The organism is Sphingomonas nostoxanthinifaciens (assembly GCF_019930585.1).
GTDB classification, from domain to species: Bacteria; Pseudomonadota; Alphaproteobacteria; order Sphingomonadales; family Sphingomonadaceae; genus Sphingomonas_I; species Sphingomonas_I nostoxanthinifaciens.
This window is the reverse complement of record NZ_CP082839.1, coordinates 1,692,892-1,808,234: the sequence shown is the minus strand read 5'-3', so window position 1 is coordinate 1,808,234 and position 115,343 is coordinate 1,692,892. Positions and strand designations below refer to the sequence as shown.

Annotated in this window: 100 protein-coding genes, 2 tRNA genes and 1 pseudogene (2 of these 103 only partly in view); 47 read left to right on the top strand and 56 right to left on the bottom strand. The window is 67.5% G+C overall.

What is annotated here, in order from left to right; all coding sequences use genetic code 11:
• Positions 1-66, top strand: the final stretch of a protein-coding gene (locus K8P63_RS08665) for a hypothetical protein (protein ID WP_223799937.1). It extends 117 nt beyond the left edge of the window; 66 of the gene's 183 nt are visible here — the last part of the coding sequence; its start codon lies off the left edge, out of view; its stop codon occupies positions 64-66.
• A gap of 297 nt (positions 67-363) precedes the next feature.
• Here K8P63_RS08665 and K8P63_RS08660 read toward each other — a convergent pair whose 3' ends face one another.
• Positions 364-2,526, bottom strand: a complete 2,163-nt coding sequence (locus tag K8P63_RS08660; protein WP_223799400.1) for an alpha-glucuronidase family glycosyl hydrolase — start codon at positions 2,524-2,526, stop codon at positions 364-366.
• Positions 2,527-2,767: 241 nt separating this feature from the next.
• On the opposite strand from K8P63_RS08660, the gene K8P63_RS08655 reads away from it, so the two are divergent.
• The 11 genes from K8P63_RS08655 (at position 2,768) to K8P63_RS08605 (ending at position 19,540) form a co-directional block, all read left to right on the top strand.
• On the top strand, positions 2,768-5,131 hold the full coding sequence (locus tag K8P63_RS08655; protein WP_223799399.1) for a glycoside hydrolase family 3 N-terminal domain-containing protein: 2,364 nt from the start codon (positions 2,768-2,770) through the stop codon (positions 5,129-5,131).
• Between the two features lie 11 nt (positions 5,132-5,142).
• Positions 5,143-6,354, top strand: a complete 1,212-nt coding sequence (manD, locus tag K8P63_RS08650) for a D-mannonate dehydratase ManD (protein WP_223799398.1) — start codon at positions 5,143-5,145, stop codon at positions 6,352-6,354.
• A 2-nt stretch (positions 6,355-6,356) separates the two neighbouring features.
• Entirely contained in the window at positions 6,357-7,634 is a 1,278-nt protein-coding gene (locus tag K8P63_RS08645; protein ID WP_223799788.1) for an MFS transporter, read from the top strand.
• 16 nt (positions 7,635-7,650) lie between these two features.
• The gene (locus tag K8P63_RS08640) at positions 7,651-9,129 is read left to right on the top strand and encodes a mannitol dehydrogenase family protein (protein WP_223799397.1); all 1,479 of its coding nucleotides are present in this window, start codon (positions 7,651-7,653) and stop codon (positions 9,127-9,129) included.
• Positions 9,126-10,760 carry a GH35 family beta-galactosidase gene (locus K8P63_RS08635; protein WP_223799396.1) on the top strand — a complete coding sequence of 545 codons (1,635 nt, stop codon included), beginning with the start codon at positions 9,126-9,128 and terminating at the stop codon, positions 10,758-10,760. The genes K8P63_RS08640 and K8P63_RS08635 overlap by 4 nt, the downstream gene beginning before the upstream one ends.
• A gap of 144 nt (positions 10,761-10,904) precedes the next feature.
• Positions 10,905-13,907 carry a TonB-dependent receptor gene (locus tag K8P63_RS08630; protein WP_223799395.1) on the top strand — a complete coding sequence of 1,001 codons (3,003 nt, stop codon included), beginning with the start codon at positions 10,905-10,907 and terminating at the stop codon, positions 13,905-13,907.
• Between the two features lie 80 nt (positions 13,908-13,987).
• Positions 13,988-15,217 (top strand): SGNH/GDSL hydrolase family protein, encoded by a 1,230-nt coding sequence (locus K8P63_RS08625; protein ID WP_223799394.1) that lies wholly within the window; start codon positions 13,988-13,990, stop codon positions 15,215-15,217.
• A gap of 62 nt (positions 15,218-15,279) precedes the next feature.
• Complete coding sequence (locus K8P63_RS08620; protein ID WP_223799393.1) at positions 15,280-16,857, top strand: aldehyde dehydrogenase (NADP(+)); 1,578 nt, start codon at positions 15,280-15,282, stop codon at positions 16,855-16,857.
• A gap of 30 nt (positions 16,858-16,887) precedes the next feature.
• Positions 16,888-17,868 (top strand): AraD1 family protein, encoded by a 981-nt coding sequence (gene araD1 / locus K8P63_RS08615; RefSeq protein ID WP_317629365.1) that lies wholly within the window; start codon positions 16,888-16,890, stop codon positions 17,866-17,868.
• Positions 17,868-18,779, top strand: a complete 912-nt coding sequence (locus tag K8P63_RS08610; RefSeq protein ID WP_223799392.1) for a Gfo/Idh/MocA family protein — start codon at positions 17,868-17,870, stop codon at positions 18,777-18,779. Before araD1 ends, K8P63_RS08610 begins: the two co-directional genes overlap by 1 nt.
• 23 nt (positions 18,780-18,802) lie before the next feature.
• Positions 18,803-19,540 carry a FadR/GntR family transcriptional regulator gene (locus K8P63_RS08605; RefSeq protein ID WP_223799391.1) on the top strand — a complete coding sequence of 246 codons (738 nt, stop codon included), beginning with the start codon at positions 18,803-18,805 and terminating at the stop codon, positions 19,538-19,540.
• Between the two features lie 106 nt (positions 19,541-19,646).
• Here the strand turns inward: K8P63_RS08605 and K8P63_RS08600 are convergent, their stop codons facing one another.
• Positions 19,647-21,446, bottom strand: coding sequence for an IlvD/Edd family dehydratase (locus tag K8P63_RS08600; protein ID WP_398288719.1), 1,800 nt, complete (start codon positions 21,444-21,446; stop codon positions 19,647-19,649).
• 238 nt (positions 21,447-21,684) lie between these two features.
• Between K8P63_RS08600 and K8P63_RS08595 the strand changes: the two genes are divergently transcribed.
• A complete protein-coding gene (locus tag K8P63_RS08595) occupies positions 21,685-22,977 on the top strand; it encodes a sugar MFS transporter (protein WP_398288717.1) in 1,293 nt (430 codons plus the stop codon).
• Between the two features lie 129 nt (positions 22,978-23,106).
• Here the strand turns inward: K8P63_RS08595 and K8P63_RS08590 are convergent, their stop codons facing one another.
• A complete protein-coding gene (locus K8P63_RS08590; protein WP_223799390.1) occupies positions 23,107-23,868 on the bottom strand; it encodes an SPFH domain-containing protein in 762 nt (253 codons plus the stop codon).
• A 54-nt stretch (positions 23,869-23,922) separates the two neighbouring features.
• On the opposite strand from K8P63_RS08590, the gene trmFO reads away from it, so the two are divergent.
• Positions 23,923-25,284: a methylenetetrahydrofolate--tRNA-(uracil(54)-C(5))-methyltransferase (FADH(2)-oxidizing) TrmFO gene (gene trmFO, locus K8P63_RS08585; protein WP_223799389.1), complete on the top strand. Its 1,362-nt coding sequence runs from the start codon at positions 23,923-23,925 to the stop codon at positions 25,282-25,284.
• A 10-nt stretch (positions 25,285-25,294) separates the two neighbouring features.
• Positions 25,295-26,071 carry a hypothetical protein gene (locus tag K8P63_RS08580; RefSeq protein WP_223799388.1) on the top strand — a complete coding sequence of 259 codons (777 nt, stop codon included), beginning with the start codon at positions 25,295-25,297 and terminating at the stop codon, positions 26,069-26,071.
• Positions 26,072-26,199: 128 nt separating this feature from the next.
• Here K8P63_RS08580 and K8P63_RS08575 read toward each other — a convergent pair whose 3' ends face one another.
• From K8P63_RS08575 to pnuC, 21 genes are all read right to left on the bottom strand, one after another.
• Entirely contained in the window at positions 26,200-26,904 is a 705-nt protein-coding gene (locus K8P63_RS08575; protein WP_398288714.1) for a biotin--[acetyl-CoA-carboxylase] ligase, read from the bottom strand.
• Between the two features lie 25 nt (positions 26,905-26,929).
• Positions 26,930-28,366 carry an NADH-quinone oxidoreductase subunit NuoN gene (gene nuoN / locus K8P63_RS08570; RefSeq protein WP_223799387.1) on the bottom strand — a complete coding sequence of 479 codons (1,437 nt, stop codon included), beginning with the start codon at positions 28,364-28,366 and terminating at the stop codon, positions 26,930-26,932.
• On the bottom strand, positions 28,363-29,898 hold the full coding sequence (locus tag K8P63_RS08565; RefSeq protein ID WP_223799386.1) for an NADH-quinone oxidoreductase subunit M: 1,536 nt from the start codon (positions 29,896-29,898) through the stop codon (positions 28,363-28,365). The genes nuoN and K8P63_RS08565 overlap by 4 nt, the downstream gene beginning before the upstream one ends.
• Before the next feature lie 129 nt (positions 29,899-30,027).
• Positions 30,028-32,169 (bottom strand): NADH-quinone oxidoreductase subunit L, encoded by a 2,142-nt coding sequence (gene nuoL / locus K8P63_RS08560; protein ID WP_223799385.1) that lies wholly within the window; start codon positions 32,167-32,169, stop codon positions 30,028-30,030.
• A gap of 10 nt (positions 32,170-32,179) precedes the next feature.
• Entirely contained in the window at positions 32,180-32,485 is a 306-nt protein-coding gene (gene nuoK, locus K8P63_RS08555) for an NADH-quinone oxidoreductase subunit NuoK (protein WP_223799384.1), read from the bottom strand.
• The gene (locus tag K8P63_RS08550; RefSeq protein ID WP_223799383.1) at positions 32,482-33,096 is read right to left on the bottom strand and encodes an NADH-quinone oxidoreductase subunit J; all 615 of its coding nucleotides are present in this window, start codon (positions 33,094-33,096) and stop codon (positions 32,482-32,484) included. Before K8P63_RS08550 ends, nuoK begins: the two co-directional genes overlap by 4 nt.
• A 36-nt stretch (positions 33,097-33,132) precedes the next feature.
• Positions 33,133-33,618, bottom strand: coding sequence for an NADH-quinone oxidoreductase subunit NuoI (nuoI, locus tag K8P63_RS08545; RefSeq protein WP_223799382.1), 486 nt, complete (start codon positions 33,616-33,618; stop codon positions 33,133-33,135).
• 5 nt (positions 33,619-33,623) lie between these two features.
• The gene (gene nuoH / locus K8P63_RS08540) at positions 33,624-34,667 is read right to left on the bottom strand and encodes an NADH-quinone oxidoreductase subunit NuoH (protein ID WP_223799381.1); all 1,044 of its coding nucleotides are present in this window, start codon (positions 34,665-34,667) and stop codon (positions 33,624-33,626) included.
• A 148-nt stretch (positions 34,668-34,815) separates the two neighbouring features.
• Complete coding sequence (gene nuoG, locus K8P63_RS08535) at positions 34,816-36,819, bottom strand: NADH-quinone oxidoreductase subunit NuoG (protein ID WP_223799380.1); 2,004 nt, start codon at positions 36,817-36,819, stop codon at positions 34,816-34,818.
• A 6-nt stretch (positions 36,820-36,825) separates the two neighbouring features.
• On the bottom strand, positions 36,826-38,139 hold the full coding sequence (gene nuoF / locus K8P63_RS08530; RefSeq protein WP_223799379.1) for an NADH-quinone oxidoreductase subunit NuoF: 1,314 nt from the start codon (positions 38,137-38,139) through the stop codon (positions 36,826-36,828).
• Positions 38,139-38,372, bottom strand: coding sequence for a hypothetical protein (locus K8P63_RS08525; RefSeq protein ID WP_223799378.1), 234 nt, complete (start codon positions 38,370-38,372; stop codon positions 38,139-38,141). Before K8P63_RS08525 ends, nuoF begins: the two co-directional genes overlap by 1 nt.
• On the bottom strand, positions 38,369-38,518 hold the full coding sequence (locus K8P63_RS08520; protein ID WP_223799377.1) for a hypothetical protein: 150 nt from the start codon (positions 38,516-38,518) through the stop codon (positions 38,369-38,371). The genes K8P63_RS08525 and K8P63_RS08520 overlap by 4 nt, the downstream gene beginning before the upstream one ends.
• Positions 38,518-39,156, bottom strand: a complete 639-nt coding sequence (locus K8P63_RS08515; RefSeq protein ID WP_223799376.1) for a complex I 24 kDa subunit family protein — start codon at positions 39,154-39,156, stop codon at positions 38,518-38,520. The genes K8P63_RS08520 and K8P63_RS08515 overlap by 1 nt, the downstream gene beginning before the upstream one ends.
• On the bottom strand, positions 39,156-40,370 hold the full coding sequence (locus K8P63_RS08510) for an NADH-quinone oxidoreductase subunit D (protein ID WP_223799783.1): 1,215 nt from the start codon (positions 40,368-40,370) through the stop codon (positions 39,156-39,158). Before K8P63_RS08510 ends, K8P63_RS08515 begins: the two co-directional genes overlap by 1 nt.
• Before the next feature lie 47 nt (positions 40,371-40,417).
• Positions 40,418-41,083: an NADH-quinone oxidoreductase subunit C gene (locus K8P63_RS08505; protein ID WP_223799375.1), complete on the bottom strand. Its 666-nt coding sequence runs from the start codon at positions 41,081-41,083 to the stop codon at positions 40,418-40,420.
• A gap of 1 nt (position 41,084) precedes the next feature.
• Positions 41,085-41,636: a NuoB/complex I 20 kDa subunit family protein gene (locus K8P63_RS08500; protein ID WP_223799374.1), complete on the bottom strand. Its 552-nt coding sequence runs from the start codon at positions 41,634-41,636 to the stop codon at positions 41,085-41,087.
• Complete coding sequence (gene ndhC / locus K8P63_RS08495) at positions 41,627-42,004, bottom strand: NADH-quinone oxidoreductase subunit A (protein WP_223799373.1); 378 nt, start codon at positions 42,002-42,004, stop codon at positions 41,627-41,629. The genes K8P63_RS08500 and ndhC overlap by 10 nt, the downstream gene beginning before the upstream one ends.
• Positions 42,005-42,167: 163 nt before the next feature.
• Entirely contained in the window at positions 42,168-42,983 is an 816-nt protein-coding gene (proC, locus tag K8P63_RS08490; RefSeq protein WP_223799372.1) for a pyrroline-5-carboxylate reductase, read from the bottom strand.
• Positions 42,980-43,489, bottom strand: a complete 510-nt coding sequence (locus K8P63_RS08485; RefSeq protein ID WP_223799371.1) for a type III secretion system chaperone family protein — start codon at positions 43,487-43,489, stop codon at positions 42,980-42,982. Before K8P63_RS08485 ends, proC begins: the two co-directional genes overlap by 4 nt.
• A gap of 112 nt (positions 43,490-43,601) precedes the next feature.
• Positions 43,602-44,558 carry an AAA family ATPase gene (locus tag K8P63_RS08480; protein ID WP_223799370.1) on the bottom strand — a complete coding sequence of 319 codons (957 nt, stop codon included), beginning with the start codon at positions 44,556-44,558 and terminating at the stop codon, positions 43,602-43,604.
• Positions 44,555-45,112, bottom strand: coding sequence for a nicotinamide riboside transporter PnuC (gene pnuC / locus K8P63_RS08475; protein WP_223799369.1), 558 nt, complete (start codon positions 45,110-45,112; stop codon positions 44,555-44,557). Before pnuC ends, K8P63_RS08480 begins: the two co-directional genes overlap by 4 nt.
• Positions 45,113-45,267: 155 nt before the next feature.
• Here pnuC and K8P63_RS08470 point away from each other — a divergent pair.
• Both K8P63_RS08470 and K8P63_RS08465 read left to right on the top strand, forming a co-directional pair.
• A tRNA-Pro gene (locus K8P63_RS08470) sits at positions 45,268-45,344 on the top strand.
• Between the two features lie 260 nt (positions 45,345-45,604).
• A complete protein-coding gene (locus K8P63_RS08465; protein WP_223799368.1) occupies positions 45,605-46,807 on the top strand; it encodes an acyltransferase family protein in 1,203 nt (400 codons plus the stop codon).
• A gap of 37 nt (positions 46,808-46,844) precedes the next feature.
• On the opposite strand, the gene K8P63_RS08460 is transcribed toward K8P63_RS08465, so the two are convergent.
• Entirely contained in the window at positions 46,845-49,013 is a 2,169-nt protein-coding gene (locus K8P63_RS08460) for a hypothetical protein (protein ID WP_223799367.1), read from the bottom strand.
• Positions 49,014-49,156: 143 nt separating this feature from the next.
• On the opposite strand from K8P63_RS08460, the gene uxaC reads away from it, so the two are divergent.
• Positions 49,157-50,620, top strand: a complete 1,464-nt coding sequence (gene uxaC / locus K8P63_RS08455; protein ID WP_223799366.1) for a glucuronate isomerase — start codon at positions 49,157-49,159, stop codon at positions 50,618-50,620.
• On the top strand, positions 50,617-51,825 hold the full coding sequence (locus K8P63_RS08450; RefSeq protein ID WP_223799365.1) for an endo-1,4-beta-xylanase: 1,209 nt from the start codon (positions 50,617-50,619) through the stop codon (positions 51,823-51,825). Before uxaC ends, K8P63_RS08450 begins: the two co-directional genes overlap by 4 nt.
• Here the strand turns inward: K8P63_RS08450 and K8P63_RS08445 are convergent.
• The gene (locus tag K8P63_RS08445) at positions 51,753-53,342 is read right to left on the bottom strand and encodes a glycoside hydrolase family 43 protein (protein ID WP_223799364.1); all 1,590 of its coding nucleotides are present in this window, start codon (positions 53,340-53,342) and stop codon (positions 51,753-51,755) included. The two genes, K8P63_RS08450 and K8P63_RS08445, sit on opposite strands and share 73 nt — an antisense overlap.
• A gap of 146 nt (positions 53,343-53,488) precedes the next feature.
• Between K8P63_RS08445 and K8P63_RS08440 the strand changes: the two genes are divergently transcribed.
• The gene (locus K8P63_RS08440; protein ID WP_223799363.1) at positions 53,489-56,590 is read left to right on the top strand and encodes a TonB-dependent receptor domain-containing protein; all 3,102 of its coding nucleotides are present in this window, start codon (positions 53,489-53,491) and stop codon (positions 56,588-56,590) included.
• 46 nt (positions 56,591-56,636) lie between these two features.
• Here the strand turns inward: K8P63_RS08440 and K8P63_RS08435 are convergent, their stop codons facing one another.
• Positions 56,637-58,205: a rhamnogalacturonidase gene (locus K8P63_RS08435; RefSeq protein ID WP_223799362.1), complete on the bottom strand. Its 1,569-nt coding sequence runs from the start codon at positions 58,203-58,205 to the stop codon at positions 56,637-56,639.
• Positions 58,206-58,330: 125 nt separating this feature from the next.
• On the opposite strand from K8P63_RS08435, the gene K8P63_RS08430 reads away from it, so the two are divergent.
• The 5 genes from K8P63_RS08430 to K8P63_RS08410 all read left to right on the top strand — a co-directional run bounded on the left by K8P63_RS08430 (position 58,331) and on the right by K8P63_RS08410 (position 62,895).
• Entirely contained in the window at positions 58,331-59,371 is a 1,041-nt protein-coding gene (locus tag K8P63_RS08430) for a LacI family DNA-binding transcriptional regulator (RefSeq protein WP_223799361.1), read from the top strand.
• A gap of 53 nt (positions 59,372-59,424) precedes the next feature.
• Positions 59,425-60,936 carry a UxaA family hydrolase gene (locus K8P63_RS08425; RefSeq protein ID WP_223799360.1) on the top strand — a complete coding sequence of 504 codons (1,512 nt, stop codon included), beginning with the start codon at positions 59,425-59,427 and terminating at the stop codon, positions 60,934-60,936.
• Positions 60,937-60,980: 44 nt separating this feature from the next.
• A complete protein-coding gene (locus tag K8P63_RS08420) occupies positions 60,981-62,240 on the top strand; it encodes a S1 family peptidase (RefSeq protein WP_223799359.1) in 1,260 nt (419 codons plus the stop codon).
• Between the two features lie 127 nt (positions 62,241-62,367).
• Complete coding sequence (locus K8P63_RS08415; protein WP_223799358.1) at positions 62,368-62,640, top strand: hypothetical protein; 273 nt, start codon at positions 62,368-62,370, stop codon at positions 62,638-62,640.
• A gap of 45 nt (positions 62,641-62,685) precedes the next feature.
• Positions 62,686-62,895: a hypothetical protein gene (locus K8P63_RS08410; RefSeq protein ID WP_223799357.1), complete on the top strand. Its 210-nt coding sequence runs from the start codon at positions 62,686-62,688 to the stop codon at positions 62,893-62,895.
• An 83-nt stretch (positions 62,896-62,978) separates the two neighbouring features.
• On the opposite strand, the gene K8P63_RS08405 is transcribed toward K8P63_RS08410, so the two are convergent.
• From K8P63_RS08405 to K8P63_RS08395, 3 genes are all read right to left on the bottom strand, one after another.
• Positions 62,979-63,620: a histidine phosphotransferase family protein gene (locus tag K8P63_RS08405; RefSeq protein ID WP_223799356.1), complete on the bottom strand. Its 642-nt coding sequence runs from the start codon at positions 63,618-63,620 to the stop codon at positions 62,979-62,981.
• A gap of 70 nt (positions 63,621-63,690) precedes the next feature.
• Positions 63,691-64,068, bottom strand: a complete 378-nt coding sequence (locus K8P63_RS08400) for a M67 family metallopeptidase (protein WP_398288699.1) — start codon at positions 64,066-64,068, stop codon at positions 63,691-63,693.
• A gap of 5 nt (positions 64,069-64,073) precedes the next feature.
• Complete coding sequence (locus K8P63_RS08395; RefSeq protein WP_223799354.1) at positions 64,074-64,541, bottom strand: hypothetical protein; 468 nt, start codon at positions 64,539-64,541, stop codon at positions 64,074-64,076.
• Between the two features lie 48 nt (positions 64,542-64,589).
• Here K8P63_RS08395 and K8P63_RS08390 point away from each other — a divergent pair, with 48 nt between their 5' ends.
• The gene (locus tag K8P63_RS08390) at positions 64,590-65,543 is read left to right on the top strand and encodes an RluA family pseudouridine synthase (protein WP_398288696.1); all 954 of its coding nucleotides are present in this window, start codon (positions 64,590-64,592) and stop codon (positions 65,541-65,543) included.
• A gap of 73 nt (positions 65,544-65,616) precedes the next feature.
• A complete protein-coding gene (rpoH, locus tag K8P63_RS08385; RefSeq protein WP_223799353.1) occupies positions 65,617-66,528 on the top strand; it encodes an RNA polymerase sigma factor RpoH in 912 nt (303 codons plus the stop codon).
• Positions 66,529-66,663: 135 nt separating this feature from the next.
• Here the strand turns inward: rpoH and K8P63_RS08380 are convergent, their stop codons facing one another.
• Complete coding sequence (locus K8P63_RS08380; protein ID WP_223799352.1) at positions 66,664-67,482, bottom strand: transporter; 819 nt, start codon at positions 67,480-67,482, stop codon at positions 66,664-66,666.
• Positions 67,483-67,567: 85 nt separating this feature from the next.
• Here K8P63_RS08380 and mtgA point away from each other — a divergent pair, with 85 nt between their 5' ends.
• The 3 genes from mtgA to K8P63_RS08365 all read left to right on the top strand — a co-directional run bounded on the left by mtgA (position 67,568) and on the right by K8P63_RS08365 (position 71,049).
• On the top strand, positions 67,568-68,287 hold the full coding sequence (gene mtgA, locus K8P63_RS08375; RefSeq protein WP_223799351.1) for a monofunctional biosynthetic peptidoglycan transglycosylase: 720 nt from the start codon (positions 67,568-67,570) through the stop codon (positions 68,285-68,287).
• 4 nt (positions 68,288-68,291) lie between these two features.
• Positions 68,292-69,119, top strand: a complete 828-nt coding sequence (locus K8P63_RS08370) for an arylamine N-acetyltransferase family protein (protein ID WP_223799350.1) — start codon at positions 68,292-68,294, stop codon at positions 69,117-69,119.
• Between the two features lie 142 nt (positions 69,120-69,261).
• On the top strand, positions 69,262-71,049 hold the full coding sequence (locus tag K8P63_RS08365; RefSeq protein ID WP_223799349.1) for an EAL domain-containing protein: 1,788 nt from the start codon (positions 69,262-69,264) through the stop codon (positions 71,047-71,049).
• Between the two features lie 7 nt (positions 71,050-71,056).
• On the opposite strand, the gene K8P63_RS08360 is transcribed toward K8P63_RS08365, so the two are convergent.
• Both K8P63_RS08360 and K8P63_RS08355 read right to left on the bottom strand, forming a co-directional pair.
• A complete protein-coding gene (locus K8P63_RS08360) occupies positions 71,057-72,109 on the bottom strand; it encodes a glycosyltransferase family 4 protein (RefSeq protein WP_223799348.1) in 1,053 nt (350 codons plus the stop codon).
• The gene (locus K8P63_RS08355; RefSeq protein ID WP_223799347.1) at positions 72,106-73,179 is read right to left on the bottom strand and encodes a glycosyltransferase; all 1,074 of its coding nucleotides are present in this window, start codon (positions 73,177-73,179) and stop codon (positions 72,106-72,108) included. The genes K8P63_RS08360 and K8P63_RS08355 overlap by 4 nt, the downstream gene beginning before the upstream one ends.
• 132 nt (positions 73,180-73,311) lie before the next feature.
• Here K8P63_RS08355 and K8P63_RS08350 point away from each other — a divergent pair, with 132 nt between their 5' ends.
• From K8P63_RS08350 to K8P63_RS08325, 6 genes are all read left to right on the top strand, one after another.
• A complete protein-coding gene (locus K8P63_RS08350; protein ID WP_223799346.1) occupies positions 73,312-74,061 on the top strand; it encodes an ImuA family protein in 750 nt (249 codons plus the stop codon).
• Positions 73,988-75,514, top strand: a complete 1,527-nt coding sequence (locus K8P63_RS08345; protein WP_223799781.1) for a Y-family DNA polymerase — start codon at positions 73,988-73,990, stop codon at positions 75,512-75,514. The genes K8P63_RS08350 and K8P63_RS08345 overlap by 74 nt, the downstream gene beginning before the upstream one ends.
• Positions 75,511-79,113 carry an error-prone DNA polymerase gene (locus tag K8P63_RS08340; protein WP_223799345.1) on the top strand — a complete coding sequence of 1,201 codons (3,603 nt, stop codon included), beginning with the start codon at positions 75,511-75,513 and terminating at the stop codon, positions 79,111-79,113. Before K8P63_RS08345 ends, K8P63_RS08340 begins: the two co-directional genes overlap by 4 nt.
• Before the next feature lie 36 nt (positions 79,114-79,149).
• Positions 79,150-79,226: transfer RNA gene (locus tag K8P63_RS08335), tRNA-Pro, on the top strand.
• Positions 79,227-79,540: 314 nt separating this feature from the next.
• Entirely contained in the window at positions 79,541-79,852 is a 312-nt protein-coding gene (locus K8P63_RS08330) for a hypothetical protein (RefSeq protein ID WP_223799344.1), read from the top strand.
• Between the two features lie 161 nt (positions 79,853-80,013).
• A complete protein-coding gene (locus tag K8P63_RS08325; protein WP_223799343.1) occupies positions 80,014-80,217 on the top strand; it encodes a hypothetical protein in 204 nt (67 codons plus the stop codon).
• Positions 80,218-80,267: 50 nt separating this feature from the next.
• Here the strand turns inward: K8P63_RS08325 and K8P63_RS08320 are convergent, their stop codons facing one another.
• The 4 genes from K8P63_RS08320 to K8P63_RS08305 form a co-directional block, all read right to left on the bottom strand.
• A complete protein-coding gene (locus K8P63_RS08320) occupies positions 80,268-80,711 on the bottom strand; it encodes a DMT family transporter (RefSeq protein WP_223799342.1) in 444 nt (147 codons plus the stop codon).
• A gap of 1 nt (position 80,712) precedes the next feature.
• Positions 80,713-82,014, bottom strand: a complete 1,302-nt coding sequence (locus K8P63_RS08315; protein WP_223799341.1) for a Gfo/Idh/MocA family protein — start codon at positions 82,012-82,014, stop codon at positions 80,713-80,715.
• A 110-nt stretch (positions 82,015-82,124) separates the two neighbouring features.
• Positions 82,125-83,501, bottom strand: coding sequence for a sugar porter family MFS transporter (locus tag K8P63_RS08310; RefSeq protein ID WP_223799340.1), 1,377 nt, complete (start codon positions 83,499-83,501; stop codon positions 82,125-82,127).
• A gap of 31 nt (positions 83,502-83,532) precedes the next feature.
• The gene (locus K8P63_RS08305; RefSeq protein ID WP_223799339.1) at positions 83,533-84,468 is read right to left on the bottom strand and encodes an ROK family protein; all 936 of its coding nucleotides are present in this window, start codon (positions 84,466-84,468) and stop codon (positions 83,533-83,535) included.
• A 135-nt stretch (positions 84,469-84,603) separates the two neighbouring features.
• On the opposite strand from K8P63_RS08305, the gene K8P63_RS08300 reads away from it, so the two are divergent.
• Positions 84,604-85,044: a hypothetical protein gene (locus K8P63_RS08300; protein WP_223799338.1), complete on the top strand. Its 441-nt coding sequence runs from the start codon at positions 84,604-84,606 to the stop codon at positions 85,042-85,044.
• A gap of 25 nt (positions 85,045-85,069) precedes the next feature.
• On the opposite strand, the gene K8P63_RS08295 is transcribed toward K8P63_RS08300, so the two are convergent.
• The 4 genes and pseudogenes from K8P63_RS08295 to K8P63_RS08280 form a co-directional block, all read right to left on the bottom strand.
• Positions 85,070-85,381, bottom strand: coding sequence for a hypothetical protein (locus K8P63_RS08295; protein ID WP_223799337.1), 312 nt, complete (start codon positions 85,379-85,381; stop codon positions 85,070-85,072).
• 60 nt (positions 85,382-85,441) lie between these two features.
• On the bottom strand, positions 85,442-86,785 hold the full coding sequence (locus K8P63_RS08290; RefSeq protein ID WP_223799336.1) for a glycoside hydrolase family 27 protein: 1,344 nt from the start codon (positions 86,783-86,785) through the stop codon (positions 85,442-85,444).
• A 2-nt stretch (positions 86,786-86,787) separates the two neighbouring features.
• A pseudogene (locus K8P63_RS08285) lies at positions 86,788-87,810 on the bottom strand (glycoside hydrolase family 43 protein); the annotation flags it as partial.
• 5 nt (positions 87,811-87,815) lie between these two features.
• The gene (locus tag K8P63_RS08280) at positions 87,816-89,375 is read right to left on the bottom strand and encodes an alpha-N-arabinofuranosidase (protein WP_223799334.1); all 1,560 of its coding nucleotides are present in this window, start codon (positions 89,373-89,375) and stop codon (positions 87,816-87,818) included.
• 139 nt (positions 89,376-89,514) lie between these two features.
• Here K8P63_RS08280 and K8P63_RS08275 point away from each other — a divergent pair, with 139 nt between their 5' ends.
• From K8P63_RS08275 to K8P63_RS08265, 3 genes are all read left to right on the top strand, one after another.
• A complete protein-coding gene (locus K8P63_RS08275) occupies positions 89,515-90,261 on the top strand; it encodes a FadR/GntR family transcriptional regulator (RefSeq protein WP_223799333.1) in 747 nt (248 codons plus the stop codon).
• 127 nt (positions 90,262-90,388) lie between these two features.
• Positions 90,389-93,046, top strand: a complete 2,658-nt coding sequence (locus K8P63_RS08270; protein WP_223799332.1) for a TonB-dependent receptor — start codon at positions 90,389-90,391, stop codon at positions 93,044-93,046.
• Between the two features lie 48 nt (positions 93,047-93,094).
• Positions 93,095-94,108, top strand: a complete 1,014-nt coding sequence (locus K8P63_RS08265; RefSeq protein WP_223799331.1) for an arabinan endo-1,5-alpha-L-arabinosidase — start codon at positions 93,095-93,097, stop codon at positions 94,106-94,108.
• A gap of 8 nt (positions 94,109-94,116) precedes the next feature.
• On the opposite strand, the gene K8P63_RS08260 is transcribed toward K8P63_RS08265, so the two are convergent.
• Complete coding sequence (locus tag K8P63_RS08260) at positions 94,117-94,818, bottom strand: GDSL-type esterase/lipase family protein (RefSeq protein WP_223799330.1); 702 nt, start codon at positions 94,816-94,818, stop codon at positions 94,117-94,119.
• Between the two features lie 143 nt (positions 94,819-94,961).
• Between K8P63_RS08260 and K8P63_RS08255 the strand changes: the two genes are divergently transcribed.
• The 6 genes from K8P63_RS08255 to K8P63_RS08230 all read left to right on the top strand — a co-directional run bounded on the left by K8P63_RS08255 (position 94,962) and on the right by K8P63_RS08230 (position 102,483).
• On the top strand, positions 94,962-95,654 hold the full coding sequence (locus tag K8P63_RS08255) for an alpha/beta fold hydrolase (protein ID WP_223799329.1): 693 nt from the start codon (positions 94,962-94,964) through the stop codon (positions 95,652-95,654).
• Between the two features lie 249 nt (positions 95,655-95,903).
• Entirely contained in the window at positions 95,904-99,254 is a 3,351-nt protein-coding gene (locus tag K8P63_RS08250) for a glycosyltransferase (protein ID WP_223799328.1), read from the top strand.
• A gap of 233 nt (positions 99,255-99,487) precedes the next feature.
• The gene (locus K8P63_RS08245) at positions 99,488-100,123 is read left to right on the top strand and encodes a PepSY-associated TM helix domain-containing protein (RefSeq protein WP_223799780.1); all 636 of its coding nucleotides are present in this window, start codon (positions 99,488-99,490) and stop codon (positions 100,121-100,123) included.
• 10 nt (positions 100,124-100,133) lie between these two features.
• On the top strand, positions 100,134-100,610 hold the full coding sequence (locus K8P63_RS08240; RefSeq protein WP_223799327.1) for a DUF2271 domain-containing protein: 477 nt from the start codon (positions 100,134-100,136) through the stop codon (positions 100,608-100,610).
• Between the two features lie 14 nt (positions 100,611-100,624).
• Positions 100,625-101,500, top strand: coding sequence for a DUF4198 domain-containing protein (locus K8P63_RS08235; protein WP_223799326.1), 876 nt, complete (start codon positions 100,625-100,627; stop codon positions 101,498-101,500).
• Between the two features lie 98 nt (positions 101,501-101,598).
• Entirely contained in the window at positions 101,599-102,483 is an 885-nt protein-coding gene (locus K8P63_RS08230) for an FAD:protein FMN transferase (RefSeq protein WP_223799779.1), read from the top strand.
• 7 nt (positions 102,484-102,490) lie between these two features.
• Here the strand turns inward: K8P63_RS08230 and K8P63_RS08225 are convergent, their stop codons facing one another.
• A complete protein-coding gene (locus K8P63_RS08225; RefSeq protein ID WP_223799325.1) occupies positions 102,491-103,603 on the bottom strand; it encodes an acyltransferase family protein in 1,113 nt (370 codons plus the stop codon).
• Between the two features lie 315 nt (positions 103,604-103,918).
• Here K8P63_RS08225 and K8P63_RS08220 point away from each other — a divergent pair, with 315 nt between their 5' ends.
• On the top strand, positions 103,919-104,818 hold the full coding sequence (locus K8P63_RS08220; protein ID WP_223799324.1) for a transglycosylase SLT domain-containing protein: 900 nt from the start codon (positions 103,919-103,921) through the stop codon (positions 104,816-104,818).
• Here the strand turns inward: K8P63_RS08220 and K8P63_RS08215 are convergent.
• The 13 genes from K8P63_RS08215 to flgB all read right to left on the bottom strand — a co-directional run.
• Entirely contained in the window at positions 104,785-105,714 is a 930-nt protein-coding gene (locus tag K8P63_RS08215) for a flagellar motor protein MotB (RefSeq protein WP_223799323.1), read from the bottom strand. The genes K8P63_RS08220 and K8P63_RS08215 overlap by 34 nt on opposite strands.
• 3 nt (positions 105,715-105,717) lie before the next feature.
• Positions 105,718-106,581 (bottom strand): flagellar motor stator protein MotA, encoded by an 864-nt coding sequence (motA, locus tag K8P63_RS08210; RefSeq protein ID WP_223799322.1) that lies wholly within the window; start codon positions 106,579-106,581, stop codon positions 105,718-105,720.
• A 103-nt stretch (positions 106,582-106,684) separates the two neighbouring features.
• Complete coding sequence (locus tag K8P63_RS08205; RefSeq protein WP_223799321.1) at positions 106,685-107,542, bottom strand: flagellin N-terminal helical domain-containing protein; 858 nt, start codon at positions 107,540-107,542, stop codon at positions 106,685-106,687.
• A 12-nt stretch (positions 107,543-107,554) separates the two neighbouring features.
• Positions 107,555-108,904, bottom strand: a complete 1,350-nt coding sequence (flgK, locus tag K8P63_RS08200) for a flagellar hook-associated protein FlgK (protein WP_223799320.1) — start codon at positions 108,902-108,904, stop codon at positions 107,555-107,557.
• Entirely contained in the window at positions 108,901-109,176 is a 276-nt protein-coding gene (locus K8P63_RS08195) for a rod-binding protein (RefSeq protein ID WP_223799778.1), read from the bottom strand. The genes flgK and K8P63_RS08195 overlap by 4 nt, the downstream gene beginning before the upstream one ends.
• A gap of 77 nt (positions 109,177-109,253) precedes the next feature.
• Positions 109,254-110,354, bottom strand: coding sequence for a flagellar basal body P-ring protein FlgI (locus K8P63_RS08190; RefSeq protein WP_223799319.1), 1,101 nt, complete (start codon positions 110,352-110,354; stop codon positions 109,254-109,256).
• Positions 110,355-110,365: 11 nt separating this feature from the next.
• The gene (locus K8P63_RS08185) at positions 110,366-111,064 is read right to left on the bottom strand and encodes a flagellar basal body L-ring protein FlgH (protein WP_223799318.1); all 699 of its coding nucleotides are present in this window, start codon (positions 111,062-111,064) and stop codon (positions 110,366-110,368) included.
• Positions 111,065-111,075: 11 nt separating this feature from the next.
• On the bottom strand, positions 111,076-111,864 hold the full coding sequence (flgG, locus tag K8P63_RS08180; RefSeq protein ID WP_223799317.1) for a flagellar basal-body rod protein FlgG: 789 nt from the start codon (positions 111,862-111,864) through the stop codon (positions 111,076-111,078).
• Between the two features lie 11 nt (positions 111,865-111,875).
• Complete coding sequence (locus K8P63_RS08175) at positions 111,876-112,619, bottom strand: flagellar basal body rod protein FlgF (protein ID WP_223799316.1); 744 nt, start codon at positions 112,617-112,619, stop codon at positions 111,876-111,878.
• A gap of 23 nt (positions 112,620-112,642) precedes the next feature.
• Entirely contained in the window at positions 112,643-113,956 is a 1,314-nt protein-coding gene (locus K8P63_RS08170) for a flagellar hook protein FlgE (RefSeq protein WP_223799315.1), read from the bottom strand.
• Between the two features lie 27 nt (positions 113,957-113,983).
• A complete protein-coding gene (locus K8P63_RS08165; protein ID WP_223799314.1) occupies positions 113,984-114,682 on the bottom strand; it encodes a flagellar hook assembly protein FlgD in 699 nt (232 codons plus the stop codon).
• Positions 114,679-115,083, bottom strand: a complete 405-nt coding sequence (flgC, locus tag K8P63_RS08160; RefSeq protein WP_223799313.1) for a flagellar basal body rod protein FlgC — start codon at positions 115,081-115,083, stop codon at positions 114,679-114,681. Before flgC ends, K8P63_RS08165 begins: the two co-directional genes overlap by 4 nt.
• A 5-nt stretch (positions 115,084-115,088) precedes the next feature.
• Positions 115,089-115,343, bottom strand: the 3' portion of a protein-coding gene (flgB, locus tag K8P63_RS08155) for a flagellar basal body rod protein FlgB (RefSeq protein WP_223799312.1). 99 nt of this gene lie beyond the right edge of the window; the window shows 255 of its 354 coding nt (coding positions 100-354); the start codon falls outside the window, past its right edge; the stop codon is at positions 115,089-115,091.

The window sequence follows — 115,343 nt, the reverse complement described above, 5'->3', positions numbered from 1 at the left end:
ATCGCAGCGAGCATCATGGGCGTGCGCTGGAACAGCGATTCCAAGGCCCAACGCCAGGACCACTGATCGCGGGTAACGCATGCATCCTCCGTCCGCTTTCGGGGATGCTGCACGGTCATGCTGACGTTAGCAACTGAGGCGAAAGCGGTCGTGCCGATCTCTCTCGCGAATCGGCTGGCGCGGCCCGGAAGGTGACAAAGGTGGCACCACGTCGGGGGTCGACACCCCTTCCCCCGAAGCGGCCGGCGGCGATTCGGGGTGGGATCGACGATATCAAAGAGCGGACTTACGCCTACGCCAGTATTTGTACTGTTTTTGTTCCAGCTTGTCAAGAGCGGGCGACTGCCGACACTTGCTCCCCCCTCACCCGCCCGGATGGCCTGGCGCGAAGGGGAATTGCAGCGCCTCGTAATAATCGAGGCTGTGCGCGGGCGGCGCCGCACCGGCCGGCAGCGGGCGTTGCGACTTGGTGCTGAACCACGCGATGCTGGCGTCGCGCCACCACACGGCCTCGTCATGTTGGGCGATGAGGAAGGCTTCCGCCTGGGCGTAGCGCTCCGGGTCGACATAGGGGCGCAGGGTCGCCCACGTGCGCTGCATCGCCGCCACGTCCGCGACGCCGCGATCATAATGCGTCACCATCTCGTCCCACAAGGTGCGGCCGGACTGCATCCGGTAATCCCAGCCGACATGGTGGAACCACAACAGGTCGCGTTCGGGCGTGGTCTTCGGATCGGCCAGCAGCCGGGCGAGCGCGGGGGCATATTGGTCCACCGCGTCGCTGCCGCTCTTCGTCCGGTCGAAGCCGATGCCGCTCGCATCGGCGTGCGCATAATAAGTCGGGTTCCAGTCGGGCCGGGCGAGATTGCCGACCCACGGCCCCGGCCCATAATGGTGCCCGGTCGCCATCTGGTGGGCAAGGCCGAGCGGGGTCATGTAGTCGACCGCCGCCTCGCGCGAGCCCATCATCATCGCCACCACCGGGCCGACGAAACGCGGATCGGGAGTGAAGGTCATCGCGGTCCATTCGCGCGCGACCGCCTCGGCCGAGACCTCGGGATCCCACGCGAAGCGGCCATAGGCGTACCAATTGGCCTGGTTGAAGGTCGATCCGCTCCAGTCGCGATCGTCGCCGATATTGGCGACGCCGGCCATGCCGGTCAGCCGCTCGGGCGCGACCTTGCCCTCCAGCACGCGCGCGACGGTGCTGCCGCGGCCGTTCGCCAGCGTGTCGCTGCGCAACACCTCTTCGAACAATGGCCCGAGATAGACGAGGTGGGTGGCGAAGCCGAGATACTCCTTAGTGATCTGGAACTCGGCCATCAGCGGCGTCTTGGGCATGCCGCCGAACAAGGGATGGAACGGCTCGCGCGGCTGGAAGTCGATTGCGCCATTCTTCACCTGCACGATCACATTCGGATCGAACTGCCCGTCAAGCGGCTTGAAATCGTCATAGGCCTGGCGGGCGCGATCCTTGGGATTATCCTGCGAGTAGACGAAGGCCCGATAGATCACGATGCCGCCGTGCGGCGCGACCGCGCGGGCGAGCAGGTTGGCGCCCTCGGCGTGGGTGCGGTGATAATCCTGCGGGCCGGGCTGCCCCTCCGAATTGGCCTTGACGAGGAAGCCGCCGAAATCGGGGATGGCGCGATAGAGTTCGTCGGCCTTGTCCTTCCACCATGCCTGCACCGCCGGATCGAGCGGATCGGCGGTCTTGAGATGGCCGAGCTCGATCGGCGCGGAGAAGCGCGCCGAGAGGTAGACGCGGATATGATAGGGGCGGAAGATGTCGGCCAGCTTCGCCGCCTTGGCGATGTAGCGCGGCGTCAGGCTTTCCTTCACCGCATTGACGTTGTTGAGCACCGTGCCGTTGATGCCGATCGAGGCGTTGGCACGCGCATAATCGGTGTAGCGCGGATCGGCATAGCCCGGCAGCTTCCACCAGTCCCAGATCGATTGGCCGGCATAGCCGCGCTCGACCGAGCGATCGAGATTGTCCCAGTGGTTGAGCATGCGCAGCTGCAGCTTGGGCGCGCTCGTCACGTCGATCGTGTCGAGCGGCGTGCCCATCTCGGCCAGTTCGAGCAGGCGGAAGGCGCCGTAGAGCAGCCCGGCATCTTTATTGGCGACGATCACCAGCGCCGGCTTGCCCGCGACGCTGCGGCTGACGATGCGGAAGCCCTCTTCGCCCAGCGGCGCCGCGTCGAGCCCGCCAATGCCCAGCCGTGCCGCCTCGGGCACCGTCGCGAGGACGATGGCATTGCCCTGCGGCTGGCTGAGCACGGCGGGTGCGGAACCGGTGAGGCCGGCCAGTCCGCGCTGCACTTCCGCGACGGCAACGTCGATCGTCGGCGAGCGATGCAGTGCGACGATCGCACCCGCGCGCGCGGCAAGCGCGGCGCGCGGCGCCTCCGCCAGACGGGGATAGCGCAGCCACAATTGATAGCCATCCTCGGCGCGCGCGGCGCCCAGCGGCGCAAGCAAGGCGGCCGATGCCAGCATCGCGGCCATCGCCCGACGGAACATGCCCTTCATCCTCTCTTCCCTTCGATGCCGGTGGCATTCGCGTCGCGGAGGAGGCATTGACAAAGCCGCCGACGCGCGTGAGATGGTAGCGCTATCACAATAAAGACGCCAGTCAACGGCGCGACATGCACCGAGAGGACAGGATGAAAGCCAATCGCGGAAAAGCAAGCGTGACGCCCACCGGACGGGCCGCGCGCGCTTGATTCCCCCGATCGATAATGCCGGCCTCAGCCGTCGTGGCATGATCGCGGCGCTCGCCGGCACGTCGCTGCTCGCCTTCGGCGGCCGGCCGTTGCTCGCCGCGCCCAAGGGCGCCGTGCCGCTCTACAAGCAACCAACCGCGCCGATCGACCTGCGCGTCGCCGACCTGATGGATCGCATGACGCTGGCCGAAAAGGTCGCGCAGATCACGACCATCTCGACGCGGAAGCGGCTGGTGATGGGTGCGGACCTGCGCTTCGATCCCGCCATGGCCGACACGGCCTTCCCCGACGGCATCGGGCAGGTCGCGCGCCCGTCCGACCGCGCTGGGGCGGCGACCGCCGCCAACACCGGCACCGACGTCAGCGGCCATTATCGCACGCCCGCCGAGACGATCGCGTGGGTCAATGCCGCGCAGCACTGGGCGATGTCGCGCACCCGCCTCGGCATCCCGATCCTGTTTCACGAGGAAGCGCTGCACGGCTATATGGCGCCCGACGCGACCAGCTTCCCCCAGGCGATCGCGCTGGCGGGCACGTTCGATCGCGATCTGGTCGAGCGCGTCAATGCGGTGATCGCCAGCGAGGTGCGCGCGCACGGCACCGTGCTGGCGCTCTCCCCCGTCGTCGACATTGCGCGCGATCCGCGCTGGGGGCGGATCGAGGAGACGTTCGGCGAGGATCCCTATCTGTGCGGCGAGATGGGCGTCGCCGCGGTCACCGGCCTGCAGGGCAAAGCCAAGGAACTGGCGCCGGGCAAGGTGTTCGCGACGCTGAAGCACATGACCGGCCACGGCCAGCCCGAGAGCGGCGAGAATACCGCGCCCGCGCCGGTGGCCGAGCGCGAGCTGCGCGACTTCTTCTTCCCGCCGTTCCGCGCGGTGGTGACGCGCACCGGGATCGGCGCGGTCATGCCCTCCTATAACGAGATCGATGGCGTGCCGAGCCACGCGAACCGCTGGCTGCTGACGAAGGTGCTGCGCGGCGAGTGGGGCTTCGACGGCGCGATCGTGAGCGACTATGCCGCGATTCCCGAGCTTGCCACCAACCACCATGTCGCGGCCGATATTCCGGGCGCGGCGGCGCTGGCGCTGGCGGCGGGCGTCGATTGCGACCTGCCCGATGGCGAGGCGTATCGCACGCTGGGCGCATCGGCCGCGGCCGGCCGCGTGCCGATGGCGGCGATCGACACCGCCTGCCGCCGCATGCTGACGATGAAGTTCCGCGCCGGCCTGTTCGAGCAGCCGTTCGCCGATGCCGCTGCCGCCGCGAAGCTGACCGGCAACGCCGCCGCGCGCGCGCTGGCGCTGGAGGCGGCGCGCAAGTCGATCGCCTTGCTGGTCAACGATGGCACGCTGCCGCTCGCCGCCGGCGCGCACAAGCGCGTCGCGGTGATCGGGCCCAACGCGGCGATCGCCCGGCTCGGCGGCTATTCGTCCGAGCCGAAGCAGGCGGTGTCGCTGCTCGACGGCGTTCGCGCGCGGCTGAAGGGCAAGGCGGAAATCGTCCACGCGCAGGGCGTGTTCATCACCCGCAGCGAGGATCGCGGCGCCAATCTTGTCGAGCTGGCCGACCCGGCGCGCAACCATCAACTGATCGCCGAGGCGGTGGAGGCGGCGCGCGGCTGCGACCTGATTCTGCTCGCCATCGGCGACACCGAGCAGACCAGCCGCGAGGGCTATGCCAAGAGCCATCTGGGCGACCGCACCGGGCTCGACCTGATCGGCGAGCAGAATGATCTGTTCGATGCGCTACACGCGCTCGGCAAGCCGATCGTGGTGGTCGCGATCAACGGCCGGCCACCGTCGTGGCCGACCGTCGTCGGCCGCGCCAACGCGCTGATCGAATGCTGGTATGCCGGGCAGGAAGGCGGCACCGCGATCGCGGAGATCCTGTTCGGGGATGCCGATCCGGGCGCGCGCCTGCCGGTCACCGTGGCACGCCATGTCGGCCAGCTGCCGGTCTTCTACGATGCCAAGCCATCGGCCCGGCGCGGCTATCTGTTCGACACGACCGAGCCGCTCTTTCCGTTCGGCTTCGGCCTGTCCTACACCCGCTTCACCCAGTCCGCGCCGCGCCTGTCCGCCGCCACGATCGGCCCGGCCGGCACGGTGACGGTCGAGGTCGACATCGCTAATGTCGGCGCGCGTTCGGGCGACGAGGTGGTGCAATTGTACGTGCATGACGAGGTCGCCAGCGTCACCCGGCCGATCAAGGCGCTCAAGGGGTTCGAGCGCGTCACGCTTGCGCCCGGCGCGCGCCGCACGGTGCGCTTCACGCTCGGCCCCGACGCCTTCGCCTTGTGGAATCTCGACATGCGCGAGGTGGTCGAGCCCGGCACCTTCGCGATCATGACCGGCCCCAATAGCCGCGACCTCCAGTCCGTATCCCTCACCATCGCCTGAAGAGAGATTCAATGCCGCGCATCACCAATGCCAAGGTCATCGTCACCAGCCCCGGCCGCAACTTCGTCACGCTGAAGATCGAGACGGACGAAGGGGTCTACGGTCTCGGCGACGCGACGCTGAACGGCCGCGAGCTTTCGGTGGCGAGCTACCTCACCGATCACGTCATCCCGTGCCTGATCGGCCGCGACGCGCACCGCATCGAGGATGTGTGGCAATATCTGTACAAGGGCGCCTATTGGCGGCGCGGCCCGGTGACGATGAGCGCGATCGCCGCGGTCGACACCGCCTTGTGGGATATCAAGGGCAAGATCGCCGGCCTGCCGGTCTACCAATTGCTCGGCGGCGCCAGCCGCGAGGGCGTGATGGTCTATGGCCACGCCAACGGCACCTCGATCGACGACACGATCGCGGCCGCGCTCGAATATCAGGCGCAGGGCTACAAGGCGATCCGCATCCAGTGCGGCGTGCCGGGCATGGCCTCCACCTACGGCGTGTCGAAGGACAAATATTTCTACGAGCCGGCCGACGCCGACCTGCCGACCGAGAATGTCTGGAACACCAGCAAATATCTCCGCATCGTGCCCGAATTGTTCAAGGCGGCGCGCGAGGCGCTCGGCTGGGACGTGCACCTGCTGCACGACATCCACCACCGCCTGACACCGATCGAGGCGGGCCGGCTCGGCAAGGATCTGGAACAATATCGCCCCTTCTGGCTGGAGGATGCGACCCCGGCCGAGAATCAGGAGGCGTTCCGCCTGATCCGCCAGCACACCACCAGCCCGCTGGCGGTCGGCGAGATCTTCAACACGATCTGGGACTGCAAGGATCTGATCCAGAACCAGCTGATCGACTATATCCGTGCGACCGTGGTGCATGCCGGCGGCATCACCCACCTGCGCCGCATCGCCGCGCTCGCCGACCTCTATCAGGTGAAGACCGGCTGCCACGGCGCGACCGATCTGTCGCCGGTGTGCATGGCGGCGGCGCTGCACTTCGACCTGTCGGTGCCCAATTTCGGCGTGCAGGAATATATGCGCCATACGCCCGAGACCGACGCGGTCTTCCCGCATGCCTACACCTTCGAGGACGGCATGATGCATCCGGGCGACAAGCCAGGCCTCGGCGTTGGCATCGACGAGGTGCTGGCGGCGCAGCATGACTATAAGCGCGCCTTCCTGCCGGTGAACCGGCTGGAAGACGGCACGATGACCAATTGGTGAGCATGGCCGACGACCCGTTCGTCAAGCCGCGCGGCCGCGTGCGGTGGATCGTGTGCGGGCTGCTCTTCGCGGCGGTCGTGTTGAGCTATGTCGACCGGCTGGTCCTGCCGACGCTGAAGCCGTTCCTGCAGGAGCGATATGGCTGGAGCGAGACCGGCTATGCCGATCTCGCCATCTGGTTTTCGGGCGCCTACGGCATCGCCTACGTCCTGTTCGGGCGGCTGGTCGACCGCTTCGGCGCGCGCATCGGCTATACGCTGGCGGTGAGCCTGTGGACCGTCGGCCATATGGCGCATGCCCTCTTCACCACCACCGCCGGCATGGCGCTCGCGCGCGTGCCGCTGGCGATCGGTGAGGCGGGCGCCTTTCCCGCGGCGCTCGCCGCCACCAACGAATGGTTTCCGCGCCGCGAGCGCGCGCTGGCGATCGGCATCTTCAATGCGGGCTCCAATGTCGGCGCGATCGCGACGCCGCTGATCGTGCCGATCATCGCGGTTACCTGGGGCTGGCGGATGGCGTTCATCCTCACCGGCCTGCTGACCGTGATCTGGCTGGCGGCGTGGCTGGGCTTCTACCGCCCTGCCGCGCACCATCCGCGCCTGACGGACGAGGAGCGCGCGTGGATCGAGAGCGAACCGGCCGAGCTGCTGCGCCCCGCCCCGTTCCGCAAGGTGCTGAGGCTGCGCCAGACCTGGGCCTATATCACCGGCCGCTTCCTGATCGATCCGGTGTGGTGGACCTTCCTGTTCTGGCTGCCCGATTTCTTCAACCGGCAGTTCCACATGAAGATGCTGGAGTTCGGGCCGCCGCTCGTCGCGGTCTATCTGATGGCGGACGTCGGCTCGATCGGCGGCGGCTGGCTGTCGTCGCGCCTGCTGGCGCGCGGACGCACCGCCAATCGCGCGCGCAAGACCGCGATGTTCGCCTGCGCGCTATTCGCGCTGCCGATCGCCTTCGCCACCCACGCGCCGGGCCTGTGGTCGGCGGTGCTGCTGATCGGGCTCGCCTGCGCCTGCCACCAGGGCTTCTCGGCCAATGTCTATGCGCTACCGGGCGACCTGTTCCCGCGCGGCCAGGCGGGATCGGTGATCGGCCTCGGCGGGCTGGCCGGGGCGATCGGCGGGATGCTGATGGCGAAGTTCGCCGGCGCGATCCTGCAAGGTGTCGGCAGCTACCAGCCGATCTTCATCGTCGCCGCCTGCGCCTACTTGTTAGCGCTGTTGGCGATCCACCTGCTCGTGCCACGCTACGATCCGGTCCGCCCGGATGATCTCGCTTGAGGAAGGCCCGCTTATCATGACCCGCTTGTCGCGCGCCGCGCTGGCGGCGCTGCCGTCCGACGTGACGACGCCGCGCTATGATCTCGATGCGGTGCGCATCGGCGTCGTCCATCTCGGCATCGGTGCGTTCCACCGCGCGCATCAGGCGGCGATCTTCGACCGCATGCTGGCCGACGGTGACCTGCGCTGGGGCGTATCCGGGGTGTCGCTACGCTCGCCGGCGGTGCGCGAACAGCTCGCGCCGCAGGACGGGCTCTACACATTGGTCGTGCGCGATGGCGAGGATGAGCGGCTGCGCGTCATCGGCGCGGTGCGCGAGGTCTTGGTCGCGCCCGAAGATCCCGAGGCGGTGATCGCGCGGCTGGCGTCGCCCGACCTCCACCTCGTCACGCTGACGATCACCGAGAAGGGCTACAAGCTCGTCGGCGGGCAATTGAACCGCGACGATCCGGACGTGGCGCACGATCTTGCCGATCCCGCGCATCCGACGACCGCGGTCGGCTTTCTCGTCGCGGGCCTCGCGCGCCGCCGCGCCGCCGGGCTCGGTCCGGTCACGATCCTGTCGTGCGACAATCTGCCGCATAACGGCGTGCTGCTGGGCCGGGCGGCGATCGACTTCGCCGCCGCGACCGACCCCGCGCTGGCCCGGTGGATCGAAGGCGAAGTGCGCTTCCCCCAGTCGATGGTCGACCGGATCGTGCCCGCTACCACCGATGCCGACATTGCCGCGCTCGCGCAGCGGCTCGGCGTCGAGGATCGCGCGATGGTGAAGGCCGAACCCTTCCTGCAATGGGTGATCGAGGATCGGTTCAGCGGCGAGGCGCCACCGTTCGCACGTCACGGCGTGCAGCTCACCGACGCGATCGCGCCGTGGGAGGAGGCGAAGTTGCGCCTGCTCAACGGCGCGCATTCGGCGATCGCCTATCTCGGCGGCCTTGCGGGCATCGAGTTCGTTCATCAGGTCGTCGCGCGCGTCGAGGGGCGGCTGCTGGTCGAGGCGATCTGGGACGAGAGCGCCGCGACCCTGTCGCCGCCGCCCGAACTCGACGTGGAGAATTACCGCACCGCGCTGATGGCGCGCTTCGCCAACGGCGCGCTGGAGCATCGCACGCACCAGATCGCGATGGACGGATCGCAGAAGCTGCCGCAGCGGCTGCTCGCGCCGATCGCGGTGCGGCTGGAGCGCGCGCTGCCGATCCCGATGCTGGCGCTCGCGGTGGCGGCGTGGATGCGCTGGCAATCGGGCGTCGATGATGCCGGTCACCCCTTCACCGTGGATGATCCGCTGGCAGCCCAGCTTGCCGCCGCAAGCGCGGGTGCCGAGAGCACGGCGGCGCGGGTCGCCGCGCTATCCGCGGTCGAGGGTGTCGTCCCGCTCGCGCTGGCCGCCGACCCCCGCTTCCGCGACGCCGTCACGCACGCGCTCGCCTCGATCGAGGCGAGCGGCGCATGGGCGACGCTTGCCCACATGCTGCCCGGGAAGGCCCACTTATGATCGCTCGTCCCCTCGCCGCGCTGATGCTGGCAGCCCTCGCTGCGAATGCCGACGCCGCGCCGCCGCGCATCGAAGCGCAGGGCGACGCCTATCGCCTGATCGTGCAGGGCAAGCCGATGCTGATGCTGGGCGGCGAGCTCGGCAATTCGAGCGCGTCGAGCGAGGCCTATATGGCGCCGCATTGGGCGCGATTGCGCGCCATGCACCTCAACACCGTGCTCTCGCCGGTCTCGTGGGAATTGATCGAGCCGAGCGAGGGCAAGTTCGACTTTGCCTCGGTCGACATGCTGATCCGCAATGCGCGCGCGCACGATCTGCACCTCGTCTTCCTGTGGTTCGGCGCGTGGAAGAACAGCATGTCGAGCTATGTGCCGGCGTGGGTGAAGCGCGATCAGGCCCGCTTCCCGCGCGCCGAACTGCCCGACGGATCGGGCGTCGAGATTCTCTCGCCGCTCGCTACCGCCAGCCGCGACGCCGACGCCAAGGCGTTTGCCGCGCTCATGGCGCACATCAAGGCGGTCGATGGCGATCGCAACACCGTGCTGATGGTGCAGGTCGAGAATGAAATCGCGATGCTGCCGGTCGCGCGCGATTATTCGGCCGCCGCCACCGCTGCCTTCCATGCGCCCGTCCCGCAGGCATTGACCGACTATCTCGTCGCGCACCGCGCCACGTTGGTGCCGTGGCTCAAGGCGACGTGGGAGGCGAACGGCGCGCGCACGCAGGGCGACTGGACCGCTTTGTTCGGCCGGGGCGACACCAGCGCCGAGATCTTCACTGCCTGGAATTTCGCGCGCTACACCGACGCGATCACGCGTGCGGGCAAGCAGCACTATGCGCTGCCGATGTACGTCAACGTCGCGCTCAACCGCCCCGGCAAGCTGCCCGGCGAGTATCCGAGCGGCGGCCCGCTGCCGCATCTGATCGACGTGTGGAAGGCCGGCGCACCCGCGCTCGATATGCTGTCGCCCGACGTCTATTTCCCGAACTTCGTCGATCTCGCCGCCAATTATCGACGCCCGGACAATCCGATGTTCATCCCGGAAGCGAACAACGCCGAGATTCCGGAGGCCGGCGCCAACGGCTTCTATGCGGTCGGCGCGCTGCAGACGATGGGCTACAGCCCGTTTCAGATCGAGACGATCGATGACAAGCCGGACAATAGCCTTGCGCAGGCCTATTCCGTGCTCGAACAACTGAGCCCGGCGATCCTGTCGGCGACCGGCACGGGCAAGCTCGCCGGGTTCAAGCCGCGCGTGCTGTTCGATGGCACCGTGCTCGACGCGCCGGTGACGCAGACGATGGGCGATTACGCCCTGACGGCGACCTTCGTCGTGCCGTTCATGGGGGATGCCAAGCAGCAGACCTCCGCCCATGGCGCGATCGCGATCCAGACCGGGCCGGAGGAGTATCTGCTCGCCGGCAGCGGCGTGGTGTTCACCTTCAAACCGGTCGGCCCCGGCGCGCCCATCGCGGGCATCGACAGCGCGTGGGAAGGCACGTTCGACGCCAGCGGCACATGGGTCGACGGCCGCCGCCTGAATGGTGACCAGATCCATCAGGGCCGCCACATTCGGCTCGAGCCGGGGCGGTGGCAGATCCAGAAGGTGCGGCTCTACCGCTACCGCTGAAGCACGCGTTTTTCGTCGCACCTACGGAAAAGCCGATTGACAATCGGACACGTTTTGTCGGAGTAGCGCTGGTAACGGTAACATGCCGTAGCAAACTGAAATGAGAGCCCGCAGCAAGCGTGGCCCATAGGGAGGGGAACTGAAATGAACGTCCGTACTTCGTCGATCCGCGTCACCTTGCTGAGCGCCGCTGCGCTCGGCAGCATCGTCACCGCCTCGGCGGCGATGGCACAGGCCGGCCCGCCGGCTCCTGCGCAGGCCGCCAAGCCGTCCGACCAATCCAATCCCGTCGCGAGCGGCGTGTCGTCGAACGATCCCGCTGCATCGCCCGCCGGTGCTCCGGTGGCCGCGCCGATCGATGCCCGCGCGGTGCAGGACATCGTCGTCACCGGCATCCGCCGCAGCCTCGCCAGCGCCACCAACGCCAAGAAGGCGTCGGTCTCGTTCGGCGACTCGATCTTCGCCGAGGATATCGGCAAGCTGCCGGCGACCAACCTCGCCGAGACGCTGAACCGCATCCCCGGCGTCAACATCAACCGCGACATCGACGGCGAAGGCCTGCAGGTCTCGATCCGCGGCCTCGGCCCGAGCTTCACCAAGGTGCTGCTCAACGGTACGAACATCGCGGTCGCCTCCGATGGCGGTACGAACGGCGGCAGCGCCAATCGCGAGGTCGATCTCGACCTGTTCCCGTCGGAGCTGTTCACGCGGCTCGACGTGTCGAAGACCCCGGTCGCCTCGACGCTGGAAGGCGGCATCGCCGGCGTGGTCAACCTGCGCAATGCGCGGCCGTTCGATCGCCCCGGCACGCACGTCAACGTCATCGCGCAGGCCGATGGCCACGACAGCAACAGCAAGTGGGGGCCGCGCGGCGCGGTGATCGCCAGCACGACCTTCGGCGACACGTTCGGCATCCTCGCAGGCTTTTCGGGCTATAAGCAGAAAGAGCGGATCGACGGGTTCGAAACGGTCGGCTGGACCGACGGCAACCTCGCCTGCGGCACCGGCTGCAACAACACCGCGTTCGACGGCAACGGTTTCAGCTACGCCTCGACCGTGCCGAACAATACCGGCCACGGCCTGACGCCGGGCACCCCGCTGAACCTCGCCGCGACGTCGGGCCTGTCGCTGCAGCAGCTCTCGCTTGCCAAGATCCCCCGCCTCGGCCGGGACAGCATCACGATCGGCGACCGGTCGCGCATCTCGGCATTGCTGTCGGTCGAGTGGCGGCCCAGCGACACGCTGCACTTCGCGGTCGATGGCCTCTACGACGTCTCGAAGCGCGACTATAACCGCTTCAACATGAACTGGCAGGTCCGCAACTCCGGCCCGGGCACCGGGCCGACCGCGACCGGCGGCATGGTGCCGTTCAACATCGTCACCGACGCCAACAACATCGTCACTTCGGGCACCTTCGCCAATTCGAGCTTCTTCCTCGAGAACGACATCTTCAATCAGAAGACCAAGTTCTGGAACATCAACCCGAATGCCGAGTGGACGCCGACCAGCAAGATCAAGGTCCAGGCGCAGCTCAACTACGGCCACTCGACTTTCTTCCGCGAGCAGCCGCAGTTCGATTTCCAGACGACGCCGCAATCGGGCGTCGAGGTCGCCTACACCAACAATGGCGGCGACGTGCCGACGATCACGCCGAACGTGAACCTGAACGACCCGAACCTCGGGTGGAAATGGTATCGCGTCAACGTCCAGAACATCTCTCGCGAGACGACCACCAAGGGTGCGCATCTCGACACGACGTTCGGCGACGACCACGCCAACATCAAGGCGGGCTTCGCCTATGACGACGCCAAGCGCATCATCAAGGCGTATGACAATTCGACCGCGTTCCAGACCGCGGTGTGCGGCGCGACCTGCGACGGCACCACCGGATCGGTGCCGAACTCCCAGCTCGCGCAATATCTGATGCCGACGACCGTCAGCGACTTCGGCCACCTGTCCGGCAGCAACTTCGGTTATTCGAAGTATATCATGGACAATATCGCCGCCCTGGAGAAGGCGACGAACTACGCTTATTATTCGGCCAACGCGCCGGAGACCAAGGGTGCCGTCACCGGCGGATCGGTCGGCAACATTCGCGAGAAGACGTGGGCGGCCTATGTCGAGGCGAACGCGGTCGCCAAGATCCTCGATCGCGACATGCACTTCAACTTCGGCGTGCGCTATTTCCACACCGATCAGACCGTGGCGAGCCCGGTGCAGGTCGCCAGCGGCTTCATCCAGACCACGATCAACGCCAGCTATGACGACTGGCTGCCGACGGTGAACGTCAGCTACGACGTCAGCAGCAAGCTGAAGCTGCGCGCCGCCGCATCGAAGACGATGACGCGTGCGGATGCCGGCCTGCTGCTGCCGGGCACGACCTTCTCCGATCCGTCGGCGCAGGTCGCGAGCGCGGGCAACCCGAATCTGAAGCCTTATACGTCCAACAATATCGACGTCGGCGGCGAATATTATACTGGCGGCATCGGCTATATCGGCCTCGATCTGTTCCGGAAGGATATTGACGGCTATACCGTCAACACGACCCAGAACGTCACGTTCGGCTCGCTCGGTATCCCTTATTCGGCGCTGGTGACGACCCAGCAGGCAGCGCTCACCAATCGCGCCGCCAATACGGGCGTCAGCATCGACAATCTGCCCGTCCAGCTCACCTTGCCGATCAACAACGGCAAATTGCTGATCAAGGGCATCGAGGCGACGTGGGTGCAGCCGCTCGACTTCCTCATCAAGGGGATCGGCCTGCGCACCAACGCGACCTATCTGCACCAGAGCTCGTCGACCGGGCTGATCGCGCCGGGCGTGTCTCCGTGGAGCTACAACCTCCAGGGCTTCTACGAAGCGCACGGCATCTCGCTGAGCGTGAACTATGTCTGGACCGACAAGTCGATCGCGATCAACGGCCCGCAGAACGGCATCAACGTGCCGTTGCGCAACGATGCACGCGGCCAGCTCGATCTGTCGGCCGGCTACCAGCTGCCCTTCATGAACAAGGCGTTCCGCCTGACGTTCGACATGCTGAACATCACCAATTCGCCGATCCGCACGACGTTCGGCTACGACAATGCGCCCTACAGCGTCTATTATCCGGGTCGCGAATATCTGTTCGGCATCCGCGCCTCGTTCTGAGCGCGGCCTCAACGCCAACCCCTGCTGGGCCGGTCTTCGCGAGAAGGCCGGCCTTTTTGTTATGCAGCAAAGGATCGCTTATGCATCGTTCGATGGGCCGCATGACGCTGACGCTCGGGGCGGCGCTCATCGCATCCGGGGCGATGGGAGCGCCGTGCGCCGGCACGTGGCACGGCGTGTGGAGCGCCGCACCGATGGCAGTCGCCGGGGATGATCCGCTCAAGCCCGCCGACCTTGCCGACGCTACATTGCGCCAGACGGTGAAGCTCACCGGCGGCGCTACCCGCATGCGCATCCGCCTGTCGAACCTGATGGGCACCGCCCCGCTTCGCCTGGACCATATTCGGCTGAGCGTCGCCCCGGCCAGCGGTGCGGCAGCGGTCGACCCCGCGCGGATGCGGGCCGTATCGTTCGGCGGCGGCGACGCGGTCGTGATTCCCGCCGGCGCGGATTATCTGTCCGATCCGATCGCGCTGGACGCACCGGCGGGCACGGTGCTGTCGATCAGCCTGCACAGCCCGGAGGCGCCCGCGGGCATCACCAGCCACCCCGGCGCGCGTACCACCACCCGACTGGTACCGGGCAACGAGGCCGACCGGCCGGCGCTCACCGGTGGACGCACGATGGAACATTGGTATTTCGTCGCAGGGGTCGAGGGCGAAGGCTGCGGCGGCGCGATCGTCGCGCTGGGCGACTCGATCACCGACGGCCACGGCGCGACCACCGACGGCGACGACCGCTGGACCGACCGGCTTGCCGCGCGCCTGCAGGCAACGGGTGGCGATGCCCCGGCGATCCTCAACCTCGGCATCGGCGGCAATCGCGTGCTGCTCGACGGGCTCGGCCCGAACGCGCTCGCGCGGTTCGATCGCGACGTGGTGGCGCAGCCGGGCGCGCGCGCCGTGATCGTGCTGGAGGGCATCAACGATCTCGGCACCCTCACCCGCGATCATCCCGTGTCGCCGGCCGAGCATGCCGCCCTGGTTCGCCGGCTGACCGAAGCCTATGCGCAGATCGTCGCCCGCGCGCACGCCCATGGCATCAAGGCAATCGGCGCGACGATCACGCCCGATGGCGGCTCGACCTATTATCATCCCGACGCCGCCAACGAGGCCGACCGCCAGGCGGTGAATGCGTGGATCCGCGCGCCCGGTCATTTCGACAGCGTGGTGGATTTCGACGCTGCGCTGCGCGACCCGGCCGATGCCTCCCGGTTGCGGTCGGACTATGACAGCGGCGACCATCTCCATCCCAATCCCCAAGGCTATCGCCGCATGGGGGAGGTCGTCCCGCTCGCGCTTTTGCGCTAGCGGCGCTTGTCCTCGCGGCAGCCCGCCGCTATTTATTGTCTGAGTATTCGAGAGGAACGACCATGATCACCGGATCCATCCTGATCGGCGCGGCCGAGCAGCAGTCGGCCGAACTCTTCTCGGCGGTCGATCCCGCCACCGGCGCGCAGATCGAGCCCGAATTCGCCTCGGCCGGCCCGGCCGAAGTCGACGCCGCCTGCGCGCTGGCCGCCGCGGCGTTCCCGTCCTTCTCCACGACGGCTCCCGAGGAGCGCGCGCGTTTCCTCGAAGCGATCGCGGACAAGATCGTCGCGATCGGCGACGCGCTGATCGAGCGCGCGATGAAGGAAACCGGCCTGCCGCGTCCGCGGCTCGAGGGCGAGCGCGGCCGCACCACCGGCCAGCTGCGCCTGTTCGCCACATTGCTGCGCGAGGGCAGCTGGCTCGACGCGACGATCGATCCGGCGATGCCCGATCGTGCGCCGCTGCCGCGCGCCGACCTGCGCCGCGCCAATGTCGGCCTCGGCCCGGTGGCGGTGTTCGGCGCGTCCAACTTCCCGCTCGCTTTCTCGGTCGCCGGCGGCGACACCTGCTCGGCGCTCGCCGCCGGCTGCCCGGTGGTGGTGAAGGGCCATCCCGCGCACCCCGGAACCGGTGAGCTCGTCGCGCGCGCGATCCGCGAGGCGGTCGCCGAGAGCGGCCTGCACGAGGGCGTCTTCTCCTATTTGCCCGGCCCGACGATCGCGCTCGGCCAGGCGCTGGTCGCCGATCCGCGCATCAAGGCGGTCGGCTTCACCGGCTCGCGCGGCGGCGGCCTCGCTCTGCTGGCGACTGCTTCGAGCCGCGCCGAGCCGATCCCGGTCTATGCCGAGATGTCGAGCATCAATCCGGTCGTGCTGATGCCTGCCGCGCTCGAGGCGCGCGGCGCGGCGCTCGCGCCCGCCTTCGTCGGTTCGCTGACGATGGGCGCGGGTCAGTTCTGCACCAATCCGGGCCTGCTGATCGGCATCGAGAGCGAGGCACTCGACACCTTCGCCAAGGCGGCCGGCGAGGCGCTGACGGCGAGCAAGCCGATCACGATGCTGAGCCCCGGCATCCACGCCAGCTTCGAGAAGGGCGTCGAGGCGCTGGAGGCCAATGATGCGGTCGACACGCTCGCGCGCGGCTGCGTCGGCGAAGGCGTCAACCAGGCACGCGGCGCTCTGTTCTCGACCGACGCCGCCAGCTTCCTCGCCGATCAGGCGCTGGGGCATGAGGTGTTCGGCTCGTCCTCGCTGCTGATCCGCTGCCAGGACATGGACGAGCTGAAGCGCGTGATCGTGTCGCTGGAAGGCCAGCTGACCGCGACGCTGATGATGGACGAGGCCGATCATGCCGCCGCCGCCGAGCTGGTGCCGTTGCTCGCCGCCAAGGCCGGCCGCGTGCTCGCCAATGGCTGGCCGACCGGCGTCGATGTCGGCTATGCGATGGTGCATGGCGGCCCCTTCCCCGCCACCTCCGACGTGCGCACTACCTCGGTCGGCACGCTGGCGATCGCGCGCTACCTGCGCCCGGTCTGCTATCAGGACATCCCCGATGCGCTTCTGCCCGCGGCGCTGCGCCAGGACAATCCGTGGTCGCTGCCGCGTCGCATCGACGGAACGCTGAAGCTGGCCGACTAAGTCGCCCAAAACCATAATCAGGATGCGCCGATGACCCTGTCTCTCGTCCAGTTTCGTGATCCGTCGGGCACCCGTGGGGTGGCGCTGCTGGACGAGGGAGGGCAGGCGCATCGCCTCTCAGGCGTGTGGACCACGCTGGAGTTGGCGCAGGGTGCGCTCGTCGGCGGACGCACGCTGGCCGAGGCCGCGCAGGCGGCGGCAGGCGAGCCGGTCGACCTGACCGCGGTCGAGTTGCTCGCGCCGATCGATCATCCCGATGCGGCGCATCTTTATCTGACCGGCACCGGCCTGACCCATCTCGGCTCGGCCGAGGGGCGCGACAAGATGCATCGTGCGGCGAAGGAAAATCCCGAGCCGACCGATTCGATGAAGATGTTCCTGATGGGCGTCGAGGGCGGCAAGCCCGCCGACGGCGCGCTCGGGGCGCAGCCCGAATGGTTCTACAAGGGCGACGGATCGTCGCTGGTCGCGCCCGACCAGCCGATCCCCTCCCCCTCTTTCGCGCTCGACGCTGGCGAGGAGCCGGAGATTGCCGGCGTCTATCTGATCGACGCGAAGGGCCAGCCGGTGCGGCTGGGCTATGCGCTGGCCAACGAATTTTCGGACCATGTGACCGAGCGCGGCAATTATTTGTGGCTCGCCCACTCCAAGCTGCGCCACGCGGCGCTGGGGCCCGAGCTGCTGCTGGGCGAACTGCCGCAGGACGTGCGCGGCACCAGCCGCATCCTGCGCGACGGCGCGGTGCTGTGGGAGAAGCCGTTCCTGTCGGGCGAGGCGAACATGTCGCACAGCCTCGACAATCTGGAGCATCACCATTTCAAATACGGCCTGTTTCGCCGGCCGGGCGACCTCCACGTCCACTTCTTCGGCACCGCCACGCTGTCGTTCAGCGAGGGCGTGAAGACCCAGCCGGGCGACGTGTTCGAGATCGAGGCGGCGCCCTTCCGTCTGCCGGTACGCAACCCCATCGCGATCGCGCCCGAGGCGCCCGTCAGCGTGCGCGCACTGTGATGCCGCTGCGCGTCGGCATCGTCGGCCTCGGCAAGATCGCGCGCGACCAGCATCTGCCCGCCATCGCCGCCTCGCCCGATCTCGAGCTGGCCGCGATCGCCACCCGCGCCGCCGATCCCGCCGCGAAATATTCCTCGATCGCGGAATTGCTGGCGGGCGAGCCCGATCTCGACGCGGTCGCGCTCTGCCAGCCGCCGCAGGCGCGCTTCGACGCGGCACGCACCGCCATCGCCGCGGGCAAGCACGTCTTCCTCGAAAAGCCGCCGGGCACCACGCTGGGCGAGGTCGCGGCGCTGGCCGCGCTCGCCGACGCGCAGGGCGTCACGCTCTTCGCCAGCTGGCATAGCCGCTACGCCTCGGGCGTCGAAGCGGCACGCAGCTGGCTCGCCGGCAAGACGATCAGCGCGGTCTCGATCGAGTGGAAGGAGGATGTCCGCCACTGGCATCCCGGGCAGGACTGGATCTGGCAGCCGGGCGGCTTCGGCGTGTTCGATCCCGGCATCAACGCATTGTCGATCGCGACCGCGATCCTGCCCGATTTCTTCCTGCTCGACGGCACGATGCTGTTCCCCGCCAACCGCGCCGCGCCGATCGCCGCCGACCTGCGCTTTCGCCTGGTCGAGGGCGCGCCCGTGCGCGCCGTGTTCGACTGGCGCCAGACCGGCCCGCAAACGTGGGACATCACGGTCGAGACCGGCGACGGCACGCTGACGCTCGGCCATGGCGGCAACACGCTGGCGATCGACGGCGCGGCGGTGACGCTGCCGGCCGAGGCCGAATATCCGAACCTCTATCGCCGCTTCGTCGAATTGGTCCGGGCAGGCGAAAGCGACGTCGACGTGCGTCCGCTGCGCCATGTGGCGGACGCGTTCCTCGCCTGCACGCACGAACGTGGCGAGGCGTTCGACTGATCGACAAGGGGGCACAGGCAGCGGTGGAGGATGGATCAGCGATCGACCGACGCCCGCGCCCCCCGCTTGGTGGCCCGCGCTTCCACGGCTCGATCGCGCGCGAATTGGGGACGGCGATCCTCTCCGGCCGCTATCCGCCCGGCACCGTCTTCTCAGGCGAGATCGCATTCGCCGAGCGGCTGAACGTCTCGCGCAGCGTCTATCGCGAGGCGGTGCGGATGCTCGTCGCCAAGGGACTGGTCGAGAGCCGGCCGAAGGCGGGGACGATGGTCACCGATCGCGGCCGCTGGAACCTGCTCGACCCCGAAGTGCTCGCGTGGAGCTTCGAGCAGGAGCCGAGCCCGGAGTTCGTGCGCGACCTGTTCGAGCTGCGCTTCATCATCGAGCCCGCCGCGGCCGCGCTGGCGGCACGGCGGCGGACCGAGCCGCAACTGGCCGAGATGACCGAGGCGCTCGAGACAATGGCGCGGCACAGCCTGAAGCATCCCGAGGGGCAGCAGGCCGACCAGCGCTTCCACCGCGCGGTGCTGCGCGCCACCGGCAACGCGCCGCTGGCCTCGCTGTCGAGCGGGATCGAGGCGGCGGTGAGCTGGACCACGATCTACAAGCAGCGCAAGCACGCGCTCCCGCGCGACGCGGTGCCCGACCATCGCCGCCTGCTCGCCGCGATCGGCGACGCCGATCCCGAGGCGGCGCGTGCCGCGATGACGGCACTGATCGCGCTGGCGCTGGAGGATACCGAGGTCGCGCTGGGCGACTGAGGGCGAAACCACTGTCGTGCTCCTGCGCAGGCAGGAGCCCAGGGCTGCAAGCGATGATGCTCGACGCACCGTGCTCCTGCTTTCGCAGGAGCACGGTGGTTTCGTCCTAGTGGTTGTCGCGCGGCAGACCCATCGTCTGGGCGATGCGTTGATACTTCTCCGCACCCTCCAGGATCGCGCCGGTCGACATCTGGCCGACCACCGAACGCTGGATCTCCTGCCACGGCGTCTGCGACGGCGGATAGGGATAGCCGCCGGCCTCGACCAGCGCCTGGCGGCGCGCGTCGAGTTCCTCGTCCGAGATCAGGATGTTGGCGGTGCCCTTGCCGAGATCGATGCGGACGCGATCACCCGTCTTGATCAGCGCGAGGCCGCCCATCGCCGCCGCTTCGGGCGAGGCGTTGAGGATCGAGGGACTGCCGCTGGTGCCCGACTGACGGCCATCGCCGATGCACGGCAGAGCGTGGACGCCTTCGGTGATGAGATAAGCGGGCGGGCGCATGTTCACCACTTCCGCCGCACCCGGATAGCCGATCGGGCCGGCGCCGCGCATGAACAGCAAAGTTTCGGTGGTGATGCCGACCGAGGGATCGTCGATGCGATGATGATAATCCTCGGGACCATCGAACACGACGGCCGGCCCCTCGAACGCGTCGGGATCCTCGGGGTTTGAGAGATAGCGATCGCGGAATTCGGGGCTGATGACGCTGGTCTTCATGATCGCCGCGTCGAACAGATTGCCCTTCAGGACGATGAAGCCCGCATCCTCGACCAGCGGCGCGGCGAAGGGACGGATCACCTTCTCGTCCTCGATCTGAGTGCCGCGATAATTCTCGCCGATCGTCTTGCCGTTGGCGGTGATCGCGCTCTCGTCGATCAGCCCCTGCTCGATCAGCTGGCCGTACACCGCCGGTACGCCGCCGGCGCGATAATAATCCTCGCCGAGATATTCGCCGGCGGGCTGCAGGTTCACCAGCAGCGGGATATTGTGGCCATGCTCCTGCCAATCCTCGATCTTGAGATCGACGCCGAGATGGCGCGCGATCGCGTTGAGGTGGATCGGTGCGTTGGTCGATCCGCCGATCGCCGAATTGACCTTGATCGCGTTGAGGAACGACGCGCGCGTCATGATGTCGGAGGGCTTGAGATCCTCGTGCACCATCTCGACGATGCGCTTGCCGGTGCGGTACGACACTTCCTGCCGGTCGCGATACGGCGCCGGGATCGCGGCCGAACCGGGCAACTGCATGCCGAGCGCCTCGGCGAGGCTGTTCATCGTCGATGCCGTGCCCATCGTGTTGCAATAGCCGGTCGACGGCGCCGACGAGGCGACCAGCTCGATGAACTTGTTGTCGTCGATCTCGCCGGCGGCGAGCATCTGGCGCGCCTTCCACACGATCGTGCCCGATCCGGTGCGCTCGCCCTTGTGCCAGCCGTTGAGCATCGGGCCGACCGACAATGCGATCGCCGGAATGTTGACCGTTGCCGCCGCCATCAGGCAGGCCGGCGTCGTCTTGTCGCAGCCGATCGTCAGGACCACGCCGTCGAGCGGGTAGCCGTACAGCAGCTCCACCAGGGCCATATAGGACAGGTTGCGGTCGAGGCCGGCGGTAGGCCGCTTGCCGGTCTCCTGGATCGGATGGACCGGGAATTCGATGGCGATGCCGCCGGCCTCGCGGATGCCCTCGCGCACCCGCTCGGCCAGCACGATGTGATGGCGGTTGCAGGGGCTCAGGTCGGAGCCGGTCTGGGCGATGCCGATGATCGGCCTGCCCGATCGCAACTCCTCCAGCGACAGACCGAAATTGAGATAGCGCTCCAGATAGAGCGCGGTCATGTCGATATTGTCGGGGTTGTCGAACCAGGCACGCGACCGGAGCTTGCGCTCCGAACTGGGATTGATCATGCGATCGTCTTTCGGTGAGGCAGCGGCGGAGAACAGGACGAAGCCGCCATTCGGACAGGGCTCGCCACGGCAAAGCCCGGATGACCGGGGCCAGCTGCCCATGACGAACCTACATCCACCCGCACTTCCTCCCCGGCCCTATCGGCAGCGGCGTTGACGGCGACAAGGCGGCTATATACTCAGACAACTCGCGAGAGGGCAAGCATTTGCGCTCCCCGCCGGCAGGAGAGATTGCTCGATGGCACTACCGACCACCCCCGCCAGCGGCATGGCCGCGACCGGGCAGAGCGCCTCCTATCGGCCGGCGCTCACCCTGCTCGCCAGCCTGTTCTTCATGTGGGGCTTCATCACGGTCATCAACGGGACGCTGCTGCCCCACCTGCGCAGCGTGTTCGATCTCTCCTATTTCCAGGCCGCGCTGATCGAGAGCGTGTTCTTCATCGCCTATTTCTTCGCCTCGATCCCGTCCGCCAAGATCATCGAGCGGATCGGCTATCAGAAGGCACTGGTGACCGGCCTGCTTATCATGGCGGCGGGCGCGCTGGGGATGATGCTGGCCGCGAGCATTCCGTCCTATGGCGTGACGCTTTTGATGCTGTTCGTGATCGCGAGCGGCATCACCCTGCTGCAGGTCGCGGCCAACCCCTATGTCGCGGTGATCGGCCCGGCGGAGACGGCCTCGTCGCGCCTCAACCTCGTCCAGGCGATGAACTCGGCGGGCACGATGCTGGCGCCTCTGTTCGGCGCCTATCTGATCCTCGGCCGCTCGAAGGGCGGCACGGCCAAGGCCGGCACGGTGCTGACCTCGGCCGAGCGCCTCGCCGACGCGCATTCGGTGGTCCTGCCCTACGCGCTGGTCGCGGTAGTGCTGGTGGTGCTGGCGATCATCATCGCCCGCTTCCCGCTGCCGGCGATGGGATCCGCCACCAAGCGGCTCGCCAAGGAAGAGCGGCAGCATCATTCGCTGTGGCGCCACCCGAACCTGATCTTCGGCATGGGCGCGATCTTCATCTACCTGATCGCCGAGATCGGCGTCGGCAACCTGTTCGTGAACTTCATCAGCCGCCCCGAGATCGGCAACATGACGACCGAGCAGGGCGGCCGCTACCTCACTTTGCTGTGGGGCGGCATGATGGTCGGGCGGTTCATCGGCTCGGCGTTGATGCAGAAGATCCCGGCGCAGCACGTGCTGGCCGGCTTCGCGATCGGCGCGTGCGCGACGATGCTGGTGACGGTGTTCACCAGCGGCCCGGTCGCGATGTGGTCGCTGATCCTGGTGGGCCTGTTCCACTCGATCATGTTCCCGACGATCTTCACGCTCGGCATCCGTGGCCTCGGCCCACTGACCGAGGAGGGCTCGGGCCTGCTCATCATGTCGATCGCCGGCGGCGCGCTGGTGGCAGTGCAGGGCTGGCTGGCGGATACGGTCGGCCTGCAGAACAGCTTCCTGCTGACCGCGGCGTGCGAACTCTACGTGCTGTTCTACGCGGTTTGGGGCTCGAGAGTGCGCGAATCCGCCGATACGGTCTGAGGCGCGCCTAACTCAAACGTCATGCCAGCGAAGGCTGGCATCTCCCGCGGCAGGCCGCGCGCTTGCCGCACGAGACCCCAGCGTTTGCTTGGGTGACGGGACTTGGGGAGAAGGCCTGGCCGGCGAGACCTACCCCCCCGCCAGCTTCTTCGCTGCCTCGATCAGCTCGACCGGCATCATCGCGATGATGGTGGAGTTATGCTCCACCCCGATCTCGGTCAGCGTCTGCAGGCGGCGCAGTTCCAGCGCACCGGGCGTGCCGCCGATCATCGCGGCGGCGGCGGCGAGCGTCTCGGCCGCCTCCTTCTCGCCCTCGGCCTTGATGATGCGCGCACGCTTTTCGCGGATCGCCTCGGCCTCGCGGCCGATCGCTCGCTGCATGTTCTCGGGAATGTCGAGATCTTTCATCTCGATCGAGTCGACCACGATGCCCCAATGCTCGCACGCGCGCGCCAGCATCTCCTGCAGGCGCTGGTTGATGAGCACGCGATCCTTGAGCATCCCGTCGAGGTCGCTCTGGCCGATCACGTCGCGCATCGCCGTCTCGGCCGCCTGGATCACCGCGCTCTGCCAGTTCTGGACGGTGGTGACGACGCGCACCGCCTCCTTGGCGCGAAACCACAGGACGGCATTGACCTTCACCGGCACGCCGTCGCGGGTGACGGTTTCCTGCGTCTCCAGCACGCTGGTGACGGTGCGCAGGTCGACCTTCACGACGCGGTCGACCCACGGCAGCAGCCAGTACCAGCCCGGCCCCTTGCTTTCGCCCAGCCGGCCGAGGCGGAACAGCACCGCGCGTTCATATTCCTGGTTGATGCCGAACGCCTTCAGCAGCGTCGGCAACAAAATCACCAGCAGGATCACAAGGACGATCAGGCCACCCGACAGCATCGCGCGTCTCCCGCCGGTTTGCATTGCCGGCGGATCATCCTAGGCGCTTGGCGGATGACCTACCAGATTCACATTATCGGCGGCGGCCTCGCCGGATCGGAAGCGGCATGGCAGTTGGCCGAGGCGGGAATCGCCGTACGCCTGTCGGAGATGCGCGGGATCGAGGCCACGGCCGCCCACCACACCGATGCGCTGGCCGAACTCGTCTGCTCGAACAGCTTCCGCTCGGATGACGAGCATAATGCGGTCGGGCTGCTCCACGCCGAGATGCGCGCGCTGGGCTCGCTGATCCTGATGCAGGCCGACGCGCACCGCGTGCCGGCGGGATCGGCGCTGGCGGTCGACCGCGACGGCTTCGCCGAGGGCGTGACGCAGGCGATCGCGAACCATCCCAGGATCGAGCTGGTGCGCGAGCGGGTCGACCACCTGCCCGACGGCCCGACGATCATCGCGACCGGCCCGCTGACGGCAGCCCCCTTGGCCGAGGCGATCCGCGCCGAGACGGGCGAGGATGCGCTCGCTTTCTTCGATGCGATCGCACCGATCGTCCATCGCGACAGCATCGACATGGAGACCGCATGGTTCCAGTCGCGCTGGAACAAGGGCGACGGCCACGATTACATCAACTGCGCGATGAACAAGGACGAATATCTCGCCTTCCACGCCGCTTTGCTCGCAGGCGAGAAAGGCGAATTCCGCGAATGGGAGAAGGATACGCCCTATTTCGAGGGCTGCATGCCGATCGAGGTGATGGCCGAGCGCGGGGTCGATACCTTGCGCTACGGCCCGATGAAGCCAGTCGGCCTTGATGATCCGCGCACTGGGCGCTGGCCCTATGCGGTGGTGCAGCTGCGCCAGGACAATGCGCTGGGCACGTTGTGGAACATCGTCGGCTTCCAGACCAAGCTGAAGCATGCCGAGCAGGTACGCGTGTTCCGCACGATTCCCGGCCTGCAGAATGCCGAGTTTGCGCGGCTGGGCGGGCTGCACCGCAACACCTTCATCCAGAGCCCCAAGCTGCTCGACGGCGAATTGCGGCTGCGCGCGCGCTCGCACGTGCGCTTCGCCGGGCAGATCACCGGCTGCGAAGGCTATGTCGAGAGCGCCGCGATCGGCCTGCTCGCCGGGCGCTTCGCCGCGGCCGAGCTGCTGGGCGGCACGCTCGCGCCGCCGCCGGCCGAGACAGCGCTCGGCGCGCTGCTGGGTCACATCACCGGTGGCGCCACGGCCGAGACCTACCAGCCGATGAACGTCAATTTCGGCCTGTTCCCGCCGCTCGCTGAGCGCTCGAAGAAGGCTGATCGCAAGGGCTTGATGGCGGCGCGGGCGCGAACCGCGCTGACGGCGTGGACCGAGGGCGATCGGTCTGTCGCAAGTGCGAACGGCTCCATTGCCGAGGCCGCGACGCCCCGCTAGGCGACGGCTGATGCGCCCGGCGGCCGACCAGCAATCGTCCTACCTGACCGAGGCGTCGCCGCGACGCCGCGCGATCGGGCTTATCTTCGCGGTGATCGCCAATCTGGCGTTGCTGCTGTTGCTGCTGACGCTGTCGCCCTCGCAGATCTTCCGCCGGCCGCCCGGCGGGGTGCGCACGATCACCTACGCGCTGCCCAACGCCAAGCAGCAGAGCTCCGCCGCGCGTTCGGCGTCGGTGTCGAAGCCGCACGTCGTCCACGAGAGCCGGCCGCCCGTGACGCCGCCGCCGATCAAGCCGCCCGTCATCCCCCTGCCCCAGCAGCCGGCGCAGCTGACCGGCTTGCTGCCGATGACCAAGGAAGAGATCGCACAGGCCGACATCTCCAAGCTGCCCAACCATTCCGACGAGCGCGCCGGCGGCAGCAACGGCGCCGCCACCGGCGCGACCGGCGAATCCGACACGAGCTATACGACCGGCCCCGGCGGCGAGAAGCTGTACGCGGTGGAATGGTATCGTGAGCCGACCGACGCCGAACTGCACACCTACATGCCGCGCGCCTCACCCGGATCGTGGGGCGAGATCATGTGCCAGACGATCGAGCGCTTCCACGTCGACAATTGTCGCGAGCTGGCGGATTCGCCCCCCGGATCGGGGCTCGCCCGCGGCATGCGCGAGGCGGCGTTCCAGTTCCTGGTGCGCCCGCCGCGCATCGGCGGCCACATCCTGCTCGGCACCTGGGTGCGGATCCGCATCACCTTCGCCGATCACCCGCGCGAACAGAACTGAGGGCGTTCCTAGCGAGTTCGTCACGCCCGCTTTCGCCACCCTTGGCTCCTGCGCAAGCGGGAGCCTCGGCGCGGCGAGCATTGCGTTCCAGAGCCTTAGGCTCCTGCCTGCGCAGGAGCACGGCGTGGCTAGACGAGGAAGACGTCGCCCGCCCGCACCTCTTCTAGACTACCATCCGCGAGAACCAGACGCAGGGCGCCATCCGCGGAAAGCCCACCAAACGCGCCCTCTACCGTCCCCGCCGCGGTCGCAGCGCGGAGTGGCGTGCCCAGCGGATGCGCGCGCTCCAACCACGCCGCACGTACCGACGCGAACCCCTCCCCACGCCAGCGCGCCACCCAGCGCGCGAGCGCGTCACGCAGCCTCGTGGCGAAGTCGTCGGGCGGCGGCGCTGTCCCCGACAGCGCAAGCAGGCTGGTCACCGGTCGGTCGAGCCCCTCGGGATGGTGGGCGAGGTTGACCCCAAAACCGATCACCAGCGCATCGCCGGTCCGCTCGACGAGAATACCGGCCAGCTTCGCGCCATCCGCGGTCAGGTCGTTGGGCCATTTGAGCCTGATCGCCCCACCATCGGCAAAGGTGCTCGCAGCGTCGTGCAGCGCCACGCCCGCAACCAGCGCCAGCTCCGGCGCCGGCGGATCGGCCATGCCCAGCCGGACGATCGTGCTGGCGTAGAGATTGCCCGGCGGCGACTGCCACACCCGCCCGAGCCGACCGCGCCCGCCGCTCTGCCGCTCGGCCCGAAGCCACGTGCCCTCGAGCGCACCCGCCGCCGCTGCCTCCAGCAGGTCGGCATTGGTCGAGCCGGTCTCGGCGACGACCGCGATCGTCACACGGGCCTCCGGCCCGGCGTCATCGTCAGAACAGCGCGCTCGCCGCCGCCAGGGACGCCGCACCCAAGAACGGGATGGCGAGGTAGCCGAGCGGCGAGATCGCCGCCACCGCCAGCACGATCAGCCCGCTCTCGACCTTGCCCTCGGCCGGCGCGAACGCCGGGGCGGGATCGTCGAAATACATCCGCTTGACGATGCTGAGATAGTAGAAGGCGCCGATCACCGAGGTGGTGATGCCGATCGCCGCCAGCGGCCACATGCCGAACCGGACCAAAGCATCGAACACCACGAACTTGGGCCAGAAGCCGAAGAGCGGCGGGATGCCGGCGAGGCTGAACATGAACATCGCCAGCGCCGCCGCCAGCGCCGGGCGCGTGCGCGACAGGCCGGAGAGCGCGGCGATATCCTCGACCGGGTGGCCGTCGGCATTGCGCATCCGCATCACGCACAGGAACGAGCCCAAGGTCATGATGACGTAGACCGTCATGTAGGTCAGCACCGAGGCGACGCCCTCGCGCGTCCCCGGGATCAAGCCCATCAGCGCGAAGCCGACATTGTTGATCGAGGAGTAAGCCAGCAGCCGCTTCATATTCTTCTGGCCGATCGCCGCGACGCCGCCGAGGATGGTCGAGGCGAGCGCGCAGAACACCATCACCTGACGCCACGCGTCGCTCGCCGGCCCAAGCGCCTCGACACCGACGCGCACCAGCAAGGCCATCGCCGCCACCTTGGGTGCCGACGCGAAGAAGGCGGTGACCGGGGTCGGCGCGCCTTCGTACACGTCGGGCGTCCACATGTGGAACGGCACCGCCGCGATCTTGAAGATGAGCCCGGCCAGCGTGAAGACGAGGCCGAACAGCAGGCCCATGCCGAGCCCGTTGGCGGCGATACCCGCGCTGATGCCGTCGAACTGGGTCGTACCCGAAAAGCCGTAGAGCAAGGCGATGCCGTAGAGCAGGATACCGCTCGCGAGCGCGCCGAGGATGAAATATTTCAGCCCCGCCTCGGCCGAGCGCAGATCGCGCCGCATGAAGCTCGCCAGCACATAGGCCGCGAGGCTCTGCAGCTCGAGCCCAACATAGAGGGTGAGCAGGTCGGCCGCCGACACCATCATGCCCATGCCGACCGAGGACAGCAGGATCAGAATGGGATATTCGGCACGCAACACGCCGCCGCGCTCGAACCAGCGCGGCGCGGCGATGATCGAGACCGCCGCGGCCGCATCGATCAACACCTTGGCGAATGCGGCGAAGCTATCGGCGCGATAGAGGCCGTCGAACGCCACGCCGGCATGGCCCGCGGGGCCCAACAGCGAGAATGCCGACAGCGCCAGCAACGCGACCGACGCCCAGCTGATCGCCTTGGTCGCGCCGTCACCGGCCCAAGCGGCGACCAGCAGCAGCAGCAGCGCGCCGACCGAGAGGATCAGTTCGGGCATCGTCGCCCAGAGCGAGCCGCTCATCGGCCGGCCTCCGTCGAAGCGGCAAACGTCACCGGCTTGCCATTCTTCGCCAGTCGGCTGTCGCCGCCCGGCCATGCACGATCGACCCGCGCCAGCACGACGCCTACATCCTTGCGCATCGGCGCCATGAAGCTCTCCGGATAGACGCCCATCCACAATACTGCGAGCGCGACCGGGATCAGAATCACCAGCTCGCGCGCCGACAGGTCGGTCATCGCCGCCACGTCGGGCTTGTCGAGCGGACCCTGCACCACGCGACGGTAGAGATAGAGCATGTAGGCCGCGCCGAGGATGATGCCGGTCGTCGCGACGAACGCCGCCCAAGTCGATGCGCCGTAAATGCCCATCATGCTCAGGAACTCGCCGACGAAGTTCGACGTGCCGGGCAGGCCGACCGACGCCATCGTGAACAGCATGAAGAACAGAGCGTAGCGCGGCATGTTGTTGGCGAGCCCGCCGTAGCGCGCAATCTCGCGGGTGTGCAGGCGATCATAGACCACGCCGACGCACAGGAAGAGCGCGCCCGAGACGAGGCCGTGGCCGAGCATCACCATCAGGCCGCCCTCGATCCCCTGCCGGTTGAAGGCGAACAGGCCGAACGTGACGAACGCCATGTGCGCGACCGACGAATAAGCGATCAGCTTCTTCATGTCGTGCTGCACCAGCGCGACGAGGCTGGTGTAGACGATCGCGATGCCCGACAGCATGGCGACCAGCCAGAACAGCTGCGCCGACGCCTCGGGGAACATCGGCAGCGAGAAACGGATGAAGCCGTAGCCGCCCATCTTCAGCAGCACGCCCGCCAGGATCACCGATCCCGCCGTCGGCGCCTGCACGTGCGCATCGGGCAGCCAGGTGTGGACCGGCCACATCGGCATCTTCACCGCGAAGCTGGCGAAGAAAGCGAGGAACAGCCACGTCTGCGCACGCACCGGGAAATCGGTCAGCATCAGCACGGGGATGCTGGTCGAATTGGCAAAGTTCGCCATCCACAGCATCGCGATCAGCATCAGCAGCGAGCCGAGCAATGTGTAGAGGAAGAATTTGTAGCTCGCGTAGATGCGGTCCTGCCCACCCCAGATGCCGATCAGCAGATACATCGGGATCAGGCCGGCTTCGAAGAAGATGTAAAACAGGAACAGATCCTGCGCCATGAACACGCCGAGCATCAGCGTCTCGATCAGCAGCAGCGCCGCCATATATTCGGGAACGCGCTTCTCGATCGATTTCCAGCTCGCCAGGATGCAGAGCGGCATCAGGAACACCGACAGCTCGATCAGCATCAGCGCGATGCCGTCGATGCCCAGCGCCCAGGCAAAGCGCCCGAACAGCGGCACATTCTCGACGAACTGCCACTGGTCGCCGCCGACCTGGTAACCGAGCCACAGCACGATCCCCAGCGCGAAATCGAGCAGGGTCGCGGCGAGCGCGATCCAGCGCGCCGCCTTGGCGTCGGCGAACAGGCAGGCGATCGCCGCAAAGGTCGGGATCGCGATGAGCAAAGTGAGGATGGGGAAGCCGAGCTGGTTCATATCTTCAATTCTTCGTCATCCCGGCGCAGGCCGGGATCAAGGTTGCGATGAACCCTCGGATCGAGAGCGAGTCTCCGTCTTGGATCTCGACCTTCGCCGGGATGACGGCAGAGTAAAGCGCGCGTCCGATCATACCGCCATGGCCCAGGTGGCGGCGGCAGCCAGGCCGAGCAGCATCACCAACGCATAGGTGTAGACATAACCCGACTGGAGCCGGTGGCTGATGCGGCTGCCGAACTCGACCACCGCCGCGGCACCGTTCGGCCCGAAGCGGTCGATCGTCCCCTGATCGCCCTTGGTCCACAGGAAGCGGCCAAGCGCAAAGGCCGGGCGGACGAACAGGATGTCGTAGAGCTCGTCGAAATACCACTTGTTCAACAGGAACTTGTACAGTCCGTTGAAGGTCGCGGCGAAACGCGCCGGGACGGTGCGATCCAGCATGTAAGCCCACAAGGCGATCACGAAGCCCGCCAGCATCACGAACGTCGCCGCCATCTTGGCGAGGAACGGCACATGCTCGACCGCCTCCATGAACTCGGCGTTGAAGACGAGGCTGCCGCGCCAGAAGGCCGAGCCGCCCGCGCCGATGAACGGGGTCGCGAAGACGAAGCCGGCGAACACCGCGCCGATGCTGAGCACGATCAGCGGGATCAGCATGACCAGCGGGCTTTCGTGCGGGTGATAGCCCGCAGTGCCCTTCGGCATGTCCTCGGCACCGCGCGTATCGACGGCAGGCTCCGATCCGGCGCCCTCGTCCGGCGCGTCGTGCGCGTGAGCGACGGCGTGCGTGTCCGCGTGATCGTGCGCGGCATGATCGTGATCATGTGCGTGGCCGTGATCGTGCGCGTGGTCATGGTCGTGACCATGCGCGTCGTGCACCGCATGCTGGATATGCTCCGAACCCGCCCAGCGCGGCTGGCCAAAGAAGGTCAGGAACACCAGGCGCCACGAATAGAAGCTGGTCAGCAATGCCGCCGTCACGCCGACGATGAAGGCGATGCCGCCGGCAGTGGTGCCGCGCGCGTAAGCCGCCTCGATGATCGCGTCCTTCGAATAGAAGCCCGCAAAGCCGAACAGATCCTCGATGCCGACGCCGGTGATCGCGAGCGTGCCCGCCATCATCGCGAAGAAGGTGATCGGGATCGATTTCCGCAGGCCGCCATAGAAGCGCATGTCCTGCTCGTGGTGCATCGCGTGGATCACCGAGCCCGCACCGAGGAACAGCAGCGCCTTGAAGAAAGCGTGCGTGAACAGGTGGAACATCGCCGCGCCATAGGCGCCGACGCCGGCGGCGAAGAACATGTAGCCGAGCTGCGAACAGGTCGAATAGGCGATCACGCGCTTGATGTCGGTCTGCACCGTGCCGACCGTCGCCGCGAACAGGCAGGTCGCGGCGCCGACATAGGTGACCACGGTCAGCGCGGTCGGGCTCATCTCGAACATCGGCGACAGGCGGCACACCATGAACACGCCCGCCGTGACCATCGTCGCGGCGTGGATCAGCGCGGAGACCGGGGTCGGGCCTTCCATCGCGTCCGGCAGCCAGACGTGCAGACCGAGCTGCGCCGACTTGCCCATCGCACCGATGAACAGCAGCAGGCAGAGCAGGGTCATCGTGTCGACGCGGCAGCCGAGGAAGCCGATCGTCGTCCCCGCCATCTGCGGCGCCATGCCGAGGATGGTCGGGATCGAGACGGTGCCGAACACGAGGAAGGTGCCGAAGATGCCGAGCGAGAAGCCGAAATCGCCGACGCGATTGACCACGAACGCCTTGATCGCCGCCTTCTGCGCCGACGGCTTCTCATACCAGAAGCCGATCAGCAGGTAGGAGGCGAGGCCGACGCCTTCCCAGCCGAAGAACATCTGGATCAGGCTGTCGCTGGTCACCAGCATCAGCATCGCGAAGGTGAACAGCGAAAGGTAAGCGAAGAAGCGCGGCTGCGACGGATCCTCCGCCATATAGCCCCAGCTGTAGAGGTGGACGAGCGCCGAGACGCTCGTCACCACCACCAGCATCACCGCGGTGAGCGTGTCGACGCGCAGCGCCCAGTCGACCTGCAAATTGCCCGAGGCGATGAACTTCAGAACGTGCGCGACATAAGGCTGCGACGTGCCCGCGAGATAGCCGGGGAAGATCGTCCAGGCGATGCCGCACGATACGAACAGCGCGCCGGTGGTGACGATCTTGGCCGGCACGTTGCCGATCGCGCGATTGCCCAGGCCGGCGATGATCGCGGCGAGCAGCGGCAGGAAGACGAGGAGCGTGATCATTGGAGGCGGATCACCCCTTCATCCGGTTGACGTCGTCGACCGCGATGGTGCCGCGGCCACGGAAATAGATGACGAGGATGGCAAGGCCGATCGCGGCCTCGCCCGCCGCGACGGTCAGCACGAACATCGCGAACACCTGTCCGACCAGATCGTGCAGATAGGCCGAGAAGGCGACGAGGTTGATGTTCACGCTCAACAGGATGAGCTCGATCGCCATCAGGATGATGATCAGGTTCTTCCGGTTGATGAAGATGCCGAACACGCCCGTCACAAACAGGATCGCGGAAACGGCGAGGAAATGGTTCAGACCGATCACAGCTCGACCCCCTGGCCGATCGTCGGCCGCACGTTGCGGGTGGCATCCTGCGGGCGCCGGCGATTCTGGTCGGAGATGCGCTGGTGGCGGACGTCGCCGCGCTTGCGGTGCGTCAGCACGATCGCGCCGATCAGCGCGACCAGCAGCACCAGGCCCGCGCCCTCGAAGATGTAGAGGTAGCGCGTGTAGATGAGGATGCCGAGCGCCTGGATGTTGGGGACGCTCGCCGCGTCGGGCGTCGGCGCGATACGCGCCAGCTCGATCCCGCCGGCATTCCATGCACTCGTCGCGAAGATGATCTCGCCCGCCAGCAGCGCGACCAGCGCCAGGCCGAGCGGCAGGTAGCGCGCGAAGCCCGAGCGTAGTTCGGCGAAGTCGATGTCGAGCATCATCACAACGAACAGGAACAGCACCGCGACCGCACCGACATAGACGATGACGAGCAGCATCGCGATGAACTCGGCGCCGACCAAGACCATCAGCCCCGCCGCGTTGAAGAAGGCGAGGATCAGCCACATGACCGAATGAACGGGATTGCGCCCTGTCACGCACAATATGCCCGACAGTACGGTCACCGCCGCGAACAGGTAGAAGGCTAGGATCTGGATCACGGCTGGATTGGTGCCCCCAGGGATTCGGTGCGCGGCTTAACGGTAGGGTGCATCGGCGGCAAGGTTCTGGGCGATCGCCCGTTCCCACCGGTCGCCGTTGGCGATGAGCTTGGCCTTGTCGTAGATCAGCTCCTCGCGCGTCTCGGTCGAATATTCGAAGTTCGGGCCTTCGACGATCGCGTCGACCGGGCACGCTTCCTGGCAGAAGCCGCAGAAGATGCACTTGGTCATGTCGATGTCGTAGCGCGTCGTGCGGCGGCTGCCGTCGTCGCGCGGCTCGGCTTCGATCGTGATCGCCTGCGCGGGGCACACGGCCTCGCACAATTTGCACGCGATGCAGCGTTCCTCGCCGTTCGGATAGCGACGCAGCGCATGCTCGCCGCGGAAGCGGGGCGAGAGCGGGTTCTTCTCGAACGGATAGTTGATCGTCGCCTTCTTCTTGAAGAAGTAGCGCAGCGTCTTGGCGTGCGCCTTCACGAACTCCCAGAGGGTGAACGACTTGACGTAATATGCGAGGCTCATCGTCCTCAGACTCCGTAACGGGTCAGCATGAGATAGCCCGACACCAGGAACACCCAGAATAGCGACATCGGCAGGAAGATCTTCCAGCCCAGCCGCATCAGCTGGTCGTAACGGTAGCGCGGCACCGTCGCCTTCACCCACGAGAAGACGAAGAAGCCGAACAGGATCTTGGCGAACAGCCAGATGATCCCCGGCACATGGTAGAGGAACGGGATGTCGAGCGGCGGCAGCCACCCGCCCCAGAAGAGCGTGGCGTTGAGCGCGCACATCAGCAGTACGTTGCCATATTCGCCGAGCCAGAAGAGCGCGAAGCTCATCGACGAATATTCGGTCTGGTAACCGGCGACGATCTCGCTCTCCGCCTCGGTCAGGTCGAACGGGGCGCGCTGCGTCTCCGCCATCGACGAGATCAGGAACACCACCGCCATCGGAAACAGCAGCGGGTTGAACGCGTAGAAGTTGATGAAGTGGAAGATGTGCCCGCGCTGCGCGTTGACGATCGCCGACAGGTTGAAGCTGCCGGTCCACAGCACGACCGAGATCAGCACGAAGCCGATCGACACTTCATAGCTCACCATCTGCGCCGCGGCGCGGATGGCGGAGTAGAAGGGATATTTCGAGTTGGACGCCCAGCCCGACAGGATCACGCCGTAGACGCCCATCGAGCTGATCGCGAGCAGGTAAAGCAGGCCGACATTGATGTTGGCCAGCACCATGTTCGGGCCGAACGGGATCACCGCCCACGCCGCGAGCGCCACCGTGAAGGTGATGATCGGCGCGATCAGGAACAGGCCGCGATTGGCGGCGGCCGGCACGATCGTTTCCTGCAGGAACACCTTCAGGCCGTCGGCGAAGCTCTGCAGCAGGCCGAACGGGCCGACCACATTGGGGCCGCGGCGCAGCGCCATCGCCGCCCAGATCTTGCGATCGGCATAGATGATCATCGCCACCGCCAGCATCAGCGGCAGCGCAATCAGCAGGATGCAGATCAGGGTCGCGACGAACCAGCCGAAGCCGAAGCCGATATGCGATTGGAAGAAAGCGGTCATGCGCGCAGGGCCTTAAAGCCCTCTCCCTTGAGGGAGAGGGTTGGGTGAGGGTGAACCACGCCGAAGTCGATCACACCCCATGCGCCGTCGCCGCCCCTCATCCCAGCCTTCTCCCCACGGGGGAGAAGGAGCAGGTTGCCAGCAACCATCACTCCGCCGCCTCCGCAAAATCCTGCCCGTGCAGCAGCTCGGCCGAGCAGCGCTGCATCGTGTCGCTCGCGCGCGCAATCGCGTTGGTCAGATAGAAATCCTTGATCGGATAGCCGATCTCGCCCGCGGCGGCGCGATCGAGCGCCGGAACCGACCAGTCGTAGCGCGCAAGCTCGCCGGTCTTGCCGAGATCGGGCACCTCGGCGATCATCTTGGCGCGCAGCGCGTCGATCGTATCGAACGGCAAAGTCACGCCGAGGACATCGGAAAGCGCCCGGAAGATCGCCCAATCCTCGCGCGCGTCGCCCGGCGGGAAGACCGCGCGGTCACCACGCTGCACGCGGCCCTCGAGATTGACGTAGGTGCCGCTCTTCTCGGCATAGGAGGCCGCCGGCAGGATCACGTCGGCCTGCGCCGCGCCGCGATCGCCATGATGGCCGACATAGACCTTGAACGCACCGGCGAAGCGATCCTCGGCCACCTCGTCGGCGCCAAGCAGGAAGACGAGTTTCGGCGCCTTTGCCGCCAGCGCGGCGATGCCGCCGTCATGCGCATAGCCGAGCATCAGCCCGCCCATGCGGCTCGCCGCCATGTGGAGCACGTTATAGCCGTTCCAGCCGTCGCGGATCAGGCCGAGCGTCTCGACCAGGCCGAGCGATGCGCCCTGCCCCTTGTTGAGCGCACCGCCGCCGACGATCACCGCCGGCACCTTCGCGTCGGCAAACGCCTTGGTCACCGCCTCGGGAAGCGCACCGATAAGGTTGAGATCGTTGCCGAGCCATTCGACCGGATAGGTCAGATCGATCTCAGGGCCGATCGCCCACACCTTGGCGCCGCGCTTCACCGCCTTGCGGATACGCGTGTTGACGAGCGGCGCTTCCCAGCGGACGTTCGAGCCCACCAGCAGGATCGCATCCGCCAGCTCGATGCCGGCGATGGTCGAGTTGAAGTTGACCGCGCCGATGCTCGACGTGTCGTAGGCGAGCCCGGTCTGGCGCCCCTCGATCAGGTCCGACCCCAACGACCGCAGCAGCGCCTTGGCGGCGTACATCGTCTCGCAATCGACCAGATCGCCGGCGATCGCCGCGACGCTCGCGCCGGCATTGACCGCCTTGATCGCATCGAACGCCTCGGCCCAGCTCGCGGCGACGAGCTTGCCGTCCTTGCGGACATAGGGCCGGTCGAGCCGACGCCGGACGAGCCCGTCGACCGCGTGGCGCGTCTTGTCCGACGCCCACTCCTCGTTCACGTCCTCGTTGACGCGCGGCAATGCACGCAACACCTGCCGGCCGCGGCTGTCGAGGCGGATGTTGGTGCCGACCGCGTCCATCACGTCGATCGCGAAGGTCTTCTTCAGCTCCCACGGCCGCGCTTCGAACGCATAGGGCTTCGAGGTCAGCGCGCCGACCGGGCAGAGATCGACCACGTTGCCCGACAGTTCGGACGTGATCGCCTTCTCCAGATAAGAGGTGATCTGCATATTCTCGCCGCGATAGAGCGCGCCGATCTCCTCGACGCCGGCGACTTCCTCGGCGAAGCGCACGCAGCGCGTGCACTGGATGCAGCGGGTCATGACCGTCTTGACGATCGGGCCCATATATTTCTCGGTCACGGCTCGCTTGTTCTCGCCGAAGCGCGAGAAGCCGCGCCCGTAGGCGAGCGACTGATCCTGCAGGTCGCACTCGCCGCCCTGGTCGCAGATCGGGCAATCGAGCGGGTGGTTGATGAGCAGGAACTCCATCACCCCCTCGCGCGCCTTCTTCACCATTGGCGTGTCGGTGCGGATTTCCTGATTGTCGGCGGCGGGCAGCGCGCACGAAGCCTGCGGCTTCGGCGGCCCGGGCTTCACCTCGACCAGGCACATGCGGCAATTGCCGGCGATCGACAGCCGCTCGTGATAACAGAAGCGCGGGATCTCCTTGCCGGCGGCTTCGCACGCCTGCAGCACGGTCGCGCCCGCGGGCACCTCGACCTCGATCCCATCGACGGTAAGTTTAGGCATGCTCGATTACTCCGCCGCGACCGCGAAGTCGGGTGCGTCCCGGCGTTCGGTGATCCGCCGCTCGATCTCCGGGCGGAAGTGGCGGATGAGGCCCTGGATCGGCCATGCCGCCGCGTCGCCCAGCGCGCAGATGGTGTGACCCTCGACCTGCTTGGTGACTTCCTGCAGCATGTCGATCTCGTGCATCTCGGCCTCGCCGGTGCGCAGCCGCTCCATCACGCGCCACATCCAACCGGTGCCTTCGCGGCACGGCGTGCACTGGCCGCAGCTCTCATGCTTGTAGAAATAGCTGATGCGGCTGATCGCGCGGACGATGTCGGTCGACTTGTCCATGACGATCACCGCCGCGGTGCCGAGGCCCGAGCCGAGCTCGCGCAGACCGTCGAAATCCATCGGCGCGTCCATGATCTGCGCCGCCGGCACCAAAGGCACCGACGAGCCGCCGGGGATCACGGCGAGCAGATTGTCCCAGCCGCCGCGGATGCCGCCGGCATGCTTCTCGATCAGTTCGCGGAAGCTGATGCCCATCGCCTCCTCGACGACGGTCGGCGTGTTCACGTGGCCGCTGATCTGGAAAAGCTTGGTGCCCTGGTTCTTGTCACGGCCGATGCCGGCAAACCAGGCGGCGCCGCGCCGCAGGATGGTCGGCACAACCGCGATCGATTCGACGTTGTTGACCGTCGTCGGGCAGCCGAACAGGCCGACGCCGGCCGGGAAAGGCGGCTTCAGGCGCGGCTGGCCCTTCTTGCCCTCGAGGCTCTCGATCTGCGCGGTTTCCTCGCCGCAGATGTAGGCGCCGGCGCCGCGGTGGACGAACACGTCGAAATCGTAGCCCGACCCGGCCGCATTCTTGCCGAGCAGCCCCTTGTCATAGGCCTGCGCCACGGCGGCGAAGAGGTTCTCCGCCTCGCGGATGAACTCTCCGCGGATGTAGATGTAGGCCGCACGCGCACGCATCGCGTAACCCGCGATCAGCGCGCCCTCGAGCAGCTTCTGCGGATCGTGGCGCAGGATCTCGCGATCCTTGCACGAGCCGGGCTCGGACTCGTCGGCGTTGATGAGCAGGAAGCTCGGCTTACCCGGCTTCGGCTCCTTGGGCATGAAGCTCCACTTCATGCCGGTCGGGAAACCGGCGCCGCCGCGCCCGCGCAGGCCCGACGCCTTGATATCCTCGATGATCTGGTCCTGGCCGCGGGCCATCAGCCCCTTGGTGTCGTCCCAGTCGCCGCGCTTGAGCGCGCCCTCCAGCTTCCAGTCCTGGAAGCCGTAGATGTTGGTGAAGATGCGATCCTTGTCGTCGAGCGACGCAATACCCGCCATCACTCGCCCTCCCTCAAATCCAGTCGGCGCTCGATGCGCCCCATACGCTCGTCAACTCGATCGAGGCGCGAAGTAACGTGGGCCATGGAAACCGTAAGTCCGCTCATATGATCTTCGATCGCCGAGATGCGCATCTTTAGATCGCCAACTTCGAGCGACAGAACCTGGATGTTGGCATTCATCCGCTTCATCAACTCGTAGGTGAGGATCGCGACATCGGCCGGTTCGCTCATCGTCCCTGCCCCACCAGTTTCTCGGCGGCGAAATAGACGATGACCGCGGCCGCGATGCCGATCGCGATCGCCACGACCGAAATCACGATCTTCAGCAGGATCACGAACAGCACGATGCCGATGATGAGGGCGAGGATCGCGGGCATCAGGAGACGAAGTCCTTCAGCACGGTCGGGCCGCCGACCGGCGCCGACAGGAAGCGATCGACCTGCGGGCCGGGCTTCGGTGTTTCGCCGCGCGCCAGCGCCTCGAGGATCGCGGTCGTGCTGTCGAAGGTCAGGTCTTCGTAATTGTCGTCGTTGATCTGCACCATCGGCGCATTGACGCACGCGCCGAGGCACTCGACCTCGGTCAGCGTGAACAGGCCGTCGGGCGTGGTCGCGCCCTTCTTCAGGCCCTTCTTGTAGCAGGCGTCGAGCACGTCGTCGGAGCCGCGCAGCATGCACGGCGTCGTTCCGCAAACCTGCACGTGATAGCGGCCGACCGGCGCCATGTTGTACATCGTGTAGAAGGACACGACCTCCAGCGCGCGAATGTACGGCATGCCGCATGCCGCCGCGACATATTCGATCACCGGCACGGGCAGCCAGCCCTGCGTATGCGTCTCGGCACCGACCTGGCGCTGCGCCAGATCGAGCAACGGCATCACCGCCGAATGCTCGCGCCCCTTGGGATATCGCGCGAAGATCTCCTTGGCCTTGGCCTCGTTCTCCGCCGTCCAGGCGAAATTGCCCCAGCGCGCGCGGGTCTCGGCCTCGTCGGGGATGTGTGCTGCGTCAGACATCAGCGATCGCACTCACCAAAGACGATGTCGATCGCTGACAGGATCGCCGTCGTGTCGGCCAGCATGTGGCCCTTCATCATGAAATCCATCGCCTGCAAATGGCTGAACGCGGTCGGCCGGATCTTGCAGCGATAGGGCTTGTTGGTGCCGTCGGAGACGAGGAACACGCCGAACTCGCCCTTCGGGCTTTCCGTGCCGACATAGACCTCGCCCGCGGGGACGTGGAAACCCTCGGTGTAGAGCTTGAAATGATGGATCAGCGCTTCCATCGACTGCTTCATCTCGCCGCGCTTGGGCGGCACGACCTTGCGGTCGAGCGAGGCGATCGGGCCTTCGGGCATTTCGGCCAGGCACTGCTTGATGATGCGCGCCGACTGGCGAACCTCTTCCACCCGCACCATGAAGCGATCGTAGCAATCGCCCTTGGTGCCGACCGGGATCTCGAAATCCATGCGATCATAGGCATCGTATGGCTGGCTCTTGCGCAGATCCCACGGAATGCCCGCCGCGCGGATCATCGGGCCGGAGAAGCCCCACGCAATCGCATCGTCGCGGCTGACCGTACCGATATCGACGTTGCGCTGCTTGAAGATGCGGTTGTCGGCGACGAGGCTGATCGCGTCCTCGAACAATTGCGGCAGACGCGTGTCGCACCATTCGCCGATGTCGGTCAGCAGCTTCAGCGGCACGTCCTGATGGACGCCGCCGGGGCGGAACCACGCCATGTGCATCCGCGCACCCGAGGCGCGCTCGAAGAAACCGTACGTATCCTCGCGGATTTCGAACAGCCACAGGTTGGGCGTCATCGCGCCCACGTCCATGATGTGCGAACCGAGATTCAGCATGTGGTTCGAGATGCGCGAAAGCTCGGCGAACAGCACGCGCAGATATTGCGCGCGCAGCGGCACCTCGATCCCCAGCAATTTCTCGACCGCGAGCACATAGCTGTGCTCCATGTTGAGCGGCGAGCAGTAATCGAGCCGATCGAAATAAGGCAGCGCCTGCAGGTAGGTCTTGTACTCGATCAGCTTCTCGGTGCCGCGATGGAGCAGGCCGATATGCGGATCGACGCGCTCGACGATCTCGCCGTCCAGCTCCAGCACCAGGCGCAGCACGCCGTGCGCGGCCGGATGCTGCGGACCGAAATTGATCGTGTAGTTCTGGATCTCGACGTCGCCCGGCGCCGGATCGCCCGGCGTCGTGTACGCATCCAGTTCCGCCGGCGCGCCGTGCGGATCGGCGACGAGGATGGCAGGATCGCTCACTTCTTCACCTCGTCGGCCTTGAGCGGCGTCGGCGCGCCGGGCGCCTGCGGCGCCTTGGCTTTCTCGTCGCCGGGGAGGACGTATTCAGCGCCTTCCCACGGGCTCATGAAATCGAAGCTGCGAAAATCCTGCGCCAGCTTGACCGGCGAATAGACGACCCGCTTCTCTTCCTCGGAGTAACGCAGCTCGACGAAACCGGAGAGCGGAAAATCCTTGCGCTGCGGATGACCGCGAAAGCCATAGTCGGTCAGGATGCGGCGCAGGTCGGGATTGCCCTCGAACAGCACGCCGTACATGTCGTACACTTCGCGCTCCAGCCAGCCCGCGACCGGCCACAGCCCGGTGACCGACGGCACCGGGCTCGTCTCGTCGGTCGAGACATGCACGCGCAGGCGATGATTCTTGGTCAGGCTGAGCAGGCAGTAGACCACCTCGAACCGTTCGGGACGGTCGGGATAGTCGACCCCGGCGATTTCCATCAGCTGCTGGTACTGAAGCTCGTCGCGCAGGACGTGCATCGCCTGCACCAGGCCGGCACGATTCACGTCGAGCCGGACCTCGCCAACATGCTCGGTCGCGCCGATCAGCACGTCGCCCAGTGCGGCCCGGGCCGCGTCGATCACGCCCTCGTTCGAGGTATATTTGGGATGGGGTGCCGCCATCTTAACGCTCGATCGTCCCCATGCGGCGGATCTTCCGCTGAAGCTGCATCACGCCGTAGAGCAAAGCCTCGGCGGTCGGCGGACAGCCCGGCACGTAGATGTCGATCGGAACGATCCGGTCGCAGCCGCGCACGACGCTGTAGCTGTAATGATAATAGCCGCCGCCATTGGCGCACGAGCCCATCGAGATGACGTACTTCGGCTCCGACATCTGGTCGTAGACCTTGCGGAGCGCAGGCGCCATCTTGTTGCACAGCGTGCCGGCGACGATCATCACGTCCGACTGGCGCGGTGACGCGCGCGGCGCGGCGCCGAACCGTTCGAGATCGTAGCGCGGCATGTTGACGTGGATCATCTCGACCGCGCAGCAGGCGAGGCCGAACGTCATCCACCACAGCGAGCCGGTGCGGGCCCACTGGAACAGCTCCTCGGTCGAGGTGACGAGAAAGCCCTTGTCGGACACTTCGGACGAAAGCTGGTTGAAGAAATCCGGATCGGGCAGGATCGTCTCCTGCGGATGCGGATCCAGCGCCTGCGGCAGGGTCACTCCCATTCCAGCGCTCCTTTCTTCCACGCATAGGCAAAGCCGATGCCAAGTTCGACCAGGAACAGCATCATCGCCGCCCAGCCGGTGAAACCGATGCCGCCCAGCGCCACCGCCCACGGATAGAGGAACGCGGCCTCCAGATCGAAGACGATGAACAGGATGGCGACGAGATAGAAGCGCACGTCGAACTGCGCGCGGCTGTCCTCGAATGCGGGAAAGCCGCACTCATATTCGGACAGCTTTGCCGGGTTCGGCTTGTTCGACCCCGTCAGCCGCGACACGATCATCGGCAGCACGACGAACGCGGTCGACAGGATGACCGCCACCGCCAGGAACAAGAGGATCGGCAGGTAGCCTGCGGCGACCGATACCATGCGCCAAACTCCATGGACCGAGGGCGGCTCGCGCCCTCAAACGATGGGTTTCCCTAAGCGTGCCGCATCTGCGAAGCAAGCCGCTGAGGCCATGAGAATGACTCGCAATTAACGGCAGATACCGGGCCGAAACGGCACCATGCCGACGCCGCCAAATACCGGGTCAGCCGCGGGCCTCGGCCGCCATCTCACGGTTGCGCAGGATCGCCGCGGTCAGCGTGTCGCGCATCAGCGCCGCCAGCCCTTCGGGTTCGTCCAGCACGTCTAGCCCGCGCCGCGTGCTACCGCCCTTGCTGGTGACGCGCTCGGCCAGCCGACGCGGGCTCTCGTCCGATCCCGCCGCGAGCGCGGACGCGCCCGCGACCGTCGCCAGCGCCATCCGCGCGGCCTGCTCGGCCGGCAGCCCGGCGTCGGCGCCAGCCTCGGCCAGCGCGTCGATAAAACGGAACAGGAAGGCCGGGCCGGAGCCCGCCAGCGCGGCGACGACGTCGAGCGCGGGCTCGTCGGTCCATTCGACCAGCCCGAGCAGACCCATCAGCGCGGTCGCCGCCGCCTGCTCGTCCGCATCGAGGCCATCACCGGCAAGGCCCGTCACCCCCTGCCCCAACGCCACCGGCGTATTCGGCATCGCGCGCAGCACCGCGCGCGGCACCTGGAAGCGACTGCGCAGCGTCGCGATCTCGACACCGGCGAGGATCGAGACGAACAACGTCTCGGGCGCCAGCACCGGCGCCAGCCACGGCGCCACGTCGTCGATCATCTGCGGCTTGACGCCCAACATCACCAGCGCGGGCGCCGAGCCGTCGGGCGGCGGCGCGGTCAGCACGGTGACGCCCTCGGCGAACGGCGCGCCCGACTTGCGGATGATCGTCACCTGCGCCGGATCGAGCCCGCATTGCAGCCAGCGGCGCAGCATCGCGCCGCCCATGTTGCCGGCGCCGACCAGCCAGATCGGCCCCGCAATCGGAAAGCTGCTCATGCCTCGCCGTGCGTCTCGATCATCGCCGCGGCGATCGCCTCGGTCGGCGTCTTGCCGCCCCACAATACGAACTGGAACACGGGATAGAAGCGTTCGCACTCGTCGATCGCCGCCTCGATCAACGTGCCCGCCTGCTCGGTCGTCAGCGGCGCATCGCCGGAGCCATCCAGCAAGGCGGCATGCCGGAACAGCAACATGCCGTTCGACGACCACAATTCGAAATGGCCGAGCCACAGCTGCTCGTTCACCAGCCCCAGCGTCTCGTAGATGGCGGCACGCTTGTCGGCGGCGACGCGGATGTCGGGCATCGCCAGGAATTGCAGCACGCGATCTTCCTCGCGCCACACGCCGCGCAGCTCGTACTGCGTCCAGCTTCCCGGCACGGTGGCGACGATTTCGTCCTCGCCGACGCGCTCGTGGCTCCAGCCATGCGCCTCGAAATAGGATTCCAGCGTGTCGACCGGCGCCTCGTCGCCGCGCTCGCTTTCAAATTCGTCGGCGATCATGCCATGCCCTCGTCAACTCCGGGGAAAGGTAGCGGGCCGCCCGCGCGGCACAAGCCCATGTCAATGGATATGGTGACAAAGCTGTGGATAGCTGGGGATGATGTGGGGATCGTTACAGCCCCGCCGCGGCGATCGCCTCGATCGCGCGCGCAAACCGCTGCTGCGCACTGCCGCCGATCACGACATAGTTCAGCCCGCGTCGCTCGAGCTCGTTGCGCGAGAGGTCGAAGAAATGGCGCCGCCGCGCCTCCTCGCCAAAGAAGCGCGTGCCGTCATTGACCCAGGGGATGTCGATATCGAGCAGCAGATAGAGGTCGGCGACCTCTTCGAAGGCATCGAACCACGGGTCGCGCCGCTCGAACAGCATATCGGCCCACGCCGCGGTCATCAGCGGATCGGTATCGAGGATCAGCCGTCGGTTGCACTGCTGCAGCGCCGCCCCCGCCATCGCGCAATGCGTCCGCGCGATCGCGAGCAGGTCGCGCATCGACAGCGTCAGGCCATATTGCTCGCAATAGGTGCGGCCGTATTCGGGCACGTGCAGCGTGTCGTAATGGCGCGAAAGCTGCATCGCGAGCGTCGACTTGCCGGTGCTCTCCGGCCCGTGCAGGCAGATGGTGCGCGCATAATGCGGCCGGACCGGCGGCGGGATGTGGCGCCAGTGGGCAAACGGATCGGCGCGGATCGCGCGCGCCGAGACCGGAACCGCCGTCCGCTCGGGATCGATCACGACGAACCGCGCGCCGAGTTCGGCGGCAAGCAAGCTGCCATAGACTTCCGATCCGAACAGTTGATGGACCGGCTCGGGGTGGACCTCCGCCACGATCCGGCGCCAATCCTCCCAGGCACCGCCACCGCCCTGCGGCATGGCGGTCGCATGATCGACCACGCGCGCGAACGGGAACAGCTCGCGGACCCAGCCGATCCGCAGTTCGGCCGGGATCGGATCATCGGGCGCGTGGCAGACGAGGATCGTGAGATGGTCGCACAGCCGCCGCGCGGTCTCCACCAGCAGCAGGTGGCCGGTATGCGGCGGCATGAAGCGGCCGAGCAGGAAACCGTTGTTCATGCGCGCTCCGCGCGACGCCACGCCAGCAAGCCCCCCACCGACAGGACGAGGAAGGCGGCATACAGCCCGGTGGTGAGGTAGAGCCCCTTGGCCGCGTAGAGTCCGATCGCAGCGACGTCGATCAGGATCCACAGCACCCAATTCTCGATCCGTCGCCGTGCGAGCAGGATCTGCGCGGCGATGCTCGCCACCGCGACGATCGCGTCCCACACCGGATAGGACGCATCGGTCAATCGTGCCATCATGGTCCCCCAACCCATACTCAACACCACGATCATCGCCACCCACGCCAGACGCGCGGCAGGCGTCAGGCGGGCGACCTTGATCGCATGGTCCGCACCCCCCGCGCGCCACCATGCCCACCATCCATACATCTGTATGGCAAAGAAGAAAATCTGCAGAAGCGCGTCGCTATACAGCTTTTGCCGGAAGAAGAGCTGCGCGTAGAGCGCGACCGTCGCCAGCCCGAACGGATAGTTCCAGATGCTGCGCCGGACGAGCAGGACGATGTTGGCGAGCCCGCACAGGGTGGCGATCGTTTCGAGGATGGTCACGGGCGGCGGGGATAGCGGGCGCAGCGCCCGCGCGCCACCATCTGCGCGACCGTGCGAGAAGCCTCTTGCGGCGCCCGTTCGGCTTCGCTAGAGGCGCCCATCTTGGCTCGCCGGTTCGCCCTTCCCGGGGTATTTCGACACGAACCGCGCTCCGTCGGGGAGTAGCTCAGCCTGGTAGAGCACTGTCTTCGGGAGGCAGGGGCCGGAGGTTCGAATCCTCTCTCCCCGACCATGTTCGCGCGCTGATTTTCGGCTTCGTTTTGGAGCTGAGGATCGGCGCTTGCGATTCGCGATCAGGGTCCGCGATGTTGGCTGCTTAAAGCTTGGAAGTTTACCCGCCGGCCCATGCGCCACGGCGCGCACGACCACTTCCGCATCTGGCCATGGATCACGCTACAGGCTGCAAATGCAGTGCGGACCGCGCTTTTTGCCTCGCAGGTCGTCCAAATTCGGCGCCATCGACAATGACAAAAATTAACCTATGATAGTGAAATGATCGATGCCGGGATATTCCTTGCGGTAGTTGCGGCATCGTTCGCGGTAGCGACCATTCTCGCGCGAGCACTCAAGCTGCTGGGCCTGTCCCTGCCAGACGAGAGCCGGCGTATCGGGTGCATCGATGGACTTCGTGGTTACTTGGCCTTGGGCGTGTGCGCATATCATTTTGCACGCTGGCTCCAGTTCATGAACAATGGCGGCCAATGGGTGCCTTTGCCAGGCAGCCTGCTGAATAGTCTGGGCCCCGGCGCGGTTGCGCTATTCTTCATGGTCACCGGATGCGTGTTCTACCCGCAAATTCTGCGTGGCGCGCGCGTTCGGTGGGTGCCGCTGTACATTGGCCGGCTGTTCAGGATCTATCCGCTCGTCCTCGTATCGATCGCGTTGATCGCTCTCATCATCGTCGCGCGAACGGCGGCCACCGGAACCGTCACGTTCGCGGCCGCGCCCTTCGTCAGGTGGCTGACATTCTGGGATCAGCCCCCGCTGCTGGGATATGACGGCGCTCCGCTCCTGAATGCCAAGGTCCTGTGGTCGCTCTGGTATGAGCTGCTGTTCTACACGCTGGTATTGCCCGCCTGCATATTGGCGCGACAGGCGCTTGCCGACCGGGGGCCAACCTGGGTGATTCCGGCCGGGTTGCTGGTCGGGTCGCTCGTGCTGCGCCACAGCCCGTGGACGGTTCCGCTCGTCACCTACCTTCCGCTCTTCGCGATCGGCATGCTCGCGTTCGAACTGAGGGAACGCCGATGGGCGCGAAGCCTGGCCGCGTCGCCGGCCTGTACGGTCGTGGCGCTGATATCGCTGTTGCTGGCGATGTTGCAGGCCGTGCCATATGCGCCGATCTCGATGATCCTGTACGGCCTCTTCTTCGTCGCGATCGCCTGCGGCAACGATCTCTGGGGCACCTTGAGGACATCGGGCGCAATCGCGCTCGGCGAATGCTCGTTCGGCATCTACCTTCTTCACGGCATCGTTCTGGACGTGGCGTTTGTCGACGTCGGCGTCGCTGCAATCCTGCCTGTCGGAGCGCGCCTGATCGCCCTGCCGATCCTGATCGTGATAACCGTACTGGTCGCGACGTGCGCCTATGCGCTGATCGAGCGACCCGGCATTCGGGCCGGGCGTAAGCTTGCCGCGCTGCTGAGCGACAATCGCATGCGTCCCCGCGATCAGGCGATCGAGGTGGCTCCCTAGTCGGGTTCGTCGCACCGGACGGCCGCGCTACGGCGGCTCACGGCAGCGGCGTAATTCCCTCCACACGCACATGCCAGTCGGCGGGGAAGCCCGGTGCGGGGCCGGTCGCGCCCGTCCAGCCTGCGGCCATCATGCCCGTCGCGAGCAACAGCGCACCGTTCGACGGGAAATAGGTGTCGGCGGAACGCGGATAGGTACCCGCCCCGTCGGGGGCAGCGGCGGTGTCGAAGCGCGGGGTCATGCCGGTCGATCCCCACTGGTTGTTCGGCGCGTCGCGCAGCAGCCAGCCGACTGCGGCGTCGGGGTCGCCGAGGCGAGCCGCGGTCATCGCGATCGACGGGAAATCCCAGCCCCACACCTGTGCCCAATCCCAGTTCGCCGTGGTGGCGGCGAGCGTGCGCGCCATCGTCGCGCGGTCGACGCGGTCGCTGCCGATCGGCCCGTCGCTCATCAGGAAGGAGGGATGGTCGCGATTGGGGCAGCCCGGCGCATCCGCCTTGCCGCGACACGATGCCGCGATCCGCGCCCAATAGCCGCCCTCGCCCGCCACCGCCATGTAACGGTCGCCGTCGCGCGGCATCGGCGTCATCCCGGTGATGACCCGATCCCAGCCCGCATCGCGCGCAAGCCCCTGCCGCTCGCGCCATTGCTGCGCGACCTGCAGCCCCCAACGAAAATATTCGAGCTCGAACGCCGGATCGGCGGTCGTGAACGGATCGTGATTTTCCTGCACCGGCACGATCGGTGGCCCGAGATGATAAAGCCCCGTCGCCGGATCGAGCCGCGGCCAGCCGGCGAGCAGGCGCGCGGTCGCCGCGACCATCGGCGCATAACGTGCGAGCGTCGCCCGATCGGGATGCCCGCGCCATATCAGTTCGGCGAGATAGATCGGGTGCGGCTGCTGCCAGAAGATGAAGGGATTGATCGGGCTGGGGCTGTTGCGCCCGTCCGGCCCGGTCATCTTCGGCCACCACGCCGCATCGAGCCCGTGGCGTCGCCCCTCCGCCAGCGCAGCAGGCAGATGGGCAAGATACCAGGCGAGGCTGCGCTCCAACAGCACAGGGCGCCCCCACGTCGCGAAATGCGCGGCGTGCCACGGATGCATTTCGAGGTGGAACTTGCCGTTCCAGCTGTTCGAGAACAGCCCTTCCTCCTGCGGCGGGGTGGCGCCGGCAGCGTTGATCGCGGCGAGATATTGCGACAGCACGATCCGCCGCTCGAGTTCGCGCGCCCGCGGATCGGCGGTGCCCGACAGGTCGATCATGCCGCCATGCGTCCAGTAATCGCGCCAGTGCGCCATCGCCGCTTCGGTGGCAGCGGCGTATGCCGGCAACGGCGCGGCACGCGGGCGATCCTCCAGCGCGATCACCGCACGCAGCACCGCCTGCCCCGGTGCGTGGATCGTGAAACGATGCGTATCCGTCTGCGCGATGCTTGCGCCCGGCGCGGCGACGGCGGTGGCATAAGCGGTCGCGTCGATCCGCTCGACCGTCGCCAGTCGCCCGGCCGCACGCGCGACAACCTGCGTGCGATGCGCCTCCGGATGCGTCCAGTCCGCCGGATCGGGGTTGAGCGTGCGCGACACGCCGGGAAAGGCGAGGTCGATGCCGATTTGCCCGCGCGCGACGAGCGGCGAGCGTATCTCGACCAGGATCAGGTCGCGCGGCGCACCGATGCGGGTGACGACGGTGACCGGCTGGCCATCGAGCCGGAAGCGGCTGGTGAGCGTGCCGGTCCACAGATCGAGCGTCTGGTCGGTCGTGGAGAGATCCTCGAACCGCACCGGCCGCCCGTCGGCATGGCGCAGCGCCAGCGCGACCCGCGCGAGCGAGATATGGTGCGGGTTCTCGCGCAGCCAGGCGACCGCCGGGTCGTGCGCCGCCGTACCCAGATCGCGGATATAGGCGAATGGCTGCGGCCCGCGGCCGGGCACCGGCACCATCACGCTGCCATCGCCGTGTCCGAGCCCCGGCGGCCGCGGAAAGCTGTGCCACGCCCATTGCGCCATGGTGAGCAACGGCGCGGTCGGCGCATAATGGTCGGGAAAGGTCTGGAGCCCGGTGATGTCCGCGGTGAAGCCCAGCGTGCCGTTGCCGAGCATCACCGGCGCGTGCGGATCGATCGCGGTGGCGTGGATATCGTGCCGCGTGACGAGCGCGTGCCGGTCGATCGGCGGCGCCGCTCCGCCATGTTCCGCGGCCAGCAAAGTTGCCGCGAACAGCCAAAGCCGATAACGCCTGATCGTCCGCCGCAAAGCCAGCCCAGTCGAAGGAAAGAGGCGCACTTGCATCGCGGACGATGATCGTGCCATCGCTGGCATAACAGCTTGCAGACGAGGAACCAAGCTCCGTGGCCGCTCCCCTTCGCCTTGATCCCGACCGCCTTTTTCCCGTCGAGGAGCGCACCCGTGGCATTGCGCGCGCGCTCTATGCCAGCGTCGCCACGCTGCCGATCGTCAGCCCGCACGGCCACACCGATCCGCGCTGGTTCGCCTATGACGAGCCGTGGAACAACGCGTCCGAGCTGCTGCTGCAGCCCGACCATTATCTGTTCCGGATGCTCTACAGCCAGGGCGTGCGGCTCGAGGATCTCGGCGTGCCGGCGCATGGCGCACCCGGGGCGGCCGATCCGAGCGCGGCGTGGCGCATCTTCGCCGAACGCCAGCATCTGTTCCGCGGCACGCCGTCGCGCATCTGGCTCGATCATGTCTTCGCCGAGGTGTTCGGCTTCGACGTGTCGCTGGCGGCCGACACCGCCGATCTCTATTTCGATCGCATCGGCGAGTTGCTGGCGACCCCGGCCTTCCGCCCGCGCGCGCTGTACGAGCGCTTCAACATCGAGCTGATCGCCACCACCGAAGGCGCGCACGACACGCTGGAGCATCATGCGGCGATCGTGGCGTCGGGCTGGAAGGGCCGCGTCGTCACCGCCTATCGCCCCGATGCGGTGATCGATCCCGAGCATGAGGAGTTCCGTGCCGCCCTCGCCCGCTTCGCCGAGCTGACCGGCGCGGATATCGGATCGTGGCAGGGCTATCTCGCGGCGCACCGGAGCCGGCGGCAGGATTTCATCGCGGCGGGCGCGACCTCGACCGATCATGGCCACCCCACCGCCGCGACCGCCAACCTGTCGACCAGCGAGGCCGAGGCCCTGTTCGCCAAGGTGATGCATGGCGACTGGACCCCGGCCGATGCCGAGCTGTTCCGCGCGCAGATGCTGACCGAGATGGCGCGGATGAGCCTCGACGACGGGCTGGTAATGCAGATCCATCCGGGCGCCGTGCGCAACCACAATCGCGGGCTGCACGCCGCCTTCGGCCGCGACAAGGGCGCCGACATTCCGATGCGCACCGACTACGTCCACGCGCTGAAGCCGCTGCTCGACGCGTTCGGCAACGAGGCCGGCCTGTCGATCATCCTCTTCACGCTGGACGAAACCGTCTATGCGCGCGAGCTGGCGCCGCTGGCGGGCCATTATCCGTGCCTCAAGCTCGGCCCGGCCTGGTGGTTCCACGACAGCCCCGAAGGCATGCGCCGCTTCCGCGAGATGACCACCGAGACGGCGGGCTTCTACAATACGGTCGGCTTCAATGACGATACGCGCGCCTTCCTGTCGATCCCGGCACGGCACGACGTCGCGCGCCGCGTCGATTCGGGGTTCCTCGCGCGGTTGGTGGCGGAAGGCCGGATGGCCGAGGGGGAAGCGGCCGAACTGATCGTCGACCTCACCTACAATCTGGTGCGCAAGGCCTATCGCCTCGACGAACCGGCGACCGGCACCGGCCCGACGCCGGCATTGCGCAAGGTGGCGTGACCGCGGCGATGCCGTTCGACCGGCGCGCCTTCATCGCCGGCGCCGGGGCGATTGCGTGTGCCGGTGCGGCACGCGCCGTTCCGGGAGATGCATCGCTCGACGCGCTGGCACGCGCCAAAGGGATGCGCTTCGGCACCTGCCTCGGCGCGGGGCAGGCGGGAACGCCGACCGGCGGCTTCGCCGACCCGGCCTATCTCACGCTGATCGCCGGGCAGTGCGGGCTGATCGTCCCCGAGAACGAGATGAAGTGGGGCGTGCTGCGCCCCTCGGCCGACCGCTTCGACTTCGCCCCCGCCGACCGGCTGGTCGCGTGGGCGACGCAGCACGGGCTGGGCGTGCGAGGCCACAATCTGCTGTGGCAGAACCGGCGCTGGACGCCGGCCTGGCTGGAGGCGCATGATTTCGGCAGCGCGCCGCGCGTGGCGGGCGAACGGATGCTGCGCGCGCATGTCGAGACGGTCGCGAAGCGCTATGCCGGCACCGTCCGCAGCTTCGACGTCGTCAACGAGGCGATCGACGAGAAGACCGGCGCCTATCGCGAGACCAATTTGTCGCACGCGATCGGCGGCACGGTCGAGACGATCGCGCTCGCCTTCCACACCGCGCGCGCCGCCGCGCCGCACGCCCAGCTCGTCTATAACGATTATATGAGCTGGGACGCGTCGAGCGCGACGCATCGCGCCGCGGTGCTTACGTTGCTGGAGACGCTGAAGGCGCAGAACGTGCCGGTCGATGCGCTCGGTATCCAGGGGCATATCGGCAGCAACGGCGCGGGCGCCGCGACGACGCTCGGTGCGCAGGTGGACGAATGGCGACGCTTCCTCGACCGGGTGACGGCGACGGGCCTCGGCCTGCTCGTCTCGGAATTCGACGTGAACGACAAGGGGCTGCCTGCCGATGTCGCGGTGCGCGATCGGGCGGTCGCCGATCTCGCGCGATCCTATCTCGACGTCACGCTCGCTTATGCGCAGGTGGATACGCTGATGTGCTGGGGGCTGGGCGATCGCTATAGCTGGCTCCAGACGACCTCGCCGCGCGTCGACAATCTGCCCAAGCGGCCTTTGCCCTATGACGATGCGCTTCGTGCCAAGCCGCTGCGCGCGGCGATCGCGGCGGCGCTGGCGGCAGCGCCTCAGCGCACCGGCCGCTCCACCCGCACCCAGTCGATGTCGACCGCGCCCGCCGGGGTCGGCGCGGTCGAATAGCTGAACAAGGCCGGCCGCGCGCCCTTCCACCACGCGAAGTGCAATGGCTGCGGCGCGCCGAACGCGACGAAGCTCCGGCCGCGATCGATGCTGTAGGCGAACGCTGCCTGCTGATCGGCGCCGACGGTCACGCGCAGGCGCAGGTCGTTGCCCGCGACGATCGGCCCCGATCGCTCCTCGCCCGCGATCGAGAGCGTCACGCGCGTGACGCCGCCCGCGCGCACCGAGCCGATCCAAACCGGGCGCGCCTGGAACATCGCCAGCCCGGCGCGCTGCCCGTCGGCCATGCGCGCGAGATCGAAGCGCGCGGTGATGCGCGACGACGGCCCCCACAATATCTGCGTCAGCGTGTTGTGTGCGGTGACGAGCGCCTGCGCCGGGGTGGCGTGCAGCCGCAGCCAGCCGGGCCGCTCGGCGAGGCTCCACATGCGATCGTCGGGATTGTGGTTCCACTCCCACTGCATCCCCAGCCGCGCCCCCGCGAAGTCGTCGCTGGTCGCGATCGACGCCGGCGCGGGCGGCACGTCGGGCACGACGTGCTGCGCCACCGGCTGGCCGGTGCCGGGCCGGCCGGGGATCGGATCGCCGACGAGCGGCCAATCGTCCTGCCAATGCACCGGCTCGAGATAGGCGATGCGGCCGAAGGCGCCGGTGCTGTTGAAATGGACGAACCAGCCCTGCCCCGACGGCGTCTCGACATAGCCGCCCTGATGCGGCCCCTGCACCGCGGTCGTACCGGGCGCGAGGACGACGCGCCGCTCGTACGGCCCGGCGATCGTCCGCGCGCGCAGCACCACCTGCGCGCCGGTCTCGACCCCGCCGAACGGCGCCCAGATATAATAATAGCCGTTGCGCTTCAGCAGCTTCGGCCCTTCGAGCACCGGCAGATCCTTGGGATCGTCGACGATCGTGCGGCCTTCGTCCAGCACGCGCGTGCCGTCGGCGCTCATCCGGTGCAGGATCAGCGGCCCCGCGCCGACCTTGCCGTGGATCAGCCAGGCGGTGCCGTCATCGTCCCAGAACGGGCATGGATCCTCATAGCCCGGACCGGCCAGCACGCGCACCGGCGCGCTCCACGGCCCCTCGGGCCGCGTCGCGGTCGCCATGTACGCGCCTTCGTCGGGCGTCGGCCAATAGACGTAGTAACGGCCGGCGTGGAAACGGATCGCCGGCGCCCATACGCCGCGCGCATAGCGCAGCCCCGCCCCCACCGGCTTCGACACCGCATCGGTCAACGTGAACGGCGGCACCATGTCGTAGGCGTCGGCGAACGGCAGGCGCGGCAGCACGTGGCCGGCGATCGTCCAGTGGACCAGATCGCGCGACTTCAGCACCGGCAGGCCGGGCGAGAAGTGGAAGCTCGACGCGACCAGATAGAAATCGCGCCCGACGCGGATCACGTCGGGATCGGAATAGTCCGCGAACAGGATCGGGTTGGCATAATCGGCGGCGGCGCCCCCCCCACCCGGCACGAGCGCCGAGGCAAGCGCGAGCGCGCCCGCCAGGCCTCGCGCCATCCGCTGCCACCGCTGGAAAGGATCACCAATCTCATTCATCGATTTGCCGTTGCAGATAATGGAACGTTTGCATAAGAACAGATTCGCGATGCCAGCGCTAGACACGGCTCGCTTGGAGGATGGTGATGGGGCGATACGCTTTGCTGATGAAGTCGGGAACCGCGATGCTCGCGCTTGCGGGGCTCGCCGGTCTGACAAGTCAGGCACAGGCGCAGGTCGCGCCCGGCGCCGCCGAGCCCGCACCGCAGCAGGCGCCTGCCATCGCAACGCCACCCGCCGAGGCCACGCCCGCAGCCACCGCGCCTGCCGCCGACATCGTCGTCACGGGCTCGCGCCTCACCTCGCGCGGGTTCGAGGCACCGACGCCAGTGACGGTGGTCGACCAGCAGGACGTCAAGCTGTCCGGCACGCAGAATATCGAGACATTGCTCGGCAGCTCGCCGCAATTCGTCGGCTCGCAGCTCAGCGGCCCGACTGCGAACACCGTGCCCGCCGGCGTGGCGACGCTGAACCTGCGCGGCTTCGGCGACCAGCGTAACCTCGTGCTGGTCAACGGACGCCGCTTCGCCATTTCCGGCCCGCAGCAGACCACCGACGTCAATGCCATCCCGTCGGCGCTTATCAAGCGGACCGAGGTGGTGACCGGCGGCTCGTCGGCCGTCTACGGCTCGGACGCGATCTCGGGCGTGGTCAACTTCATCATGCGCGACGATTTCCAGGGGCTGGAGGTCGATGCGCAGAATAATGTCGACCAGCATACCGGAACCCCGAACTACACCGTCGACGTCACCGCCGGCCGCAATTTCGACGGCGGCCGCGGCAACATCACCCTCTCCTTCGATTATCTCAACCGTGGCGGCTATACACGCGGCGAACGCGGCGGCTGGGCGACACCGTCGCTCGCCGATGGCTGCGTCACCTCCAGCTCGTGGAGCCGCAGCCGCGCCGGCACGCCGCTCGCCATTCCGTCGGGCTCGACCTGCCTCGGCGCGGGCGGGCGCCCCGGCCTGATCTTCAGCGGCAGCGGCACCACCCCCGACGGCCGCATCGCCAACATCCCGACCGTCGGCTCGTCCACCTCGACCGCGGCGCTCAACGCGGCGTTGACCAATGCCGGGCTCGGCGGGATCACGTCGCGCGGCTTCACCTTCAACGATGCCGGCACGACGGCGCGGCCCGCCGTCACGCCGGGCGACGATTACGATCTCGGCCCGCAGGCCTATATGATCGTGCCGCAGCGCCGCCTGCTCGGCAACGTCTTCGCGCATTACGATTTCTCCGATGCCGCGACGCTGTATGTCGAGGGCACGATCGGCAACAACCAGGTGCGCGCGCAATTGCCGTCGACCGGCGTCAGCGGCAACTTCCTGGTCAATACCAACAATCCCTATCTCTCGCCGCAGCTGCAGGCCGTGCTGCGCGCGCTGGATGCGCGCGAAACCGGCACCACCACCGTCACCAACGGCACCAGCACGGTCTCGACCACGCCCAATGACGGGCTGGCGGTGCTCAACATCAACCGGCGCGTGAACGAGATCGGCCTGCGCACCAACCTGTCCGACATCATGACCTATCGCGGCGCGGCCGGCCTGCGCGGCCGCATCGGCAGCGTGTCCGATCATTTCCTCTCCAACCTGCGCTACGACGTCTATTACAGCTATGCGCGCACGGTGCAGACCGACACCGCCGACGGCGCGGTCTCGCTCAGCGCGTTTCAGAACGGCATCCTGTCGCAGAATGGCGCCGCGCCGCTGCTCAACATCTTCGGCGCGAACATCAGCGCAGCGGGTGCGGCCGCGATCGATGCGCGCACGCGCAACGTCACCACCTCGACCCAGCAGGTCGCCGCGGGCAACATCACTGGCGAGCTGTTCCAGCTTCCCGCCGGCCCGGTCGACTTCAATGCGGGCGTCGAGTGGCGCCGCTCGGCCGCCAGCTTCGCGCCCGATGCGCGGCTGGCGTCGGGCGACCTGTCCGGCTTCAACGCATCGCTGCCCACCTCAGGCCACGAGACCGCCCGCGAAGTGTTCGGCGAAGTGCGCGTGCCGATCCTCGCGCACCGCCCGATGTTCGAGCGGCTCAACGTCAACGGCGCGTTCCGTTATTCCAATTACGATCTGTCAGGCGTCGGCGGCGTGTGGACCTATTCGGGCGGCGTCGAATATGCGCCGGTGCGCGACATCACCTTCCGCGGCCAGTATCAGCGCTCGATCCGCGCACCTAATGTGGGCGAGCTGTTCGGCGGCAACACCACCACCGGCCCGACGCTGACCGATCCCTGCTCCAGCCGCCAGCCGACCTCGCAGCAGACCTCGGCGGTGCGCGCCGTCTGCGCCGCGACCGGCGTGCCGGCGAACCTGATCTTCACCTCCGAAGTGCAGCCCAACCAGTTCATCTTCGCGGTGGGCGGCGGCAATCCGAACATCGGCCCGGAAAAGTCGAACACCTATACCGGCGGCCTGGTGCTGACCCCCAGCTTCCTGCGCGGTTTCGCCTTCAGCGCCGACTATTTCAACATCGACCTGAAGGGCGCGATCGCGCCGCTGGGCGGCAGCCCGCAGAACGTGCTCAACCTCTGCTACAACGTCGTCCAGAGCGCGAGCAGCCCGTTCTGCCGCGCGATCACGCGCGATCCGCTGACCGGGCAGATCGCCGCGCCGGGCTACATCACCGCCACCAACGCCAATACCGGCGCGCTCAAGACGTCGGGCGTGGATTTCGAGGGCAGCTACAATTTCCGCACCGCCTGGGGCCTGGGCGATGCCGGCAGCCGCTTCGAGATCGGCACCGACATCACTTGGACGCGCGCCTTCACCAGCGTGCCGGTGGCCGCGCTGCCGACCAGCAACGAATGCGTCGGCTCGTACGGCCAGACCTGCGGCCAGCCGATCCCCGAGTGGAAGGGAACGACGCGCTTCACCTGGAAATCGGGCCCGCTGGCGCTGAGCCTGCGCCATCGCTTCATCGGCGCGGTGACGGTCGACACCTACATCCTGCCGTTGCGCTCGGGCGGCACGGTGCCCGACAAGGCATCGCTCACCAACCCGACCATTCCCACGCAGCATTATTTCGATCTCTCGACCGCGATCGACATCACCAGGTCGCTGCAGCTGACGGCGGGCGTGAACAACATCGCCGATCGCGATCCGCCGATCGTCGGTTCGGCAGCGCCGTCGGACAACACCTTCGCCGCCACCTACGATATCGGCGGCCGCACCTTCTTCTTCGGCGTCACCGCGAAATTCTGAGTCCCACCTGGCGCGGCTTTTTGCCGGGGCCGCGCCGTTTTTTTTCTTAGAAGATACGCGATACCAAGCCATTGATCCGCCGGTCCGGCATCGCGCCGCCCGTGCTGCGGAAGTCGCGCACCCGATCCAGCGCGAACACCGGACCCGACGGCGCGCGCACCCGGAAAAAATCGGCACCGTCGACGCTCTCCAGCCGGAAGGCCGGGCGCGGATCGGGCGCGGCGACCGCCACCTCGACATTGCTGACAACGACGTTGCGCGCGTCGCGCACGAACAGCCCGGTGGCGGGCAGATCGCCGAACATCGTCGGCTCCGGATAAGCGAGTTCCGCCGGCGGCGGCACGGCCCGCGCCATCGCGGCAGGCGCGCCGCCGCGCTGATGAAAATAGCAGTCGCTGATCTGCACGTCCTCTATCGGATGGCCTGGCACGCCGGCGATGATCGACGGCAGCAGCCCCGCGCCCGAGCTGGTGACGTTGCTGATGAGGATGCGCCGCATCGTCCCGATCGGCCGCCCCACCGGCCCGCGCATCCGCCGCCCAAGCCGCAGGAACAGAGGCGAGCTGAAGCTGCCGCGCATCGTGATGTTCGACACCGTCACGTCCTCGCACAGCGCGCCGTCGACGCTTTCCAGCGCGAGGCCCTGGCTGTCATCGAACACGCAATTGGTGATCGTGATGTTGCGAAAGCCGCCATTGGATTCGGTGCCGAACTTGATCCGCCCGTGCACGGTCGGCGCGAAGCTGGGCGGCATCTTGCGCCAGCTGCCGTCGAGCACCGAACCCAGCTCGTAATTGCCGGTGACGAAGCAATTGGCGATCGTGACATTCTCGGTCGTGCGCGGATAGCCGAGCGCATAGCTGCTCTTGGGGCAGATGCCGTCGTCCCATGGCGAATTGATTGTGCAGTTGGTGATGCGCACGTTGCGGCAGCAATCGATATCCATGCCGTCGCGCGTGGTATCCACCAGCAGATTGTCGATCGTGAGATTGTCGACCCCGGTCGCCAGCACCGCGAACCAGCCGCACGCCAGCATCTTCAGATCGCGCAGCAGCACGTTGTGGCAATTCTTGAGCGCGATCGCCTTGTTCGCGGTGCCGGGCCCGATCGGATCGGACAGATAGCCGTCGCGTCCGTCGCCGCGCCCCAGCCCCTTGCCCCAGATCAGGCCCGCGCCGGTGATGGCGATGTCGTGCAGCCCCTCGCCCCAGATCAGGCTGTTGCGCCAGTGATTGTGGCCGAAATCCTGGAACGGCGCGATCGCCGGATCTTGCGGCTCGGCCAGATCATAGCCTGCGCCGCCACCCGTGGGCGCCGGCGCGGCAAGAATCGTCGCCGCGACGTCGAGATGCAGTTCGACCCGGCTCTTCAGGCGGATGGTGTAGCAGGCATAGGTTCCGGGCGGGAACAGGACGGTGCCGCCGCCCGCCGCGGCCGCCGCCTCGATCGCGCGGTTGATCGCCAGCGTGTCGATCGTCGTACCGTCGCCGGTCGCACCATAATGGCGGACGTCGAACCAACCGGGCGCCGCTCCTGCAGGCATCGGCGCACCCAGCGCGCGCTCCGCCAGCAGGCCCAACCCACCCGCAATCACCGCGCGCCGCCCGACCGCCATCCAGCCTCTCCCTTTTCGCTTCAGGACCAGAAGGCGGTCATGCTGTAAAGCCGAATATGCGGCCTATGCCATCGCTGGCACAAACGGCCCTTGCGCCGGTTGCGGAACGCCGCGACAAGGATCGGGTGAGGAACCACAGCCCCGATCTGGCCCGCGCCGCAACCATCGCCGACGTGGCGCGCGTCGCCGACGTGTCGGTGCGCACCGTCAGCCGCGTCCTCAACAAATCGCCCAAGGTGGGCGAGACGACGCGCGCCACGATCGAGCGTGCGATCGCCGACCTCGGCTTCCGCCCCAGCATGCGCGCGCGCGGGCTCGCGGCGCGGCGTTCGTTCCTGCTCGGCGTGGTGCAGGGCGACCAGAACGATCATGTCATCGGCCGCCTGCAGCACGGCATCGTCGAGATCTGCTCGGAGGCCGGCTATGAATTGCTCGTCCATCCGGTCTCGGTCGCCGACCCGCGCCTGTCGGACAATCTCGAGGATTTCGTGCGACGCACGCACGTCGACGGGCTGGTCCTGCTCTCGCCGGTGTCCGAGCTGCCGGAGGTGCCGCATCTGCTCGGCCGGCTGGGCGTGCCGGCGGTCGGCCTCGCCTCGGTCCGTATCCCCGGCTATCCGGCGATGCTCGTCGGCGGCGAGCGCATCGCCGCGACGACGGTGGCGGATCACCTGATCGCGCTCGGCCATCGCCGCATCGCGATGATCACCGGCCCGCTTCGCTTCCATTCGGCGACCGAGCGCGAGCAGGGTTTCCGCACCGCGCTCGATCGCGCCGGCATCGCTTTGCCGCGCGGTTATGTGGTCGAGGGCGACTACGGCTTCGATTCCGGACTGGTTGCAGCCGAGCATCTGCTCGCGCTGCCAAACCGGCCGACCGCGATCTTCGCCAGCAACGACATCATGGCGGCAGCGGTGCTGAAGGTGGCACGCGAACGCGGCATCGACGTGCCCGGCGCGCTGTCGGTCACCGGCTTCGACGACGTCGATCTGGCGTCGATGCTCTCGCCCTCGCTCACCACGATCCGCCGCCCGTTGCGCGATATCGCGCGCGAGGCCGCCCGCCGCGTGATCGCGCTGGCCGAGGGCGAGGCGTCGCGCCTGCCCGATCTCGACGTGCCGCTGGCGCTGGTCGAGCGTCAGTCGACCGCACCTCCGCCCGCCTGAGCACGGACCAGGCCCGGCTTGTGCCAGCGCTGGCAACGATGATAGCTGCGCGCATGGAGTCGACAGAGCTTATCGAGCGGATCCCCGCATTGGTGCAGGTCGCGCCGGGCGATCACGTCGCCGTGACGCTGCGCGCGATCACAGCCGGCGAGACGCTGAAGGCCGGCGGCCAGAGCGTTGTCGCTGCGGTCGATATCCCGCGCGGGCACAAGATCGCGCTGGTGCCGGTCGCCGCCGGCGACGACGTGCGCCGCTATGGCTGGCCGATCGGGCGCGCCACCGCCGCAATCGCGCCGGGCGATCACGTCCACAGCCACAATCTCGCGACCAAGCTCAGCGGCGAGGAACCCTATCGCTACACCCCGGCCGCTGTCGCCGCGCCGTCGCTCGCCGCCGGCGCGCGTGGCTTCGCCGGCTATCGCCGTGCCGACGGGACGGTCGGCACGCGCAACCAATTGTGGGTCATCCCGACCGTGGGCTGCGTCGCGCGCACCGCCCAGCGCGTCGCCGCCGATGCCGCGCGGCGGCTGGGCGGCAGCGTCGACGGCGTGCTCGCACTGGCGCACCCGTTCGGCTGCTCGCAGCTGGGGGACGATCTCGACAAGACCGCCGCGATCCTCGCCTCGCTCGCCTGCCATCCCAATGCCGGCGGCGTGCTGCTGCTCGGGCTCGGCTGTGAGGAGAACCAGCTCGCGCCGCTGCTCGAACGCCTGCCGCCCGAGCGCCGCGACCGCGTCCGCACGCTCGGCGCGCAGATGAGCCTCGACGAGGACGAAGAGGCCGCGCGCGCGCTGGATGCGCTGGCGGAGATCGCCGCCGCCGACCGACGCGAACAGGTCGGGCTCGGCGCGCTGCGTCTCGGCCTGAAATGCGGCGGATCGGACGGGCTGAGCGGGATCACCGCCAATCCGCTGATCGGGCGCGCGGCGGATGCGGTCGTCGATGCAGGCGGCGCGGCTTTGCTGACCGAGATCCCCGAAATGTTCGGCGCCGAGCGGCTGCTGATGGCGCGCGCGACCGACGAGGCGGTGTTCGATCGGCTGGTGGCGCTCGTCAACGGCTTCAAGCGCTATTTCCTCGATCATGGCGAGCCGATCTCGGAAAATCCCAGCCCCGGCAACGTCGCCGGCGGCATCACCACGCTGGAGGAGAAGTCGCTCGGCGCGGTGCAGAAGGGCGGCCATGCGGCGGTCGCCGACGTATTGCTCTATGGCGAGCGGCTGCGTCGCACGGGTCTCACGGTGCTGGAGGCGCCGGGCAACGACGCCGTCTCGATCACCGCGCTCGCCGCCGCCGGCGCGACGCTGACCCTGTTCTCGACCGGGCGCGGCACGCCGCTCGGAAGCCCGGTGCCGACGATGAAGCTCGCCACCAACCATGCGCTGGCCGAGCGCAAGCCCGGCTGGATCGATTTCGATGCCGGCAGCGTGCTCGACGACGGGCTCGACGCCACCACCGCGGCCTTGCTCGACCGGATCTGCGAGATCGCCTCGGGCGAGCCCGCGCGCAACGAGGTCAACGAGGAGCGCGAGATCGCGATCTGGAAGCGCGGCGTTACGCTGTAGCGCTCGGCGGGCAACCGGCGGCGTTCCACGCGTTCGGCTCCACGATGACCACCCCGATCCATCTGGCACGGCACGCCCTGTTGCTCCTCGCGCTGCTCCTCGTGCCGACCACTGCGGTCCGGGCGCAGCAGGCGCCCACTAGAATCGAAACCGCTGCCGAAGCGCTGGAAGCCGACGCCGCCGAATATGCCCGCACCTTCGGCGTGGCGCCCGACGAGGCGCTCCGTCGGCTGGAGGCGCAGCAGGCGAGCGTGGCGCTGACCGACCGGCTCGCAGACGCCTATCGCGATCGGCTTGCCGGCATCGTCATCGAACATCGCCCGGATTATCGCATCCTGATCGTCGTCACCGGCGCGCCCGCCGACGACGTCCAGATCGCGACCGCGCCGTTCGGCACACCGGTCCTTCTTCGCACCGGCGCGCTCGCCACGCGCGCGGCGGTGCTCGACGCGATCGAGCGACACCAGGCCGATATCCGCGCGGCGATGCCGAACCCGCCGGGCATGGGGCTCGATCCGCGCACCGGCGCGCTGATCGTGCTGACGCGGCCGGGCGACCTCGACGGCGATGGCGACGAGGCTGTGACCGCCGCGCGCCTGCAGGCGATCGCCGGCGTGCCGGTCGAGGTGAAGACGTGGGGCGACGTCGATGCCGATCTGTCGGTCGAGGGCGGCGGCCGCGTCGTCGGCCACGATGCCGAAGAAGCGCGCCGCTTCGTCTGCACCGCGGGCTTCGTCGTCACCGACGGCACGCAGACCGCGCTCGCCACCGCCGCCCATTGCCCCGATACGCTGAGCTTCGTCGATCGCGACGGCACGCAGACGCCGCTGACTATGCTCGGCGCGTGGGGCGCGCGCTATCAGGACGTGCAGATTCATTCCGCGGGCATCGCGCTCGCCCCGCTGTTCCGCGCCGATGCGGACGATCGCGCCCGGATGCTGACGAGCTGGCGCAATCGTGCGAGCACGCGCAGCGGCGACGTCGTGTGCCATCGCGGCGAGCGCACCGGCTATAGCTGCGCGCTGGTACGCTTCCCCGAATATGCGCCGCCGGGCGATCTCTGCGCAGGCCCCTGCCCCGCCACATGGGTCGCGGTCGATGGGCCCAAGTGCAAGGGCGGCGACAGCGGCGGCCCGGTCTTCTTCGGCACGGTCGCGTTCGGATTGGTCAAGGGCGACAGCACCGAACACGGCACGTGCGCACTCTATTATTACATGTCGACCGACTATCTGCCGCCGGGCTGGACCTTGCTCTACGGCACGGGTGCGGCGGACGTGACGCCGATATCCGGCAAATCGATGTGAAGCTCGGGCGCCGCGTCGATGGTATTATTGCGCCGCGCCCCCATATAGGCCTTATCGCATCCTTTCCCGGCGACGGTGCGGCTGAGAGACTCGTCATGCTCTCGCCAGGCTTGCTGAAGGAAACGGGATGCATCTTCCATCTGCTCTGTGTCGCGCGCAGGAAACCGCGCAGCGCGAACGTGCCGCGAATACGACGTTGGCCAACGTTCGTGAGGCTGCCGAACGGGCTGCCGCCGCCTGGAACAGGGAAGCGATCGCCGCCAAGGGCCGCGAGCGGCGCGAAAAGTCACGCCTCGACGCGAGCGATGTTTCGGATGTCGTGCCGCGTTTGGAAGGGCAGCATATCGAGGCTCCGAGCGAAAACCCGGATCGCGGCTTTGCAGTGGCTCTCAGCCAATGAAGGCGGCTTCGTGCGGCTGAGGCGGCGACCATCGAGGAGCGCGACATGGACCTGAACTACATTCTCGGGCGCGAGCAACATACGCTCCACATGGCCGAAGCATCGACGTCACGCAGCGCACGGGCGGCGCATCGCGCCTTTGCGAAGGCCTATGGCCTGAAGCTGGCAGCGAGCGGCTTTCCTCATGCGGTGTTGCTTACGCAGGCCGAGCGGCACGACATGAGGACGTTGCAGGCGCGTCCGACGGGCGCCTAAGGGCTCGTTCAGGGCATCCTGAAACCGGATTAGTGATGGCCCCGATCGCGCGCCAGCGATCGGAGCCGATCATCGCACCGGGCTCAGCCTGCCACGTGCTCCGGCATCGTGGCGCCGAGCAGCAGGACGCCGGCCTCGTCGTCCGACAGCGTGATCTGGCCACCGGCGTCGCGCGCCAGCTTCATCACCAGCCACGCCGCTGACGTGCGCGAACTGATCGTCTGCGGATCGCCCGCACCCGACAGCACGCCGCGAATCTCGGCGTCGAGCACCAGCCGTGGCCCTTCGGCGCGCACCACCACCTCGCCCGCCTCGGCCCCGATATCCAGCCGGCCGCCGCGCACCAGCGCATCGAACGCCACCATCGCGAGGTTGAGCAGTACCTTGGCGGCGGACTTGCCGATCATCGGCTGCTCGACCATCCAGCCGAGCTCGACGCGCGCATTGCCGCGCACCAGCCCCGCCAGCACGTCCCTGACCTCGGCGGTCGCGACCTCGTCGCCGAAGCCGCCGGCAGCGCCGAAGGCGAGGCGGAAGAATTTCAGCCGGTCGGCCGCCGCGCGCGCGCTGTCCTGCAGCAGCTCCATGCAGCGGGCGCGCATGTTGGGATCGTCCTCGTCGACCAGCAGCTCGAGCCCGTTGCTCATCGCCCCGACCGGACTCAGCAGATCGTGGCAGAGCCGCGAACAGAGCAGGCTGGCAAAATCGAGCACGGTATCGGTCATTGTCGTTGATCCTGTGGAGCGCCGAAGCGAGGGCTTTTGGCCCGTCGCGGGCCTAGGTGCAACGAGATGGTTAACCGACCGTCAACGGCCCCTCACGGAAGCCGTCCGCTCCGGCGCACCACAGCCGCGCGACGCCCCCACCGACGATCAGCCACAGCCGGCCCGGCTCGGCTGCCGCCGCATCGCGCGGCGAGGGTTCGGGGCGCCCATTGGGGTGCGAATGATAATGGCCGATCAGGCACGGACCACCCCGCCGCTCGGCGCGCAATGCGGCGATCAGCGCGGACGGATCGACCTCGAACCAGCAGGACGGATCGGCGGCGACGTTGGCGGTGGCGCGCGCCTCCTCGATCTGCCCGGCGGAACCAAGCAGCAGGCCGCATACCTCGCGCGTCGGATCGGCGGCAGCATGCGCCAGTATCGCGTCGAGCAGGTCGGCTGCGATCACGACCGTCACCGCGCGACACGCACCCGGCGCACGAGGCCGAGGAACGAGGCGTCGCCGCTCTGCCCGCCACGGAAGACGATCGTCTCGATCATCCAGCCGTCGCCGCGGGGCGTGCGCTTGATCGTGCCGTGGACCATCACCGGGCCGGCATCGGTGTTGAGCAATATCTCCTGCGCGACGACGCGGTCGCCAGCGATGCGCCCGTCGAGCGCGATCTCGGCGCCCGCCTCTTCCGGATCAAGGTGCAGTAATGCGTGGAAGCGGCCGCCCGCCATCGTCACCTCGCCGCCGCCGACAAGGGTGACCCAGCCGTTGCGCTCGGTGATCGCCGGCTCCGCCTGGAACCAGCGCCAGCTGGGATCGATCACGGCATCCTTGCCGTAAAGGATCGTACCTGGCGGGACGGACGGCTGGGCATCGGCAGAACCCGCCGCGATCAGCATCGTCATCGCCGTTACGACCGCTCGAAGCATCGCCCGCGCTCCCTTGATTTCGCCGCTCGCGGCACCATATCGCGTCCAGTGGACGCGGGGGTACAGGTCAAATATGCCGAGGTGACGCCGGACATGGCCGGCTGGCGCCTCGATCGCGCGCTCGCGACGGTTATTCCTACCCTGTCGCGCGAACGGCTCAAATCGCTTATTTCGGCAGGCGCGGTGACGGTGGGCGGCCGGATGGTGCGCGATCCGGCGACGAAGATCGCGCAGCCCGGCCCGGTCGAGGTCGCCGTGCCCGCACCGACCGCGGCCGGCAATGCCGCGCAGGACATTCCTCTCGAGGTGGCGTTCGAGGACGAGCATCTGATCGTGATCGACAAGCCCGCCGGGCTGGTGGTGCACCCCGCCTGCGGCAATCTCGACGGGACTTTGGTCAACGCATTGCTTCATCATTGCCGGGGGAGCCTGTCGGGCATTGGCGGGGTCGAGCGGCCGGGCATCGTCCACCGCATCGACAAGGATACGTCGGGGCTGATGATCGCCGCCAAGACCGATCGCGCGCATGTCGGCCTTGCCGCGCAGTTCGCGAACCATTCGATCGACCGGCGCTATCGCGCGATCGTCGCCGGGCGGCCGCTCCCCGCGAGCGGACGGATCGAGGGCAATCTCGGCCGCAGCCCGACCAACCGCAAGAAGATGGCGCTGGTCGGCCCCAATCAGGGCAAGCATGCGGTGACGCACTTCGCCACGCTGCAGCCGCTGGCGGGCGCCGCCTTGGTCGAATGCCGGCTGGAGACCGGGCGCACGCATCAGGTGCGCGTCCACATGGGCTCGATCGGCCATCCGCTCCTCGGCGATCCGGTCTATGGCAAGCCGCCGCGCGAGCATCGTGAAGTCCTGGCGCGGCTGGGGTTCGAGCGACAGGCGCTTCACGCCGCGCGGCTGGGCTTCGTCCATCCGATCACAAGCCAGGCTTTGGCGTTCGAAAGCAACATTCCGCCTGACATGCAGGCGCTGTTCAGTGAACTTTTGATATAACCATTCATTGACGCGGAGTCGGCAGGAACCGCTCCGTCGCGGACCGCACGGGTCCAGGGAGAAAGCAGCAGCAATGGTCAGCAGTGGCAAGAACACGCCCGCTACGATTCCGGCGCTTGGCGGCGAGGCCAGCCTCAACCGCTATCTGTCGGAAATCCGGAAGTTTCCCCTCCTCACGCCGGAGGAGGAATATATGCTGGCGAAGCGTTTCCAGGAACATCAGGATCCGGAAGCGGCGGCGAAGCTCGTCACCAGCCACCTGCGACTCGTCGCGAAAATCGCGATGGGGTATCGCGGCTACGGCCTGCCCGCGTCCGAGCTGATCTCGGAAGGCAATATCGGCCTGATGCAGGGCGTGAAGAAGTTCGAGCCCGATCGTGGCTTCCGTCTCGCCACCTATGCGATGTGGTGGATCCGCGCCGCGATCCAGGAATATATCCTGCGTTCGTGGAGCCTCGTGAAGATGGGCACCACCGCCGCGCAGAAGAAGCTGTTCTTCAACCTGCGCCGGATGAAGAGCCAGATCGACGCATTCGAGGAAGGCGATCTCAAGCCCGAGGCACTCACCAAGATCGCCACCGATCTCGGCGTGACCGAGGAGGAAGTGACCTCCATGAACCGCCGCATGGCGATGGGGGGCGATACGTCGCTCAACGTCTCGATGCGCGAGGATGGCGAGGGCCAGTGGCAGGATTGGCTGGTCGATACCGATCCGCTGCAGGACGAGCGCCTGGCCGAGACGCAGGAGAAGGACGTCCGCCACGACATGCTGACCGAGGCGATGGGCGCGCTCAACGAGCGCGAGAAGCACATCCTCGCCGAGCGCCGGCTGGCGGACGACCCCAAGACGCTGGAAGAATTGTCGCAGGTCTACGGCGTCAGCCGCGAGCGCGTGCGCCAGATCGAAGTGCGCGCCTTCGACAAACTGCAGAAGGCGATGATGCGCATCGCTGGCGAGAAGAGGCTTCTGCCCGCAATGGCGTAAGCGGGTCGATCGTCCCGCCCAAAACCACCTTCGTCGCCCCGGACTTGATCCGGGGCCCTGCTGCCTTCACCGATGAAGAACGAGCGGGATGCCGGATCAAGTCCGGCATGACGATGGGGGCGGACTATGACCCCGTTAAAACTTCCGGCTCACTCCGAAGCTCAGCTCCACGGCGGGCGTGTTGTGGTTCAGACCCGCCACCGCCTGCACGTCGAGCTGGGTCAGCTTCTGCGGCTGGACATCCAGCGACAAAGCGGCGCGGCTCATCGTCGCGCGCTGCGCCGGATCGCGGTCGCGGACGAACTGCAGCTCGGGCGTCAGGCGGATCGTCTTGCTGAGATGGACCTGCACGCCCATCGCGCTGCCATAGGATAAATGGCGGCCGTCGCCGCTCTGGTTCACCGCCGCATCCACCTCGGGCGACAGCTCCAGCGAGACGGTGTCGTTCAATTTGTAGCTGGTCGGCACGATCAGGCCGCCGCCCCAGTCGCCCGCACCGACCTGACGATGCCCCACCGGCACGGTGACGAATGGCAGCAAGGCGACCGCGAGGCCGCCGCTCTTTTCCGCCGGGTGGCGCAGATTCTGCTTCAGTCCCAACGTCACGTCGCCGATGCCTGACGTGCGATCGATCTCGCCCGTCAGGCGGTCGCGCTGGCGGACATTGCCGTAGGCGGTCCAGCCGAGACGCACCTCGGTGGTGGCGCCGACGCCATAGCGCAGCGCGATCTGCCCGGCGTCGATCGTGTCGGTGCGCTGGTCGGGCTGCTTGTCGAGCGTCCAGTCGCCCAGCCCCACTTCGACCTGCAGATGGCCAGGATCGACCGTGCAGGCCGGCGTGTCGAGCCCCGGCCGATCCGAACAGAGGTCGCGCAGCTTCGGCTGCTGCGCATCCTGCGCCCACACCGGGGCAGCGGCGGCAGCGCAGACGAGAAGCCCCAGAACGAACCGCATCGCCGCATCCCTTTTCATTATGTTGCTGCAACGACGGTCGGATTGCGCCGTTCCAGTCCGCTGCGGCTTCGGTTAAGGCGCGGCGATGGCCCGCACTCCCCAGCGTCGCTCTGCCCCCTCGCGCTCACGCCTCGGCGGCCTTGTCCGCTGGGTTATGCGCGCGATCGTGGCGTTCGTACTGCTCTCGCTGCTGATGGTCGGCGTCTACCGCTTCGTGCCGCCGCCCTTCACGCTGACGATGGCGGGCGATCTGCTCGGCGGCCACAGCATCCACAAGAATTGGATGTCGCTCGGCACGATCGATCCGGACATGCCGCGCGCCGCCATCGCCGCCGAGGACGGCAATTTCTGCCGTCATCACGGCTTCGACTTCACCGCGATCGAGAAGGCGATGGCCGGCAACGAGGCGGGCCGACGCTATCGCGGCGGATCGACGGTCAGCCAGCAGACCGCCAAGAACGTCTTCCTGTGGCAGGGCCGCTCCTACGTCCGAAAGGCGCTGGAGGCGTGGTTCACCGTCCTGATCGAGGCACTGTGGGGCAAGCAGCGCATCATGGAGGTCTATCTGAACGTCGCCGAGACCGGCATCGGCACCTATGGCGCGAATGCCGGCGCGATGCGCTATTTCGGGCATGATGCCAGCCGCCTGTCGCCCGGAGAGGCATCGCGCATCGCCGCGATCCTGCCCTTGCCCAAGAAGCGCGACGCGATCGATCCGCACGGCTTCGTCCGCCGCTATGGCGACAATATCGCCGCGCGCATCCCGAAGATGCAGCGCGCGGGTTTCTATTCCTGCCTGAGGTAGCCTGATGTTTTCGCTTGCCGCCTATCTGGAACGCATCCGCCTGGCCGAGATGCCGCTGCAGAATGCCGAAGGGCTCGCCATCCTCCAGCGCGCGCACCGTCTTGCCATCCCGTTCGAGAATCTCGACGTGCGGCTCGGCCGGCCGATCGCGCTCGACAGCGACGCGGTGTTCGCCAAGCTCGTCACCGCGCGGCGTGGCGGCTATTGCTTCGAGCATAATCGCCTGTTCCTCGACGCGCTGGATGCGTTCGGCTTCGCGGCGCGGCCGCTGATGGCACGCGTCTGGCTGGGGCTGGAGCATACGCCGCCGCTCACCCACACGCTCGCGCTCGTCACGATCGACGGGCAGGATTGGATCGCCGATCCCGGCTTTGGCGGCAGCTATTCGCCACCGATGCCGCTGGTCGACGGCGAGGAAGCCGACGCGCCCGACGGCGCGCGTTTCCGCCTCGGCCGCGACCCGGTCTATGGCTGGATGCTCGAGCGAGTGGGCGATCCGGCCACCACCGACGGCCGCGCCACCGGCTCGGGGTGGCAGCGCCAGTACAGCTTCGATCTCGCGCCCGCTTATCCGACCGACGCCGTACTCTCGAACTTTTGGGTCTCGACCGCGCCCGACAGCCGCTTCGTCCAGCGCGTCATCGTCAGCATCGTGCTGCCGAACGGCTTCGCCACCCTCACCGACCGCCTTTACCGTCGCCGCAATGGCGAGACGGGCAGCGAGGGCGAGATCACCGATCCGCGCGTCTACCGCATGCGCCTCAGCATGATGTTCGGCATCGACCTTTCGGTCGAAGAGGTCGCGGCGCTGGGGCTGTTCGACTTGGCCTGAGACGACGGCCCATATCCCAAACCGGACTTGATTGATCGGCGGGTGGACTTGCCCGACGTCGTCACGGAGCGTTTAACCGTCCAAGACCGTTGTTCAGGTCGGACGGGAGCTCGCCGTGCTTATCGAGTTGCAGAATCAAGTATTGGAAAAGATCGCCACCGGCGAACCGCTGACCGATACCCTCGATCTGCTGTGCCGTCAGGTCGAGCGTCTGCTCGACGACGTGCGCTGCACCGTCGTGATGATCGAGGACGACAAGATCAGGCCGCTCGCCGCGCCGGCCATGCCGCCATTTTACGCGGAGGCGATCAACGGCGTGCCGGTCGGCCCCTGCGCCGGCTCGTGCGGCACCGCCGCCTGGACGCGCCATCCGGTGGTCGTCACCGACATCGCCACCGATCCGCTGTGGGACGGCTTTCGCGAACTGGTGCTGCCGCTGGGGCTGCGTGCCTGCTGGTCGAGCCCGATCGTCGACAATCACGGCGTGTCGATCGGCTGCTTCGCTTTCTATTATCGCGAGCCGCGCGGGCCTACCCTGCTGGAGCGGAGCGTGGTCGATGCCTGCCTGCACTTGTGCATGATCGCGATCGATCGCGCGCGCAGCGTCGCCGCCCACCACGCCCTGGTCTATCGCGATGCGCTGACCGGGCTCGGCAACCGCGCCGCCTTCGAGGAGACGATCGCCAGCCCGCGCGCGGACGGCTGGGCGCTGATGCTGATCGACGTCGACGATCTCAAGACGGTCAACGACATGTTCGGCCATCGCGCGGGCGACGGAATGATCACCACGGTGGCGCATCGCGTGGCCGACATCGTCACCCGGCCGCGTGCCTTTCGCATCGGCGGCGACGAGCTGCCCGTATTGATCGAGAGCGCCGAACCCGAGGCGGAGGTCGAACGGCTCAGCAAGACGCTGCTCGCCACGATCGACCATCCTGCCGACTGCGCCGGGCAGATGCTGACGCCGTCAATCTCGATCGGCGCGGCCATCGTGGTTCCGGGCAGCGACACCGCGCATGAGATCGTCCGCAGACACGCCGATCTTGCGCTCTACCATGCGAAGAGCACCGGCAAGGGCGGGTTCGTCTGCCACACGCCGCGCCTCGGCACGCGCATCGCACGGCGACTGGCGGCGGTGCGCACCGTCCGCGCGGCGATCGCCAACGATGCCATCGCGCCTTATTACCAGCCGATCGTCGATCTCGCCACGCGCACGCCGATCGGGCTGGAGGCACTCTGCCGCATCCGCACCAGCGAGGGCGTCATCGTCGCCGGCGACACGCTGCAGGACGCGCTGACCGATGCGCATGTCGCGGTCGACATCACCCGGCTCATGCTGGCCAAGATCTGCGACGACCTGCGCGGCATGCGCGATGCCGGGCTGACGATCAGGCCGGTGGCGATCAACTTGTCGCCGTTCGACTTCCGCCGCCCCGGCATCGCCCGATCGATCCTCGACGCGCTCGATGCGGTCGGCATGCCGCGCAGCGCGCTGGCGATCGAGGTCACCGAACTGGTGTCGCTCGGCCGACACAACGATGTGGTGACGGCCGAGCTTGCGGAGCTGCGTCGCAACGGCATTTCGGCCGCGCTCGACGATTTCGGCACCGGCTTCGCGTCGCTCAGCCATTTGCTGTCGATGTCGGTCGACACGATCAAGATCGATCGCAGCTTCGTCGGCGACGGGCCGCGCGGCTTCGCCATCATCGACGGCGTCGCCCGGATCGCGGGTGCGCTCGGCATCCGCATCATCGTCGAAGGCGTGGAGGAGGAGGCGCAGGCGTGGGCGCTCGCCCGCCTCGGCTGCCAGGCGGTGCAGGGATTTCGCTTCGCCCCGCCGATGCCGCTGGCAAAGACGATCGACTATCTTGCCGCGTTCGAGCCGCTGCCCCCGGCGGTGGTGGTTCAACCGCTGCGGCGAGTGGGCTGAGCCCGGATCAGCCGCGTGTCTCGCGCAGTCGCGCGACGATCGCCGCCCCGGCCGCCACGAACCGCTCGGGTCCGAACCGGCTGAGCAGCCGTGCGCGGCCCGCGGCGCCCATGGCGGCGAGACGTTCGGGCTGCGCCAGCGCAGCGCGCAGCGCGGCGGCGAGCGCGATCGCGTCGCCGGGCGGCACCAGCCAGCCGGTCTCGCCCGGCAACACCGACCGGGCGATCTCCCCGACCGCGCTCGCGATCACCGGCAGCCCGGCCTGCATCGCCTCGTGCGCGGCGAGACAAAAGCCCTCCGAGCGCGACGGCTGGAGATAGAGATTCAGCCCGGCGAGAAAGGCGCGGGGATCGCCGACGAAACCGGCGAAATCCAGCCGCCCGCCCGATCGATCGCCCAGTTCCGCCCCGGCATCGCCGTCGCCGCCGATCGTCACGCGGGCGTCGATCCCGGTGGCCAGCGCATCCGCCAGCACGTCATAGCCCTTCACGCGATGCAGCCGGCCGAGCGAGCCGATGCGCATCGGCTCGCCCGGCCGCCACGGTGCGGCCTGCGGTGCAGCCGCATCGGCACGAAAGATCGGCCACAGCATCAGCCGCGCTTCGTCCACGCCCATGATATCGCGCGCATAGCGCCACACCGCATCCGAATCCGCCACCCATATGGCGGAGGCACGCCAGCGCAATTTCAGCAGCCGCAGATTGGCGGGTTTCAGCCACGCCGCATGCTGCCAGCTGGCCACCGGCAGTTGCTGCCGCTGGCCGACAATCTGGCCGAGCAGGGTCGCGCGGCTGAGCGAGGTCCACAAATGGGTGGCGCCGATCGCGCGCACTTCACGATCCAGCCAGCGCAAGGCGGCAAGATGATCGCGCCTGCCGCCATCGCGCACGCGCACCTCCAGCCCGGCTGCCTGCATCGACCGCAGCGCGCGTCCATCGCGTCGGGTAAGCGCGAGAACAACCACCTCAGCGCCCTGCGCGCGCAGCACCCCGCACAATGCCGGCACCGGCAGCGCGGCGCCACCGCCCTCCACCGAATTGATGATGTAGGCGATCCTCACCGCCGGCTTGCCGCCAATCCGGTGAACAGCGCCAGATAATGCCACGCGACCGGGCCGATGCGGTGTCGCTCCACCCGGATCGCCAGCTGCACCGGATCGGACGGCGGCAGCACGAGCATCGCCGCCATCGCCGCCGTCATTGCCGGTGCATCGTCGATCGGCACGATCCGCCCAGCCACGGGATCGTCGATCAGCTCGGACGCCGGCGTGCAATTGGTGACGATCGCGGGGCGACCGGCGGCGAGCGCCTCGATCAGCACCGCCGGATAGCCCTCGAAACGCGATGGCAGCACGAACAGCCGCGCCCGATCCAGCCAGTCGCGCGTATCGGCGACATAGCCCGGCATCCGCACGCGCGCGGTCAGGCCATGCTGCGCAATCAGCCGCTCCAGCCGGGCGCGATCCGGCCCCTCGCCGACGATCACCAGCTCGGCATCGCCGCGATCGAGCCGCGCGAAGGCGACGATCAGCAGGTCGAAGCCCTTTTCCGGCACCAGCCGTCCCGCAGCGAGAATGATCGGCGGCCCATCGGGCACCGGCAGCGGCGCTGGCATATGATCCTCCAGCGCGGGCAGCGGGATGGTCGCCACGATCGGGCGGCCGACCATCCGTTCGGCCTGCGCGGTGGCGGCGTCCGAGAGAGCGACGATGGCATCCGCTCCTTTCAGCAACAGCCTCATCCGCCGTCCGAACAGGAACTGACGCAGCGCCCGGCGCTGCGGCTTGGCGAGCGCCGCGCTCACCTGCGCGACGATTGCGGGGCGGTGCGCGCGCGGCAGTGCTGCCAGCGCGGGCGCCACCGGCCAATGAAAATTGCCGGGAAGGAAGACGGCGTCGACCGGCTCGCGGCCGAAATGCGCCGCCGCGGCGCGGGCAAGGCGCAGGCGCGATCCCCGGCCGCGCGCGATCGGCTGCGGCGCGGCCACAACCTGCACCGCCGGATCGAGCAGCGCGCGCATCTCGCCCTCGCCACTCCCGCACAGGATGGTGACCGCCGCACCTTCCATCGCCCAGCGCGAGGCGAGCCGCACCGCGATCCGCTCGGTCCCCCCCAGCGCGAAGTCGTGCATCACGATCCCGATCGAGGGAAGGAATTCGCCGGGGGCCATATCCCGCCGGTAGCCAAGCACCGCCGCCAAGTCACTGAGGAACCTTGACTCGCATCGCTGGCGTTGAGACTATGGAACATAGAGTGAACATGAATGACCGAGTCGCCCTCCTCCTCCCCGCTTCGCCAGCGTTTCGCCGGGTTCGACCAGGTGACCGAGCCCACGCGCTTCGCGCTGGGCCATGCCGGCCTCGACACGGCGCTGGGCGGTGGATTACCGCGCGGGCGGCTGCACGAATTCTGGCCGGCGCGGCCCGAGGACGGCCCGAGCGCGATCGGCTTCGCCCTGCTGCTGGCGCTGCGCGCGGGCGGGCGTGGCGGCAATATCGTCTGGCTGACGCAGGATCGGGCGCCGCGCTGCGGCCGGCTCTACCCGCCGGGCCTCGCCGAACTGGGGGCCGATCCGGCGCGCCTGCTGTTCGTGACCGCGCCCGACGAGGCGAGCCTGCTGCGCGCGGCGGCGGACGTGGTGCGCTCGCCCGCCGCGGGCACGGCGGTGATCGCGCCGGGCGTGGCCTCGCCTGCGATCGACCTCACCGCCACGCGCCGGCTGACCTTGTTCGCCGAGCGATCGGGCGTGACCGCCTTGCTGGTGCGCCAGTCCGATCCGCACTGCCCGTCGGCCGCTGCGACCCGCTGGTGCGTCGCGGCTGCGCCCTCGCCGTTGCTGGAGGCGGATGCGCCGGGTGCGCCGGCTTTCATGGTCGAATGCACGCGCCAGCGCGGCGGCGCACCGGTCGCCGCGACGCGGCTGGAGTGGCAGCGTGACGATGGCCGCTTCGCGCCTCTATCTGGCGCTGCACCTGCCGATGCTGGCGGAAGACGTCGCGCGGCTGGCGGGTGAGGCATCAACGCACCTGCTCGTCTTCGTCGAGAAAACCGGCAATGCGATGCGCCTCACCGCCATATCGCACGTCGCCGCACGCGCCGGCCTCGCCCCCGGCCTGACGCTGGCCGACGCCCGCGCGCGCATGCCCGATCTGGTGGCGCGCGACCGCGACCATGCCGGCGAGGCGCGGCTGCTTGCACGGATCGTGCGGGGCTGCACGCGCTACACGCCGATGGCGGCCGCCGAGGCGCCCGACGGTGCGATCCTCGACATTACCGGCTGCACCCACGCCTTTGACGGTGCACCCGCTCTGCTGGCGGAGTGCGCGCGCCGCCTTGCCGATGGCGGCGTCACCGCCCGGCTCGCGCTTGGCACCACGCCCGAGCAGGCGCGCGCGCTCGCCCGCTTCGGCCCGCCCGGCGAAATAGGTCCGCTTCACCCTCAACTTCCTCAACTTCGCGCCCTGCCGGTCGAGGCGCTGGAGGCGCTGCCCGACGTGACGGTGGCGCTGCGCCGCGCCGGCCTCAAGACGATCGGCCATCTCGCCGAACGCCCGCGCGCGATGCTGGCGGCGCGCTTCGGCGATCTCGCGCTGCGGCTGATCCGCGTGCTGGGCGAGGAGGATCGCCGCATCAGCCCCGAGCGCCTGCCCGCCCCGATCTTCGCGCTGCGCCGCTTCGCCGAGCCGATCGGCCGCGTCGACGACGCGCTCGCCTGCCTCGAGGAATTGCTGGGCGAGACGGTGACGATGTTGCTCGAACGCCACCAGGGCGGCCGCCGCTTCGCCGCGCGCCTGTTCCGCAGCGACGGCCATGTCGCCGGGCTGGAGGTGGGCACCGGCCGCCCGACGCGCGACGGTCCGGCGGTGATGCGCCTGTTCCGCGAGCGGCTCGATGCGCTGGCCGACCCGATCGACCCCGGCTTTGGCTTCGATTGCGTGCGGCTCGACGTGGTCGCCACCGAGCCGCTGGCGGCGCGGCAGGAGGATCATCTGGCACCGGCACGCGAGGCCGAGGCGCTCGATGCCCTGGTCGATCGGCTGGCGGCGCGGCTCGGCACGCGCCGCATCCACCGCGCCGCACCTGCCGACACCCACATCCCCGAATGCGCGAGCGTCGCCGCGTCACCCTCCGCGCCGGTCGTGTGGGAAACTCCCGAGCCCGACGAGCCGCCGCTCCGTCCGCTCACCCTGCTCGATCCGCCGCAGCCGGTCGACGTGCTCTATGCGCTGCCGGAGGGGCCACCGCGCCGCTTCGCCTGGGCCGGGCGCCAGCACGACGTCGCGCGATGGGAGGGGCCTGAGCGGATCGCCGCCGAATGGTGGCGGCGGCGCGATCGCGGCGGCCTCACCCGCGATTATTATCGGGTGGAGGATGCCGCCGGCCACCGCTTCTGGCTGTTCCGCCACGGCCTGCACGAACGCGAGCTGACCACGCCCGCCTGGTATCTGCACGGCCTGTTCGCATGAGCGAGGCTGCCGCGCCTTATGTCGAGCTCGCCTGCGCGACCAATTTCTCCTTCCTCCACGGCGCGAGCCACGGCAGCGACCTGCTCGGCCGCGCGCTCGCGCTGGGCCATGCCGGGCTCGGCATCTGCGACCGCAACACCGTCGCCGGCGTGGTGCGCGCATGGGATGCGCTCAAGCGCGCGCGCGCGGGCGTGCACGAGACGCTGAAGGAGCCGCCACCCGATTTCCGCCTCGTCACCGGCGCGCGGCTGGTGTTCGCCGACGGCACGCCCGACATCATCGCTTATCCCGAGGATCGCGCCGGCTGGGGCTGGCTTACCCGCTTGCTGTCCGCGGGCAATCTGCGCAGCGACAAGGGCGGCTGCGTGCTGGGCCTGCCCGATCTGCTCGCCCACCTCGACGGCCTGCTGCTGATCGTGCTGCCGGAAAGCACACGCCGCGACGGCGAGGGCGTGGCGCGGGTGGCGGGCAAACGGACGTTGCTGCCGGAGGATGCTCCGCCTCCCCCCGTTCGGCTCGAGCCGTCACGGCTGCGGTCGCGACCGGCCCGACCTCCGCTCGAAGCGAACGACGAGGGCGAGGAGGAAGGCGAGCCGGAAGGCGCGACGATCATCCCTTTCCCCTCCCGTCACCCCGGCGAAGGCCGGGGTCCAGTCCCGCCGCCGACGTCGCGCGTGGAGCCCTGGATCCCGGCCTCCGCCGGGATGACGGAGGGGACGAAGCAAGACCTTCCTTCGCTCCTCCGCACGCTCCGCACCGCCGCAGCCGATCGCGTATGGCTCGGCGCGGCGATGCCCGAGCGCGGGCCCGACCGGCGCCGCCTCGCCCGCCTCGCCCGGATCGCGGCCCAAGCTGGCGTACCTCTGCTCGCGCTCAACGACGCGCTCTACGCCGCGCCCGAGGATCGGCCGCTGCAGGACGTGCTCACCTGCATCCGGCTGGGCGTGACGATACAGTCGGCCGGCCGCCGGCTGGACGCCAATGCCGAACGCCACCTCAAATCCCCGCAGGCGATGGCGACCCTGTTCCGCGATCATCCGCAGGCGCTCGCCGAGGCGATGCGGCTGTTCGCGCGCATCCGCTTCGATCTCGGCGAGCTTCGCTACGAATATCCGCACGAGCCGGTGCCCGAGGGCTGGCGGCCGATGCGCTGGCTGCAGCATCTGACGATCACCGCCGCGCGCCTCAAATGGCCCGACGGCACCACCCGCCAGGTGCGGATCATGCTGCGCGAGGAGTTCCGCCTGATCCGGCGGTGCAACTATGCCTATTACTTCCTAACCGTCCACGATCTGGTCAACTTCGCCCGCGCGCAGGATCCGCCGATCCTGTGCCAGGGGCGCGGATCGGCCGCCAATTCGATGGTCTGCTATTTGCTCGGCGTCACCTCGGTCGATCCGGCGGCGAACAACCTGCTCTTCTCGCGCTTCCTGTCGGAGGAACGCAGCGAGCCGCCCGACATCGACGTCGATTTCGAGCATGAGCGGCGAGAGGAGGTGATGCAATATGTCTATGGCCGCTACGGCCGCCACCGCGCCGGCATCGTCGCGACGGTGATCCACTATCGCTCGCGCTCGGCGGTGCGCGAGGTCGGCAAGGCGCTGGGCCTGACCGAGGATGTGACCGGCCGCCTCGTCTCGACCGTATGGGGCAGCTTCTCCAACAAGATGGAAGAGGAGCGCTTCCGCGAGACCGGCTTCAGCCTCGACAATCCGGAGATCGAGCGGCTGGCTCATTTTGTCGGTCACTTGCTCGCAGCGCCCTTCCCGCGCCACCTGTCGCAGCATGTCGGCGGCTTCGTGCTGACCGAGCATCGCCTCGACGAGACGGTGCCGATCCACCACGCCGCGATGGCGGACCGCACCTTCATCGAGTGGGACAAGGACGATATCGACGCGCTCGGTCTGATGAAGGTCGACGTGCTGGCGCTCGGCATGCTCACCTGCCTCAGCAAGGCGTTCGACCTGATCCGCGCGCATGAGGGGCCAAATTATACGCTCGCCTCGCTGCCGCCCGAGCAGCCCGACGTCTATAAGATGCTCCAGAAGGGCGACAGCATCGGGGTGTTCCAGGTGGAAAGTCGGGCGCAGATGAACATGCTGCCGCGCCTCAAGCCGAAAGAGTTTTACGACCTCGTCGTCCAGGTCGCGATCGTGCGGCCGGGGCCGATCCAGGGCAACATGGTCCACCCCTATCTGCGCCGACGCAACGGCACCGAGCAGGTCGACTATCCCTCGCCCGCTCCACCGCATCCGCCCGACGAACTGTACGGCCTGCTCGGCAAGACGCTCGGCGTACCCCTGTTCCAGGAGCAGGCGATGAAGCTGGCGATCGTCGCCGCCGGCTTCTCCCCGTCGGAGGCGAACCAGCTGCGTCGCGCCATGGCGACCTTCCGCAACGTCGGCACCATGCCCGAGTTCGAGGAGAAGATGGTCGGCGGCATGACCAGGCGCGGCTACACCGAGGAGTTCGCACGCCGCTGCTTCGGGCAGATCAAGGGCTTCGGCAGCTACGGTTTCCCCGAAAGCCATGCGCAGAGCTTCGGGCTGCTTGTCTATGCCTCGGCCTACATCAAGTGCCGCCACCCCGCCGCCTTCTGCGCGGCTTTGCTCAACTCGCAGCCGATGGGCTTCTACGCGCCCGCGCAGATCGTGCGCGACGCGCGCGACCATGATGTGGAGGTGCGCGAGATCGACGTGATGACGAGCGGCTGGGACAATGCGCTGGAGGTTGGAAATCCCCACCGCCCCGGAAAGGACAAGCCCGCCGTCCGCCTCGGCTTCCGCCAGATCGACGGGTTCCGCGAGGAATGGGCGACGGCGCTGGTGGTGGCGCGGTCGGCGGCCACCGACGGCTTCGCCTCGATCGAGGCGCTCGCCCGCGCCGCGCGGCTGCCGTCGCGCGCCTTGCGGCTGCTGGCCGATGCCGATGCGTTCCGTGCGCTCGGGCTCGACCGGCGCGAGGCCTTGTGGGAGGCGCGCCGCACGCCGGCCGAGGCGCTTCCGCTGTTCGCCGCGGCGCAGGCCCGCGAGCTGGGCAACGAAGCCGATCCGCATCTGCCCGCAATGCCGCTGTCGGAGCATGTCGCCGCCGATTATCAGGTGACGCGCCTCTCGCTGAAGGATCACCCGATGACCTTCCTGCGCCCGCTCTTCACCGCCGAGCGCGTGCGCAGTTGCAAGGGCCTCCACGACCTGCGCGACGGCGCACGGGCGAAGGTCGCCGGCGTGGTGCTGGTCCGCCAGCGGCCGGGCGAGGGCAAGGCGATCTTCGTCACGCTGGAGGACGAGACCGGCGTCGCCAACATCCTGTTATGGGCGCGCGACTTCGAGAAATATCGCCGCGCGGTGATGGCAGCACGGCTGATGGAGGTGCACGGCATCGTCCAGAAGAGCGAGGAAGGCGTCGTCCACCTGATGGGCGCGCACGTGTTCGATCGCACCGCCGAACTCGCCCGCCTGTCCGAGGATCACCCCGCCCGCCTCACCTTGTCGCGCGCCGACGTGTTCGAGCATCCCCAGCCGCCGCGCCACCCCGGCAACCACGCCCGCCACCCCCGCGACGTCCGCATCCTGCCGGCCAGCAGGGATTTCCATTGATGCGCGCGCGCCTCGCCGCTACGCGCCATGCTGCGTCGGGGAGTGGCGCAGTCTGGTAGCGCACCTGGTTTGGGACCAGGGGGCCGCAGGTTCGAATCCTGTCTCCCCGACCATCTTCGAGCATGGCTGCTCGGGGCACCCGATTGGGACCGCTGCAGGCATCGCCTCGCGGCAAGGGCACGACCTCCCGTCTTCTTATCGCGGCGGACATGCCCCCTTGGCCACGTCGGCGGCCACCGTCCGGAAACTCAATTCGGTGGGCGGCAGGAATAAACCTGCGGCATCCGCGGTCGGAACCAACGGCCGATCAGAATCTTAATCTATGTTATTGCCTGGGGGTGCAAACAACGGAACCTAACCCAGATCAAGGATTTGATGAGGCTCTTCCTTAGTCAAACGGGAAGTCATTGCAATGCATCAAGAGGCAGTGACGCTTGCCAAGCAGATCATGTCTGCCAGGACGCTTCGTAAAAGGTTCTTCATGCAAAGCATGTTCGATGAACATGCTTGGGATATATTGTTGATATTGTATATCGCAGCGGAGGAAGGTTATCTCGTTTCGAAGCATGAGATAGCGGACATCACCTTTTCCCGCTTGTCGATGCTGGAGAATTGGCTGAACATCCTTCAGTCCCAATATATCATCGTCGAGTCAGCGTGGCCCCACCCCCACCTCGAATTGACGCAGGATGGACGCGGCCGAATGCGAGAGCTTCTGCTTGAGTCGGTGGCGGCATGATCCACCGCGCTTGCGCGGCTATTGCGCAGAGGTGAAGATCGGGCGAAACGTCGCTACGCCAGAACGAAAATGCGTTCATGATCGGGTAAGCCGATCGGCGGAACCGGATGCCAGTCCGCAGCGTCTCCAGACAGCGCTATCCGGCGCCAATGGAGACGTTCATGACAATTCGAGCAGCTATCCTCGCGCTGGGCCTCTGCGTGGGCGCGGTTGGGAGCTTCGCGGCGGCCGACGCCCGGCCATATCACCATGGCGACTACCATCACGGCTATAATCGTGGCTATCGCGGCCATGGCTATGGTCATGGCTATAATCGCGGGTTCCACCATCGTCCGATGGATCACCGCGGCTGGCATCACCGCTGATCCGCAGGGGCCAGCCTTCGGGCTGGCCCCGAGATCAGCTGATTCATCGATCAGAAGCGCGCGATCAGCGACACGCCCACCGCCATCAACAGCGCGCCAGCCAGACGGCCCCAGCCGACCCGGTGGACGTCGAATCCCATCAGCCCGAAATGATCGAGCGCGAGCGACGCCACGGTCGAGGCGGTGACCACCAGCGCCACGAACACGCCCGCCCCCAGCTTGGGCGAAGCGAAGACCGTGCCCAGTACGAAGGCCAGCCCGAACACGCCGCCGATCCAGCCGTACCACGGCACGCTGGCGACAGCCCCGTCCGAAGGCAGCCGCTCGCCCGAGGCAAGCGCGGCGACGAGCGACACCGCGGCCGTCGTTGCGGAGACGATCAGGATCGTCCACCACGGCGCCGCCAGCCCTTTCTGCAGGACGTTATTGCTGCCCGACTGAAGCGCGCTGAAGACGCCCGCGGCGACCGCGAACAGCACGAAGATCGCCTGCACCTCAGGCGTCCTGCTTCAGCGGCGGGCCGCGGAACATGTCCTTGCCGTCGATCCGCTCCAGCTTCACCGGACGGCCGGCGTGGGCGCTCTCGTAGATCGCCTCCATCATCTTGTGATCCTGCACGCCCTCCTCGCCCGGCGTATAGGGTTTGCGGCCGGTGATGACGCAATCGGCCATATGGTCGATCTCGGTGGCGAACTGGTTCTTGGGCGCCAGCACCAGCCGGTTCTCGCTCGTCGCGTCCTGCTCGCGCGCGGTGACGGTCAGTTGCTGGCCCTGATATTGGTAGACGTTGGGCATATCGAGCACCGCGGTTTCCAGGTTCAGCCGCTGATGCTTGTCGTCGCGCCCGCCATAGCTGGCGAAGCAATTCGCGATCGTGCTCGATGGGAAGCGGAGCATGAAGGAGATGGTCTCCTCCACCTCGGCGAAGCGCGGATCGTTCGGCGGCGAATAGGTCGTGGCGTAGATCTCGACCGGCTCCTCGCCGGTCACGAAGCGCGCGGTGTTGAGGCAATAGAGGCCGATGTCGAACAGCGAGCCGCCGCCGGCCATCGCCTTCTTCTGCCGCCACTGCTGCGCCCCGTCGGCGGCGACGGTCTGCACGTTGATGCCGTGAAAGCCGACCAGCCGCCCGAACTTGGCGTCGCGCACGAACTGCATCGCGCGCCGGTTATAGGGCTCGTACTGGATGCGATAGGCGACCATCAGCTGGACGCCGGCGCGCTTGCAGGCATCGACCATCGCCTGCCCATCGCGCGAGGTGACGCTCATCGGCTTCTCGGTCAGCACGTGCTTGCCGGCCTTGGCCGCGCGCTCGCAATATTCGCGGTGCATCGCGTTGGGCAGCACGATGTAGACGACCTTCACCTCGGGATTGTCGCGGATCGTGTCGAAGCTCTCGTAGCTGTAACAGCTTTCGGGCTTGATCCCGTATTGCGCGGCGACCGTGTGCAGCTTCTCGGGCGAGCCCGAAACGAGCGCGACCGGCTTCGCCTTCATCGACTCCGCGAAGGCGGGCAGAATCTCCTCCAGCGCCAGCCGGCCGAGCCCGACGATCGCGAAGCCGACCCGCTGCTCGGGCGGCATCGGCGCTGGTGTCGGCCCGGACGGGGTGTCCGCGGGCGCGCGCCATGCGGGGAACTTGACCTTGCCGCCTTCGACGCTGCCGGTGTCGATCCGGCTCGGCGGCGCATAGCGGCCCTGCGCAATCGCCGCATCGCCGATCACCAGCCCGGCGGCACCGGCGCCCGCCACCTCGAACAGGCGCCGGCGGCTCATCAGGTCCAGTCGATTGCTCACTACGCGCTCCCGTTCGAAACCGAATGGTCAGCAAACGTCGCAGCGGCGGCCCACGATCATATTTTTTTCGAAACGGTGCAGTGCATTAGCGGCAACGATCCGCTTCGGCCTTACTTCCTCGTCCCAAGCGTCCGCTCCATCTCCTCGAGCGGCACGCCGCGCGTTTCGGGGAAATAAGCGAGCACCACCACGAACTGCAGCGCCATCATCGCCGCGAAGAAGAAGAAGGGCAGGCTCACCGACAGCGCCGCGATGCTCGGGAAGACGGCGGCGATCACCGCGTCGAAGCACCAATGGGTCGAGGCGCCGATCGCGCTGCCACGGCCGCGCACGGCGGTGGGGAACACCTCGGAGATATAGACCCAGATCACCGCGCCGGTGCTCGGTGCGAAGAAGGCGATGAAACCGATCAAGGCCGGCAGCAGCATCCAGTTCGGCAGCCACGCGCTCATCGCCAGTCCGGCGAGGACGAGGCATGTCGCCATGCCGGCCGAGCCGATCAGCAGCAACGTCCGCCGGCCCAGCCGATCGATCAGCAACATGCCGACCATCGTGAAGATCGCGTTGACGACGCCGATGATGATCGCCTGCACATCCGGCGAGAGACTGCCCCCGGCCTTCGCGAAAATGTCGTTGAGATAATAAAGGAGCGCGTTGATGCCCGACAGCTGGTTGAACGCGGCCACCATGAAGGCGAGCAGGATCGGCTTGCGATGGCGCCGCCACGACAGCGCCTCGCCGCCGCCGACGCTCGCGCCGAGGCCGGCACGCACCGCGTCGATCTCCGACCGGGCGCGTGCCTGATCCATACCGAGTTGCGCGAACGCCGCCGATGCCTCGGTTTCACGCCCCTTCCCCACCAGCCAGCGCGGGCTGTTGGGGATGCGCAACAGCAGCAGCAGGAAGATCGCCGCCGGCACCGCCGTGACGCCGAACTTCCACCGCCAGTCGTCCGGCCCGAAATGCTGCGCGGCGATGATCGCGTTCGAGACATAGGCGGCGAGGATGCCGAAGATCACCATGAACTGGAACGAGGCGACCAGCCCGCCGCGCCGCGACGGTGGTGCCACCTCGGCGATGTAGACCGGCGCCAGCACCGAAGAGCCCCCCACCGCGAGACCCGCGATCACGCGAAACAGGACCAACGACGACCAGCTCCACGCCAGCGCACAGCCGATGCCGCCCACCACGTAGAACAGCGCCAGCACCCGCAAGGTGTCGCGACTGCCGAAGCGGTCGCCCGGCAACCCCGCGAGCAACGCGCCGGCGAGCGTGCCCCACAACGCCGACGAAACCGTCACGCCCAGCCAGAAATCGTCGAGATGGAAGCGCGCGCGCAGCCCCTCGGTCGTGCCCGATATGACGGCCGTGTCGAAGCCGAACAGCAGCCCGGCGAGCGCCGCGGTGACGATGCAGGCAAGCAGCGTGGGGTTGAGCAGCGACGGCTCGCCGCCCGCCGGCGCGGGGGCGCCGCGTTCTTCGATCATGACCGCCATCGCTTCATTCTCCGCCACGCAACTATTGCCGCTTGCTACTCGCGACACCGCTGCTCTGTTCCACCGCCATCTCGGCCAACAGCAGCGCGCCAAGCGGTCCGGCATCCCCGCCAAGCGCGGCCGGAACGACGATCCGATCGATCGAGCCGGCATCGACGCCGGGCAGATAGCCGCCCAGCAGCGCGACGATCCGCGGCCGGATCATCGCCAGCACTTGCGGCTGGCCAAGCCCGACTCCGCCGCCGATCACGATCGCCTGCGCCGAAACGGTGAGCATCAGCATCACGATCCCTTCCGCCAGCGCGTCGGCGACGAAGGCCCAGGCTGGATCGTCGGGCGCCAGATGCTCGGCCCCCTTGCCCGCGCGCGCGGCGATGGCCGGCCCCGACGCCAGCCCTTCGAGGCAGTCGCCATGGAACGGGCACACGCCGGCAAAGTCGTCGCCGGGCAGGCGCCGGACGCGCAGATGCCCCGCTTCCGGATGCATCCGCCCCGACACCGGTCGGCCGCCGGAAACGATGCCCATGCCCACGCCGGTGCCGACGGTGATGTAGACGAAATCGGACAGGCCGGCCGCGGCACCCCAGCGCCCTTCCGCCAGCGCGGCGCCGGTCACGTCGGTGTGAATCGCCGCCGGGCCGGGCAAGACGGCGGCGAGCGGGCCCAGCACGTCGGCTCCCGCCCAACCGGGCTTGGGCGTGTCCAGCATGTGACCGTGATCGGGCGTGCCCGCGCGCAGCGCGACCGGGCCGAAGCTGGCGATGCCCAGCCCCTGCGGTCGAAACGTCTCGTCCCACAGCTTGAGGCGGGTCGCGACGGCGTCAAGCGTCGCCCGGGGCGTGGTGGTCGGAACGACCGCCCGATCGAGGATCTCACGCCCGCGACCGACAACTGCGATCGTTTTGGTGCCGCCAAGCTCCACGCCCACCAGCAGTCGATCCGTCGCGTCATTCGTCATGGTCTGCCTCGCTGCCGTGCCTGCCACCGCCTAGCGGATCAGGCATGGCATGGGAACGCGATGCGTTGCCCCGTCCGACGCATGAGCGTAACTTCGTGCGCATCGTCCGATCACCTTCGCATCACGGGAATTTCGATGTTCTGGAATGCATGGAAGCTTGGGTCGTCATTGTGGGCCAATGGGCTCGCCCTGCAGGAGACCGCGATGGCGGCCGCGGGCGTGATCGGCCATCGCTCGCAACTCATCGACTCGGCGATGCGCGATCCGCTGTCGGCCGACGTGGCGGAACTCGGGCGGATGGTGCCGGAAAAGGTCGAGGCGTTCGGCAAGGCCGGCAGCGCGATCGCCGAGGACTGGCTCGACATCCATCGCGATCTGCTCGCTCAAAGCCGCGATTTCGCGACCTTGTTCGCGGCCTGGCCACCCAGCCCCGCCACGATCGCGCGGATGAATCAACGTGGCGGCAAACTGCTGGTCAAGATGAGCACAGCAGGCGGCCGCGCGATCGATCCGATCCACGCGACCGCCACCGGCAATCATCGACGGCTGCAGCGATCCACCGGTCGCACGCGCTGACCGGCGGTCGGAGGGTTACGACCGATCAGCAGCCGTTCTTGCGATTCTGCGCGGCGTCATGCTTCTTGTCGAGGTGACGGCCGAGCAGCGCGCCACCGCCGGCACCCACGATCGTGCCGACCGTCCCGCCGCCGAGCAGATTGCCGGCGAGACCGCCGCCGACCGCACCGGCGACCGTCCCGGTCGTGCCGCTGCTCCGCTTGCAATGTTCGTAATAGCTGCGGTCCTGGCCCTGATAGCTGCGATCGTCGCGGTTCTGAGCCAGAGCGGCAGACGGCAGCACCGCCGGCGCGGCGATCATGGTGGCCATTGCCGCCAGCACGAGCTTGCTCTTCATCGCTATTCCTCCAAATTGACCGAAGCGTAACGACGGATGGCGACTGTGGTTGCGCCGATGTCAGCCGACGCTGCGCACCCCCAACAGCGCCGCGCCGTGCGGCGGCAACGTCGCGGCGATCGTGGCGGGCCGCCCGGGCAGGTCGCGTCGCGCCCACAAATCGCGCACCGCGAACGGCCCGCGCAAGCCGATGCGGTCGGGCCGGATCGATGCCTCGAGCGGTTTCGCATCGGTGTTGAACAAAGCGACGATGTCCGCCCCGTCATGCCCCCGCGCCGTCCAGACGCGCAGCCCGTCCATCAGGAAATGCGGCTGGTTGCCGCTGCTCGACTGGTTGACCGCGATTACTTCCGGATTGGTGAGCAGCGCCAAAGTCGGCGCGTCGAGGTGGCGCAGATCGCCGCCCATGATGAGCGGCGAGCGTGCGACCGACCACAGGGTCATCAGCGTCCGCTGCTCGTCGGGCGTGAACTGCGTATCGCGCGCGCCAAGCTTCAGCCGCCCGAGTGGCAGCATGTCGGCATCGGGCCAGCAGCCGGGCGAGCGGTGCGCGTTCCAATTCTCCAGCCGCGTGAATTGCGCCTCCAGCAGCGGCCATTCGTCCCAGAAATCGTCGCCGATCCGCCACATCTGCGCATTGGCGCGAACATGGTCGGCGCGCGCCACCGGCGTCTCGCCCGGCGACAAGCTGAGGATGATCGGCCGGCCGCAGGCGCCGATCGCGCGATGCGCCGCCTCGATCTCCGGCGCGTGCGCATCGTAGGGGCGGCTCATGTCGTCCATCTTGACGAAATCGACGCCCCAGCCCGCATACATGCGGAACAGCCCGTCATACCACGCCTGCGCGCCCGGCCGGCGCATATCGACGCCGTACATGTCGGGATTCCACGGGCAGGTGCTGGACGTGTCGGCGATGTCGCGTGCGCGGACGCTCGTGCCGAAGACCGGCAGATTGGCCTCGACCGCCGCACGCGGGATGCCGCGCATCACATGGATGCCGAAGCGCAATCCCAGCGCGTGCACCTGCTGCGCGAGCCGGGTGAAGCCCGACCCGTCGGCGCTCGACGGGAAGCGATTGGGCGCAGGCTGCAGCCGGCCGTGCGCGTCCATCGCCGGCTTGGGATGGGCGTTGTAGGTATAGCTGTTCGCGTCGGGCTCGTACCACTGGATGTCGACGGTGAAGACGTCGTAGCCGGCCGGCAGCAGCTTCGCCGCCATGATCCGCGCCGTCTCCAGCGCCTGTGCCTCGGTGATGGTCGTGGCGAAGCTGTTCCAGCTGTTCCAGCCCATCGGCGGCCGCGGCGCAAGCGATGCGCCGGCCTTACCCCCTGTGGCCCGCAGCGGCGCCGCCGCCAGCGCGCCGCCAGCGAGGACGGCGCGGCGATCGACCTGCGGACCGCTCATGCCAGCGGCCCGTTCGCGACCGGGATACCGAAATCAGGGCTGCCATCCGGCCGATAGTGAATCGGCTGAACACGGGTATGGCGATTGGGATCGAACAGCGGATCGCCCGTGATCTTCTCGTAATCGCGGGCATGATAGACGAGCATGTCGCGCCCCGCCTCGTCCACCGTGAAGCTGTTGTGGCCGGGGCCATAGATGTGATGCTCGGCCGATGTCTTGAATACGGGGACCGGCGACTTGGACCAGCTGTTCGGATCCATGATGTCGGCGTCGTCGCGCGCGGTGAGCATGCCCATGCAATAGCGCGCATCGGTCGCGCTCGCCGAATAGGTCAGGAACAACCGACCGTGGCGCTGGAGTACTGCGGGCGCCTCGTTGACCTTGAAGCCCTGCACCTCCCACGGCAGCGTCGGCACCGACAGCCGCGCCTGCTTTGCCGCCAGCGTCAACGGCGTCGCCAGCGGCGCGATGTAAAGGTTCGAGTTGGTGTCGATCCCCGGCTCGCGCTGTGCCCAGGCGAGATAGCGGCGCCCGCGATGGACGAAGCTGGTCGAATCCAGCGTGAACGTGTCCCACGCCGTCTGCAACTGGCCGAGCACCGACCAGCCGCCCGTCATTGGATCGGGCCCGTCGCACACCACCGCATAGGTGCGGATGCGGAACACGTCCTCGCCGCCGCCGCTCGGGCCGGCGGCGAAGTACATGGTCCACTTGCCGTCGACGAGGTGCAGCTCGGGCGCCCAGATGAAGCCCGACATCGGCCCCTTCGCTTCGTGCCGCCACAACACGCGCTCGGCCGCAGTCGACAGGCCGGCAAGGCTGCGCGCGCGGCGTAGCACCAGCCGGTCATATTCGGGGACCGACCCGGTCATGTAATACCAGCCGTCGGTATGGCGGAAGACCTGCGCGTCAGCGCGCTGGCGCACGAGCGGGTTGACGATGCGCGTGCCCGATGCCGCCAGCAGCGGTGCGGCGGCCACCACCCCGCCGCCGGCCAGCACCGCGCGGCGCGTCGTCCCCAGCATCCGCATCAGTGCAGCTCCACCATCACCACCGATTTGGGCGGCAGGGTCAGCGTCAGCGTGTCGCCGGCGATGCGTGCGCCGGTGAACGGCGCCGGCATCACCGTGTTCGGCCGGTCGAAGCTGTTCAGCGCGTTCATCGCCCCGGCGGTCAGCACCTGCCCGCTCGCCTGATGCGCGTTCAGTCCGTCGAGGTTGGCCGAGACCGTCGCCGGCCGGTTCGGATCGAGGTTGGCGAGGCCGACATGCACCACACCCGTTTTGTCGCGCACCGCCGAGGCGGTGACCGCCGGCATCGACCATTTGCCGTAGCTGTAGTTCGGCGCGTGCAGGTCGATCGGCAGCACCGTGCCGTCCATATAGGGCTTGTACATCATGAAGACGTGGTAGGTCGGCGTCAGCACCATCTTCGGCCCATCGGTCAGCACCATCGCCTGCAGCACGTTCACCATCTGCGCGATCGCCGTCAGCCGCACGCGATCGGCATGCTTGGCGAAGATGTTGAGGTTGATCGCCGCCACCAGCGCGTCGCGCAGCGTGTTCTGCTGGCGCAGGAAGCCCGCATGCGTGCCCGGCTCTTCGGCATACCAGGTGCCCCACTCGTCGACCGCCAGGAACACCTTCTTGGCGGGATCATATTTGTCCATCACCGCGCTGTGCCGGGTGATGAGGTCGTCCATGACCAGCGCGCGCGACAGCGTCTCGGCCCAGCCGCTCTCGTCGAACTGGGTGGACGAGGCCTTGTGGGCAAAGCCGCCGGGCACCGTGTAATAATGGAGCGACAGGGCATCGACCTGCTTGCCGGACTCGCGCATGATGACGTCGGTCCAGTTGGTATCGCCTTCATTGGCGCCGCTGGCGATCTTCACGATCTTGGTATTCACCGGCACGACGACGAAGGTGGCGTAACGACGCGTCTCGTCGGCGGCATATTCGGGCCGCATGTTGCCGCCGCAGCCCCACAATTCATTGCCGATGCCGAACATCTGCACCTTGAACGGCGCGGGATGGCCATTGCGCGCGCGCTCGTCGGCAAGGCTGCCGGCCGGTGCCGTCATATACTCGACCCACTCGGCCATTTCGCGCGGCGTGCCGTTGCCGACATTGCCCGAAATATAGGCCTCGGCGCCGAGCTGCTCGACCAGATCCATATATTCGTGCGTGCCGACCGCATTGGGCTCGGTGACGCCGCCCCAATGGGTGTTGACCTTCACCAGGCGCTGCGCGCGCGGGCCGATGCCCTCGCGCCAGTGATATTCGTCCGCGAAGCAGCCGCCTGGCCAGCGCACGACCGGCACGCCCAGCTGTTTCAGCGCACCGACTACGTCGTTGCGAAAGCCGCGCGTATTGGGGATCGTCTTGTCGTTACCGACCCACAGGCCGCCATAGATGCCGTTGCCGAGATGCTCGGCGAACTGGGTGAAGATGTGCCGGTCGTAGATCGGGCCGGGCCGGTCGCCATGCACGGTCGCCGTGATCGACACGGCGTCGGGTGCGGCCTGCCCGGCCGAAAATGCCTGCGCGGCGATCAGCAGCGCGGCGGCGGTGCGACGGAACATCCTGCTCATCCATCCTCCCTTTTGGCGGCGAGATGCGGACTGGTCCGATCGCCATATTACTCATACTTTATCATCGTCTCGCCGACGCGCAATCATTCCCGCTTGCGGGCGGCAACAGCCTTGTTACTCCGATGGCAAGGAGAACGATGTGAGCGACAAGGGCGCGGAGATCGATAGCGAGGACAAGCCGCCGGCCCGTCGACGTGGCACCGGCCGCCGGCTCCATGGCGCGATCGCCCACAAATTGGGCGTGGCGATCCTGTCGGGCGAATATGCGCCGGGCGATACCTTATCCAGCGAGATCGCCTTTTCCGAGGCGCTCGACGTCTCGCGCGGCGCCTATCGCGAGGCGGTGCAGGTGCTGACCGCCAAGGGCCTGGTCGAAAGCCGCCCCAAGGCCGGTACGCGCGTGTTGCCGCGCACGCGCTGGAATATGCTCGATCCCGACGTGCTCGCCTGGGCCTTCACCGGCGAGCCGGATATCCAGTTCATCCGCAACCTGTTCGAATTGCGCGCAATCGTCGAACCGGCAGCGGCGGCGCTGGCGGCGGAGCGGCGCGACCGCGACGATTTGAAGACCATGCGTGCCGCGCTTACCGGCATGCGACGCCACACGCTCGCGACCGAGGCGGGGCGCACCGCCGACCGCGACTTCCACACCGCCATTCTCAACGCGACGCAGAACGCCGCTTTGGTGGCGCTGAGCGCGAGCATCAGCGCGGCGGTGACCTGGACGACGCAGTTCAAGCAGCGCGCCCGCGCTTTGCCGCGCAACCCCATTCCCGATCATGCGCGCGTCTACGACGCAATCGCCGCCGGAGACGCCGACGCAGCGCGCAGCGCGATGGGCCTGCTGGTCGATCTGGCTCTGGAGGATACACGAAGCTCGATGTAGCGGCCCGCCGCGACTACTTTCCGAAGCGCTGACGCCCGCAATTTAACCGTTGCATCGGCGGCGCGGGAATCGCATTATACTCCGACAATAAAGCTGTCCGTAAGCGACGGCATTGAAGGAGGGGTTGATGCTGTCGAGGCAATTTGTCCGCTATGGCGTGTCTATGCTCGCGATGTTTGCGAGCGCCGGTGCTGCCGCCGCCCAAAACCAGGATCCAAACGGATCGGTCGCATCGCGGCCGGGTGCCGATAACGCGACCACGCCCGCCGCGCAGGCCGCCTCCGACACTGCCCCACCCGACCCCGCCAATACCGCCGAGATCGTGGTGCGCGGCGTGCGTGCCAGCCTCGCCACCGCCGAGGCGATCAAGCGCACCGCGCCGCAGATCGTGGATTCGATCGTCTCGCAGGATATCGGCAAGCTGCCCGACAACACCGTATCCGACGCGCTGCAGCGCGTGACCGGCGTGCAGGTGACGCGCGGTGCCGGCGAGGCGGGCACAGTACTCGTCCGCGGGCTGCCCAACATCACCACTTTGCTCAATGGGCGCGAGGCGTTCACCGGCACGGGCCGTGGCGTGGCGCTGCAGGATATCCCGGCCGAACTGATCGCCGGCGTCGATGTCTACAAGACCTCGACCTCCGACATCATCGAGGGCGGCATTACCGGCACGATCGACGTGCGCCTGCGCCGACCGTTCGACTTCGACGGCCTGCAGATCGCGGGCGCCGGCCGAGCGGTCTACTCCGACCAGTCGCGCAAGTGGGGTTATCTCGGCAGCGGCCTCGTCAGCGATCGGTGGGAAACGTCGATCGGCGATATCGGCGTGCTATTCGGCGCGTCCTACAATCGGCGCCGTTATCGCGACGACGATGCGTTCGATTTTGTCTCGAACCCGCTCGCGGGCAGCAACGTGGGCATCCCCGACACGGTCGGCGGCCTCTACACCAGCGGCAACCGCCAGCGGCTGGCATTCAACGGATCGGTACAGTGGAAGCCGGCGGACAATCTCGAATTCTACGTCGACGGGCTCTATACCCAGTATAAGAACACCTATGCGGTCGATTTCTTCATCGGCCTGCCGAAGGCGGGCACGGTCACGGCGACCACGACCTATCCCAACTTCCCGTTCCTGGCGAACAGCAGCACGACCACCAACGCCTATACGCTGACCAGCAAGCAGGCCTACCAGAACAAGACCGACACCTATCAGTTCAACGGCGGCGGCAAGTGGACCACCGGCCACGCCGTGCTGACGAGCGAACTGACCTATAATCGCAGCCGCCTGCCCGGCCGCAACGTCATCACCGACACGTCGTTCAATTCGCCGCAGATCGGCGTCAACTTCGATCAGGGCGGCACGCCGCGCGTCAACCTGACCGGCGTCAACCTGACCGACCCGACCCTGTTCTCGATCCAGACGTTGTTCGACAATCACAGCGTGGCGGTGAGCCGGCAGTGGGCGTGGCGCGGCGACCTGCTCTACACGTTCGACGACGGCTTCCTGACCAACTTCAAGGTCGGTTCGCGCTACACGACGCGGCGCGCGACGTCGCAGGCGACCGCGTCAAACCCGATCCCGATCGGCACGCCGGTGCCGGTCAGCAGCATCAGCGGGTTCGCCTCGATCTCGCCGGGCGATCTGGTGAAAGGCGCGCTCGGCGTCGGGTCGTTCGTCGATGCGAACACGAACTATCTGCTCAACAATACCGACGCGGTCCGCAAGATCTTCGGCCAGCCGGCCGGGGACCGGCCCTATGATCCCAACCTTGCATTCTTCGACGACGAAAAGACTTACGCCGTCTACGCTCAGGCAGCGTTCGCCTTCGATCTTGGTTCGATCCGCGTCGACGGCACCGCCGGTGCACGCATCGTCAACACGTCGGAAAATCTGCAGGGCAACGGCGTGTCGAGCCGGGAGAATTACCTGAATGTGCTGCCGAGCTTCAACGCGCGCGCCAAGCTGACTGACCAGCTCCAGCTGCGCGTCGCCGTCGCCAAGACGCTGACGCGGCCGGAATTCGCGCAGCTCAACCCGCTCGTCAGCTATACGTCGAATGGCCAGACCGGTAGTTCGGGCACCGCCTTTACCGGCGGCGGCGGCAATCCCGCGCTGCAGCCGATCAAGACCAACGCCTATGACGTCTCGCTCGAATGGTATCCGGCAAAGGCGACCTCAGTGACGCTGGCCGGCTTCTACAAGGACGTGTTCGGCTACATTCAGACCTATTCGCAGATCGAGGCCTATCAGGGGCAGACGGCTTTGGTCAGCCGGCCGCGCAACACCGGCACGGGCAAATTGTATGGCGCGGAAGCCGCCTACCAGCAATTTTTCGACTTCCTGCCCGGCCCGCTCTCCGGTCTGGGCGCGCAGCTCAACGGCACCTTCATCAAGGGCACGACGCAGGATCCGATCCTTGGCGGGCAGCAGCGCCTGACCAACGTGTCGAAATGGTCGTACAACGTCGTCGCCATCTATGAGAAATATGGGGCGTCGGTGCGGCTCGCGTGGAACTGGCGGTCGAGCTTCGTCGACAGCTACAATTCCGGCGGCGTGCAGGCGGGAACGATCGTCGCCGATCCGACCGGCCAGCTCGACCTGTCAATGAATTATGCCGTGACCGATTATCTGTCGCTGACGTTCGATGCCACCAACCTGACCGATCGCGTCTATCACGACCGGTTCAAGGGCGTGAACGCGGTGAGCGGCCTCTATTCGAGCACGCCGCGCGACACGCGCACCTACGACCGTACGTTCGAGGTGGGCGCACGCTTCAAGTTCTGACGAAGGCGGGGGGCGGTCGTGACGGCCGCTCCCCTAAAAGGAAAGCGCATGATCCGACGATCGCTGACCGCTGCCGTGCTGGCGCTGGCAATCGCCGGTGGGGCCTCGGCGCAGGCCGGGCCGGCCGATACCGGCCCGATCAACAGCGTCATCACCGGCGACATCGTGCCGACGCACGACCCGGTGCTGGTGAAGGAACACGGCACCTATTACGTGTTCGGCACAGGCCTGTCGGAAAAGACCTCGCCCGACCTAGCCCATTGGACCCAGCAGCCTGCGCCTTTTGCCAAGCTGCCCGACTGGGCGGCGCAGGCGGTACCCGGCAGCAAGGACATGTGGGCGCCCGACCTGTCTTTCTGGAACGGCCGCTGGCACCTCTATTACGCAGTGTCGACCTTCGGATCGAACCGCTCCGCCATCGGTCTGTTCACCAGCCCCACGCTCGACCCGAAGGCGCCCGATTTTGGCTGGCGCGACGAGGGGCTGGTGGTGATGTCGCACCACGAAGACGACTATAACGCGATCGACCCGAACCATGTGATCGACGCGCAGGGACGGCACTGGCTGTCGCTCGGCAGCTTCTGGGGTGGGATCAAGCTGTTCGAGCTCGATCCGCGCACGGGCAAGCTGCTGCACGAAGGCGAGAAGCCGGTGGCGCTCGCCCGCCGCCTTGCGCCCGCGGGCGGCCCGGCGCCGATCGAGGCGCCATACATCGTGCCGCGCGGGGGCCATTACTATCTGTTCGCCTCATACGATTATTGCTGCAAGGGCGTGAACAGTACCTATTACACCGTGGTCGGCCGATCGAAGGCGATCACCGGCCCCTATCTCGGCCGCGACGGCAGCCGCATGATGGATGGTCAGGGCACGATCATCCTGCGCGCCGATCTGGAGGAGCAGGGCCGCTTTCGCGGGCCGGGCCATAGCGGCTTCCTGCATGACGACGATGGCAAGGATTACATCGTCTATCACGCCTATGACAAAGCCAATCGCGGAGCGCCGACCTTGCGCATCTCGCCGATCGAGTGGGACCGCGAAGGCTGGCCGGTCGCGGTGCGCTGAGCCTGCGCCTATCGTATCCCGGTCGGGCCCGGGCGGACATGCGCGGTCTGGCCGCCGGCTGCGAAATAGAGCGCGACGATCCGGTTCCAGCGCGCATAGCCGAGCGGGCTCATGTGCAGGCCGTCGGGGCCGAACAGCGTTCGATCGGGGCGCCCGTCGAGGCCCATCAGGCTCGGTACGATATCGATATAATCGAACGCTCCGGCCGAAGCGGCGTGGGCCTTCACCTCCGCATTGACGACGGTCATCTCGCGCCACAGCGGCCAGCGCGCCGGGCTCGGCTTCAGCGACAGCCACGCGATGCGCGCCGTCGGAAAATCCTCGCGCAGCTTCGTCATCAAAGTCAGCACGTCGGCGGCGGTCTCGGCAGGGGTGCGCCCGGTCGCGATGTCGTTCTCGCCCACATAGACGATGACCGCGGCCGGGTGGCAATCCTCGACCAGCACCCGGTAATGGCGCAGCACGTCGCGCACGGTCGCACCGCCGAAGCCATGATTGATCGCACTCTCGCTGGGGAAGGCATCGACCTTGTCCCACAGCCGTACGCTGGAGCTGCCGAGGAACAGCACCGCCGCCGTGCCGCTGGTGCGCGGCGCGCGCGCAAACGCCGCGATCTCGGCGGCATAGGGATCGACGATCGCGGGCATGACGGTGCCCGCCGGCCCGGTCAGGGCGCCGCTCGCCAGCAATAGCGGTATCAGGAGGCTCACTTTGACAGCCTTCGATCGACGACACGCCGCGCCGATATAGCGGGTAGTCCCGAAACGGCCAGTGGCGGGCGGCGTTCGGTTGCATCGAGTGCGAGCCTGCGGCACCAGCGGGCCGGTCCCTGAAACCGGGAGCAAGCCCCGCAATGACCCTGCCGCTCCTCCTGCTGCCCGGCCTGATCTCCGATGCGCGCATCTTCGCCGCTCAATTGGCACGTTTCCCCCAGGCGATCGCGGTCGACGGTCTGGGGCCGCTGGCCAGCCTCCAGGCCATGGCCGAGCGGACGCTAGAGCATGCGCCGGAGCGCTTCGCCTTGCTCGGCCATTCGATGGGCGGGCGGGTGGCGCTGGAGGTCGTGCGGCGCGCCCCCGACCGCGTCGTGCGGCTGGCGTTGCTGAGCACCGGCATTCACCAGCCCCGGCCGGGCGAGGCGGAAAGCCGCCACGCGCTGCGCGACGTCGGCCGCGCCGAGGACGCTGCCGCTTTGGTCGATCGCTGGTTGCCGCCGATGCTGGCACCGGCGCATCGCGACGACCCGGCGATCCTGCAGCCGCTGCGCGCGATGTGCATCGGCGTCGGAGTCGAGGATTTCGCCGCGCAGTCGGAGGCGATGCTGAGCCGGCCGCCGGTGGACGATCTGCTGCCGCGCATCGCCTGCCCGACGCTCGTCATCACCGGCGCCGAGGATGCGTGGAGCCCACCCGCACAGCATGAAGCCATCGCCGCGCTCATCCCCGATGCCCGGCTGGCGATCATCCCCGGCGCCGGTCACATGCTGCCCGCCGAGGCGCCCGACGCGTTGAACGAACTGATCGCGGCATGGTTGACGGAGGGATGACCCAAGACCCCCCTGCCGTCATCCCGGCGCAGGCCGGGATCCAGGATGCGATTCATCCGCGAACGTGACGTGGCCTGGATCCCGGCCTACGCCGGGATGACGGCGATGGATAATTTCACGCCTCTGGACATCGCATCGAAGCGGAGCCAAGGCCGCGTCTCACGCAGGCGCGGCGAGAGCGGACCGGGTTCAGCCGCCGCTCAGCCGTGACGACATAGATCCTCTGACGAGGGCGATTAGGCGAGAAGCATGGAAGCGCCGGTTTTCTACGATCCCAGCGGTCGGCGCGGCCGATGGTCGAAGCGCTTGCTGCTGGCGCTGATCGTCGTGCTGTTTCTCGCCGCGATCGGCTTCGCGGCGACGATCTTCAACGTGCCCGCGCCCGACCCGCTCAAGATCGGGATCGAGCGCGAACAGCCGCGCTCGCTCAACAGCCAGGTAGCGCATCTGCGCCGCGTCGTGCAGCGGCGCGTGCGCGCCTTCGCCTCGTGGCTGCCGTCGGAGGGAAAGCCGGGCACGGTGATGCCGGGTCGGCAGGCGGTGATCGGCTTCTACGTCCCGTGGGACGACGCCAGCAAGACAAGCCTGCAGGCGCACATCAACCAGCTCGACTGGGTGGTGCCGGTGATCTCGTCGGTCACCGGGCCGGATCACGAATTCGATTACCGGCCGAACGCCAACCTGAAAGCGGTGCTCGCCACCAGCCAGCATCATCCGCTGATCCTGCCGGTCGTCCAGAATGTCGAGGACGACCAATGGTTCGGCGCGGACACGGCGAAGCTGCTGCACGATCCCAAGCTGCGTGCGCATCTGCTCGATCAGGTCGGCGAGATGCTGACGGCGGAACATGCCGCCGGCGTGGTGTTCGACTTCGAAGAATTGCCGGCGACCGCGCAGCACGATTATCAGCGCTTCATCGCCGAGGCGAACAAGCGCTTCTCGAACATGCTGGTCACGCTGGCGGTGCCGGTCGGCGACAATGATTGGGATCTGAAGGCCTACGCCAAGGTCGCCGACAAATTGTTCCTGATGACCTATGACGAACATTATCCGGGCGGCGATCCGGGGCCGATCGCCTCGCAGCCGTGGTTCGTCGAAAAACTGCGCCGCACGGTGGCCGAGGTCGGCCGCGAAAAGTCGATCATCGGCATCGCCAACTATGCGTATGACTGGCCAGACGGCAAGACCGACGCCGACACCATGACCGACGAAGAGGCATGGCTGATCGCGCACGACAACAATGTCGTCACCCGGTTCGACAAAGCGAGCGGCAACGCCACGTTCGACTATCATGACGATGACGGCACGCTGCGCCACGTATGGCTGCTCGATGCCGCCAGTGCATGGAACCAGATGCGCGCGGTCAAGGCCGCGGGCGCGTTCGGTACAGCATTGTGGCGTATGGGCGGCGAGGATCCCGGTATCTGGGACGACTTCGCCGCGATCGTTAAGGGCAACGTGCCCCCGACCTTCGGGCCGCTCAAGTCGATCGGCAACGTCGACGTCGAGGGCAATGGCGAGATCGTCCGGATCGAACACGTTCCCGAAGACGGGCTGCGCACCGTGACCGGCGACGCGCGCGGGCTGATCCGCGACGAGCATTTCGCAAGCTATCCGACGCCCTATGTGGTGCGCCGCTCGGGCTATCGGCCGAAGGAGGTCGCGCTCACCTTCGACGACGGGCCCGATCCGAAGTGGACGCCCAAGATCCTCGACATCCTGAAGGCGAAGAACGCTCCGGCGACCTTCTTCGTGATCGGCGAGAATGCGCTCGCCCATCCCTTCCTGCTCAACCGCATCCTGGCGCAGGGCTCGGAGATCGGGAACCACAGCTACACCCATCCCAACATGGCTCTGGTGTCGCCGCGCGGCGTGCGGATCGAGCTCAACACCACGCAGCGGCTGGTCGAGGCCTATACCGGCCGCGCGATGCGGATGGCGCGCATCCCCTATTTCGGCGACGCCGAGCCGACCACCAGCGACGAGCTGGTGCCGGTGCTGCAGGCGCAACAACGCGGCTATCTCAACATCGGCCTGCACGTCGACACCGAGGATTGGCAGCGGCCGGGCACGCAGGCGATCCTCGACAACACCTTCGACGGTGTCGAGGCGGGCAACGACAAGAAATCGGGCAACATCATCCTGCTGCACGATTCGGGCGGCGATCGATCGCAGACGGTGGCGGCGCTGCCGGCGATCATCGATGGGCTGCGCGCGCGCGGCTATACAATCGTGCCGGTCTCGCGCCTCGCCAACGTCTCGTCGAACGAACTCAATCCGCGCATCTCGGGATCCGATCTGATCGCGGTGCGGTTCGACGTCGGCATCTTCATGCTGCTTGCCGGTCTCGACCAGCTGCTCAAGTTCCTGTTCTTCATCGCCATCTTCGTCGGCACGGCGCGCGCGATCCTGCTCGCGCTGCTGGCGCTGCGCTCCAACCTGCCGCGTAACCGGCCGGTGCCGCCGCCGATCGATCCCAACCGCTTCGTCTCGGTGCTGATCCCCGCCTTTAACGAGGCGCGGGTGATCGCGACGTCGGTCGCGCGCGTGCTGGCGAGCGAGGATGTCCGGCTCGAGGTGATCGTCATCGACGACGGTTCGTCCGACGGTACCAGCGACGTCGTCCGCGAGGCCTATGCCGACGATCCGCGCGTCCGCCTGCTGACGCTGGAGAATGGCGGCAAGGCACGCGCGCTCAACCGCGGGCTGGAATTGGCCACGGGCGAAGTGATCGTGGCGCTCGACGCCGACACCCAGTTCGAGCCGCTGACGATCGCGCGCCTGTCGCGCTGGTTCGCCGACGACGAGGTCGGCGCGGTGGCGGGCAACGCCAAGGTCGGCAATCGCGTCAACATCGTCACGCGCTGGCAGTCGGTGGAATATGTCACCGCGCAGAATCTGGAGCGGCGCGCGCTGTCCCGCTTCGACGCGATCACGGTCGTGCCGGGCGCGGTCGGCGCATGGCGGCGCGCCGCGCTCGACAGCGTCGGCGGCTATCCGCACGATACGCTGGCGGAAGACCAGGATCTGACCATCGCCATTCAGCGCAAGCGCTGGCTGGTGGAATATGACATCGACGCGGTCGCGTGGACCGAAGCACCCGAAACCTTCGGTGCGCTCGCCAAGCAGCGCTTCCGCTGGGCGTTCGGCACGCTGCAATGCCTGTGGAAGCATCGCCGCATCCTGCGCGAGCGGCGCCCGGCCGGGCTCGCCCTAGTCGGCATCCCGCAGGCGTGGCTGTTCCAGATCGGCTTCGCGCTGATCTCGCCGCTGATCGATCTGGCGCTGGCGATCAGCATCATCTCGACGGTCGTGCGCGTGCAGCAGCATGGCTGGCATCAGACGCAGAGCGACGTGCTGCGCATGCTGGTCTACTGGGTCGCCTTCACCGCGATCGACGCGATATGCGGCCGCATCGCCTATGCGCTGGAGCCGCGCGAGAAGAAGTTCCCGCTGTTCCTGCTGCTCGCCCAGCGCTTCGTCTACCGCCAGATCATGTATTCCGTGGTGGTGCGCGCGGTGACGGCGGCGGTGCGTGGTCCATGGGTCGGCTGGGGCAAGCTGGAACGTTCGGGACGCGTGGCGACGCCGCAGGGCTAACTCAAACCGCGGGCCGTTCTTTTCGAGCGGAGGTTCGAGCCGGTGGCCCAGAAATCCGCATGCATGGCGCGTTATTCGATGGGCGCTTCTCGACGGGCTTGAAGTGGCTCGAACCGAACGGATCGCACCCGTTGGCGCGGAAGAAGCCATATGCCTGGACCGCATGAGCCGTTGACAAAAGCGGCCTCGCGCCGGAAAGAAACTGCTATTAGCTCTCAATAGCGGTTGTTCTCCTGATCCCGTCGCATCCTCAAACGCACCGCCGCTCCTGGCGCAGCTGGTGGCTCAAGCAGCTGCACACCTGGCATTGGGTGAGCGCGGCGATCTCGTTGTTGTCGATGCTGCTGTTCGCCGTGACGGGGATCACGCTCAACCACGCAGCGTCGATCGACGCGAAGCCGGTGGTGAAAGACAGCAGCGGCACCCTGCCCGGCCCGCTGCGGCCCCTGCTCGCCTCTCCACCGCGCGCCGACGCGCCGCTGCCCACCGCCGTGGCGAAGGCGGTGCGCGATATCGTCGGCGTCGATGCCGGCAGCCATGCCGGCGAATGGTCCGACGGTGAGGTCTATGTCGCACTGCCACGGCCGGGCGGCGACGCCTGGGTGAGCATCGATCGCGCCAACGGCCATATCAGCGCCGAGACCACTGACCGCGGCTGGATCTCGTACCTCAACGATCTCCACAAGGGCCGCAATGCCGGGGCGATATGGTTCTGGTTCATCGACCTGTTCGCGGCCGCCTGCGTGCTGTTCACGATCACCGGGCTGCTGCTGCTCCAGTTCCACGCGCGGCGCCGGCCGATGACGTGGCCGATGGTGGCGGCGGGCGTCGCGCTACCGATCATCGTCGCCATCCTGTTCATCCACTGAGGGGCCAAAAATGCGATCGACTTCCTTCATCCTGCTGGGCGGCGCGATCGCCGCGCCGGCTGCCGCCGGCACGATCAATGTCACAATCCCGCGCCTGTCGGTCGCCGAATATCACCCGCCTTATGTCGCGGTATGGCTGGAGCCGACCGCCGGCGGCGCACCGCGCACGATCGCGGTGTGGTACAACGTCAAGAAGCTCGGCGCCGAGCCGGGCACCAAGTGGCTGGCCGAGATGCGCACCTGGTGGCGCAAGGCGGGGCGGAGCATGACCGTGCCTGCCGACGGCATCACCGGCGCGACCCGCGCGCCCGGCCAGTATAATATAACCCTGCCCGCCGACGTGAAGCCCGGCGCCTACGTGCTAAACGTCGAGGCCGCGCGCGAAAGCGGCGGCCGCGAGCTCGTCTCCACGCCGCTGACCGTGCCCGGCACCGCGCGCGCGGCGGGCAAGGCCGAGCTCGGCGCCATCACCGTTTCCGCCCGCTGATCCGGAGGCCCGCCATGCGTAACCTCACCACTCGCCTGCTCGCCGCTGCCGTCGCGCTGGCGGCACTCCCCGCCGCCGCGCGCGCCGAGCATCCGTGGCTGCTTCCCTCGGCCACCAGCTTCTCCGGCCCTGAAAGCTGGGTGACCTTCGACGGCGCGGTGACGAGCGAATTGTTCTTCTTCGACCATGCCCCGCTGCGGCTCGAATCGGTCAAGGTCACCCAGCCCGACGGCACACCCGGCACGATGCAGAATGCGTCGACCGGCCGCTACCGCTCGGTCTTCGACGTCAAGCTCGACAAGCCCGGCACGTGGCGGGTCAGCAGCGAGATGGCGATGGTCGGCGGTACCTTCATGCAGAACGGCGTCGAGCGGCGCGTCGGCGGTCGCGGTGGTCCTCCGGGTGGCGGACCCGGTGGGCCTGCCGCAGCAGGCGGCCCGCCGCGCCTACCCTCTGTCGCGGTGAACGAGATCCCCGCCGACGCGACCGACGTGAAGCTCGCCGAGACGCTGTCGCGCAACGAGGTCTATGTGACCGAGGGGACGCCGACCACCGCCGTCTTCGCCCCCACCGGCAAGGGCATCGAGCTGGTGCCGATCACCCATCCCGACGATCTTGTGCTGGGCGAGCCTGCGCGGTTCCGCTTCCTGGTCGACGGCCAGCCCATGGCCGGCCTGAAGGTAGCCGTCATCCGTGGCGGCAAGCGTTATCGCAACGATCTCGGCGCGATGGATCTCACCACCGGCGCCGACGGCGTGCTGACGATCAAGTGGCCCGAGGCGGGCATGTACTGGCTCAATGCGACGCTGACCGACGCCAAGACCAGCGTCCCGCGCGCGACCGAGCGGCGCCTGTCCTACAGCACCACGCTGGAAGTGCTGATGCCGTGAGCGACCCCGTCCGGATCGCGCTGCCGCCCGACATCGCGCCGGCGGCGATTGCGGCGCGCGATCCGGCCTGGTCGATCGCCACGCTTTCGGGCGAGACGATGGGCACGATGTGGCACGTGCGCTTCGCCCGGCCTCCCCATGCCAACCTGACGGCGATCGGCGCGGCGATCGTGGCCCGGCTGGGCAACATCGTCGCCGAGATGAGCCAGTGGGAAGCGGCATCCTATCTGTCGCGCTTCAACCGCGCGCCCGCAGGATCATGGTTCGCGCTGCCCCCCGATTTCGCCCATGTCGTCGCCGCCGGGCTGCGCATCGCGGCCGCGACCGATGGCGCCTTCGATCCGGCGATCGGGCGCTTGACCGATTTGTGGGGATTCGGGCCCGTATCGCGATCGACCCCGCCCGATGAGGCGACGCTCCGCGCGGCGCGCGCGGCATCGGGCTGGCGACGGCTCGAATTCGATCCCGGCGCACGACGGCTGCGGCAGCCGGGAGGGCTGGCGCTCGATCTGTCGGGCATCGCCAAGGGCCATGCCGTCGATGCGATCGCCGACCTGCTGGCGGCGAAGGGTCTGGGCCATTGCCTGGTCGAGATTGGCGGCGAGCTGGCCGGGCGCGGCGTCCGGCCCGATGGCCAGCCGTGGTGGGTGGATGTCGAGCAGCCGCCCGGCAGCACGCTGCCGCCGCTCCGTATCGCGCTGCACGGCCTGGCGGTGGCGACCTCGGGCGACTATCGGCGCGGCGCCCATACGCTCGATCCGCGCACCGGGAGGTCGACCGCGAACGGCGTCGTCTCGGTGACGGTGATCCATGCGAGCGCGATGGACGCCGATGCATGGGCGACGGCGGTCACCGTGCTCGGCGGGGATGCGGGGATCGCCGCGGCCGAGGTGGCGGGGATCGCAGCATGCGTCGTCGTCATGATCGACGGCGAAGCGCGCGAATTGCTTTCTCCCGCCTTCGCGGCGATGCTCGCGGACTGACCCGCCCCTAGCGGATCGTGCCGGCCATCTGGGCCGCGCCGACCGTCGAGGCCGCCGGCATATCGGCCGTGGCCAGCCGGCGCTTCGCCCACGCGATGAGCGGCGCCTCGTAAAATTCGGCCACGGCGTAAGAGAAGCCGCATGTCGCCAGCACGACCACCGACCAGAACAGGAATGCCGCCACGCCGTCCGTAGGGGCCACACCCCCGGCACCGATCGTCGCGAGGATCGGCATGTGCAGCGCGTAGAGTGGGTAGGAGAGCTTACCGAGGATCGTGCAGCAACGGTCGATCATGGCCGACCCCGGCGTCGCGAAGCCGGCCACCAGCGTGATCGGCGACAGCAGCAGGACGAAGATCACGCACAGCAGGGTTTCGTGGGGCAATTGCGGCAGCAGCAACCCCGTCAGGATGGCGACGCCCAGCAGGAACGGCACCTTCCCGTCGATCGCGCGCAGCAGCCCGTCGCGCCGCATGCGATAGAGCAGGACGCCCAATCCATAACTGAACGCGATCCGGGCCACGCCGCCAAGCGCGGTTTCGGGCTTCGGGCCGATCGCGATCGAACGATAAGCGAGGATCGCGAACAGCAAAGCGCCGAGCCCGACCATCGCCGCCATCGCCGCATGCGCGACCGTGCGTCGCCGATCGGGGCCGGTCAGCATCGCCACATGACCGGCATTGGCGATCAGCTCCAGCAGCAACGACCAGAGCGGCGGATTGAGCGGGAACAGCATGTTGGTCGAAAGGCAGGGGATCAGGAACAGCGCCAGATAGGCGGTGCCGGTGGCATCGGCATCGGCAACGCCACCCGTCAGATGGAAGGCCGCGCTGATAACAAGGCTGAGAAGGACCGCCGGATAGAGCCGGACGGCGCGCACCAGCGCGAAGGTGCCGGCAGACATTCGACCGTCGGCGATCTTGTCTTCATAAGCACGCGCCACGACGAAGCCGCTGAGCAGAAAGAAGAAGTCCACGGCATAGATAGCACTCGGCGCGATATCGACGCCGATCGTCGTTCCTACATGATGAACTACGACGACGAATGCCGCCAGCCCACGCAGTCCGTCAAGACCAACCAGATGTCGCGCAGCTATGCCGCGCGCGACCGAATCCCCCATGTCGCCAAACCCCCATCGACAACCATGGCAAGATAGCAATATCAGCCCGCGTCGGCATCATTTTATCTCGTCCGATGTGACCGGAGAGTTTTCGATACTTTTGAGTAATTTACGCTATCGCTATCCATGAAGCGGATCATCTGAGAGGTTAACGCTTCGCTCGTCTGCCACCTGTAGGGCGCCGGCCGATGCGGAGTGGCTCAAAAGTTCGGACAGCACGGGCTGTGGATAGTAACCGCGCCTAACGAGCTGTTAACCTTCATACTTCATTATCGTTGATGAACTCCAGAACAGCAAAGGTTCGCACCCCCCAACGTGTCGCTCTCGCGCATCTCGACCAGCCTGGCGGCGGCCCGCGACGAAGCGCGCGCCGCGATCGGTGCGGCTGCGCAAAGCACCGGCGTGGATTTCTCGTATCTGCTGGCACAGGCGCAGAGCGAGAGCGGACTGAACGCCACCGCCAAGGCCGGCAATTCGACCGCGACCGGCCTCTATCAATTCCTCGACCAGAGCTGGCTCGCCGTCGTCAAGAAGCATGGCGCCGAACATGGCCTCGGCTGGGCGGCGGACGCGATCCAGTCGAAGCGCGGCGGCGGCTTCACCGTCGATCCCTCGCTGCGCGATGCGGTGTTCGGGCTGCGCGAGCAGGCGGCCCCTGCGGCGATGATGGCGGCATCCTATGCCAGCGAGAATGCGCAGGGCCTGACGCAGGCGCTCGGCCGCGGCGTCAACGGCACCGATCTCTATTTCGCGCATTTCCTCGGGCTGCAGGGTGCGACGCGCTTCCTGCGCGCCGCCACCACCAGCCCCGACGCCACCGCCGCCAGCCTGTTCCCGCGCGAGGCGCATTCCAATCGCGGCATCTTCTACGCAAGCGACGGCTCAGCCCGCACGCTCGGGCAGGTCTATGCGCTGATGGGATCGAAGCTCGACAAAGCGAGCGACGCCAACGGTGTTTCAGACACGAGCAACGCGACGCCGGGATCGCTCGTCCAGAGCCTGCCCGGCGCGCCGCCGTTGCCCGACGTGCGGCTTGCCTATGCCGACATGAGCGACGCCAGCCTCGGCACGCCCGCGACGCAGGTCGCCGACGCATCGGGCGACGTCTCCTCGATGATGGCCGCGCTGGAGCAAGGCCGGGTCAATTTGCTCAAGCCCACGCCCGCGCAGGCCCGGCTCGCTTACTTGATGCTGTCGGCCACCCCGGCGGTCTGAGGGTCGCCTCCAGCCGCGTCGCCCTGCTTCGTATCGCTCCACTCGAGCGTGACCGACATGCGGCGGTTGCGCGGATCGTAGCGATCGGTCGGCACGAACGGTTCACGATCGGCCACGCCTTCGATCCGACTGAAGCGGGTGCCCGCCACGCCCTGCTCCGCCAGCGCACGCCGCGTCGCTTCGGCTCGCGCGCTCGACAGCGTCCAGTTGTTGACCGAGCGGCCGGCCGCATAAGGCAGCGAGTCGGTGTGGCCGCGCACGATCACGCCGTTGGGCACGGCGGAAATCACCTGCGCCACCTGCCCCATCAGCCGGAACGCATCGGGCAGCAGACGATCGGTGCCGATCGCGAACATCGAGAAGTCGGCTTTGTCCACCAGATCGATGCGCAGTCCCTCGCGCGTCTCGGTCATGCGGATGTTCTGTGCGAAGCGCTGGAGCGACTTGTCGCTCTGGATCCGCTTCATCAGCTCGCGCTTGAGGAAGCCGAAACGGATGCGATCCTTGACGCGCTGCGCCTCGCCTTCCTTCACGCCGCCCGACGCATCCTTGGGAATGGTGAGCGAGCGGCTGCCGGTCTGCGCCGACTTGTGCGCATAATGATCCTTCGACACGATCGAATCGCCGCCGAAGACGCCGTTCGATCCGGCCGACTTCTGCTTCATCTGCACCATCGTCGGCGCGAAATAGTCGGCGATGCCCTTGCGCTGCTTCTCGGTGGTGGCACCGAGGATCCACAGCAGCAGGAAGAACGCCATCATCGCGGTCACGAAGTCGGCATAGGCGACCTTCCAGGCGCCGCCATGGTGGCCGCCATGGCCCTCGACGATGATCTTCTTGACGATGATCGGGCGTGGTTCGGGCTCGTTCTTGCCCCGTTTGGCTGGTGCGGCCATTTCTTAGCGGCCGCGCATGCCGTCGAACACCTCGGCGAAGGCCGGCTGGTTCGAATGGGTGATGCCCGAGCGCGCCGCCTCGATCACCAGCGGCAGCGGGTGGCCATGGAGCGAGGCGATGATGATCTGCTTGACCATGCCGTAGATCGCGCCGTCGGCCTCGATCACCTGGCGGCAGCGGTTCGCGAAGGGCGCGACGATGCCGTAGGCGAGCAGAATGCCCATGAAGGTGCCGACCAGCGCCGAGCCGATCATGCCGCCCAGGATCGTCGGCGGCTTGTCGATCGAGCCCATCGTCTTGACCACGCCGAGCACGGCCGCGACGATGCCCAATGCGGGCAAAGCGTCGGCGAGGCCCTGCAGCATGTCGGCCGGCCGAATGTCGTCGTGGTGATGCGTCTTCAGCGCATTGTCCATCACGTCCTCGACCGCCATCGGGTCGAGCGTGCCGGACGAGATCACCACCAGCCGAAGCGTATCGGTGATCATGTGGATCAGCGTCGAATCCTTGAGCAGCTTGGGATATTGGCCGAAGACGCTCGACGACTTGGGGTCTTCGATGTGCGGCTCCAGCGCGACGGGCCCGTCGGTGCGCAGCATCTTCATCAGGCCGGAGACGAGGAAGATCGTGTCGAGATAATCCTTCTTGGCGTATTTCGGCCCCTTGAGCACCTTCATGAAGCCGCCGCCGAACTGCTTGATCTCTTTCATGCTGTTGCCGGCGACGATCGCACCGACCGCCGCACCGCCGATGATGATCATCTCGTGCGGGATCGCCTCCAGCACCGGGCCGAGGCTGCCGCCGGTGAAGGCGAACCCGCCGAACACCATGCCAAGCAGGACGACAAGGCCGATGGCAGCAAACATGGTTGGAGATCCCCCGTCTCAGATAACGCGAGGACAACCTAGCTCGATGATCCTCCAATAGGCTTAACGGCCGAGGTAAATCGGCATTAAGCCTGGCAGAAGCTCAGCCGATCAGATCGAACAGCGACTTTTTCATGGTCTGCGCATAGACGGACTGGGCCGCCTGCAGCGACAATTGCTTCGACTGAAATTGCGACAGGGCATAGGTGAGATCGGTGTCTTCGAGCGATGAACGCTCGGTCGTGAGCGCATCGCCGGCATCGGCCAGCGCGGTCTTGGCGGTATCGAAACGCTGTGCGCGCACGCCCTGATCGGCCTGGACCTGCGTGATATGGTTGATGGCGTCATCCAGCGCCGTCAGGCTCGCATCGGAGAGCGTGGCGCGCTGTGTGGCGTCGGTGGTGGTCAGCGCGGTGGCCGCATCGGTCAGGATGCTGGTGATCGAGGTCGGCACGCCGGCGATCGACACCTGGTTGAACACCGAATCGCGCGAGGCCGTGGCCGGCAGGTTGAGCGTATCCGACACCGGCAGCTCGAGCGGCGTGCCGTCCGGAAACAGCGGCGCCCCGGTCGGATCATTTTGCGTGGAGAGCGACTGGATGTTGCTGAGCAGGCTGGTCAGCTGCCCCGCGATCGTCGCACGGTCGGTATCGGACGTGGCGTCGTTACGACCCGACAACATCAGCTCCTTCGCCTTCGTCAGCAAGGTCGTGACCGAGGTGAGCGCCGTATCGGCGGCGCTTGAAATCGCCGCGCCGGTATTGGTGTTGGTGGTGTAGACGACCTGGTCGGCCTGCATCTGCCGGATCTCGGACACGCGTGCCGAGGCAGCCGGATCGTCCGACGGCGCGGCGAGACGCTTGCCGCTCGACACCTGCTGCTGCAGCGTCAGGATCTGGCTCGAAAGAGCGCTCTGGCGGCTGATCTCAGCCTGGGCGGTGTAGCGGCTAATGCTGGTCACGATCTGACCCCCTTATGGAAAGAGACCAAGGATCGCCTGGAACGTATCCTTGGCGGCCTGGATGATTTTGGACGAGGCCGAATAGGCCTGCTGGAAGCGCAGCAGATCGGCGGCCTGGTCGTCGAGACTGACGCCCGACACGCTGTCGAGCGCCGAATAGGCGTTGTCCTTCTGCGCCGATGCGGTGGTGGAGGCGGTATTGGCCGCGTTCACCTGCAGCGCCTGCGCGTTGACCATCGCGTGCCACGTCGTCTCGACCCCGCTCGCGCTGCGGGTGGACTGGAGCGCCAGCAGGTTGCCGTTGCTCGCGGTCGCGTCGGCCGCGGCGATCTTGGTGGGATCGGTGATGAGCACCTGCAGCGTCTCGGCCGTGTGGCCGGACAACATGTCGGTGCCGGCGACACCGCTCAAATCGAGGCCCTGCGCCTGCCACGTGTTGAGCTGGGTCGCGAGCTGGTCGGCCAGGCCGTCGAGCTGGCCCTTGCGATCGGACGCGTTGCCGGCGCCGTCCATCAGCCCCGCCAGCGTGCCCGATGTCGGCGTGGCGATGCTGTTGGTATTGTTCGACGTGAGCGAGACCACGAGGTGGCCGTCGCTCGACTGAGAAACGCTCACCAGTGCCGGCGTGGTGCTGTTGGCCGAAACGAGCGTCGGACCGCCATAGTTGCTGAGCTTGAGCGTCGCCGCACCCTTCTGGTCCAGCGTCACGTCGACGCCGACCGTGCTGCTGATCGTCGAGATCAGGCTGTCGCGTTGATCCTCCAGCGTCGCGCGGCCCGAAGTGCCCGCCTGTGCGGTCTCCAGCGACAGATTGAGCTTGGCGAGCTGGGTCAGCGAGGTGTTGAGCTGCGCCACCTGCGACGTCGCCTGATCGGAGATGGTGCCCATCACCTTGTCGAGGCTGGCCGCCGCCTGGCCGAGCGAGCCGGTCGCGTCCTGCACCGCATACAGCATGCTCTGGCGCAGCGTCGTGTCGGTCGGGTTGGCCGAAAGCGCGTTGGCCGCGGTGTAGATCGCGGTCAGTTTCGTGCCGATACCGGTGTTGGTGTCGTTGAGCTGCGACTGGACCGTCGTCAGATATTGCGCGCGCGTGTCGGCGTAGGACGAGTCCGAATTCGCGGTCCAGGCATCGCTCGACTTGTAGAGGTCGAAGGCGCGCGCCACCGTCGTCTGCTGCACGCCGTTGAAATCGGCATGCGTCGTCGACAGAAAGCCGATGCCGTTGGTGGCCTGCTCCTTCAGCGTCACGATGCGCTTGGCATAGCCGTCGGTATTGGCGTTGGTGACGTTCTCGCCGACCGCCGCCAAGGCGCCCTGATAGGCATTGATGCCCGAGCGGCCGATGGAGATCAGATCGCTCATTTGGACGTCGCCGGGCCGTTGGTGGTGGCCGTCGCGGCGCCGGCCGGACCGGCGACGCGTGCGCCCCATTGCTTGACCAGCATGTCGGCGATGCCGAGCGAGCCCTTGCCTGCCATCGCCTCGGCGAGCTTGCCGTCGCTCATGTCGCGGAACTGCTCGGTCGCGCTCGAATCCATGATGCCGTCGCCGAGGCTGGCGGTGCGCATCGACGAGATCATCTGGCGCGCGAACACCGCCTCGAAGCCCTGCGCAGCCTTCTTCAGCTTCGCCATGTTGGGCGCAGCCGTGCCGGTGGCCGCGCTCGTCGCCGCCGCCGCTGCTGCGGCCGTCGTGGAGGAAACCGGCGTCGTCACAGAACCACGAGGTCGGCCTTCATCGCCCCCGCCTCCTTCAGTGCCTCGAGGATGGCGACCAGATCGGCCGGCGATGCGCCGATCGCGTTGACCGCCTTGACGATGTCGGCGAGGCTGGCGCCGGGTGCGAAGCGGAACATCGGGTGCTTCTCCTCGTCGATCGAGATGCTGCTCTTGGGCACGATGGCGGTCTGGCCGTTGCTGAACGGGCCGGGCTGCGACACCTTGAGGGTCTCGTTGACCTTCACGGTCAGCTTGCCGTGGCTGACCGCGGCGGGCGCGATCCGCACCGCGCCGTTGATGACCACCGTGCCGGTGCGGGCGTTGACGATGACGCGGGCAGGCGCATCGGCCGGCTCGACCAGCAGATCCTCGATCTGCCCCATCAGCGCGGTCCGCACCTCCGCGCCCTGCGGCGCATTGATCGCGACGGTGACGGCGTCGATCGCGCGGGCGCGGCCCGTTCCGATGCGCGCATTGATCGCGTCGGCGACGCGCTCGACCGTGGTGAGATCGGCCTCGGCAAGGTTGAACTTGATCTCCGGCGTGGTGGCGAAACCGGCGTCGACCGCCTTTTCGACCGTGGCCCCGCCCGGAATGCGGCCGGCCGACGGCACGTTGACGGTGACGTTCGAGCCGTCCGCCGCGGTCACGCCGAGGCCGCCGACCGCAAGGTTGCCTTGCGCCATGGCGTAGATCTGTCCGTCTGCACCCTGCATCGGCGTCATCAGCAGCGTGCCGCCACGCAGGCTCTTGGCCTTGCCGAGCGCCGCGACCGTGATGTCGAGCTTCTGGCCGGGCTTGGCGAAGGCGGGCAGTTCGGCGGTGATCATCACCGCCGCGGCATTCTTCAGCGACGGCTGCGTCTGGCCGGCCGGCAGCGTCAGGCCAAAGCGCGACGCCACGCTGCGCATGCCCTGCGTCGTATAATCCAGATTGTCGTCACCCGTGCCCGCCAGGCCGACGACGATGCCGTAGCCGGTGAGCTGGTTGGTGCGCAGGCCCTGGAAGGTGCCGAGATCCTTGATCCGCTCGGCCGAGGCCGGGAGCGCGACAAGGCCCGCGAGCATGGCGATCAGGAGAATGACGAGACGCATGGAACGGAGCCCTAAAACGGAGCGACGCGGGAGAAGAACCGACCGAGCCAGCCTTGCGTGCTGGCGCGCGCAACCTCGCCCTTGCCGGTATAGGTGATGCGCGCATCCGCCACGCGGGTGGACTGCACCGTATTGTCGAAGTCGATGTCGGCGGCGCGGATGATGCCCGAGATCATGATGGTCTCGTCGCCGCGATTGAGCGTGAGCTGCTTCTGCCCGCGCACCAGCATCGTGCCGTTGGGATAGATTTCCGCGATCGTGACGCTGATCGCGCCCGACAGCTGGTTGGACTGCGCGGCATCGCCCTTTCCGGCGAAGGTCGCGCCCTGCCCCATGTTGAGGTTGACCTTGTTGAGCACGGTCGCGATCGGCCCGGTCGGCGGCGGCGTGACGCTGATCGAACCCGTGCGATTAGTATTGGCGCTGTTGCTCTTGGCAGCCTGCGTCTTCTCGACGAGATTGATCGTGACGACATCGCCGACCATCGCGGCGCGCGCGCCCGAGGTGAGCGCCGCGTAACCGCTCGCCGCGTGGAAGATCGCGCCATCCGCTTGCGGCGCGGGGGGCGCCAGATAGGGCGTGCGGGCATATTCGACCTGATCGTGCTTGGCCTTGTCGCCGGTGCCGAGCAGACCCGCATGCGCTGGAATGGCAGCAATGACGCAGGCGCAGCTCAGGCCGAGCAGCAGAGCGATACGAAGGGAGGACATCAGGTCGCGCCTCAGAGCTGCTGGTTGGCGGTTTGGAGCATCTCGTCGGTGCCCTTGATCACCTTCGAATTCACCTCATAGGCGCGCTGGGTTTCGATCATGTCGACCAGCTCCTGCGTAATATCCACGTTCGAGGCTTCGAGGCTGCCCTGGGTGATCGTGCCGCGCCCATCGGTGCCGGCATCGCCCACCTGGGGCGCGCCGGAGGCCGCGGTTTCGATCAGGAGGTCGCCGCTCTCGGCCTGCAGACCCGACGCGTTCTGGAAGCGCACGGTCTGGATCTTGCCGAGCGTGGTCGTGTTCGACTGGCCCTGCAGCGCCGCCGAAACGGTGCCGTCGGTCGCGATCGTGACGTTGGTCGCGTTGGCGGGGATCTGGATCTGCGGCTGCAGCGGCAGCCCGTCCGAGGTGACGACCGTACCGTCGGCGTTGGTGCTGAAGCTGCCGTCGCGGGTGTAGGCGGCGGTGCCGTCCGGCTTCGTCACCTGAAAGAAGCCCTGCCCCGAAATGGCGAGATCGAGCGAGCGATCGGTGGTCTGCAACGACCCCTGCGTGTCAATCCGCGACGTCGCCATGATCTTGACGCCGGTGCCCAGATTGAGGCCGGTCGCATATTTGTTCGCGTCGGACGAGGGCGCGCCCGGAGCGGTGATCTGCTGGTAATCCAGCGATTCGAAGTTCGCGCGATCGCGCTTGAACCCGGTGGTGTTCACGTTCGCCAAATTGTTGGCGATCACCTGCATACGCGAATTCTGTGCATCGAGCCCGGTGCGAGCGACGTGGAGGGCGGCGTTGGTCATGGCCTATCTTCCTATTGGGGCAATTGCATGAGGTCGGCGGAGGACTTGTCGAGCTCCTGCGCGGTCGTGAGCATCTTGATCTGGCTGTCCCACGCCCGCGACGTGTCGATCATGTCGACCAGTGCCGAGGATGCGCTGACGTTCGACCCTTCGAGCGAACGCGAACTCACCCGCGCATCGGGATCGGACGGCAACGTGCCGCCGGCGGTGTTGCGGAACAGGCCGTCCAGGCCCTTCGCGATGGTGCTGCCGCCGGGGCTCACCAGTTTCAGCTTGTCGACCTGCTGCGGGGCCTGAGGATCGCCGCCTTGCGGCACGATGTAGATCGTGCCGTCGGCCGTGATCGACACGGTGTCGGCGGCCGGCAGCGTGATCGGGCCATTTTCCCCCATCACGATCGAACCGTCGCCGGTGGTGAGCAGGCCGCTGTTCGTCTGCTGCAGGTCGCCGCGACGGGTATAGGCCTCGGATCCATCCGCCGCCTGCACCGTCAGCATCGCATCGCCGTTGAGCGACACGTCGAGATCGCGGCCGGTCTGCGCCGCCGTTCCCTTCGACATGTCGGCGCCCTTCACCTCGTCGGAGACGGTGGCGCGGCCGTTCAGCTCCTGCCCGCGGATCCACAGCGACTGTGCGTTCGCGATCTCGCCGCGGAACCCCGATGTGTTCACGTTGGCGAGATTGTTCGCGATCGTCGCCTGCCGGCCCATCGCGCCGCGCATCGCCGCCAACGAGGAATAGATGAGCCGGTCCACCGTCTAACTCCGCATCCGTGCCGTCAGCGCAGGTTGATGATCGTCTGGGTCATGTTGTTGCCCGTTTCGATCGCCTTGGAATTGGCCGAGAAGTTACGCTGCGCGGTGATGAGCGAGACGAGCTCCTCGGTCAGATCGACGTTCGCCTCTTCGAGCGCGCCGGACTGGATCGAACCGGCCGAACCCGAGCCGGCCTGGCTGATGATCGGATCGCCCGACAGGCCGCTCTGGCCCCAGCGCGAGTCACCAAGCTGACGCAGGCCGTTGGTGTTCGGGAAGTTGGCGATCATGATCGCGCCGAGCTTCTTGCTCGTGCCGTCGGAGAAGGTCGCGGAGACCAGCCCGTTGCTGTCGACCGAGATGTTGTTGAGCTGGCCCGCCGCCTTGCCGTTCTGGGTGATCGTGCCCGGCGTGAAGGTGGAGGACGCCTGGCGCGTGTTCGAGCTGTCGAACGTCAGGTCGATCGACATCGGCGCGCCGGCGCCGGACGGCAGCACGCTGCTGAACTGGGTGCCCGTCGTCGGCGACTTGAGGACGCCGTTGCTGTCGAACGTCATCGTGACCGGCTGGGCTGGGGTCGTGACGGCGCTGCCGTCCGCGCTCGCTTCCTGGTCGCCGACGAAAAGGTGCGCCTGCCACGTGCTGTCGGTCACCGGCGGCGTCGCGGTCGTGTCCGGCACCGACGTACGCACGTAATAGAGCGTCGCCTGCTGCGGATTGCCCGAACTGTCGAAGACGGTGGTCGAGGTCGAGAAATTGTAGCTGTTCGAGTCGTAACGGCTGAACGCGTAGGGCGTGGTGGTGCTGTAATTGCTGCGCGCGGATGGCATGTCGGCGTTGCTCGGCAACGTGACGCCGAGCTGCACCGCCGAGGTCGCGACCGGGCTGCCGGCGGTCTGCGGGATCTGCAGGTTGGTGGCCGACGAGAGGCCGGTCGCGGCGAGCGTGCCCGAGCTGTCGACCGGCAGCACCTGCACATAGGCGCCGTTGCTGTCGACCAGATAGCGGTCCCCGTCGAGGCTGAACGCGCCGTTGCGGGTATAAGCGAGCGTGCTGCCCGTCTTGGTGACGAAGAAGCCCTGGCCCGAAATGGCGAGATCGAGCGCGCGATCGGACGTCTGGAAGCCACCCTGGGTGAACTGCTGGCTGATGTCCTTCAGCCGCGTGCCCTGGCCCGCGACCGTGCCCGACTGAAGCGGCGAGGCGGAGATGAGATCGCCGAATTCCGCGCGGCTTTTCTTGAAGCCGATCGATCCGACGTTGGCGATGTTATTCGAGATGACGCCGAGATCGGATTGCGCGCCCTTGAGGCCGGACAGCGAGGTAAAGAAGGACATGGGATTCTCCGGGTAGAAGTGCGGAAATCAGGAAAGCTCGAGCACCGTGGACGGATCGATCGTCCCGAGTGCGGTGACGAGGCTGGTGGTGCCGCTGGTCGGCGACTTGACCGAGCTGATCTCGTTCCAGGTGTTGTTGGTGGTGGTCAGGTTGCCGCCGCTCGTCCCGACGGCGCTGACGTTGACGCTGAGCGCGCCATCCGTCGTGGCGGTGCCCGACGAGTCCTTGCCGTCCCAGCTCCAGTTGACCGCACCGGCGCTCTGCGCGCCGAGATCCTTGCTGAACACGGTCTGGCCGCTTGCATTGGTGAGCGAGACGGTGACGTCCTTGGCGTCCGACGGCACGGTGATCTGGCCGGCATAGGCGCCGTTCGATGCCTGCGTCGCGATATCCGACGGAACGAGCGCGGCGCGTCCGACCCAGTTGGAAGCGCTGCCGAAGCGGAGCGCCGCGACGTTGGTCGACATGGTCGCCAGCGACTGGTTCATCTCGGTGATGCCGGCGACCTGGCTGAAGGTCGCCATCTGGGCGACCATCTGGTTGGTATCGGTCGCCTGCGTCGGATCCTGGGTCTGGAGCTGCGTGGTCAGCAGCTTCAGGAAGCCCGACTGATTGATCGTCTGGCTGCTGCCACCCGTCGCGGTCGTGGACGACGAGGCTGCCTTGCTCGTGCTCGTCATCAACGAGTCGAGGTAGCTGTTTCCGGTGGTGGAGACTGTGGTCATTTCTCAAGCCTCAGCGTGTCGAGGGTAAGGGATTTGGCGGTTTGAAGAACCTGGACGTTGTTCTGATACTGGCGGGCGGTTTCCATCATCTCGACCAGCTCGCCCGCGCTATCGACGCCGGCATCCCAGACGTTGCCGTCCTTGTCCGCGAGCGGATTGGATGGATCGTGACGCTGCGTCGGATCGGTGCCGGCGGTGACGACCTTGCTCACCTGGACGGTCGCGATGCCCGGCTGCGCACCGACGGTGGTGAACACCGGCTTCAGCGAGCGGAACGCGCCTTCCTTGGTGGTCGAGACGGTGTTGGCATTGGCGAGGTTCGACGCGGTCGTATTGAGCCGCACGAGCTGCGCCGACATGGCGCGACCCGAAATATCGAAGATGGAGAGATTGTTGGCCATCGCGCTCAGTCTCCCTTCAGCGCCGTCATCACGGTCGCGATGCGGGCCTGCAGGAAGGACAGGGTCGAGCGGTACTGGACCGCATTCTCGGCGAACTGGGTCTGCTCGGTCTGGAGCTCGACCGTGTTGCCGTCGAGGCTCGTCTCCAGCGGCACGCGATAGCCGAGCGCGCCATTGGCGGCATCGGCGGTCGCGCTGCCATTGTTGGCGGCGGCAAGCGCCTTCTGGAAATCGAAGTCCCGCGCCTTGTAATTGGGCGT

Excerpts from the sequence above, each read along its gene's own strand:
- K8P63_RS08440 (WP_223799363.1), top strand. The coding sequence starts at position 53,489 with ATGAAGTCGGGAACCGCGATGCTCGCGCTTGCGGGGCTCGCCGGTCTG.
- araD1 (WP_317629365.1), top strand. The coding sequence starts at position 16,888 with ATGACCCTGTCTCTCGTCCAGTTTCGTGATCCGTCGGGCACCCGTGGG.
- K8P63_RS08420 (WP_223799359.1), top strand. The coding sequence starts at position 60,981 with ATGACCACCCCGATCCATCTGGCACGGCACGCCCTGTTGCTCCTCGCG.
- K8P63_RS08480 (WP_223799370.1), bottom strand. The coding sequence starts at position 44,558 with ATGAACAACGGTTTCCTGCTCGGCCGCTTCATGCCGCCGCATACCGGC.
- K8P63_RS08310 (WP_223799340.1), bottom strand. The coding sequence starts at position 83,501 with ATGATCGAAGAACGCGGCGCCCCCGCGCCGGCGGGCGGCGAGCCGTCG.
- nuoF (WP_223799379.1), bottom strand. The coding sequence starts at position 38,139 with ATGGCGGGTATTGCGTCGCTCGACGACAAGGATCGCATCTTCACCAAC.
- nuoI (WP_223799382.1), bottom strand. The coding sequence starts at position 33,618 with ATGAGCCTCGCATATTACGTCAAGTCGTTCACCCTCTGGGAGTTCGTG.
- K8P63_RS08520 (WP_223799377.1), bottom strand. The coding sequence starts at position 38,518 with ATGCCCGCGATCCTCGCCCTCATCATCGGCATCGTGCTGTTCGTGATC.
- rpoH (WP_223799353.1), top strand. The coding sequence starts at position 65,617 with ATGGTCAGCAGTGGCAAGAACACGCCCGCTACGATTCCGGCGCTTGGC.
- nuoL (WP_223799385.1), bottom strand. The coding sequence starts at position 32,169 with ATGATCACGCTCCTCGTCTTCCTGCCGCTGCTCGCCGCGATCATCGCC.
- nuoG (WP_223799380.1), bottom strand. The coding sequence starts at position 36,819 with ATGCCTAAACTTACCGTCGATGGGATCGAGGTCGAGGTGCCCGCGGGC.
- K8P63_RS08630 (WP_223799395.1), top strand. The coding sequence starts at position 10,905 with ATGAACGTCCGTACTTCGTCGATCCGCGTCACCTTGCTGAGCGCCGCT.
- K8P63_RS08170 (WP_223799315.1), bottom strand. The coding sequence starts at position 113,956 with ATGTCCTTCTTTACCTCGCTGTCCGGCCTCAAGGGCGCGCAATCCGAT.
- K8P63_RS08195 (WP_223799778.1), bottom strand. The coding sequence starts at position 109,176 with ATGGCGAAGCTGAAGAAGGCTGCGCAGGGCTTCGAGGCGGTGTTCGCG.
- K8P63_RS08405 (WP_223799356.1), bottom strand. The coding sequence starts at position 63,620 with ATGACCGATACCGTGCTCGATTTTGCCAGCCTGCTCTGTTCGCGGCTC.
- K8P63_RS08250 (WP_223799328.1), top strand. The coding sequence starts at position 95,904 with ATGGAAGCGCCGGTTTTCTACGATCCCAGCGGTCGGCGCGGCCGATGG.
- K8P63_RS08395 (WP_223799354.1), bottom strand. The coding sequence starts at position 64,541 with ATGCTTCGAGCGGTCGTAACGGCGATGACGATGCTGATCGCGGCGGGT.
- K8P63_RS08610 (WP_223799392.1), top strand. The coding sequence starts at position 17,868 with ATGCCGCTGCGCGTCGGCATCGTCGGCCTCGGCAAGATCGCGCGCGAC.
- K8P63_RS08255 (WP_223799329.1), top strand. The coding sequence starts at position 94,962 with ATGACCCTGCCGCTCCTCCTGCTGCCCGGCCTGATCTCCGATGCGCGC.
- K8P63_RS08270 (WP_223799332.1), top strand. The coding sequence starts at position 90,389 with ATGCTGTCGAGGCAATTTGTCCGCTATGGCGTGTCTATGCTCGCGATG.
- K8P63_RS08410 (WP_223799357.1), top strand. The coding sequence starts at position 62,686 with ATGGACCTGAACTACATTCTCGGGCGCGAGCAACATACGCTCCACATG.
- K8P63_RS08635 (WP_223799396.1), top strand. The coding sequence starts at position 9,126 with ATGATCGCTCGTCCCCTCGCCGCGCTGATGCTGGCAGCCCTCGCTGCG.
- K8P63_RS08345 (WP_223799781.1), top strand. The coding sequence starts at position 73,988 with ATGGCCGCTTCGCGCCTCTATCTGGCGCTGCACCTGCCGATGCTGGCG.
- K8P63_RS08445 (WP_223799364.1), bottom strand. The coding sequence starts at position 53,342 with ATGGCGCGAGGCCTGGCGGGCGCGCTCGCGCTTGCCTCGGCGCTCGTG.
- K8P63_RS08515 (WP_223799376.1), bottom strand. The coding sequence starts at position 39,156 with ATGTCTGACGCAGCACACATCCCCGACGAGGCCGAGACCCGCGCGCGC.
- ndhC (WP_223799373.1), bottom strand. The coding sequence starts at position 42,004 with ATGGTATCGGTCGCCGCAGGCTACCTGCCGATCCTCTTGTTCCTGGCG.
- trmFO (WP_223799389.1), top strand. The coding sequence starts at position 23,923 with ATGACCTACCAGATTCACATTATCGGCGGCGGCCTCGCCGGATCGGAA.
- K8P63_RS08295 (WP_223799337.1), bottom strand. The coding sequence starts at position 85,381 with ATGAAGAGCAAGCTCGTGCTGGCGGCAATGGCCACCATGATCGCCGCG.
- proC (WP_223799372.1), bottom strand. The coding sequence starts at position 42,983 with ATGAGCAGCTTTCCGATTGCGGGGCCGATCTGGCTGGTCGGCGCCGGC.
- K8P63_RS08380 (WP_223799352.1), bottom strand. The coding sequence starts at position 67,482 with ATGCGGTTCGTTCTGGGGCTTCTCGTCTGCGCTGCCGCCGCTGCCCCG.
- K8P63_RS08655 (WP_223799399.1), top strand. The coding sequence starts at position 2,768 with ATGATCGCGGCGCTCGCCGGCACGTCGCTGCTCGCCTTCGGCGGCCGG.
- K8P63_RS08595 (WP_398288717.1), top strand. The coding sequence starts at position 21,685 with ATGGCACTACCGACCACCCCCGCCAGCGGCATGGCCGCGACCGGGCAG.
- mtgA (WP_223799351.1), top strand. The coding sequence starts at position 67,568 with ATGGCCCGCACTCCCCAGCGTCGCTCTGCCCCCTCGCGCTCACGCCTC.
- K8P63_RS08625 (WP_223799394.1), top strand. The coding sequence starts at position 13,988 with ATGCATCGTTCGATGGGCCGCATGACGCTGACGCTCGGGGCGGCGCTC.
- motA (WP_223799322.1), bottom strand. The coding sequence starts at position 106,581 with ATGTTTGCTGCCATCGGCCTTGTCGTCCTGCTTGGCATGGTGTTCGGC.
- K8P63_RS08240 (WP_223799327.1), top strand. The coding sequence starts at position 100,134 with ATGCGATCGACTTCCTTCATCCTGCTGGGCGGCGCGATCGCCGCGCCG.
- flgG (WP_223799317.1), bottom strand. The coding sequence starts at position 111,864 with ATGACCAACGCCGCCCTCCACGTCGCTCGCACCGGGCTCGATGCACAG.
- K8P63_RS08505 (WP_223799375.1), bottom strand. The coding sequence starts at position 41,083 with ATGGCGGCACCCCATCCCAAATATACCTCGAACGAGGGCGTGATCGAC.
- K8P63_RS08590 (WP_223799390.1), bottom strand. The coding sequence starts at position 23,868 with ATGCTGTCGGGTGGCCTGATCGTCCTTGTGATCCTGCTGGTGATTTTG.
- K8P63_RS08465 (WP_223799368.1), top strand. The coding sequence starts at position 45,605 with ATGATCGATGCCGGGATATTCCTTGCGGTAGTTGCGGCATCGTTCGCG.
- K8P63_RS08300 (WP_223799338.1), top strand. The coding sequence starts at position 84,604 with ATGTTCTGGAATGCATGGAAGCTTGGGTCGTCATTGTGGGCCAATGGG.
- K8P63_RS08340 (WP_223799345.1), top strand. The coding sequence starts at position 75,511 with ATGAGCGAGGCTGCCGCGCCTTATGTCGAGCTCGCCTGCGCGACCAAT.
- K8P63_RS08305 (WP_223799339.1), bottom strand. The coding sequence starts at position 84,468 with ATGACGAATGACGCGACGGATCGACTGCTGGTGGGCGTGGAGCTTGGC.
- K8P63_RS08500 (WP_223799374.1), bottom strand. The coding sequence starts at position 41,636 with ATGGGAGTGACCCTGCCGCAGGCGCTGGATCCGCATCCGCAGGAGACG.
- manD (WP_223799398.1), top strand. The coding sequence starts at position 5,143 with ATGCCGCGCATCACCAATGCCAAGGTCATCGTCACCAGCCCCGGCCGC.
- K8P63_RS08415 (WP_223799358.1), top strand. The coding sequence starts at position 62,368 with ATGCATCTTCCATCTGCTCTGTGTCGCGCGCAGGAAACCGCGCAGCGC.
- K8P63_RS08425 (WP_223799360.1), top strand. The coding sequence starts at position 59,425 with ATGGAGTCGACAGAGCTTATCGAGCGGATCCCCGCATTGGTGCAGGTC.
- K8P63_RS08600 (WP_398288719.1), bottom strand. The coding sequence starts at position 21,446 with ATGATCAATCCCAGTTCGGAGCGCAAGCTCCGGTCGCGTGCCTGGTTC.
- K8P63_RS08640 (WP_223799397.1), top strand. The coding sequence starts at position 7,651 with ATGACCCGCTTGTCGCGCGCCGCGCTGGCGGCGCTGCCGTCCGACGTG.
- K8P63_RS08280 (WP_223799334.1), bottom strand. The coding sequence starts at position 89,375 with ATGAGCAGGATGTTCCGTCGCACCGCCGCCGCGCTGCTGATCGCCGCG.
- K8P63_RS08165 (WP_223799314.1), bottom strand. The coding sequence starts at position 114,682 with ATGACCACAGTCTCCACCACCGGAAACAGCTACCTCGACTCGTTGATG.
- K8P63_RS08355 (WP_223799347.1), bottom strand. The coding sequence starts at position 73,179 with ATGCACGACTTCGCGCTGGGGGGGACCGAGCGGATCGCGGTGCGGCTC.
- K8P63_RS08435 (WP_223799362.1), bottom strand. The coding sequence starts at position 58,205 with ATGGCGGTCGGGCGGCGCGCGGTGATTGCGGGTGGGTTGGGCCTGCTG.
- K8P63_RS08565 (WP_223799386.1), bottom strand. The coding sequence starts at position 29,898 with ATGAACCAGCTCGGCTTCCCCATCCTCACTTTGCTCATCGCGATCCCG.
- K8P63_RS08350 (WP_223799346.1), top strand. The coding sequence starts at position 73,312 with ATGACCGAGTCGCCCTCCTCCTCCCCGCTTCGCCAGCGTTTCGCCGGG.
- K8P63_RS08620 (WP_223799393.1), top strand. The coding sequence starts at position 15,280 with ATGATCACCGGATCCATCCTGATCGGCGCGGCCGAGCAGCAGTCGGCC.
- nuoH (WP_223799381.1), bottom strand. The coding sequence starts at position 34,667 with ATGACCGCTTTCTTCCAATCGCATATCGGCTTCGGCTTCGGCTGGTTC.
- K8P63_RS08215 (WP_223799323.1), bottom strand. The coding sequence starts at position 105,714 with ATGGCCGCACCAGCCAAACGGGGCAAGAACGAGCCCGAACCACGCCCG.
- K8P63_RS08230 (WP_223799779.1), top strand. The coding sequence starts at position 101,599 with ATGGGCACGATGTGGCACGTGCGCTTCGCCCGGCCTCCCCATGCCAAC.
- K8P63_RS08370 (WP_223799350.1), top strand. The coding sequence starts at position 68,292 with ATGTTTTCGCTTGCCGCCTATCTGGAACGCATCCGCCTGGCCGAGATG.
- K8P63_RS08190 (WP_223799319.1), bottom strand. The coding sequence starts at position 110,354 with ATGCGTCTCGTCATTCTCCTGATCGCCATGCTCGCGGGCCTTGTCGCG.
- K8P63_RS08660 (WP_223799400.1), bottom strand. The coding sequence starts at position 2,526 with ATGTTCCGTCGGGCGATGGCCGCGATGCTGGCATCGGCCGCCTTGCTT.
- K8P63_RS08325 (WP_223799343.1), top strand. The coding sequence starts at position 80,014 with ATGACAATTCGAGCAGCTATCCTCGCGCTGGGCCTCTGCGTGGGCGCG.
- K8P63_RS08290 (WP_223799336.1), bottom strand. The coding sequence starts at position 86,785 with ATGAGCGGTCCGCAGGTCGATCGCCGCGCCGTCCTCGCTGGCGGCGCG.
- flgK (WP_223799320.1), bottom strand. The coding sequence starts at position 108,904 with ATGAGCGATCTGATCTCCATCGGCCGCTCGGGCATCAATGCCTATCAG.
- K8P63_RS08580 (WP_223799388.1), top strand. The coding sequence starts at position 25,295 with ATGCGCCCGGCGGCCGACCAGCAATCGTCCTACCTGACCGAGGCGTCG.
- K8P63_RS08485 (WP_223799371.1), bottom strand. The coding sequence starts at position 43,489 with ATGATCGCCGACGAATTTGAAAGCGAGCGCGGCGACGAGGCGCCGGTC.
- K8P63_RS08525 (WP_223799378.1), bottom strand. The coding sequence starts at position 38,372 with ATGAGCGAACCGGCCGATGTCGCGATCCTCACCTACGAGTTGATGAAG.
- flgC (WP_223799313.1), bottom strand. The coding sequence starts at position 115,083 with ATGGCCAACAATCTCTCCATCTTCGATATTTCGGGTCGCGCCATGTCG.
- K8P63_RS08235 (WP_223799326.1), top strand. The coding sequence starts at position 100,625 with ATGCGTAACCTCACCACTCGCCTGCTCGCCGCTGCCGTCGCGCTGGCG.
- K8P63_RS08185 (WP_223799318.1), bottom strand. The coding sequence starts at position 111,064 with ATGTCCTCCCTTCGTATCGCTCTGCTGCTCGGCCTGAGCTGCGCCTGC.
- K8P63_RS08645 (WP_223799788.1), top strand. The coding sequence starts at position 6,357 with ATGGCCGACGACCCGTTCGTCAAGCCGCGCGGCCGCGTGCGGTGGATC.
- K8P63_RS08225 (WP_223799325.1), bottom strand. The coding sequence starts at position 103,603 with ATGGGGGATTCGGTCGCGCGCGGCATAGCTGCGCGACATCTGGTTGGT.
- K8P63_RS08265 (WP_223799331.1), top strand. The coding sequence starts at position 93,095 with ATGATCCGACGATCGCTGACCGCTGCCGTGCTGGCGCTGGCAATCGCC.
- nuoN (WP_223799387.1), bottom strand. The coding sequence starts at position 28,366 with ATGAGCGGCTCGCTCTGGGCGACGATGCCCGAACTGATCCTCTCGGTC.